This is a genomic window from Chryseobacterium sp. NG-CE01 (assembly GCF_055695505.1).
In genome coordinates, this window is sequence record NZ_CM146369.1 from 633058 (window position 1) to 748400 (window position 115343).

The following is a 115343-nucleotide window of genomic DNA, read 5'->3' on the forward strand; positions in this document are numbered from 1 at the left end:
GATCGTTGGCAAATTTTTCTGTATTGGCTTCAAGTGCGGAATATCTTTGTCTCAGCTCTGCACTTTTCTGAAGGGCCGCCTTCCTGATTTCTTCAGACGGACAGCCTCTTTTTAAGGCAGATCCTCCTGAATTTTCTGTGTTGCCTGATGGTTCCTCGGTTTGGTTGATAATGTTGTCGCTGTTACAGGACAGGAAGCTCAGCATAAGAACTCCGAATAGTAGTTTTTTCATATAAATATATTTTGTTACAAAAATGAAATTATGAAATTCAGAATTCACATGCAAATATTTCACCTACTTGTTACTTAATTTTATTATTCAATCAATAACATTATTTAATATTTATACAAAATATATCATTATAAACACGATTTTACTACTTATAAATTATAATATCTTAGTTTTTATTAAACCGTAATTCATCCCGCAAATCCATTTTTTATCGCAAAAACAGCTAATCCTACACGGGTTTTAAGATCGAGTTTTTCACAAAGCTGATCTCTATAGCTTTCTACCGTTCTCGGGCTGCAGCACATTTTGTCTGCAATTTCTTTATAACTAAGCTCAGTGACAGTATATTTTAAAAATTCTTTTTCGCGCTCGGAAATTTTAATACTGTTTGCCGAATCTTGGCTATTCATATTGGAGAAAATAATTTTCGAAGCCCAGTCCGGGTAGAAGAATCCTTCGGTACTCAGTTTCAGCAGTGCATTTTCAAGTTCTTTCGGATGTGTATTTTTCAGAAGGTAGCCTTTTGCCCCGTTTTTAATCATTTTAATGACACTTTTATCATCGCCCTGCATGCTTAATGCCATTACTTTGATACCCGGGTGATTTTCCTTGAGCCAAAGTACGGTTTCGAACCCGTCCATGATCGGCATGCTGATATCCATTAAGATAATATCCGGAATCCTGCTGTTGCTTTCAAATTTCTGAATAAGATCTTTCCCGTTTTCTGCAACGTAGATCACTTCAAATTCTTCAAAATTATCAATGATTCCTTCTAATGCTTTTGCAATGAGTATGTGATCGTCAACGATCACTATTGTCTTTTTCATGGCTGTTTCTTTAAAATAATGTTGAGTGTGGTCCCAAAATTTTCCCTGCTTTCCAGACAAAAATCGGCTCCTATAATTTCTGCTCTATTTTTCATATTGGTAAGGCCGATGCCGTTTGATTTGGTTTTAAACTGGTCAAAACCAATACCGTCGTCCTTAATATCCAGTTCCCAAAGTATTTCATCAGAGGTGTTCAGGGTAATAAAAATATTTTTACAGTTAGAATGTTTTATACTGTTCTGGATGAATTCCTGGGTAATCCTCAGCAATACATTTTTATGGGCAAAGCCTAAATCAAGCTGTTTAAAATTACATTTGAAGGATACTTTGCATTTTTTGAAAGCATTGGTATTGTCTACTTCTTCCTGAATTAAGGTTACAATTTCCTTCTGATTGATTTTATCATCAGTCAATGTTTTTGAAAGGCTCCTTAGATCCTGCAGAGACTGGTTGATGATTTGTGAAACCTGATCAATTCTTTCACTGACTTCCGGAACTTTGTTCTCGTACAGCAGCTGTTGAGTATAAAGGCTCACGAGGGTAAGTTTCTGTCCGATATTATCATGCAGTTCTCTTCCAATCTGTTGCATAGTAGCCTGCTGAATTTCCAGCTGCGTTGCAAGAAGTTCACGTTTGTGGATTTCATTTTTAACTTCAATTTCGTGCAGGTATTCTTTTTTGCGCTGTCTGTATTTCCGGATGTACATGATCACCGCAGCAACAAACAACACAAAAAACATGTTGAACAAAATGATGGTGATCAGGAGCTCTGTTTTCCCCATATCAATGAAATTGAAAATAATATATACATCACAACAGCTGAAACAAGAAAATAGGCAAAATAAATATTGTAAATTTCCCTGTACGACTTCAACAATTCAAAGAACGTCCAGAACGGCAATGTTCCTATGTAAAATAAAGTGACACCCAAGTTGATGTAAAACATTCTGTTTTTATCAAAATCCAGAATATCGGATGAATTAATTTGCTTATAATATTCCATAACAACAAGTATCATCAGAATTAAACATCCCAGCGTATAATTTAAAGAGAACATCACTTTATCCGTAGAAAACAGCAGTTCACTTGGAATAAATGAGAAGAGATATACTCCCGAAAGTATGAAGAAAAGTTTCGGCCGGTCGAACGATTTTACTGCATACAACCAATAAAAGAAAAGAAACTCAATAGGAATGACAAAGTAATTGTAATAAGCCTGTTTGTTATATTCTATAAAGAGATCTCCCCATTTCCCGATAGCTTCTGATACAAACACAAAAACCAGATAAAACACAAAAAATTTCCAGTATTGATTTTTTAAACGGTTATAATATAAAATTGAAATCAAGGCCGCAATACCTTCACTCCAAAACATTAATTCTTGTACTATTCTTTGGAAATCACTCATTGTGTTTCGATAAATTATGTTTTCAATCTATTAAAATAATTCAGTTTTCGTGCTGTCGGGCGGAATCAGATTACCATGATTCTGGCAGATTACATCACATGCAGCACCTGCATTTTTTGCAGAAGCCATTGCCAGCAAGTTCCCGCTTCCGCTCATTGCCAAAGGATTGAAATCATAATTCAGCATTTCTCCGTTTTCATCCTGTCTTTTTATAGTAGGAACCATTACCAATGTATGTTTTTCAGCATATTGTCTTCCGATAGGTGTACCATTCATGATATCCCAGTTTTCAAGATTCGGATAAGCAGCATAGTAAAAACGGATTCCCAAATCTTCTGCATTCGCTTCAGGATTGTTGGCGGAGGTCAGCGTTTCGATATCAGCAATAAATTTTTTCAGTGTTGCAAGGTCAAAATGAATGGAGTGCGCATCATCTATTCCTGTTTTGTCTTTTACAGCGATCAATTGGTTATTTCTGTAATTGTTTACCAGGGTCTGGATCAGATCCTGAGCCATTGTATTTGGCGGCAGATTGAGCTCCAGAGTTTCAGAGGTAGGTTGTGTTTTCATAAGCTAGTTTTATAATGTTAGTTGATTCCGCAAAGTTCGCAAAAAAACACATTGTTGCGACATGGTTTTTTTCCTGTTTATTTACAGGGATTTTACGGATTGCAGGTTTTATTTAAAATTATAAAAGATTTGAACACGATCGATAAAAATAAGTGCTGCAGAAAAATCTGCAGCACTTACTTACAAAAATAATATATATGAAAAAAAACTACTTATAAGTCTGTTGGTCTGAAGACAAGCCCTGTTTCCTCGAAATAATCCAAGGTAATTCTGTCGCCGTCATTCACATTTCCCGCAAGGATCTCACGAGACAATTTATTGAGAACTTCCTGCTGAATTACTCTTTTTAAAGGTCTTGCACCAAATGCCGGATCATATCCTTTGTTCATCAGGTAATCTACAGCATCCTGAGTGGCCGTCATAATGATGTTTCGTTTTGAAAGCATGTCATTGAATCCTCTCAGCTGGTAAGTAACAATTTTTCCGATTTCTTTTTTTCTTAACGGCTGGAATAGTACTACTTCATCAATTCTGTTCAGGAATTCCGGACGGAGCGTCTGTTTCAAGAGATCAAAAACTTCATCTTTGGCTTCCTCTAAAGTTTCAGGACTGATATTATCATCTTTGTCACGCTGAGCGGAGTCGAAGCGTTCCTGAATTAAATGTGACCCTAAATTCGAGGTCATGATGATGATTGAGTTTTTGAAATTCACCACTCTTCCTTTATTATCTGTAAGACGGCCGTCATCCAAAACCTGCAGCAATGTATTGAAAACATCAGGATGCGCTTTTTCTATTTCGTCAAGAAGCACTACTGAATAAGGTCTTCTCCTCACTGCTTCAGTAAGCTGACCGCCTTCATCATAGCCTACATATCCCGGAGGCGCACCGACAAGTCTGGACACGCTGTGTCTTTCCTGATATTCACTCATATCAATTCTTGTCATGTTGTTTTCATCATCGAATAAAAACTCTGCCAAGGCTTTTGCAAGCTCAGTTTTTCCGACACCGGTTGTTCCCAGGAATAAGAATGAACCGATAGGTTTTTTATCATCGCTCAATCCTGCTCTGTTTCTTCTGATCGCATCTGCAATCGCTGTGATGGCTTCATCCTGGCCTACAACCCTGTGATGGAGTTCAGTTTCAAGATTTAATAATTTTTCTCTTTCAGACTGAAGAAGTTTGGTCACCGGAATTCCGGTCCATTTTGCAATCACCTCAGAAATATTTTCGGAAGTAACTTCTTCCTTGATCAGCTCATTCTGATGATTCTGCATTTCGATTTCAAGCTTTTTGAGATCTTCTTCTTTTTCGCGGAGTTTTCCGTACTGTATTTCCGCTACTTTTGCGTAATCTCCTGCTCTTGAAGCTCTTTCCGCTTCCAGTTTCAGCGACTCAATATCTTTTTTAATCTGTGTTAAATCTTCAGACTTCTGTTTTTCTTTCAGCCATTTGGCGTTGATTTCATTTCTCTGCTCAGAAATTTTTGAAATATCTTCTTTTAAATGGTCGATTTTTGTCTGGTTTCCTTCTCTTGAAATGGCGGCAAGCTCAATTTCCAGCTGCATTAATTTTCTGTCTAAAACATCCAGCTCTTCGGGCTTTGAGTTGATTTCCATTCTCAGTTTAGCAGAAGCCTCATCAATAAGGTCAATCGCCTTATCCGGCAAGAAACGGTCGGAAATATATCGTTGAGACATCTCCACAGCAGCAATAATCGCTTCGTCTTTGATTCTTACTTTATGGTGCGCTTCGTATTTATCTTTAATTCCACGAAGAATAGAGATAGCCGATTCCGTATCCGGCTCTTCTACCATTACTTTCTGGAAACGTCTTTCCAGCGCTTTATCTTTTTCAAAATATTTTTGGTATTCATTGAGCGTGGTAGCACCAATGGCTCTTAATTCACCTCTTGCCAATGCCGGTTTCAGAATGTTGGCAGCATCCATTGCGCCTTCACCGCCTCCGGCTCCAACTAATGTATGGATTTCGTCGATGAACAAAATAATCTGGCCGTCTGATTTGATAACTTCATTTACAACGGATTTTAAACGTTCTTCAAATTCACCTTTATATTTGGCTCCGGCGATCAAAGCCCCCATATCCAATGAATATAAGGTTTTATCCACCAGGTTTTCAGGCACGTCGCCACTGATAATTCTGTGGGCAATACCTTCTGCGATGGCTGTTTTACCAACACCCGGCTCACCGATCAGGATTGGATTGTTTTTTGTTCGTCTCGAAAGAATCTGCAAAACTCTCCTGATTTCTTCATCACGCCCGATTACGGGATCCAGCTTACCTTCTGCAGCTAATTCGTTGAAGTTTTTAGCATATTTATTTAAGGACTGGTAGGTTTCTTCCGAACTTGCAGAAGTAGCCTTGCTTCCTTTTCTCAATTCTTTGATTCCTCCTTCCAGAAGACTTTTGGTAACGCCCATATCTTTCAGCATTTTTGAAACTTCTGAATTTGTTTCTAAAAGGGAAAGCCAAAGATGTTCTATGGTTACGTATTCATCTCCCATTTTTTTAGCGATGTTGGGTGCATCCAGCAAAACTTTGTTGGCCGATTGAGAAAGGTAAATATTTCCACCCTGCACTTTCGGAAGCTTTTCTAAATTTTCACGGTTTCTCTCTCTTACCAAAGCAGCATCTGCTTCAGATTTTTTTAATAAGAAAGGCGAAATATTTTCATCTACCTGAAAAATACCTTCAAGAAGATGTTGAGGTTCAATACTCTGGTTGCCGAATTCCATGGCTACCTGTTGAGCAGCCTGGATGGCTTCCTGCGATTTTACGGTATATTGATTTAAGTTCATATTCTGTATATGTTTTGGTTTAATTTAGTTTTCATCGTATTGATTTCAGACATCAGATTTCAGACCATAAGAGTTTAATACATATTAATTTTTAAATCCGAGTTTCTAATTTCTGATGCCCTCCATCCTATTTAATCAATTAATTCGAAAGCTATATCGCAAAAATTATTCAATTATTAATTTTTCAAAAAATATAGACAAAATTTCCGAAAAATGTATTTTAAACCTGATTCTAACAGACAAAAATTCCGATTAGGCTGTTTTAGAGTAAAAAATCATGGAAGAAAAGTCAGATTTGAAAAAATTCAAAAAAATGAAGTTAAAATTCTTTTATCAAGTTTAAAATGGGCATAATAAATTTAAGCTAAAGCAACTGGAAAATTTTTATATTTTAAAACGGACTAAAGTCCGTTCCTATTGAAGACAAAATCATCCGTTCAAAATCAAAATATTAAAATCAAAATAATTACTTTTGTCTTTTACCAGATGGAGCTTAAAGAAAAACAAAAGAAAATATTGGATGTTGCGGTAGAACTTTTCAAAGAGAAAGGTTATATGGGCAGCTCTGTACGGGATTTGGCGACCAAACTCAACATCAAAGCTGCTTCCTTGTATGCCCACATCCGTTCCAAAGAAGAAATTTTAGAATGGATTTGTTTCGGAATTGCCCAGGAATTCTTTGATGAGCTGCAGGAAGTAAAGAACACGAATATTCCGCCAAGGGAAAAACTCAACCTTTTTATTGAAAAACATTTGTCGGTGGTTCTTAAAAACCGCGATGTTACGCATATTTACTCCAATGAATGGAAGCACCTGGAAGAGCGTCTTCCTGAATTTATTGCGTTACGGAAAAATTACCAGCAGGAAGTAGAAGAATTGATTTCCAAAATCTATCAGGCTGAAAACTGGGAGTTGAGATCATCTGCTTTCACAACAAGATTCATCCTTCATACGTTGAATAATTCTTATTTCTGGTTCAAAAGAAATACAGAATCCACCACCGAAATCACGGATGAGATCAGGGATAAGATCCTGTATGGTTTGTTGGGAAAAAATGCTTCGACAGAGTAACAATAATTACATATACCGAAATATTCAGTCTTTTACATCACTTAAAACTGCAAATCTGCCAGTACCGGAAAGTGGTCTGACGGATAGAGCAGATTTTCCCGTCTGTCATTGATATGTCTGTGGGACTTAATTTTAAATCCTTTTACAAATATATAATCGATTCTGTCTTTCGGAATTTCATTAACGTTAAATGCTGTAAATGTTCCTTTCGGGCCGTAATGTTTTGTTTCTGAATGATCAAAACTATCTTTCATGTTCTGTGACATAATTTTTATCGGTTCCGAATCTTCAGTTAAATTAAAATCACCGCTTACGGTTACCGGTAAGTTTTTAGGATTCAGTTCTTTGATTTTCTTTAAAATCAGTTCAGAAGATTTCACTCTTGCCACGTTGCCAATATGATCAAAATGAAGATTCAGGGCCAGAAATTCTTTTTCCGATTTTTTATCTTTAAAAAGTGCATAGGTACAGATTCTGTTCAGCGCTGCATCCCAACCTTTAGAAGGTTTCTCAGGAGTTTCGGAAAGCCAGAACGTCCCGGATTTGATAACCTGCAATCTGTCCGCATCATAAAATATCGCGGAAAACTCACCTTTTTCCTTTCCATCATCTCTGCCCACGCCTACATAATCATAATTTTTCAATCCGTTTTTAATATCTTTCATCTGCTCCGGCAATGCTTCCTGAACCCCGAAATAATCCGGATGATAATAGGAAAGAAGGTCTGCTACATCTTGTTTCCTGTTCGTCCAGGCGTTTTCTTTATCGGAATCTACATTTAATCTGATATTAAAACTCATTACTTTAAGATCCTGTGAAAAACCTAAAGCAAACATCATCATACATACGATTGAAAATCTGAAACTCATAATCATTTATTTTAGTTAAAACAAAAATAAGGTTTATCCTATAGAAAGCCTATTTAACAGGAACTTTTAATAAATAATTAAAATCATTTGATTCTTGAAAATAGCTTTTATTGTTTATTCAATCTTAATATTTTTATCTTCTTCTACAGAAATGAAATATTCTTCAAAATCTTTCTGGTAAACCGGCTTTTCACTCTCTAATTTTACTACTCCGATAGATGTATAGTGAGCCGCCGGTTTTATATTCTTTTTTTTAAGTTCTTTTTCAAGATTTTCAATATCAATATCTTTTTTCAGAACTGCGATATAGGTTTTCATAATTATGCCTGTATTAATCCGCTTCCGATATCCCGGTATTTCAAACCCTCAATTGGTTTTGCTTTGGCTTCAGCAAGTTCCCAGATTTCTTTTGCCGTTTTTTCGGGGAACTGTTCCATGTACAATGCCATCATTCCGGAAACATGAGGCGTTGCCATACTTGTTCCGCTCATCGCATAGTAATTACTGCTTTTATTTTTACTGTTTTTAGGATAAGTGCTGATAATGTCGACTCCAGGAGCACAAATATTGACGCTGCCTCCTGTTGCGGGGTTCAGTCCGGCATTAGAGAACTTCGCAATTTTCATATGCCCGTCTATCGCACCTACTGCCATGATGGAAGAGGTATTCGCAGGAGAAGAAACCGGCTTTGGAACTGATGGCCGGCTGCTGTCGTTTCCGGCAGCGGCAATAATGATGCAGTTGTTTTCCAGCGCTCTTGCTCCAACCGTTTCAAAAAGTGGAGAAGGCGTATCATTCAGTTTTACGGCAGAAGCCAGTGACAAAGACAAAATCCTGAATTTCTTTGTAATAGCCCAATCTATGGCATCGATTACGCTGCTGGTGGTTCCTTTTCCGGAATCGGAAAGCACTTTGGCAATTTTTAAATTAGCATCTTTGGCTATTCCGTACCGCTTTCCGTTGTCCAGTCTGATGTTCCCGGCTGCTATTCCTGCACAGTGTGTCCCGTGACCATTCGGGTCGCGGTCCCAGCTCTCTCCGCTGATGAAAGATTTTCCTTCAATTTCCCTTCCTGAAAAATCGGGGTGCGACAATTCTATTCCTGTATCCAGAATACAGATATCAATACCTTTTCCGGTGTAGAGCGAATTTTCGATATTAAGCGCTTTTAATCCCCATTCCATTTCTATGAGGGATTTTTGCGGCAAAGGTTTATTTGTAATATATTTTTCCAGCTCCGAGATTTTATCGTTAATTTCCGCGGATTGCTTTTTCAGTTCATTGATGATAGATAATTCATCTGCAGAAAAGAATTCTCTTTCTTTTTCAAAATAAACGATGGGATTAGAATCATTTTTAACAGCACTTTTCAGTTGTTCTTCATCCATATTTTCAACTACCAGAACGCCCAAATTTTTATAAAGAACACCGTTATCATTATCAATTACCTCGTAAGAGCGGTTTTCTGATGAAAGAAATTCTGACGAAGTAATGGTAACTTCCAGTTCGTTTTCTACTTTTCTGAGGGAATTTTTTTGCTGATCTTCGAGCACAACAATATATCTTTCTTTTTCCATAGCGTTGTTTATATTAGTTTTAAAAGGACTTTTTCAATAACCAGGAATATATCTTCCGAAATCATACTAAGTCTCAGTTTTTTGTTAATTCCTAAAATCTGTGTGTTATGGTTAACAAGCGAGTTCCAGAATATTTCAATTTTGGGGATTGTATTGAGATCTTTTACTTTATCTTCATCTAAAAATCCGTTCTGGTATAAAGAAACAATAAGCCCTGAAAGGATTTCTTCCGCTTCATCAAGCTTTTTCTGTTCTTTGCCATACATCTCCGTTAGCAATCCGTGGATGCTTTCCATCGCGCTGAATGAAAAACCCCACTGAAGTTCACGCTTTGCGGTAGTGATCTTTTCCATCTGCACAGGATTAAACCCTCTTTTCACCGTAGAAATCATATTCATGACTTTGAGTACTTCAGATTCACAGGTTGTATTGCCTTTGGTTTTTAAATATTCCAAAAATTCGTGAAGAAAAGCTTCAAACTGCCCATCAAAATCGAAGGATTTCGACAGATAAAGCTCCTGGACCTTATTAAAATGCTGAAAAAGCTCCTGAATTTTCTGTATCGTATGATGAACGAGTTCCTGCATTATTCAAAAATTATCTGTTCTATTTCTTTACCGTCCTTGTCTTTGTAGGACATGATCCTGATGCCTTCTTCTTCCATTTCCACATGAAGGTTGATGAATAATTTGTCTTTATCTTCAGCAGAATTGGTATTCGGGTCAATATAAATGTTGTTCAATTTTGAATTGATCAAACTGTACCTGTTTAGCACGTCCGCATAAATTTGTTGTAGCGCTAAAGATTCTTCTTCCGTCGAAGTGCCTTCAATAGGTCTCTCCACAGGCTTCTGCGGAGTTGCAGCAATAGCTCTTACCGAAGTTTTTTTAATATCAGTTATTTGTGCTCCTGTTTCCGGTTTTTGTAATCTGACGGAAGCCAGCCCTCCTGTTCTGATGGAATTGACTAATGTCCTGAAATCTTCAGTCTGAATATTTTTTGTAGATATCGGCTGAATATTCAGCTGTTTTTCTTTGTTGACCGTATAAATTCGTTCGTTGACATCGCGAATTAATTTGAGTTCGTTTATCGGAAAGTTCCTGTCGGCATCGGCATCAATGTCGGTAATCTTAATAGGAATATCCATTTTCACACTGGGAAGCGAATATCTCGGAACTTTAAAATATTTTAAGTACTCGTGCTGCGCATACTCTTTTGCGATGGCCACTGCATTTTCGTCTGCTTTTTTACGAGCCTGAATTATCTCATTATTGAGATAATCCAGGTAATCTGATAATTTAATCATGACTCGTAAAAGTTTTATTGTGCAAGCAGTCCAAGAACTTTTTCCAATCCTGCAGGCATTTCGTCATTGGTTGCTCTTACTTTCACCCCAAGAGAATATTCTTTTTCCACTTTGATTCCTGTGCTGGAAGTTCTCTTGTAAGATACATCAACGTTGAATTTTACCGGACCGAAGCCTCCTGAAGCTCCCGCTTTAATTCCGAATTCGTCACTTACATCTTTAGTGTAGGTTGAATTTAATTTCACGTTAAAATCTACATCACAGGTTTCGATTCTGAAGCTCGGTACATTTAGTAGAGCAATGAAAGGAACGGATATTTCCACATCCTGCTCGATGGTAGGATCTACATTCGGGGTTTCTTCTTCGTTTTTATATTCAGGATTCGGCACATGCTTTTTGTATTTGAATTCTGCCATACGAAGCTTATTTTCTTCTCCGTCTTTTTCAAATCCTACCTGCTGGATAAAGTTCACGGTGCTGATTGCTGCGTTGGACTGTGCTTTAACACATGCGTCAAGCGGACCGCCAATAATTTTTGCAAAATCAATGCTTCCTAATTCTGCTGCGAAGTCTGCGCTTTCCGCACCTGATGTTTTGAACACCTGATCATCGGCCATCATTCTTCCTGCAATCATTTTCATCACTTCCGATGAAACTGCTGCAAAAGATTTTTCCCATTTTTCATCGTAGTTTTTCTTAAAATCATCGATGATGTTTAATAATTCTTTGTTTGAAAGCGCGGCCAGTTCAGAAGTTTCGATTCCTGAAACTTTTTCGTACACTGCAGGCGTTAATGATTTTTCAAGCCCTGTTAAAAGGTCAATTAATTCGTTTTTTGATTTTTTGGCGTGGTTTGCTTCCAACACCGACTTTAATGTTTCCATGTTTTTGAATTTGTTTTGTTAAAAATTTCTACTGCAAATGTATGTCGCCTTACAGTGAACTATATCAGTAGATTACCTAAAAATCCAACCGTGAAATCCCCCAAATAAAAAAAGTAGATTCCCGATAGAGAATCTACTTTACTTTGTAACTAAATCTTTTTAAACCTTTATTTATCTACAAAAAGAGGCAAAAAGCTATTTTAATAATTTCTGTTAAAAAGCTTCCAAAAGAATAAAATCAAAGATTTTTTAAGACATAAAGTCTTTTAATCTTACTGATGATATGGTTTAAATTATATTCAAATCTTTTGTCCGTTCTGAGGTTAAAATTTAAATCAGTTTAAACAGACTTCTGGTAAGACCAAAAAATTAATTTGATTTTTTTGCTTTAATCATTGCTTCCAGAGCGTCCCACATTTCCTGCGGAATGTCTTCCAGCATATTAAATTCACCGGCGCCCTGCAACCATTCTCCTCCATCAATCGTTACAACCTCCCCGTTCATGTAAGCAGAATAATCCGAAACAAGATAGGCGGCAAGGTTAGCCAATTCCTGGTGTTCTCCTACTCTTCGCAGCGGAACTTTTTTTCTCATATCGAATTTTTCCTGAAGATCTCCCGGAAGTAATCTGTCCCAGGCTCCTTTTGTAGGGAAAGGCCCCGGAGCAATGGCATTGAAACGGATTCCGTATTTTGCCCATTCTACGGCCAGAGATCTTGTCATTGCCAATACTCCTGCTTTAGCACAGGCTGACGGAACAACATATGCAGAACCCGTCCATGAATAAGTGGTTACGATATTGAGAACGGTTCCCGGTGTTTTGGAGTCAATCCAGTGTTTTCCGATGGAAAGGGTACAGTTTTTTGTTCCTTTTAAAACGATATCCAGAATAGAATCGAAGGCAGAATGTGTCAGTCTTTCTGTTGGGGAAATAAAGTTTCCGGCCGCATTATTCAATAGAATATCGATTTTTCCGAACTCTTTTAGAGCAGCTTCTTTCATAGCTTCTACTTCGTCCCAGTTTCTGACATCGCATGACACACAGAGAACTTTTCCGCCGGTTTCGTCTTCCAATTCTTTAGCGGTTGCCTGTAGTTTTTCCAGATTTCTTGAAGTGATCACCACTTTTGCGCCCAACTGAAGAAAATATTTTGTCATCGCTTTTCCAAGACCGCTTCCGCCTCCTGTAACAATGGCTACTTTATCTTTTAAGGCATCTTCCTTTAGCATGGGCTGTGTATATAGGTTCATATTGTTTATTTTTCTTAAAAATACTAAATATTGAATTGCCGTCCTGTAAAATAGCCTAAGAAATAATGCGCCAAATAATTTATTTTGTTTTTGCCACAAAAGATGCAGCAGGATTGATCGTGGAAAAGAGTATTCAAAAGGTTACAAAAATTCAAGGGGAAAGATGTTTATCATTTCCTGAATAGAGTAATAATTGTTTGAATTCCAGATATTGAAGTTGCGACTTCGATCCTAGCCCGGATTGCAGCTTTGTCTGAGCTCATTTTAATGTTTTGTCGCGGCGGCTTCGCCGCCGCGACAAAACATTAAAATAGCGAGTGCGGAAAGCCGGAAAAGCTTCAAATAAAAATACACAACAGGTTTTTATGGAATCAACTGCTCCTAAAAACAAAAACAGCCCGAACGATAATGATCAGGCTGTTTTTATATTGAACAAGATTAAATTAATCCAGATTAAGAAGCAACAACTGTTCCTTTAAAGGAAAGTGTTTTCGGAGTTTTGCTGTCGCTGGTAGTAACATTTACCGTTTTCATGAACGGACCTGCATTAGCTGCGTTGTAGCTTGCTTCTACAAATCCTTTTTTGCCGGGAAGGATAGGCGTTTTTGTGTAATCGGCTGTTGTACAGCCGCAAGATGGTGCTACATTTTCAATCACGATCGGTTTTTTTGAGGTATTGGTAAATTCAAATCGAATAACTTTAGGTTTTCCCTGAGGAATATTTCCTACATCAATAGATTCTGATTTCCATTTTACGGCATCTGCCAATACTTTTACAACAGGGTGATTCTCAGCAGGGAATACTCCTGCATAAAAAGGAGAAAATGCCAATACAGCCAAAAGAGCGGTTACTTTTAATTTTTTCATGATATACAATTTTTAATAATTAAAGAAATTCTGTTATTTTGATACAACAAATGTAAAGGGCACGATCAGTTCTGCATGTTAACCGGTTTTAAACATTTGTTAATGAGTTGTTAATAATAAAAGATAAATAGATATTTTTGAATATTATTGTCTGTAAATGGAAATAAAGAAGCTCAATATTATCATCTCTCTCGGATTTGTTGCCATCATCGGGATTCTGATAGCCCAGCTGATGTGGACACGCCAGGCTTATAATCTTGAGGATAAAAAATTCAATCAGACTGTAAATGTGGCGCTGCTTGAAGTTGCAGAAAAACTGTCCGGGAAAACTTCTTATACGGAAAGTCCCGTCCAGAATATTTCCAATGATTATTACGTCGTCAATATCAATAATGAGTTTCATCCTGAACTGCTGGAGCATTATCTGAAAACCGAGTTTACGCGTTTCCAGATCAATACCAACTATGTATATGCCTTATACAACTGCCATAGTGACCAGATGGTTTATGGTAAGTTTATCTCCAAACATCAGGAAAGTCCGAATGAAAAAATAATCAAATTTCCCAAACATAAAAATCTTGTTTACTATTTCTCCATCCGCTTTCCCGACAAGACCACGTATCTTATCAGTTCTTTGCGGTTTTGGTACGTCCTTACCTTTGCGCTGATTATTATTCTTCTTGTGTATGTTTATTCTATTTATACTATTATTCAGCAGAAAAAATTTGCAGAACTCCAACGGGACTTTATCAACAATATGACGCATGAATTCAAAACACCGCTTTCTTCCATACTGCTGGCTTCGGAATCGCTTACCAAACAGGATGCCGTAAAAGAAAACCCGAAACTGCAGACCTATACTTCTATTATCACTGAGCAAAGCCATAAGCTTAACCGACATATCGAAAAGATCCTGAATATTGCCAAAAACGATGCTTCAGGATTATCTTTGAAGCCACAGAGAATTGTTTTGCTGCCATTCATTCAGGAAATTGTTGACAATATAAAGCAGAAGAATGAAAACCTTTCTGTGGAGATAGCTATAGACAGCACTATTTCAATCATTGCCGATGAGTTTCACTTTACCAACATTGTTTATAATATTTTAGACAATTCCATCAAATATTGTGATGCGACACCAGTGATCATCATTTCTTCATCAAAAGATTCAAAAGCATTATATTTAAAGTTTAAAGATAACGGAATAGGGATTCCTGCTAAAAATATGCCTCACATTTTTGATAAATTTTACCGAGTGAATACCAAAAAAAGCGATGAAGTGAATGGTTTCGGGTTAGGCCTGTTTTACGTGAAAAAAGTTGTCCAGCAGCATAACTGGAAAATTTCGGTTGAAAACAATTCAGATAAAGGAATCACCATTACCCTTACTTTGCCACTTTAATAATGTGAAAGCCATGGAGAAATCTAAAATTCTATATGCCGAAGATGACGAGACAATAGCCTTCCTGATTCAGGACAGCCTGGAAAATTATTACGAAATCTCATGTTACCGCGACGGAAAATCAGCACTTGAAGCCTTTAATAAAGAAACTTTTGACATTTGCTTGCTGGACATTATGATGCCCGAGCTCAACGGCTTTGAACTGGCAGAGAAAATTCGTGAAAAAAACACCGAGATCCCGATTATTTTCCTTTCTGCAAAAGCATTGAAAGAAGACCGTATCAAAGGGTTAAAAATCGGCGCCGATGATTACCTGGTAAAACCTTTCAGCATTGAAGAGCTTATTCTGAAAATTGAAGTTTTCCTGAAACGGTCTAAGAAAACCAATACTTCTCCATCAAAATTTAAAGTGGGAAAATATACTTTTGATCCTAAAAACTATACTTTACAGGATTCTGAAAATATCATAACCCTTACCCAAAGAGAATCTGACCTGCTGTTTTATTTTATCCGGAATAAAAATACGGTGCTGAAAAGACAGGAAATTCTGAAAGCCATCTGGGGCGATGATGATTATTTCATGGGAAGAAGCCTGGATGTATTTATCTCCAGATTACGGAAGGTATTGGCAGATGAAGAAAATATTGTCATTGAAAATCTTCACGGAATAGGGTTTCGTTTTTCTGAAAAATAATTGATCAATCGAAAACCATAAACCATTATCATTTGATTTTGTCTAAATTTATGCATCAAAAAAAATTCTTGCATGAAAAATCCCGGAACTTTTGTTTTTCTTCTTTTGTTTTTTGGCGCATTCATCAAAGCCCAGAAATCCGAAAAATTAATACAGCATGTTAATCCGCTGATTGGCACAGAGAAAATGGGGCACACCTATCCTGGAGCAACTGCGCCCTTCGGAGCCGTTCAGCTAAGTCCGGAAACTGATACCATTGCTTATGAGCTCAACGGAAAATATAATGGAGAAGTCTATAAATACTGCGCCGGTTATCGTTACGAAGACAAAACCATTGTAGGCTTCAGCTCGACCCATTTCAGTGGAACAGGACATTCTGATCTGGGAGATTTCCTGATAATGCCGACCGTAGGGAAGTTACAGCTGAGTCCCGGAACTGCAGATCATCCTGAAAATGGCTACAGAAGCAGATTTTCACATCAGAACGAAAAATCAGAACCCGGCTATTACAAAGTAAAACTGGAGGATCATAATATTTTAGCCGAATTAACCTCAACAACAAGAGTTGGTGTCCATCGATACACTTTTCCGAAGTCGGATCAGGCGCATATTATTTTTGATCTGATGTCCGGAATCTATAATTATGAAGGGAAAAATATCTGGACTTATGTTCGGGTGGAAAACGGAAATACGGTTACAGGCTATCGTCAGACCAACGGCTGGGCAAGAACGAGAACCGTTTATTTTGCGATGAAATTCTCAAAGCCTTTCAAATCTTACGGACAGAAAAATTATGATGGGAAGCAGGTTTATAATGGCTTTTGGAGAAAATTCGATCAGACGAAAAATTTTCCCGAAATCGCAGGGAAAAATCTGAAAATGTATTTCGATTTTGATACGAATGAAAATGAAGCGATTGAAATTAAATTAGCCATTTCACCGGTAAGCCAGGCCAATGCCCTTGAAAATTTAGAAAAAGAGGCGGGAAACTTATCTTTCGGGCAGATAAAAGCGCAAACGCAGGAAACATGGAACAAAGAATTAAATAAAATCGTTATTAAAGGCTCTGATGCAGAGAAAACAAATTTTTATACGGCAATGTACCATACTTTTATCAATCCGACCACGTATATGGATGTAAACGGAGAATATAAAGGTTTGGATCAAAATATTCACCATGCAGAAAGCTTCACCAACTATACTACTTTTTCACTTTGGGATACCTATCGTGCACTACATCCCTTTTTTAATATTATTCAGCCAAAAAGAAACGGCGATTTGGTGAAATCAATGATGGCACATTACGATCAGTTTTCAATGAAAATGCTGCCGATCTGGTCACATTACGCCAATGACAACTGGTGCATGAGCGGCTATCACAGTGTAAGCGTTGTCGCAGATGCTATTATTAAAGGAAATTACGACGGTGATGCAAAAGCAGCTTTACAAGCCTGTATTGCTACGGCAAATAAAAGAGACTATGGGGGAATCGGACAATATATTGATCTGGGATATATTCCTGCCGAAAAAAACGGAACTTCTGTCTCCAATACGCTGGAGTATGCTTATGACGACTGGGCAATCGCACAGCTGGCGAAACATCTGGGTGAAACAGAACTTTATAACCAATTCATCAAACGCTCCGAAAACTGGAAGAATAATTTTGATGAAAGCATTGGATTCATGCGTCCCCGCCTTGCAGACGGAAGTTTTAAAAAAGATTTTAGTCCGCTGAGTACACACGGACAGGGCTTCATCGAAGGAAATTCGTGGAATTATACTTTTTTTGTACCGCAAAATCCGGGTGAATTAATTCAGCTTATGGGCGGAAAGAAAAAATTTGCTTCCAAGCTGGATGAATTGTTCACCATGCATTTGCCTGACGAATTTTTCGCAGATACGGAAGATATTACCCGGGAAGGCATTATTGGAGGCTACGTCCACGGAAATGAGCCGGCACATCATGTTGCATATCTTTATAATTGGGCAGGACAGCCATGGAAAACGCAGGCGCAGATCAGAAGAATTCTTGAAATGCAATATAAAGCGACTCCAGATGGATTAGGTGGAAACGACGATGCGGGACAAATGAGTGCATGGTATATTTTGAGTTCGCTCGGATTTTATCCTGTTGCTCCGGGTTCGGAAGAGTATGCCATTGGAAGTCCGGCAATTGATCATGCGATTTTGAATTTAGAAAACGGAAAAACTTTTGAGATTGAAGCAATTAATCAAAGCCCGAAAAATGTTTATGTTCAAAAAATTCTGTTGAATGGTAAGGAAATTAAAAACTTTACATTAAAACATTCGGATATCATGAATGGCGGGAAACTGAGTTTTTATATGAGTTCGAAGCCGAAGAAATAGTTAAACATCATAATCATAATAACAACAGAAAGAATAATTAATTCTTTACCCTGTTTCTGAACGTACATTGTTTATATTCAGCGTAATGAATTAGATTAAAATTCTGCTCACCTGTAATTTGCATACGACAATCTTCATTTTGCATACATCCGGTTCTTAATTTCTCTTCAATTTTGTATCAATAAAAATCAACAATATGAAATTGAATCAGGTAAAATTAGGAAGCCAGGGACTCATCGTCCCAAATATCGGTTTAGGATGTATGGGAATGACAGGATTTGGCGACGCCAACATGTATGGTCCTGCAGACGAAGCAGAAGCTATTGCAACCATTCACCGTTCTTTGGAACTGGGCGGAAATTTTCTGGACACGGCAGATCTGTACGGTCCTTTTAAAAACGAGCAGCTTATTGCAAAAGCAATTGAAGGCAATCGAGATCAGTATATCATCGCCACCAAATTCGGTTGGGAAATTGATGATAATGAGCAGATCACCTGGAAAATCAACGGAAGTAAAGACTATGTTAAAAAATCTGTTGAACGCTCACTGAAAAATCTGAAAACCGATTACATCGACCTGTATTATATGCACCGACTGGATAAGAATGTTCCGGTAGAAGAAACGGTTGGCGCCATGAGCGACCTGGTAAAAGAAGGTAAAATCGGTTATATTGGGTTGTCTGAAGTATCTTCAGAAACCGTAAAGAAAGCACACGCCGTTCATCCGATCTCCGCGGTTCAGAGCGAATATTCTTTGTTTGAAAGAACCGTTGAAGAAAAGGGCGTCATCAAAACGCTGAATGAATTGGGAATCGGTTTTGTAGCCTATTCTCCACTGGGAAGAGGATTTTTATCCGGAAACATAAAGACGATTGATGATTTGCCGGAGAATGATTTCCGAAGAGGAATCCCAAGATTTCAGGAACAGCATTTTCATAAAAATATAGAGCTGGTGGAAGCAATTGAAGCCATGGCAGCAGAAAAAGGAATTACGTCTTCCCAATTGGCTCTTGCCTGGATCATCAGCAAAGGAATTGTTCCGATCCCGGGTACGAAACGCAGAAAATATCTTGAACAGAATATTGAAGCGGCAAGCATTCAGTTAAGCGAATCTGATATTGAAAAGCTTGAAAGTATTGTGCCGTTGGGAACGGATACGGGAGCGACATACGATGAATTCGGAATGGGACTCTTGGATTATTAGTATTTCCTTTTCAAAAATTAAATCTTTAAATTAATTCAAACCTGGCAGGTTTTTGAAACCTGTTAGGTTTATAAAGTAGTACTTTTATGCGCCCCGGCTTGAACGGAGCTCTTTTTGCGCAACGAAGTGAAGCAAAAAAGCGGGAGTGGAAGATGGAAAAGGCGCCCAAATTCAAGACGGTCTGAAGAATCCAAATAATTGTTACCTTTACTATTATAAACCTTAAGTATGAACACCATACAATCTATTTCCCATTTTCACAGACTTTTGTCGCTTCCGGAACCGAAACATCCGATGGTAAGCGTGGTCAATCTTTCGGAAAGTATTTTTATTGAAGATGAAGTATGGAAAGGCTTTGTGAGCCATTATTACTGTGTAGCCCTGAAACGGAACGCTACAGGAAAAATAAAATACGGACAGCAGCATTACGATTATGATAAAGGGGTTTTAAGCTTCACAGCACCTAATCAGGTTCAGTATCTGGATCTTAAAACAATGGACTGTGAAAATACCGGTTATCTGCTAATTTTCCACGAAGATTTTCTTCTGAAACATTCCCTGGCAAAAACCATTTCTTCCTACGGATTTTTCTCTTACGCCGTAAATGAAGCGCTGCATCTCTCTGAAGACGAAGAAAATGATTTGCTTGAAATCTTATTTAAAATTGATAAAGAATGCCAACACATCGATCATCATACCCAGGAAATTATTCTGTCACAAATTGAGTTATTGCTGAATTATTCCAAACGATTTTATGAAAGGCAGTTTATTACCCGAAAAAGCGGAAATCATCATCTTCTGGCAAAATTTGAAGCGTATCTTAATGATTATTTTAATAACAATTCTGTTGAAAAAGAACTGCTTACCGTTCAGCAAATTGCGGAGGCTATGAATCTTTCCCCGAATTATTTGGGCGATCTTTTGAGGGTTCACACCGGACAAAATACGCAGCAGCACATTCATGAAAAACTGATCAGTAAGGCTAAGGAGAAACTTTCAACAACGGAGCTTTCGGTAAGTGAAATTGCTTATGAGCTGGGATTTGAACATGCGCAGTCATTCAGCACGCTGTTTAAAAAGAAAACGAAGATGTCGCCGCTGGAATTCCGGCAGTCTTTTAATTAAAACACATCTTCTCTAATATTATTTTTATGTTTTCTTCCCCAATCGGAAAGGGCCATGATCACAGGCTTGAGCGTTTTGCTGTAATCTGTTGAAATGTATTCCACAATCACAGGCGTTTGCTCTGCGTGTACCACTCTTTTTACAAAACCGTTCAGTTCCAGATCTTTCAGCTCGTTAGAAAGTACTCTTGCCGAAATACCCGGAATATTCCTTTGCAGCTCATTGAACCTGATATTACCGTTTTCCTGCAGAACGATAATGATTTTCAGCTTCCATTTCCCGCCAATTACGTAAATGGCATCTTCTACCGAGGAAAGATGTCCGCTGCATCCTTCAGCCGTCAAAGGTTCGTCAAAAACAACCGTATTTTCCATAATTTCAAATTTTAACTAACCGAAAGGTTACTGCTAACCTTTTGTTTACTACTAACTTTTGATAAGCAAATGTAGGTAATTTTGCTGAAGAATTTTAAAATTTAAAAAAATGAAAAACATACTTCACATTATTTCAAGCCCTAGAATAGAAGTTTCAGCCAGCAGAAAACTGGGAAAAGCGGTTGTTGAAAAAATTAAGGAAAAATATCCGGACGCCGTGGTAAAAGAGCGTGATCTTACAAAGAATTCTGTTCCCATTTTGGAAGAGATGCACATCAACACTTTTTTTACCCCGGCAGAAAGCCATTCACCGGAACAGGAAGAAATCAATGAATATTCAACAGGCCTGATTTCAGAACTGCAGGAAGCAGATATAATTGTAATTGATTCTCCTATGTACAACTTCTCGGTTCCGGCATCACTCAGAGCTTATTTTGACTTTACTTCCAGAGCAGGATATACTTTTAAATATGGTGAAAGCGGACCGAAGGGATTATTGAATAACAAAAAATTATACATTGCTTTTACATCAGGAAATATTTATTCGGAAGGTCCTCATCAGATCTATGATTCCAATGTTCCCTACGTAAAAAATGTTTTTGGATTTTATGGTGTTACCAATGTGAGCGTTTTCCGTGCAGAAGGGTTGTCGATTCCGGGAATTCAGGAAACGTCACTCGAGAAAGCCATTGAAGCCATTACTATTGATTAATTTTTCAGATATAAGTTAGAAAAGGAATGATTTTACATTTGAAATCATTCCTTTTTAATATGTTTTGGCTAAAGCCGTTTTGATTATTTATAAATGAAAAGCGGGCTAAAGCCCGCTCCTACTGATATCGTGCTATCTTATATCTATTCTTCAACTTCAAAAAGCAACCGCTCCCCGAATTTCTGTTCATTGATCTTTCCGTTTTCGTAAACTAAATTTCCATTTACAAAAGTGTGGGTAACTTTAGAATGGAAATTCATCCCTTCCAACGGGCTCCAACCGCATTTGTAAAGGATATTTTCTTTTTCTACCGTCCAATTTTCATTCAGATCAACTAAAACCAGATCTGCTTTATAGCCTTCTCTGATGAAACCTCTCTTTTCGATCCTGAATAAAATCGCCGGATTGTGAGCCATTTTTTCAACGATTCTTTCTAAAGAAATTTTTCCGTTTTTATAATTTTCCAGCATTACTACCAGAGAATGCTGAACCAAAGGCCCTCCCGAAGGACATTTTGTGTAAACATTCTGTTTTTCTTCCCAGGTGTGCGGTGCATGGTCTGTAGCAACTACATCAATTCTGTCATCAAGCAACGCTTTCCAGAGTCCGTCTTTGTCGTGTTGGGTTTTTACAGCGGGATTCCATTTGATGAGCGATCCTCGTGTCTCATAATCCTCATTGGTAAAAGTTAGGTGATGAACACAAACTTCCGCCGTGATTTTTTTATCTTTTAATGGAATATCGTTACGGAAAAGCTCCAGTTCTTTCGCCGTTGACAAATGGAAAACGTGCAGCCTGGCTCCTGTTTTTTTGGCCAGCTCGACAGCTTTTGAAGAAGATTTATAACAGGCTTCCTCACTTCTGATCAAATGATGAAATTTCACCGGAATATCTTCTCCGTACTGATTAATATATTGCTGTGTATTGGCTCTGATGGTCGCTTCATCCTCACAATGAACGGCAATCAGCATTTTGGTATTATTGAAAATATTTTCCAGCGTTTCGGGATTATCCACCAGCATGTTTCCGGTGGAAGAACCTAAGAATAATTTGATTCCCGGAACGTTTCTTGGATTGGTCTTTAAGATTTCTTCCAGATTATCATTTGTCCCTCCCATCATAAAACCGTAGTTAGCATACGACTTTTGCGATGCAATTTCATATTTATCAGTCAGTAACTCCTGTGTTACTGCATTGGGAACTGTATTCGGCTGTTCGATAAAACTGGTAGTTCCTCCGGCAATAGCAGCGCGCGATTCACTTTCAATATCACCTTTATGGGTAAGGCCAGGTTCGCGGAAATGAACCTGATCATCGATCACTCCCGGTAAAAGATACTTTCCTGCGCCGTCGATAATGCGATCTGCCTCGACTGAAATAGCTGAATCGATTCTGGAAATGACATCATTTTCAATCAATATATCGCCTTCAATGATATTTCCTTCGTTGACGATTTTTACGTTTTTAATTAGGGTCTTCATTTATACTTTTTTAGAAATTATCCGGAAGTTTAAGGGTCAGCTTTTATCAAAGTTGAATTTTGACAAAGTTTTTCAAAAATAAGGTTTATGGATGAATTTTTATACCGTCGATAAAAATCAATTTCTAAATATTTACATTTGCATAAAATTTCAGATTTTGAAGAAACTTCTCAACGAAACGATTATATACGGAATCGGGGCGATTATGCCGAGGATCATTGTTGTACTGCTGAATTATCTTTTTATTAAAAATATTGACAACAGTGCGTTTGCCATTTTCACCAATCTCTATGCGCTGATATCGTTTGTTAATATTGTTTTGTCTTTTGGTTTTGAAACGGCTTATTTCAGGTTTTCATCCGACAAAGACAACGAACAAAAGGTTTTCAATACTTCTTTCTGGTTTTTAACAGGTTTATCTACTGTTTTTTTGGTACTGGTATTGCTGTTTAATCAGCCTATTGCCAATGTTTTCGGATATTCGGAGACGCCGGAGTTTATCCGCTGGTTTGCCTGGATTGCATTTTTTGATAATATTCTTGTAATCCCGCTGGCCTGGTTCAGGTTTCACAACAGACCGCTAAAATATACTGCTGTAAGAGTGATTCAGGCTGTTTTCCAGAGTGCTTTTGCTATTGCATTATTTCTTTATATTCCGCAGGAATTCAGTTTAAAATTAGGCTTAAAGGAAAAAGTTTCCTATCCATTTTACAGTAATCTGGCGGCCAGCTTTTTAGGTGTTATATTGGTTTTACCGGTTATTCTGAAGGTGAAGCTGCAGTTTTCAAAGGAGCTTTTTTTCCAGATGCTAAAATATTCTTGGCCGATTATGATTGCCGGACTGGCATTTATGGTCAATGAAAATTTTGATAAATTCATCCAGAAATTCATTATCGACGATGGTGATGCAGGAGCATACGGCGGATGCTATAAAATGGCGGTTTTAATGACCCTCTTCGTTACCGCATACCGAATGGGAATTGAGCCGTTTTTCTTCAAACAAATGAACAATGAAAACGCAAAAAAAACCTATGCAAAAGTAACAGAATATTTCTCATTTTTCGCATCGGTAGTAGCTTTAGGAATTATTGCCAATGTTTCATGGCTCAAGCTTTTACTGGTACCCAACAGTTCGTACTGGATTGCCTTAAATATTATTCCTATTATCGTTATTGCCAATCTTTTTTTCGGGATATACTACAATCTTTCTACCTGGTACAAAGTGACCGACAGAACAAGAGTGGGAACCTACATCTCCTGGATTGGCGCTATTATTACAATTATTTTAAATCTCGTATTGCTAAGACAATATGGTTTTATGGTTTCCGCATGGATTACACTGGCGGCCTATTTTACCATGATGGTCTTATCCTATTTTTTAGGCCAGAAATACTATCCTATTCCTTACAGAATGAAGAAAATTTCTTTTTTCGTTGTTCTTCTGGCGGTCTTCAGCTATGTTATTGTAGAGTTCTTTGACTATAATCTCTGGATCGGAAACTTATTTTTTCTAGTTTATGCAGGTATTCTCATTTATTCTGAAAAAGATATGCTTCTCTCCAGGATCAAAAAGTAATTTGGTCTTTAATTTGCTGCGTATGGTTTCTGTTTTAAATAATATTAAAACTGCCGAAATACTACCCTTTTATTGCTATCTTTATAAAAAATTAAACAACCATTAAAAAAACATACTTATATAATTTATGAAAATTATCGTTCCTATGGCTGGACGTGGTTCCAGATTACGTCCACATACTCTTACCGTTCCGAAACCTTTAATTCCGATTGCAGGAAAACCAATCGTACAGAGACTGGTGGAAGATATTGCCAAAGTAGCAGGAGAAGAAATTGAAGAAGTAGCATTCATCATCGGAGATTTTGGTCCCGAGATTGAAAAATCCCTTATTCAGATTGCTGAAAGACTGGGAGCCAAAGGAAGCATCTATTACCAGAACGATCCGCTTGGTACCGCACATGCTATCAAATGTGCAGAGCAGTCAATGAGCGGTAATGTAGTGATCGCTTTTGCCGATACCCTTTTCCGTGCAGATTTTATTTTGGATAAAAATTCGGACGGGGTAATCTGGGTAAAGAGCGTAGAAGATCCTTCCGCTTTCGGGGTCGTAAAATTAGACAACTACGGATTTATTACCGATTTTGTCGAAAAGCCGCAAACCTTTGTTTCAGACCTTGCCATTATCGGGATTTACTATTTCAACAGTGCAGAAAAGCTGATGGATGAGATCAACTACCTCATGGATAATAATATCAAGAACGGTGGAGAATACCAGCTTACTACCGCTTTGGAAAATCTCCGTGCAAAAGGTGCAAAATTCACTTTAGGAAAAGTAAATGACTGGATGGATTGCGGAAATAAAAATGCCACCGTAGAGACAAACAGCAAAATTCTTGCTTATGAACAAGAAGCCATGTCTCAATATCCTGCTTCCGCACAAATCGAAAATTCACTGATTATTCCGCCATGCTTCATTGGTGAAAATGTAAAAATCTCCAACTCAAAAGTGGGTCCGGGAGTTTCATTGGGAAATAATACAGTGATTGTCAATTCTAATATTGAAAATTCCCTGATTCAGGAAAATACAAAAATCAATCATGGAAATCTTTCTAACTCTATGATCGGAAATTCTGCCCAATATTTCGGTGTATCAAGAGAAATTTCCTTAGGAGATTATTCGGTTCTTGATTTTTTATCGAAATAATTTGACCGGAATCAATAATTCAACGCAAATAGCTATCTTCAGACCACACAAAATGTTTTGTGTGGTTTGGCGTTAATATTGCAACGTAATTTTTATAAATTGAAAGGTAAATACATGAAAAACTGGATCATAGTACTATTATTGCTCTTTGCTGTAACATCCTGTAAAACAAGAAATGCTGCTAAAAAATCTCGTAATGCTCTAAAAACCGACAGTACATTTGTACTGGAAAATGATCAGAATCCCAAAGATGCCAATGAGCCTATAAGAAATAAACTGCCTTTCTTTGAGCATGTCATTCCGCCGGTTCAGTTTGAGCAGATCAAAATTAACAGTAAAGTAAATGTGGAAACCGGAAGTTTTATTCCTACGTTAGATGCCACTATTTATATTGAGAAAGATAAAAAAGTGTGGATGAATCTCCAGGCATTCATCATCACGGTGGCCCGCGGGATTGCAACACCGGAAGGAATAAAAGGCCAGGATAAAACCAGTAAAACCTATATTGATTCTGATTTCGACTACCTTAACAATCTCCTGAATGTCAACTTCATTGATTATAAAGCTCTGGAAAAAATTCTTTTAGGACGAACCTTCGTAAAAATCAACGACTCACAGTTTACATTAACCCAGAATTCTCAGGGCTTCAGAATGGCATCCAATACCAATCAGAAAATTGAGACCGAAGAACGAACAAGAGAGTATAAAATTGTATTAAACTACGATACCAATTATGATTTGCTGAATGTAAATCTTAAGGATGTCCTGTCTCCTGATGAGCTTGACGTATCGTATAGCAATTGGGAAGAAATCAACGGAATCCGTTTGCCCAGAAATGTTAAAATAATTATAAAAGGCTCAAAAAGCAGCCAGATTTTACTGGAAAATACGAAATTTGATTTTTCGAGGATGGATACACCATATTCTGTGCCATCCAGTTATAAGAAAATCGAAATTAAATGATTAAAAAATTTAGCTTTTTAATAGGTATTTTATTGTTCGGACTGCATCATGGACAAAGCGGTAAAAAAGAACAACTGCAAAAGCAAAATGCTGAACTTAAAAAACAAATTGCACAGATAAACACAGATTTAGCAAAAACGAGAAATGAATCTAAACTCTCCGTAGCCTATCTTGAAAATGTCAACAAAAAGCTGGTATTGAGAGAAAAGGTTTACAACAATACTCAGAAGGAAAAAAGATTTATTGAAGACGAAATTTACCTTCGTCAGCTTGAAATCAACCGTCAGAACAGAGAGCTTAAAATCCTCAGGGAAAATTACGCCAAAGTTCTGGTGAATGCTTATAAAAATAAAGGAGTACAAAATAAAGTAACGTTTATTCTTTCTGCCAAAAATTTGGGAGAAGCTATTCGCAGGGTTCAGTACCTCAAACAATACTCTGACTATCAGGATAAAAAAGCTGCAGAAATCACCAATGCTGCCGCAAAAATCAAGCAATCTATAGCACAGAAACAAAATTCCGTAAAAGAGAAGGCAAATCTTCTTGCCAATCAACAGAAAGATTTAACAACCATTAATGCTGAAAAAGCTCAGAAGGAGCAGCTTGTATCGGAATTTAAGAAAAACGAATCCAAGCTAACTTCAGAACTAAGACAAAAGCAGACACAATCTAAAGCGCTCGAAGGACAGATCAGATCTATTATTGCAGAGGAAATAAGAATTGCAAAAGCAGAAGAAGAAGCAAGGAAAAAAGCGGAAGCAGAAAAAATCCGTCTTGCCAAAATTGCTGCTGAAAGAGAAAAAGCCAGAATTGAAGCTGAAAATAAAGCACGCGCAGAAGCACTGGAAAGAGAAAGACTGGCCGCAGAAGCAGAATCCAGAAAAGCATCTGAACTCGCAGCAAAAAGAGCTGAGGAAGAAAGAAAGCGTACGGAAGATGCTGCAAGATCAGAAGCAACCGCCAGAGATGAAGCCAGAAAAGTAGCCGCTAAAAAAGCATCTGATGAAGCAGCGGCAAGAGCAAAAGAAGCCTCTGAAAAAGTTGCAGCAGCAAGAGCCGCAGAAGTAGCGCTAGCTAAAAAGAAGGAAGATGATAAGAAAGCAGCAGAAACAAAGGCAATGACCAATTACGGAGTAACTACCGTTGCAGGAAGCAATTTTGCCGATAATAAAGGAAGATTAGGCTACCCTGCAGATAAAATTGGGCAGATTACGCACCGCTTCGGAAGACATCCGCATCCGGTATTTAAAAATATTGACGAAGAAAACAACGGAATAAAAATCTCCGTACCTTCCGGCACAAGAGCAAGGTCAGTATTCCCGGGAACTGTTTCCTCTGTATTGGCCAACAGTGACGGAACCAAAACCGTTATCCTTAAGCATGGTAATTATTTCACCATTTATTCTAATCTGGGAAGTGTAAATGTTTCCAAAGGACAGCAGGTTTCGGCAGGAACTCCGGTTGGGGTGATCGGCCAGGATTTTGACGGAACGTACACGCTTGATTTCCAGGTATGGAACGGAAGCACACCTGTGGATCCATTAGGTTGGGTTTCTTATTAAAAAAAGATTAACTTTGTAAAAAATTTAGCAATGAATACATTAACAATATTGTCATTATCTTGGCAGCATATCCTTATCGTAGCCATTATTCTTTTGTTACTTTTCGGAGGTAAAAAAATCCCTGAATTAATGAGAGGAGTTGGTTCCGGTATCAAAGAATTCAAAGATGCAGTAAAGGAAGAGGATAAACCAGGTTCTGAAAATAAGACCACCAACAACAATCCTTCAAGCAACTAAAATTCTTATAACCCGATGAATTTCACAGAGACTGCATGGGCAGTCTTCAATAAGTCTATTGAAGATTATCACATGTCTGATGACGTTAACACTCTAATTAATAACCCGTTCGAAAAGGACACTTTGGAACGGATTTTGTATGCAAAGAACTGGATTGATACCGTTCAATGGCATTTGGAAGATATAATTAGAGATGAAAATATTGATCCGGCTGAAGCGCTCCAGTTAAAAAGAGCGATAGATGCATCAAATCAGAAAAGAACTGATCTGGTGGAATTTATAGACAGCTGGTTTCTTAAAAAATATGAAAGTGTAACTCCTAAACCTGACGCAAAAATCAATACTGAAACTATCGCTTGGGCGGTAGACAGATTATCAATTCTCGCGCTTAAGGTTTATCATATGTCGTTAGAGGCAAACAGAGATTCAGCTTCCGAAGAACACAGAGCCAATTGTCAGGCAAAATTAGATGTTCTTCTTGCACAGCATGAAGATCTTTCAACTTCTATTAATCAGTTGCTTACTGATATTGAGAACGGTGATGTTAAGATGAAAGTGTACAAACAAATGAAAATGTACAATGATGAAAGTCTTAACCCAGTCCTATATCAAAAGGGGCAACAAAAATGAAACGATTACTTTTTTTTGGGGTATTACTGGTTATAACATCTTGCGCAACGGAAAAACAAAACTTTTCTCCGTTGTCTACCGGCTTTTATAGCGAAACCAAGGGATCAGATTCCGATAAGGGAGCAAACAGTATTGATATTAATGTAAAAAGTAATGTAAACGCTTCCGAAATTTCCAATCTGATTGCCACTTTTCCCAAATTCAAGAATACAGCTTTAAACAGTGAAATCATCACTCTGAAATATAGCCTGCAAAACTATCTTTATGCAATAGATGCTGATAATCTGAATGGGAAAAATAAAGCGCTGAAAGACTTTGAAAAATCTTATAAAAAAGTTCAGAAGCTGAGACAAAATCTTAACAAAGATGAAGATGAGATCCTTAACCGTTATTTGGTCAGACTCAAAACCAATGTTTCTGCAATTGAAGATTATATAAAGGGAAATTAAAAACTAATTAAGGGTTCATGATTAAAATTCAGGCGGAGTCCAACGTTCCTACGGAATACGGTACTTTCCGAATGATTGCTTTATCCGAAAACGAGAATGACTGGATGCCACACATGGCTATTGTCGCAGACAAAACAGATTTTTCTAAACCTGTGAACGTACGCTTCCACTCAGAGTGCATTACCGGAGAAGTTTTCCATTCAAAAAAATGCGAATGCGGGCAGCAGCTGGATGCTGCCATGAAATATATCCATGAAAATGGAGGAGTTATTATCTACCTTCGTCAGGAAGGAAGAAATATCGGGATCATTAACAAATTAAAAGCTTATTCTTTACAGGAAAAAGGTTTTGATACAGTAGAAGCCAATCTGAAGCTGGGCTTACCAGCAGATGACAGAAACTTCGGCGTAGCCATAGAAATCCTTAATTTACTGGGAATATTGGATATCAATCTTCTTACCAATAATCCTGAAAAGATAAAGTATGTAGAAGAAAGCAATATCCATCTTAATTCTCGGGTTCCTTTACAGATTCCGGCAAACGAAATAAGCCAAGGATATTTACAGACAAAAAAAGATTATTTTGGTCATTTACTGGATGACAACGATAAGTAAAAGTAAAAGCTCCGAAAGAAATTCCGGAGCTTTTTTGTAATTATAAAAAACTGAAAAGATATAACTTATTATTTCGTAACCACAGTATTGATTACTTTAGATTCATCAAGATTATAATATTTTACAACAGCATTGTAATCGCTGTAATCAATATTTGTTTTTCCTGAACTTGCTGGAACCAATACAATTCTGAAAGTCTGATTGTTTAGATAATTTCCCACTTCAGTCGAAGACATTGTAGAAAGATTGAAATTTGGATTATCAATTCTGATCTGAACATTCTTAGAATCGAAAACGAAATTATAATCAAATTTCCTTGCAGACGTTGAAGTTGATGAATCTAAATACCAAGTATAGGGAAGCTGTTGCCACGCAGTACCTGCTTTTCTATATACCAAGACAACATCAGTACTTTCTATATTAATACCTTGTGTAAAAGCATAGCTGTTTGCAGAAGTAAAACTGCCGGTAACATCTCTCATCTGGGAATAAGTATCGCCATCTCCTACGACATCATCATTATTATCACAGCTGAATATGAATAAGCTTACAAAAGCTAATAGCAAAATTGGAAAAAATTTTTTCATTTTATAAAAGTTTAGTTGTTTTTGTTATTTATAATGCATATTCAAATCATATACCAAAAAACTTAAAAACATTGTTTTCATCATCTTTTTAATTGTATTTTTGTTATTATTCAAAATTATGAAGAAACTGATCTCTATATTAATCTTTGGCATATCATTATTTAACCTAAAAATTACGGCCCAATATATACCTCAAAATCTTTCTAAGGAAGATCTTAAAAAGGCCAATCACTGGGTTGACAAGACGTATAAAAATCTTTCGCAGGATGAAAAGCTCGGACAGCTTTTCATTGTTGCACTATATACCAATAAAGGTGAAAATGAGATTAATACCGTACGAAACATTGTTACAAATGAAAAGATCGGCGGTCTGATCCTGATGCAGGATGACGCAGCAAGAGAGATCAGCTTAGTTAATGAATTCCAGCAAAAATCAAAAACCCCTTTGATGATCGGAATGGATGCTGAATGGGGATTGTATCAGAGAATTGCTGCTGCACATAAATTTCCGTGGGCAATGACTTTGGGAGCGATTCAGGATAAAAACCTGATCCGCCAGATGTCTGCCAAAATTGCAGAAGACTGCCACCGAATGGGAATTAACTGGGATTTCGCCCCCGTTGTTGATGTAAACACCAATCCGGATAATCCGATTATCGGTAACAGAAGTTTCGGATCTGAAGTTAGCAATGTTATCAGTTCCGCATCTGCATATGCAAGCGGACTCCAGGATAATAATATTCTGGCGGCTATTAAACATTTTCCGGGACATGGCGATACCAGTACAGATTCTCACCTGGATCTTCCGGTGGTTTCGCATAACCTTGACCGGCTCAATAATATTGAACTGGCTCCTTTTAAAGCATTGATGAAAGAAAGGATAGGCGGAGTGATGGCTGCCCATTTATATGTTCCCAGCCTTGAGTCGGGAAAAGGAATTCCGGCTTCGGTTTCAAAAAATATTATTACCGGTCTGCTGAAAGAAAAATTAGGCTATAAAGGACTTATTATCACCGATGCATTAAATATGGGTGCGGTGGCCAATAAATATAAACCGGGCGAACTGGATGCGCTGGCTTTTAAAGCAGGAAATGACATCATGCTATTCTCCCAGGGTGTTGCAGAAGGGAAGAAACTCATTCAGCAGGCTATTGACAATGGTGAAATTTCTCAGGCAAGAGTTGAGGAAAGTGTAAAGAAAATTCTTCTGACAAAATATTTCTTAGGCTTAGATAAATACAGCCCGAAAAATCCTGAAAATATCAATTCAGATTTAAACAATGATTCTCATAAAACATTGGTTCAGAATTTATATGCGAATGCTTTAACACTATTGAAAGATGAGAAAAAGCTGCTCCCTCTAAACGGAAAACGAATCTATTATATTCCTCTCGAAGAAGCTCCCTACCAGACATTTGCCAATGAAATGGGTTCAGAAATCATCATTAAAAAACCCAATGAGACCAATACAATACCTGCCAATTCTACAGTAATTGTTGGTTTTCATAAAGACAATTCCACCGCCTACAAATCTTACAAAATTTCCGAAGCATCAAAAAAGGTATTATCTGAATTATCAAAAACCCAGAATGTTATCCTGAATGTTTTCGGAAGCGCTTATGCATTGAAAGATATTGACATTTCAAATATTTCTACAGTCTTAGTTTCTTATGAAAACAACGATGACTCAATGACGGCTACAGCCAATGCACTGAAAGGAAAAACAAAAATCCGAGGCAGGCTTCCGATCTTGGTAAATGATAAACTGAAAGCAGGAATGGGAATTGATCTTGAGTCCACAACAGATAAATAACGTAAGTGTAATATTTACATAACAAACAACAATACATCAATGAAAATAGGCATACTTTGCTATCCCACCTACGGAGGAAGCGGAATTGTAGCAACAGAACTGGGAATGTCGCTTGCCAACAAAGGTTACGAAGTTCACTTTATCAGTAATGCACTTCCGGCAAGATTAGATATTACCAACCCGAATATTTTTTTCCACAGGGTAAATGTTCAGACCTATCCCCTTTTCCAGTACCAGCCTTACGATATTGCACTGAGCTCGATGATCTATCGCGTAGTGAATCTTTATAAGCTGGATCTGCTTCATGCCCATTATGCCATTCCGTATGCATATGCTGCATTTACCGCAAAACAGATGCTGAAAGAAGATGATAATGACATTCCTTTGGTAACAACCCTTCACGGCACGGATATTACGCTGGTTGGCCAGCACCCAAGCTATAAACATGCTGTAGAATTTTCGATCAATCAATCTGATGCCATTACTTCGGTTTCCGAAAGTCTGAAAAGAGATACCCTGCAGTTCTTCAAAATCAAAAAAGAAATTCAGGTAATTACCAATTTTATTGATAATTCTGAATTTGTCGAACGCAATGAATGCCAAAGAACACAGTTTGCCAATCCTGACGAAAAGATCTTGATCCATGTTTCCAATTTGCGCCCTGTAAAAAGAGTAGATGAAGTTCTTCAGATCTTCAAAAATGTACAGAAAAAGGTAAAATCGAAACTGATTATTATTGGAGAAGGTCCCGACATGGAGAAAGTCAGCCAATTCCTTGAGGAAAATCCGGACCTCATTTCTAAAATCCGTCTGCTTGGAAAAGTAAACGACCTGTACCGAATCCTTCAGCTGTCCGATGTATTTTTATTGCCTTCGGAACAGGAAAGTTTCGGTCTGGCTGCACTGGAGGCGATGGCTGCATACACTCCGGTTATCAGTTCCAATGCGGGAGGAATTCCGGAAGTGAACATTCAGGGAGAAACCGGATTTTTAGCAGAAATCGGAAATGTGGAAGCCATGAGCAACTACACGATTAAACTGTTAAGCAATGAAGAGCTTTTATCCGAAATGAAGAAAAATGCGAAAGAGCAGGCCATAAAATTCGATCTGAAAAACATTCTCCCAATCTATGAGGAAATGTACAGAACGACTATTGAAAATTTTAAAAGTGAGCTGACGAAAGCTTAGGCATTTAACAATAAAATATAGGCTGCATTTCTGGTAATGCAGCCTTTGTTGTTTAAGCTATTATTAAACATTAAGATTTTATAAGGTTGTAAGAAAATTAAGGAAATATCTTTAATATTTTAATAAGACCTGACGCTTCATTTTTATCCAATCAATCCTTTTTACATTTAACTACTTACATCTTACTATTTAAAAATACTACTCCTGTGATGGTGGCTGCCGGTCATTCCCCGGAATATCCTTCCGGTTTGCCAGCAATACATTGTACTGATCGGTAAGCGCATTCAGCTGGTTGATGACGGTGGCGTATGGTGACGGCGGTGTCTCTACCAATAGATGAAGCGCATCAATCCTGTCACGCAATGCGTAGTAGGCGGCATTCACCTCTTCCCTTTTCGATTTAATGGTTTCCGGGCTGGCATCCCCGTATTCCTGCGTACGGGAAAGATAAGTGGTATTGAACAGGTCATTGGCTGTTTTCATCTCATTGATCCATGCAGAAAGATTAAAAGCGGCAACCGCATCGGTGAGTTCGGGCTTATTTTCCCAATCTTTGATGAGATTGTTAAGCGTGGCGGTTTCTGCCTGATAGTTTAAACGTGCAATACCGCTTCCATACAGAGCCATATTGTCGAGAAGCAATTGCGCCTTCTGTTTTTTATCTGCTTCAAAATGATAAGAATACCCCAAAAGAAAATAATAAATTCCGTTGATGGCATTATCCCTTCTTTCATCCAACAGCAAAAGGTCCTGTGTTTTCTCGTTGGCCAACGCTTTCTTATACAGATTTTCCAGTTCGGAAATTTTGGTATTGAAGGTTGAAAGTTTGGCGTCGATCTGTAAGGTTGCGGGGTTATTCAGGTCGATAATTCCTGAGAAGTCTTTTACGTATTGCAGGTATTCTGCGTTGCGAAGTTTTGGTAAGTCGATAAAATTCATTTGTGTATATTTTATTATTAAACCGTATGATCCGATTAATTATCTTATTCCGGCAGGCTCTGGCATAAAAATCCCTTCCGGATGTTCCCGAAAATCTCCTGCAGGCTGCAGGAAGCTTTTGGAGTTTCCCGAAAAGCCGTTGCGAGGGTGCGACAAACTTTCGGGTGCTCCCGAAAAGCCATTACAGGGGTGCAACAGCTTTTCGGGAAAACAGGAAATTATTTGCGGCTTTCAGCCTGGCTTTTCCAGAAAACAAGCTGATCTTTCAGCTCCTGGTTTCTTTCCTGTAGCTCTTTGATGCGTTCTTCGTATTGTTCTAATAATTTATCTGATATGTAATTATTAATCGTGGTAACTTTACTAATTGCACTTGCATCTCCCAATGTATTATTATAAATACTGTCACCATTTTCTTCTCTTACAAGATCATAAATATCCGCTTCATAAAATTCAGAAATTTTCAGGAGGTTATCAAGTCCCGGTTTCGACTGGTCGCTTTCCCACTTCCCATATGCGGTCTGCGAAACATCAAGCTCCATGGCTACCTGTGTCTGCGATAAATTCCTTCCCGTTCTCAGTTCCCTGAGTTTAGTTCCTAAAGACATATCAAATAATTTTCAGCTAATTTACTATTTTTTATATTCAAAAAATACAACTTTTGTTGGCGATTTTACAACTTTAGTTCAGATGCATGTGAAATATTTTGTTTAGATTTGTCGCACAACTATAGATTGGTTTACGTCTCTTTCCAACCTTATTGATAAAACATGCATCTATAGCTAAAAAGAATTATTAACTAAAACAACAAATGCAAATGATGAGAAAGAAAATTTCATGGCTGTTTTTATTAACGGTGTTCCTCTCCTTATTTTCCTGCCGGAATGATTATTTTCCGGAACCTACCACACAGAAGTATAATAATGCTTCCAAATTCCGGATACTGAATTTGAGAAATCTGCCTGAAGTAGAAAACTTGATAAAAAAGGAATCCGGAAGACAGGATCTTTTGGTTTCGATATATGGAAGCAGCAATATTTCAGGAAAAATGGCTACTGCTTTCGGTGAAATAGACCCTTCATTGGTCGTAGAAAAAACGATGGGTAATGAAAAATATTATACCCTCGAAATAGAGAATCCTGCTTCTACAGATGCTTTCTACAATCTTGAAATAAAAAAAGAATCAGGAATAACTACGAAAATAGAAATCATAAAATACGATCCTCAGGACGGTATCCCTGTTGACCTGAAACATTTTACAGGAAAAATAAGTTCATATAAACTAAGCGGAGAGCCCATTTCTTCAGTAGATTATACAGGAGGCAGCAGCGGTTGCCCACCCTTTATTGACGAAAATCCTGGTACAGGCGGGGGAGGCGGAGGGCTGGATCCGGGAGACAACCCGAATCCTCCTGGTCCTAACCCTGGAATTCCTGAATGGCCAGATTTTCCAGACCCGGGTGTGGGAAGTGGAGGTCCGGGTGGAAATAATAACAACACCGAACTGCCAATAGATGTAGGCTGTGGACCATGGCAGGCACTTTATGATGACAACGGAAACATTACCGGTATGACCAACGGCTGTCAAACAGTGCTCTATTCCGGCAAGATGGAATACATGCTTACCCCGGAATGCGAAAATGGTTCAGGGGTAACAATTGCACCAAATACACCCCCGAAAACGCCTTGTGAGAAGATAAAAAAAATAGGAAAACATGCTACTACAAAGCAGCTCTTAGAGAATCTAAAAAGCAAAACTACTGCTACAAAAGAGCACGGGGAAATACTGATAGAAGATAATAGCCAAATTGTAAATTTTCCGGTGGAAGGAAACGACGGAGAAGGCGGTATAGATCTCAGCATACCCCCGGGCGTACAGATCGACGGTTTTCTGCATTCGCATTATACAGGACTTTTCTCCATATTTACTCCCGGTGATTTGGCATCTATGTCTTTATTGTACCAGAATAATGTAATAAAAGACCCCGAAAGTTTTGTAATGGGATTGGTAACAGCATCCAATACGGAGTATATAATGGTAATAGACGATCCTGTGAAGTTCAATACATTTTCTGACCAGTTTGTGATTAACGGGGGAATCAATGTACTCTTTGCAAATACATATGGAAAAAAAAATTATGATGATTATAATATAAAACAAAATGGAACTCCAAATAATAATGAGTTAGGGTTTGTAAAGTTTTTATTAGAAAAAAATACCGGATTAAAAATCCTAAAAGGCTCCAACAATTCTAATAATTGGGAAGAGCTTACTTTAAAAAACGGCCATATACAACCAAAACCTTGTAATTAAATTTTATTGATTATGAATAATATAACGAACTTTTTTATTATAATAATTGTTCTTATGACCAATATTAATTCTTTTGCGCAGCAACATTCTACAGATCCAGCAGCTGATAAGTTTACAGGAACTTGGAAATGGGAAGATACAAATAATAGCGTAACATTAATTATGAAGAAAGAAAATAATGTAAAAATGCTAAAAAATGATAATGATACAAATGATATTATTATTGGCTTTCATCAAATATATAAAAACGGACAATTAACAGAAGACTCTACCATTTATAGCAATACAAACTTTATAGATCAGAAAGCAACTTTTGTTGCGGGAACTAGTATTCATGAACAAAATCCAAATGAACTAAGAGTATGGATGGCTCATAAAAATAAAAATATTGAAATGAAGATCTTATACATAGATTCTACCCATATTAAAATAACAGAAGTCAAAAACTCAGAAGGAGTAAGGGTAATAATGCCTGGCCAAGCTCCTACCGACTGGTCTATTGATATTCCTAATAATATAGTATTAAGCAAGCAATAAAATTAGGCACTCTGAAAAGAGTGCCTTTACTAATAAATTAATAGTAAAAATTTGTGCAAGTTAACCAAAATAATAAATGATAAAATGAATCGCTTTTTTACCTTTTTATTTTTCTTCTTCACAATATTATTATTTTCCCAAGATAATATTTGTTTATTCGATACAAATAAACAAGATACTATTATGTATTTTTTAGATGGTAATAAAATATATGGATGCTCATTTAAAGATAATCTGGGTAAAAATAATAGATGCGAAGTAAAGGAAGAACTATTCTCTGGAACAAAAAAATACCAAGTAATATTGAACATATTTAAGAATAAGATAAAAAAAGATGTTTTAATACACACAGAAGTCCCTTTACCTGTTTCTTCTACTAATCTAAATTATGGTTATAGCTTACCATATGAAAAAGGGAAAAGCTACAAAGTAGTACAAGGATATAAAAGTAGTTTTAGCCATGAAAACATTAATGCTATTGATTTTGATATGCCGGAAGGAACAAAAATATTATCAGCAAGAGATGGTATCGTGATTGAAGTAGTTCAGAACAATAGCAAAGGTTGCCCTGCATCTGATTGTGCAAAATTTGCAAATTATATCTGGATTATGCATTCAGATTTAACAGTAGCTAAATATTATCATTTGCAGTACAAAGGAGCAAGGGTGAAGATTGGAGATAAAATTAATAAAGGAGATGTAATAGGATTGAGTGGTAATACAGGTTTCAGTAATGGCCCCCACTTACATTTCTCCTGTTCATTGAATGCATCAAGCAATTTAACTCTAAAAACTCTTTTTAGAACAGACGATGGAAATAAAGTAGAGTATTTAATAGAAGGAGAAAGTTATTTTAAAAATTACTAAAGGTTTAATTTAAATTAACAACAATCGCATTAAATTAAAAGTGCTCAGATTTAACAAATCATTAAAGATTCAAAGATGAAAAAAGTCATAACAAAAACAGCTTTAGCCTTTATATTTTTTTTCATAAACCAGTTACATTCACAAAATAAAGTTTTATACTATGATCAAAACAAAAAGCTTATAAGTAAAGAAGAATTTGATAAAGTAAAAACCGGAGGTGAATTTATAAAAAATTATTATGATGATAAAGATTCTAATCAGGTAGCCATGATATTTCGTGTGGATGAATATGGGAAAATTTCAGACGAACAGCATCATGAATTACTAGAGTATGTAAAAAAATTGAGTAATACAGATATTGATGAACAATGTACAATAGTAATATGTTTTTTTTTCAAACCCTATCTTCATGGAGAATCTGCAATTAAACATCAGACTTCTGTTAAAGAGTATTCAAAATATTTTAGAAAAAATAAAAAAATAATTAACCTTTTCGTTACAGAAAATGGATATTCCTATAAAAATAAGAATGTTTTTGAAGATAAAGATGATAAGATAAAAAAATGGTTTTTTAACTATCCTTTTGACAGTGGGAATTATTTAATCATAAAACCTGATGGACATTTTAAAAGACATCTATCTGAATATAACTATGAGCATATAATTAAATACCTAGAATATGAAAATTAATAACAGTATTAATAATTTATATTTGATTTGGAATAAAATTTCTTGATAAAAGACAAAAAAAACTCATGACCGAAAAACTACTCCAATATCTTTGGAACTATAAGACCTTTAAACATTTCGACTTCAGGGATATTGAAGGGAATCCCGTTGAAATCATAGACTTCGGAAAATGGAACACTGATTCCGGACCGGATTTTTTAGAGGCTAAAATTAAAGTCGGCGGCGTTATTTTAGCCGGACATATAGAGCTTCATGTAAAGTCTTCCGACTGGATCTTCCACAATCATTCCCGGGATCCGAATTATGAGAATATTATTCTCCATGCCGTTTATGAGAACGATATGGACATTGATGAGCTCAGGAATAAAAATGTACCGACCCTCGAACTGAAGAATTACATTGACCGGGATATGCTTTGGAAATATGAAAAGCTGTTAACCGGAAATCAGTTTATTGCCTGCGAAAACGTATTTGATCCGAAACATATTCCTGTAGGATTTCATGAAGAGAATATTTTCAGCAGGCTTAATGAAAAATCTGAAGAACTTGAAAAAAGTCTTAAGAAGTTTAAAAATAATTTTGAAGCTGTATTGTTTCACAGCTTTGCTTATTCTTTCGGACTAAAAGTGAATACCGAGATCTTCAGACAGATTGCCGAGAGTATTGATTTTGGCATCATCCTTAAAATACGCCAAAACAAAACGCAGCTGGAAGCATTGCTTTTCGGAATTGCGGGATGGCTGGAAGATCCGAAAGATGAAATGATGAAAATATGGAAACGTGAATTTGATTTTTTAAAGGCTAAATTTAAAATAACGGATGTGAGGTTCCGTCCCAAATTCTTACGGCTCCGGCCGCCTAACTTTCCCACCATCCGACTGGCGCAGCTCGCCGACCTGTACTATCAGAATCAAAATTTATTCTCAAAGGTTATCAATGTAACATCTGCTGAAGAATTATTTGAGCTGTTAAAAAACATAAGCGCTTCGGAATATTGGGACAATCGTTTCAATTTCGGGAAAATATCCAGTGTAAACCAGCCAAAAGTCCTGAGCAGAGATTTTATTGAACTCATCATACTGAATACAATTTTACCGCTAAAATACACTTATCATAAATATCATCATGAGGAAATTGCAGACGATCTAATCGCTTTCTATAAAGACCTGGCTGCAGAAAAAAATTCGGTCATTGGAAACTGGAAAAGCCTTAATGTTCCTGTAAGCACCTCTCTTGAAAGCCAGAGCTTGATTTATCATTTCAATCATTTTTGCTTACAAAAAAATTGCTTACATTGCAGCATTGGATTTAAACTCTTAAAAAAATCTTGAAATGCTAGATAACATCCGCCATAAGATGGAAAGAGAATGGTTCGGCGTTCTTACGAGAACCGGCGCAAAACTGGGTATTCCGGTGTCCAAACTCCGGGTATTCTTTATCTATTCTACTTTTGCGACAGCAGGATTTTTCTTTCTTATTTACCTCGGGCTTGCATTTACACTTTGGGTGAAGGATATCTTCATTACCAGAAGGCCTAATGTTTTTGATCTTTAAACTATGGAATTTTTACAGATTACATCCTCTGATGATTACAGAGTGGAAAAAATATACAGCTCCTACTGCACTTCTTTTCCGGAAGACGAAAGAAGAGACTGGGAAAAGCTGACGCCCTTATTTTCTCATCCAAAAGTCAAAATTGTATCGGTATTGCATGAGTCTGAAAACATCGGTTACCTCATTCTCTGGGAATTGAGCAATTATACTTTCGTGGAACATTTTGAAGTTTTTGAAGAATTCCGTAGCAGGAAATTAGGATCACACATTACGAAATATCTTTTTGAAAACTATCCGAGAATAATCATGGAAATAGAACCGGAACATCTGAATGAAAATGCAGCCAGACGTTATGCTTTTTACCAGAGAAACGGCTTCAGCCTGATTGATGAAATGTATGTGCAGCCCAGCTATGGTAAAGGTAAAAAGCCACTCAATTTGTGGCTGCTGTCCAATTATAAGCCTGAAAATTTAAAAGATGTCAAAGACGAAATTTACGACATCGTTTATCATTAATGTGCACTTGCATTTTCAGACCTGCTATCATTTAATCTTTTAACAAATACCGGAAGAGATTCTTCCATTCTTGATAAGGCACCTGTCAGGTTTTTAGCCCTTACAAAGGCTCTGGTCTGTGGTCTGTCGGAAAAGGAAAATTCAATAAACTCGGAGATTCTTTCTTTAGGAATGCCTTCTTTCATGAAATAATCGTCTTCTACCCTCTCGCGAATCCATTCAATATCTTCCTGCAGGTCATCATATTTATATTGTCTTTTCATTCTTCTCGCATCTCCGCTGACAAGGTCGTAAAGCCCCTGAATATTTAGATTTCCCAACAAAATAGGAACCAACACCTGCTTTATTTCAGCCGGTGTTTCCCGCATTTTGCCCTTCGGTTGCGGAAGCCCTACTGCCTCTTCAACGATCTTTCCTTTATCTACTTTTGCAACCGCACGGGAATCTTTTCTGATATCGCCTGTAAGATTGGCAATTTCAACTTCCTCGATAGGTTCAGCAATTCTTATCAGCTTAATATTTGTCTGTTTATCAGCCAGGTATTTTGCCTGAATAGAAGATCTTTCGTAGCCCGAACGGATAAAGCGCAATTCGTCTTCCGGTGCTGCTTCAATGGAAAAAGTTCCGTCAGATGAAGTGTATGCTTTTTTCTGCGAAGAGATGTTGATGATCGTCACCGCCGGAAGAGCAACCCCGTCTTCATCAGTAATGGAGCCTTCCACAATACTCTGCGAAAATACATGCAGAAAAGGAAATAAAATGAATATTAAAACCTTTATTCTCATTTTTTAAATATGATGATCAATTTAAGGAGTTTTGTAAGCAGAAATTCTGTTTAACACAGTGTTTTTAAACCGGTTCAGATCAGCCTCGGTAACATAGCCGTATTTAAGAATATTTTTCCTTTCAAAACCTGTTCTCAAAATATACAGGATAAAGTGCTGTATCTGGGCTTTATCAATCTTGAGATCCAGAAAAAATTCTTGTCCGAGAGAAGCCTGCAGATAATTCAGCAGATCCATGTCATCCCATTTATTTTTAACTTTCCCGATCGAAAATACTCCTTTCGTTACCGGCTGCACAAATTCTCCCGGCCGTGATGCTAAAACGGAAGGTGCCGATTTTCGTCTCATGTAAATGGCGAGATCACTTTTAAGTTTCTCTACTTTCCGCGGAGGATTCAGATTTTTAGAATCGATCTTAATATCTCCTGTGATTTCTTTTTTCAGTTCAACTTCTGCAATAAGAGCAGCAGCTCTTACAAGAGTAATGTTGACAGGTGTACTGATGTTTTCACTATTTATCCTTCGGTTTGCACGCTCATAGCCGTTTTTTACAAAGCGAAGTTCATCCCCGCTACGTCCGGAGATCATAAAATGGCCGTCACGATTTGTTAAGATTCTTTCATCGGTTCTGATATTGATAACCGTAACAGCGGAAATTTCAGTATTTTCTTCAGAAGTCACCTTCCCGAAAATATAATCCTGAGCCTGTGCATCAACAAATAGAAAAGTCAATAAGATAAAAAGTAATTTAATTTTCACGGAAAGTTTTTTATTAGAGCAAAACTATAATTATTTTTAAATATTTCGGGAAGTTTAACCACACTTAACGGGTTTTAGCATTTCTTTTATATTTTTAGCTTTAAAACTGTTAAATCCGAAACTTAAATTGTTAAAATTTCACTCAAAAATTAAGTAACTTGCACATTGAATTCCAATTAAAATGCAAAATTCTTATACAGTTATCAACGCTTCAGCCGGTTCAGGGAAAACCTATGCCCTTGTGCAGCGTCTTTTGATGATCTGTCTCCGATATCCTAATCAGCAGCAGTCGATCAGGAATATTCTGGCCCTGACTTTCACCAATAAAGCGGCCAATGAAATGAAGGAAAGAATTTTGACGTGGCTTGGAAATTTCTCGTCAGAAAATTTTGCAGAAAACGGCGATCTGAAAAATATCCAGAAGGCATTTGAGCAGGAAGGCATAAAAATCACGATCGATGAGCTTCATATCCGTGCAAAAAAATTGCTGGATTATGTTCTTCATAATTATTCTACACTTAATATCGGAACTATAGACCGGTTCAATTCCAGGCTTGTGAGAAGTTTTTCTTACGAGCTGGGACTTGCGAAAAATTTTAATCTTGAAATTGAAGCTGAGCCTTTTCTCATTGAAGCCGTTGATAAAATGCTTGATCAGATCGGGGAAAATGAAGTCATTTCCGAATCGTTTATGGACTATGTTGATTACAGCCTGGAAAATAACGAACGGATTAATTTAAATAAAAACCTGTATGATTCGGCTAAAGAGTTTGTAAAAGACATTCATTACGAACATCTTAAAAACAATAAGGATTTTGACAGTTCAAATTACGAAAATATTAAAAATACACTTCGTAAAGAGATTGTACTCCATAAAAAGCAGGCCGCTGAACTTGCTGCAAAATCTATTGAGTTATTCAGATCCAGAAATATTGAGATTGAAGATTTTGCGCAGGGAAAAAACGGGATCGGCGGATTTTTCATAAAGGTTTTAGATTTTTACCAGCAGAAAAGACCCGGCTTTCCTTTTCCCACGACTGCAGAAGAATCAGTGGTAAATAATTACCGGAAAGGCGCTTCTGCCAAATCGAAAAGCAAAGAGGCAGACATTCTGGAAATTCTTGATCAGCTTCTGGAAAACAGGATGCAGCTGATTCTTACCTATATTGAAACCCAAAAAAAGGAAAAGATCCTTTCGGCGCTTTTACCGCTGAAAGTGAATAAAGATATTCAGGATGAGCTGAGGAAAATCGAGCAGGAAAACGATCTTGTACTGTTGAGTAAGTTTAATATTCTGATTAACGAAAATCTCAAAAACGAGCCATCAGCTTTCATTTATGAAAAAGTAGGCTCTCAGTTTCAGCATTATTTTTTTGATGAATTTCAGGATACTTCAGAACTGCAGTGGCAGAATTTTCTTCCGTTGAGGGATCATTCCATTTCTATTGAAAACACTTCTTTTACGCTTGTAGGTGACCCTAAACAGAGTATCTACCGCTTTCGGGGCGGAGAAAGCAAGCTGATGCTTGATATTATCAATAAAAAAGAGATGACACCTAAAGAAGCTGAACTTCTGGTTTTAAAAGACAATTGGAGAAGTGCCCGAAATATAGTCCGCTTCAATAACGATCTTTATCGGTTTCATTCTGATATTTTAGAAGAAGAGCATAAAAATATTTTCGGGACCGATGCTGAACAAACGCCGAGATCATCAATGGAAGGCCGTGTGAAAGTCAATTTAATTGAAAACCTGACCAATGAAGATTTCTACAACGATACTTCCGAAAGAATGCGGAAAGATATTCAGGAAAGTCTTGATAACGGTTTCAGGTTTTCCGATATTACCATTCTCTGCCGCGGAAATTTTGATATTTTCAGCTATTCCCAGAAATTGGGAAATTTGAAAGTACATTATAAAGGTGAAGAAACCAATATCAAAACCATTTCTGACAAAGGTCTTACGCTGGAACTATCCAATACATTAAAAGCGGTTATTGAATTCCTTAAATGGGAGGTTAATCCGAAGAATAAACCCAATCTCATCATGATGATGTATTACCTGAATCAGCTTGGAAGAATCCACATGGCCGATTTTACGCTGGAAATGAAGGAAGTACTCGACCTTACTTCTCATGAAGAAATATTGGAATTTATCCAGAACAGATATGCCCTGAAGCTTAAGCAGGATCATTTTCCAAGATTTAATCTTTACAATTTTGTAGAGTATTACATCAATGAATTTTCTGTTGAAAATAAAGAAACGGATTTTCTCCTGAACTTTCTGGAAATGCTTTTTAATTTTACGCAAAACGCCGGTGCAAGTACGAAAGAATTCCTAAAATACTGGGACGAAGAAGCGTCAACCTATACTATTCAGGCTTCGGAAAATATTGACGCGGTACAGATCATGACTATTCATAAGGCTAAAGGCCTCGAATTTCCTATCGTTTTTATTCCGATGATGAATAAGAACCGTGATGCCGAATTCACCAACTGGTTTGAAACTTCAAAAGACACCCCTTTAAAGTCGGTTAATATTAACCAATTCAGCAAAAATCTTGAAGTTTACGATGAAGAAATTGAAAAATTCAACAAACAAAATTCATATAAAAATTTTGTCGACAGGCTTTGTCTTCAGTATGTAGCTACCACACGTCCTGTGGAGCAGCTGTTTTTCTATATTCAAAAGGCTAATAAAACTTCCAATAATCTTGAGCTGCTGGAATTTCTCCAGTCCAAAAATCCTGAAAATCTCGACGAGTTTGATTTGTATGAAGTTGATCCTGAAATGCTGAAAAAGTACTCAAAAGAAAAAATTTCATCTTTTAAAACCAAAGATATCCGGGTTCTGAAAAATATCAGCGAAAGCAATACTTCGATAAAGATTGCTACTCCTTCAAAGAATTATCAGGTACGAAATGAAAAAGTGAGAATCGGTCTTTTCGTACACGAACTTTTGTCGCAGATCAACACTGGAAAAGATATCCCTAAAGTACTGGAATGCTATATCCTTGAAGGACAGATAACGCTTGAGGAGAGCCACACGATACAAGCCGAACTCGAAAAAATTATAGAGACCCACGCCGAATTTTTTGATGAAAAATGGGAGGTTATCAACGAAAAAGACATCATGATTTCCGAAAACGGTGAAAGTAAAGTTTACCGTCCGGACCGTATTTTGAGAAATGACGAAGGTTATATTATTGTTGATTTTAAAACCGGAGAAGAATCGCCCAAAAATGAGCGCCAGATTGAGAATTATAAGAATATCCTGGAAAAGCTCGGGAAAAGGGTATTAAAGACACGGTTGATTTATTTGTAGTCAAACAATTGATAATAATAAAATACGGTAATAATTTCGGCGGCACCAAAGGTGCCGCCGAAATTATGTATCATTAAAAACTCATTCAGATTATTCTCCTTTAGGATTGAAAACCCTCTGCGCCAGCTCCTGATCAAAAAGATATAGCGCTGAAGGATTATCAGATACCATTTTAATTTTTGTTACCAGCTGCGAAGCGCTTGCTTCCTCTTCTACCTGCTCGTTGATAAACCACTGCAGGAATGAAGTGGTAGCAAAATCGCCTTCGTCATTTGCATTCTTTACAATGTTGAAAATACTCTTTGTCACTTTTCTTTCATGCTCCAGTGCTCTTTCAAAAATATCGATAGCCCCCAGGAATTCATGTGGTGGTTTTGGAATCTCACCAATAATAATCTCTCCTCCTACATCATTAAGATAATCAAACATTTTATCGGCATGCATTAATTCTTCTTTGCTCTGCACTCTGAAATAGTTGGCAATTCCGTCAAGATCTTTTCCTGAAAACCATGCGGACATTGACAGATAATATTGTGCAGCATACTGTTCGTGAGCTATTTGTTCGTTAATTAATTTTGCAATTTTCTCGCTAACCATAGGGTATAAATTTACTTTCAAAATTAGGGAATAAACTCTTAAAACAAAAGTTTTAATAAAATTAATAGAAAAGGACGGTATTTAACCGTCCTCTAACACATTAAAAAATCAAAATTATAAACTACTTTGTTGCATCGGGAGCTACCGTATTCATGGGCTTATGCATTTTGGCACCTCTTTCTTTCATTGCCATTCTTCTCTGCTCCATTTTAGCTTTTCTGTCGGCCTGCCATTTATCGTACTGTTGAGGTGTTAAGATCTGCTTCATATCCGCATCCATTTGTGCTCTTTTGGCTTTCATCTGCTCTGCTCTTGCCATTCTTTCACCTTTATTCTTCTCAAATTCAGATTTCATTTCAGCTTTTCTTTGCTCATGAAGAGTTTTAATTTTCTCAACCTGAGCCTGATTTAAGTTTAAATCTTTCTGCATCTGAGCCATATGCTCCTGCTCTTTTTGCTGAAACTTTTGCTGCATCTCAGCTCTTTTTGCCTGTCTGTCCTGTGGAGTCACCTGTTGAGCCATTGCAAAACCTCCGAATCCGATAAACGCTACCGCTAATACTAATTTTTTCATATTATAAATCTTTAATTATTTCTTTTATATCTTTTTGATTATTAGTTAAAACAAAAGTTAAATAATAAATATCATAAATATTGTTAAAATTAAATACGAATATATCAATTTAAAAAAAATAAAAAAGAGCAGATTAAAAAAACCTGCCCTTCACACCACTTAAATATAATATATGAAAATTAATTCTTTGCAAATCCGTTTCTGAAACCGCCGTTACCTCTCTTTTCGCCACCATTATTCTGCTGTCTTGGTGCAGCACTTTCACTTCTTCCAGAACCTCCTCCATTTCTGAAGCCTCCGTTATTTTCTCTTCTCGGGGCTTCTTCTCTTTTTATTTCTCCTCCTCTGAAGCCTCCTCCTCTGTTGCCGTTATTTTCGGCTCTTTCAGATCGGAATCCGTTATCATTTCTCACACCACCATTATTATTTCCTCTGAAACCTCCATCATTTCTCGGCACATTACCATTATTTCGGAACCCGGAATTATCGTCATTTCTATTTTCTGCACGATTGCGGAATCCGCCGTTATTTCCATTGTTACCATCTCTTACAGGACCTCTGAAGCCATTGTTTGGTCTGGCGCTGGATCTTACAATATTAAAAGTTGGATTATCCATTCTTCTGAAATGCGACCTGTCTACCCTGTATATTTTGATATTTACATTTCTGTATCTTGGCACTGGTCTGCAGATCGCCGCATAATGGGTTCTTCTGTAATTCTGGAAATACACTACCGGACTGTACCCTCTGTAATAATTATTCTGGAATACTACAAAAACCCTTGGTCCCATAATTCTTTGCAAAGCGTAGAATCTGTCATAATACCATCGGTCCGGATTGTATCTGTAGAATCTGTTCCAGGATGAGAAACTTACATACAAATTGTTCAATCTGATAATCTGATCAACCTGCCATGGACTTAACCTGTTTTGTGTAAAAAATACATTCCAGTTGATGTTAACGATACTGTTCCTGTAATCATTATAATTACTTTGGTAATAATTCTGAGGATAGTAATCCTGTGGATAATTGTAGTAATAATCATCAGGGAAATAATTCTGGTCATCTTCATCGCTGTAATAGCCTCCATCATTCTGATAATATCCGTCATTGTCGTATCCGTAATCCGGATACTGCTGAGCAAAGGAAAAAATTCCGAGACTCAAAGCAAAACCGATCAATATTTTTTTCATTTTTATAGTCGTTAATTGGTTAATAATATAGTAGAATTGTTCATTCTATCTTTTTGATATAAATAGAAAAAAGAAGTTAAATCTTACGATAAAACTTCTTTTAATTATATATTAACCAATTGATAATCAAATGTTAAATTTATGATCTTCCACTATCTTTCATCCAATCGGCTATTTTTTTATTAAATCCGGCTTCGTGGGTAAGATCCTCAAGTTTAAGATGCATTCGGTATCTCCAGTAATGCGGGAATACAGCAGGATTATTAATTCTTTCATTATCCATTTCAATATTGGCCAGCTGTTTATCGGTTGCCAAAAATTCCTGTATAGGGAAGATCGCAAGCATCGCATCATTGTAAAGATGCTGCTTCATGATGACTTCTGCCAGATGCGGATCCAGATTTTCCGGCGCCTGCCCGTATTGAATCAGCTGAAGATTAAAATACTGTTGGGTGAGCGAAGGATTTTCTTTCCACCATTGTCTCAGCGTTGAGCTGTCGTGGGAAGATGCCGTAACAACATTAAGGTATCCTGCATTTTTAGGATTATAGAAAGGGATGTTATCTGACGGCATTCTCTGAACTTTCAAAGCAACGATGGCCAGCTCGTCCATTACTACGGGAACACAGTCCGGAACCAATCCCAGATCTTCACCGCAGATGAGCATTTTTGTAGCATTTAAAATGACAGGTAATTTTTCCATTGCTTTTTCGTACCAGAGATGATCCTGTCTTTTGAAGAAATAATCGTGGTACAGATCGTAGATTGCTTTCTTTTCCCAATCCGAAAGATACTTGTATGAATCGGTGCGGTATACATTGAATCTCGGGTGGTAAACTACCTGTCCGTTTCTTTCTTCAATTAAAAACAAAACATTGGCGCATAATGATATGAGCTGATTTTCGATCGGTCCGCGGGGATTTTTTTTGAAGAAGTCCGATAGTTTTCTTTGAGTATTGAATTCTTCCTTAAATGAATAAGTACCGTCGTGATTATTATTGATAAACTCAAGAGCATTTCCGCTTTCTTCACCGAAATAGTTCCAAAGAATCTGATCGTTGATATACGGTTTACAGTATCTGTCAAAGTTAAAAGGAATGTGCCATTTGCCAAATTCTTCAAGGGTAACCGGAACTGCAGGGTAAAAATATCCCAGAATTCCCTGTGTAGCGGAAACCGGCATTCTCCAGATTCTGAAAAATCCTAAAATATGGTCAATTCTCATGGCATCAAAATACTGTTCAAGTGCTTTGAATCTGTTTTTCCACCATTTGTAGTCGTCGGCTTTCATGGCTTCCCAGTTATAAGTGGGGAATTCCCAATTCTGGCCTAATTCCGTAAACTGATCCGGTGGTGCACCAGCCTGAAAATCCATTCCGAACAACTCGGGTTCCGTCCATGCTTCTACCGAATACCTGTAAATCCCGATCGGCAGATCACCTTTTACGGAAACACCTAAGCTATGCGTATAATCAATAGCATCCTTTAATTGCCTGTGCAGCTGATACTGTACCCATGCATGAAGCATAGAAGCATCATAATCTTTGCTTTTCGGACTTAAGAACGGAGCAATTTTACCGGGAATATATTTTTTATGCGTTTTCCATTCGTTGAAATTCGGAGTCTTGTATTTATCTCTCAACACACAGAATGCCGCGTAAGGAACCAGCCAGGATTCATTATCTTTAATAAATTTTTTGAAATTCCTGTCTTTATATATTTTCTCTTTATCAGCATCAAAAACCGCTCTCAGATACTTCCATTTCCCTGAGATCATTTTCTCATAATCGATTAAATCGAGAGCATTGAGTTCGGCTTTTTCAGTTTTATATTCAGCAATAAGATTTTCAGGAAGCGGGAAATCAAGCTTTTCCAGAGAAATATATTGGGGATGAAGTGCATATACTGAGACTGCCGCATACGGATAAGAGTCTGTCCATGTATAATTTGCGGTAGTATCGTTGATCGGAAGAATCTGAATAATCCCCAGATTGGTTTGCTGGGCCCAGTCTGCGAGTTTCTTCAGATCTGAAAATTCACCGACACCAAAGCCGTCATCCGTTCTCAATGAAAATATCGGAACGGCAACTCCGGCATCATGATACATCTGGTAAAGTTTGAATTTAAAGTAATGATCTGACACGATCTGCAGAACATCTTTGGATATATTGGGCAGAGCAAAACGGTTTTCACCTGTTTCTACATCGAATACTTTCCCGGCCGCCTTGTCATAGAGGCAATATTTATATTGTATAAATTCGTTTTCAGGAATTTCAACTGAAGTTTCCCAGACTCCATATTCCGTCTGAGACATATGAATGGCCTTATCGTAATCCCAATTTCCGAGGGAAGCGGTACTTCCGAACAGCACAACCGTCCAGTCTGGGTTATAAATAGGTGCCTCAATTCTGAATAAATGGGTATGCTTTTTTAAAACCGATATTTTCTCGGGTCTGAAGGTATTCAGCTTGTTGTAAAGAATTTTATTGTTGAGATAATTCTCAGGAAAGTTTTTATTATTCCAGTGATCGAATATGATAAACTCTTTATAGTTGTGAGGGAAACCAAGTCGGTGCGGAACAAATTCTTCCCGCAGGAGATTTCCTCTTTCATCTACAAGCTGATATTGATAAGAAATAGATTTTGAAAAATAATCTACCTCACATTTCCACTGCCCGTTTTCCTCATAAAACATAGGATGAGTCTGTGATACAGCATCTTCTCCGCTGATAACCAGCTGCAATCTTTCTCCAACTTTTGTACTGTAACCTACATTAAAGTATATCTTCATTTATATTTTTTTATAAAAATACATTATAATATTGTAAAATAAAACTTATTGAATATCAAATATTCATTAAAAAAACCTTCTCAAATTAGTTTGAAAAGGTTTGATTTTTTGTAAAGATAAAGATTATTCTGTTACCAGAATTTTCTTACTGAGCAGCACTTTTCCGGATTCGTCAGTGATATTTACAAGATATGCTCCTCCGATAAGATTTTTAAGATAAACCTGCTGACGAAGTGCGCTGTCTTTTACAAACACATTCTGTTTCAGCACATTTTTGCCGGATAGGTCAAATACATTTAGCGTGATATTTCCTTTTACTGCTTTATCATTAACACTGATGTTAATGAGTTTTTCATCTACCCTTGTCGGATAAATATCAATGTTTGCAAAAACGCTTCCTGATGTAGCTTTATCATTTGCAAAATATTTGCTGGCAAGATCATAAATATGCAGGTTCTGTTCTCCGGGAAGCTGTTTTGCCTGTAAGGTATTCAGGTCAACTTCGTACAATGCAGCACCTTTTGCGCTTGCAATAACAATATTTCCTTTGGAATTGACAGCAGATCCGTTTACTGAATAATTATCAGGAATTCCTGAAATTTTGCCGATAAATTTTGCCCTTAATTCTTTTGCAGTTACTTTGAAAACATTTCCAGAAGCAGAAAAAACATAAAAATTACCTTCGGCATCAGCAATCATATCTCCTCCAAACCCGGTTTCCATAATGGTAAAAGAATTTTTTCCGTTGGAGGCATCATCTGTAACGATTCCCAAATCGTTTACCGTGTACTGATTTCCTTTTCTGCTGATCATCAGAAACTGTGTTCCGGCGTTGTTAATTGCATAAATACTGCCGTCATATCCTGTCGTCATTCTTGTAAAATGAGAATTAATGTCGCAGGCAGTTACTCTGGCTACGTCATTTTCAATGAGGGTAATTTCCCGGGATTTAGCATTTAAAACATAAATATTTGAAGAGAACATTGGCATATACACCAGATTATTGTAAGAATCATAAGCCAGTGTGGCCATGTTTACGGCCTGTGCATTGTTGTAGGTATTCTTGTCTTCGGTGACAGAACCGTTTCGGCTTTGCGAAAAAACTTTCACAGAAGAATCTGCTGTAAAAATCTGCTCACCGGAAATACCTTTTGCAGGATCAATAGCACGGAAATCATTAAAAACAATACTTGGCGTTTCTTTACCAACAAGTGCAAAAAAATCCTGCTGTGCAGAAGCATTAACACCGATTAATAACAAGAACAAAGGGAATAGATGTTTTCTCATAGTCTATAATTTTTATTTTTTAATCATTTTATTATGACTAAGTTACGTATTTTTTGAATTGATTTAAAAAAAATTAAGGTTAAAGAAGAAGTTGAAATGGAGCTCTCTGTCATTTTTAGCGAAAGAATCTCATGCAGATTATATCAGAAATTCTTCATTTCGCTGGTGAACTTCGTTCGTAAACCTTCGGTTTATATTCAGAATGACATTTGCGCACAAAAAAACTCCCACAAAAACAACTGTGGGAGCTTATAACATGAATATTTAAAAATTCTAATTTAAAACATATGTCGTTCCGTCTCGTCCGTCTTTCAGCTCAATGCCTTCTGCAAGAAGCCTGTCACGGATCTGGTCTGAAAGTTCAAAATTTTTCGATTTCCTTGCCTGATTGCGTAATTCGATTAGCACTTTTAAGGTCTGATCCAACTTCTCATTGTTGTTTTCTTCAATGGTCTGAAGCCCTAAAACATCAAATATGAAAGCCTGTAAAGTAGATTTTAAATCTTCCAGATCTTTTGTTGAAATGGTTTCTTTCCCATCATTCAGTGCAAAAATATATTTTACGGCTTCAAATAAATGTGCAATAAGAACGGGAGAATTAAAATCGTCCGTCAGCGCATCATATGCTTTATTTTTCCATTCCTCAAGATTGAAACCGGATTGTTTTTCATCGTTCGGATTGATTGAATGTAAAACTTTAAAGGCTTCCATTAATCTGATAAATCCTTTTTCACTGGCCAGCATCGCATCATTTGAAATATCCAGAACACTTCTGTAGTGCGCCTGCAGAAAGCAGAAACGTACAATTGACGGATGGAAAGGCTTTTCAAAGAAATCGTTTTCACCGGTTACGAGCTGCATCGGCAGAATATAATTCCCTGTAGATTTGCTCATACGCTGGGAGTTCATGGTCAGCATATTGGCATGCATCCAGTAATTTACGGGAGCAGCATCATTGCAGGCTTTCCCTTGTGCTATTTCACATTCGTGGTGCGGAAATTTCAGATCCATTCCTCCGCCGTGGATATCAAATGTTTCCCCCAAGTATTTTGTACTCATTGCCGTACATTCCAGATGCCATCCCGGGAAGCCTTCTCCCCAAGGCGAATTCCATCTCATGATGTGTGCCGGAGAAGCTTTTTTCCAGAGCGCAAAATCCTGCGGATTCTTTTTTTCACCCTGTCCGTCAAGATCACGGGTATTTGCAAAGAGTTCTTCTATATTTCTTTTAGATAGCTCACCGTAATTCAGGCCTCTCCTGTTGTATTCCAACACATCGAAATAGACGGAGCCATTGCTTTCATAGGCAAAACCTCTTTCAATTAATTTTTGGGTAAGTTCGATCTGTTCAACGATATGCCCTGTTGCAGTAGGCTCGATATTTGGCGGAAGTAAATTGAACATTTCCAAAACTTTATGAAAATCTACCGTATATTTCTGTACGATCTCCATTGGTTCCAGTTTTTCCAGACGGGTCTGCTTTACAAATCTATCGTTGTTTACATCGCCGTCATCGGTAAGATGTCCTGCATCGGTAATATTTCTGACGTATCTTACTTTATACCCGAGATGGGTAAGGCTGCGGTAAATAAAATCGAAGGAAAGGAAGGTTCTTACATTTCCCAAATGGACATTGCTGTAAACGGTCGGTCCGCAGACGTACATTCCGACATTTCCATCTAAAATGGGTTTGAATATTTCTTTTTCGCCGGTAAGCGAGTTGTATATTTTTAGTTGCATGATTTTAATTTGATTTAATGATTTTAATTTAGCCCAAAGCTTAAGAATTAAAAGACTTTCATCCTTTAACAGCAGCAGTTGTAACAACAAATTATGGTTGTTACAAATATTTTGTCTGAAACTTTTTTAAATTTTATCATTATTTAAATTTATCACATTTGATTTTGCGAAGCAAATATCATCTTTTAAAATGAGAATATTTTTATAAAATTCGATTAAAATTCGATTTCCTCCGAAATCATAAAACGATTTTTTATCTGAAATTAACTGAGACAATTTTTTATTAATTTCGCTTAAATCACCAAATTCTTCCCTTAGATTATCAATATTTATTAATTCATCTTCGCTGAGATTAACTTTTTCAAGAAATGTTCTGTGAAAAATATTAATCAAAATATCATATATTTCAACAGTAAGAATTTCCAGATGATCTAAACCTTCTTCAAGATTATATGTAACCGAAATGATTTCATCTGTTTTAGAATATATCTCTATTAAATTCTATTCATTTTTTATTAATATAATATTTTCATGAAAAAACAATTGATGATTGTATCTTTCAGAAAGTAATTTTATATTTTTCTTTATGACCTGCGAAAACAAATTAATCAAGTTTCGCATGACTTCCTACGTAATGCAGGAATTCCTGTCTTGTAATAGGATTGGTTCTGAAAATGCCGCTCAATTCTGCAGTAATGGTAGAACTCGCAGTATCTTTAATCCCTCTACAATTGACGCAAAGATGTTTTGCATCAATGATACAGGCTACATCTTTTGTGCCTAAAGATTCTTTTAAAGCATCTACGATCTGCATGGTAAGCCTTTCCTGAACCTGCGGACGTTTTGCATAATAATCTACGATTCTATTTATTTTCGAAAGACCAATTACTTCACCATTGGAAATGTAAGCAACGTGTGCTCTCCCGATAATGGGTAAAAAGTGATGTTCGCAGAATGAATATACGGTAATATCTTTCTCCACAAGCATCTGGCGGTATTTGTATTTATTTGAAAATGTAGAAATCCCGGGCTTATTTTCAGGAAGAAGACCACCGAAAATTTCGTTAACATACATTTTGGCAACCCTTCTTGGAGAGTCTTTCAGGGAGTCATCGGTCATATCCAGCCCGAGTGTTTCCATGATTTCTCCGAAAAGTGCGGTGATTTTTTCTATCTTCTCTTCTGGCGATTTATCAAAAGCATCTTTCCTAATAGGCGTATGTTCTTTTCCAGTGAAAATATCATCGTCGTTGTCAGTAAAATCAACCATTTTTATTTAATTTGCACAAAAATACGGATAAAATCTGTTCGTCATATTTAATTTAGCCGAAAAACATTATCTTTCGCCGCCAACATCATTTTACGCTATGATTATTGCTGAAGAAGTACAAAGCAAAGCCCAGGAAAAGGAATTTTTAGAATTTCCGGGAAGACTTTATCAATACGACCCGAACTATATCAGACCACTGGATAAAGACATAAAAGAAATCTTTAATCCTGAAAAAAACAGATTCTTTAAAAATGGAGAATGCTCCCGGTTTTTGTTTAAAAACAAGGAAAATGAAACTGTAGGAAGAGTTGCCGTTTTTATCAACAATTTTTATGAACAGCAACAACCCACCGGAGGAATAGGTTTCTTTGACTGTATCAACGATCAGGAAACGGCAAATTTCATTTTTAACCATTGTAAAGAGTGGCTGCAAAACAGAGGAATGGAAGCCATGGACGGATCAATTAATTTCGGGGAGCGCGATAAATTCTGGGGCATACTAACAGAAGGCTTTGAACAGCCTTTGTATGGAATGAATTACAACTTTCCTTATTACAAAGAACTTTTTGAAAATTACGGATTCAGGGTATATTTTGAACAACTCTGTTTCTCAAGGCCTATTTTTGCAGAAGTCTCCCGTGTTTTTACCCTTATGCATGCAAAACACCAACGCAATCCTGATATCTCTGCGAAACCTATGAAAAAAAATAACCTGAGCAAATTTGCTAAGGACTTTACGGAGATCTACAATAAAGCCTGGGCTACACACGGTGAAGGAAAATGCATGCAGGAAACTAAGGTTCTGAAGATGTTTAAAATCATGAAACCTATTATAAATGAGCATATTTCATGGTTTGTGTATGAAAAGGAAAAACCTATTGCCATGTGGATGAATATTCCTGATCTGAACCAATGGTTTAAATACCTGAACGGAAGATTCGGTTTACTTCAAAAACTTAAGTTTTTATGGGTTAAAAAATTCAAGAAGAACGAGAAAATGGTTGGCCTTGTATTTGGGGTAGTCCCGGAATGGCAGAAAAAAGGCATTGAGGGATATATGATCTGGGAAGGCACTCAACATCTGAGAAAGCATACCGATTTTAAAGTCACGGAAATGCAGTGGATAGGGGATTTTAATCCTAAAATGATAAAGATTGCCGAAAATCTCGATACCACGGTAACGAGAAAGCTGGCGACATATCGGTATTTGTTTGACCGTGAGAAAAATTTCGAAAAACATCCGACACTTTAAAATCAAAATATAAAACTATGGATTCAATAATTATTTTAATAATCCTTTTTCTTCTCATTATATTTTCAATTCCTGCGATTATTTTTCTGATCGCCTATCTTGCTGCGAGAAGCAGAAAGAAAAAACAGAAGGCATTGCTGGAGAAAATAGGCACTCCTGAATATTACGCCTTTGTTCGGTATAATATGGGAAATACACAGAATGAGTTTTTTAAACTAAAAGCCTTTCAGGGCAGCGGAATTTTATATGTAGAAGGACGCAGTATCTATTTTGAAGATACCCTGCATCAAAATCCACATGTTTTTGCAATGGATGCAAGCAGTATACAATGGCAGGACATCAATATTGTGAATGGATTACTGAAGTGGTTTTCCATAGCAGATCAGGAAAAAAAGTATTATTTCAACATTGAAAGCGGGATGTTTATTTTTACCCTAGATTCTTCCAAACCAACAACTAAAAGCGTATTCGACAGGTTACTGAAGTATCAGAATGAGATCTGATAAATTTAGGCGGCGGCTTCGCCGCCGCCTAAATTTATTGTTAATAACACTTGTCTATTAAAACAGTTCTCCCGCTACTTTCTTGATATTATCACTTTTCCCCATAGAATAAAAATGCAGCACCGGAACTCCGAAGTCCAGCAGTTCTCTGCATTGATTAGCTCCCATTCTATACCAATTTATTTTACGACCTAATTATTTCTGGCGTTTTCGACCTCGCTGGCCTATCAAAAACGATACTATTAGCACACCTGTATGTGCTAAAAAGAATTAAGGCTCAAATAATTATTTTGATTGAGATAATTTATGATAAACAGTCACTTTCTTGGTATAAATATAATATTATCCTATATTTGATATATCTTAATTACAAAATTATAAAAAAATGAAAAAAACGGTTTTAATTCTACTCTTAACAATAAGCTTTTTTTTACAAGCACAATCAGGGTCGCCATTTTCAACATCTACTTTGCCTGATTCACCATCTAACCTTTTTTTAAACACTATTTCTAATAAAGATAAAGGTACATTATCATATGACGATGTTAAAGGATCCCCATATTATAAAAAGGATTTTTCATTGGCAAAAGTAGGAGAGAATTTTGAATCTGCACCGGTAAGATATAATAGTTTTACGGACCAGATAGAATTTCAAAAAGGAGATAAAAATTATGTTTTACCAAAAGAATCTATATTTTCCAATATCGTATTTTTAAATACAAAAGATAGGATGACCTTATTAGAAACAAATGATGAGAACTCAGGCTATTTTTTTGAATTAGTAAACGGAAAATATGGACTTTATAAAAAAGTTAAGACAAAATTTGTTGACGTTAAAAAAGCTGAGAATTCATTTGCCGAAGATAAGCCTGCTTATTTTCTTAACGTAGAACCTTTTTATTATATTAAAACAGAAAAAGGATTTATTAAAGAACCAAAAGCACCTAAAGATGTTATTTCACAAATTCCGGAAAAAGCAGATCAATTAACCGCATTTTTTAAATCCAATAAAATTAGATTTAATAAGGAAGAAGATCTTATAAAACTTACCAATTTCCTGAATCAGAATTAAATATTTACCAAGCGAAAGACCTTGTTGAAATCATAATTTAAGGCGCAGAATCAGATTAAAATCTTAATTCTGCGCCCTTAAAATTATATGAGATTTCTAAAACAGTTCTCCCGCTACTTTCTTGATATTATCACTTTTCCCCATAGAATAAAAATGCAGCACCGGAACTCCGAAGTCCAGCAGTTCTCTGCATTGATTAACCGCCCATTCAATCCCAATTTGTTTTACGGCCTCATTATTTCTGGCGTTTTCGACTTCGTTGATAAGGTCTTCCGGCAGATCTATTTTAAAAACCTGGGGAAGAAGTTTTAGATGTTTCTTGGTGGCAATCGGCTTTATTCCAGGAATAATCGGAACATGAATATTCATTTCACGGGCTTTTTTCACAAATTCAATGAACTTCTTATTGTCAAAAAACATTTGCGTTACGATATAATCTGCTCCGGCATCTACTTTCTGCTTCAGCCATTTTAAATCGTAATTCATGGAAGGTGCTTCAATATGTTTTTCGGGATAACCTGCAACACCAACACAAAATTTATTTTGCTCGTCGCACTCCTGATCTTCATTGTGGAGATATTTGCCTCTTCCCAGATTATTGATCTGATGAACAAGCTCCATCGCACTTCCATGACCTCCGTGAGTCGGCTCAAAATACTGGTGCCCTTTCATCGCATCACCTCTTAAAGCCATAACGTTATCGATTCCGAGGTACATACAGTCTACCAGAAGATATTCTGTCTCTTCTTTGGTAAAACCGCCGCAAAGCAGATGCGGAACCGTGTCTACATTGTATTTATGCTGTATGGCGGCACAAATTCCCAGGGTTCCGGGACGCATTCTTGTAATGCGACGCTCCATTAAGCCGTTTCCTTTGTCGATATAAATATATTCTTCCCTGGAAGTTGTCACGTCAATGAAAGGCGGTTTGAATTCCATCAAAGGATCGATATTCTTGTAAAGATCTTCGATTCCGATGCCTTTTTGTGGCGGGACGACTTCGAGTGAAAATAGTGTTTTCCCGTTTGCGTTTTTTATATGGTCGGTGATTTTCATTAATCTTGTTTGGTTTTGTTTTTTATAAAATCTATAATGTAGTTTACAACTCCTTTTGTAACTTCACTATAAATTTGGTTTTTATCCGTTTCAAATGAAAAAATAGACAAATATTTAGAAGTATTAAAAATGGAATCGTTATCTAAAAGTTCATACTTTATAGTTTTCCTTTTTATTGTTGTTACAAAAAACAATTTTATATTAAATTCTTGTTTAATATGATCATTAAATGATATAAGTATGTCAATATCGTCACTTAGTAACAACTCTTTATCTTTTCTTACTGCATCAATTAAGAGTTTATAGTCTTCTACATTAAATTTTGAGTCAGAATATGAATAATAAGATTCTTGAAAAAGATCTTCAAACTTGTTTAACTTAGGTAACATAAAATTTAGTAAGTTGAGCACATACTCTTGAATAACAAATTCTTGATTGTTTTCAAAACCTAAATTTTTAAACGCACTCACTTGTGATTCTTTTACAAACAAATCAATCTCCTTATCCAAATCATCTGCTTCATTAATATTTTCTCCATTAATTGCTTTCTGCATGATATTAAGACTAAATCCAATATTTTCAGCAAATAGTTTCACTAAGTCTTCATAGATTCCATTATCAGCAATATTCAACGCAGCATAATATTGAACTTTATCTCTATTTTTAATAACAATAACAGGATATTTGTGTTTCATCAAGATAAAATTGCTTAAAATTCTCGCCAATCTTCCGTTTCCATCATCAAAAGGATGTATTGCGGTAAACTTGTGATGAAAAATTGCTGACATCACCAACGGGTGGAGCTTTTCCTCTTCAGCGCTTCTATACCATTCCAGCAGATTATTCATTTCAAAAGCAACATCTTCCGGATTAGTATAATAATGAATATCTCCTGAAACTGTCTTTACATGATTTGGCGAAGTTTTATATTGTCCAACTTTAATTTCTTTTTGAAACTCAATCCCCTCAGGAGAAAATGTTTTTGAATAGTAAGGCTCAACTAAAATTATTTTATGCAGATCTTTGATATCGCTTTCTGAAAGCGGACGATTCTCTTTAATCAACTGAAGCATAAACTCTATAGCTTCATTATGTCCTTTAATATCAAGATGATCTTTAAAAGGCTTTCCTTTTGCTGTCAACCCAAAATTTAGAAATGCAACAGTTTCTCCATAGCTTAATTGATTTCCTTCAATGGCATTAGAATTATAATTCCAGTCTAATTTTAATTTCTGAAAGATCTTATTTTCCAGTTCTGTAGAAAACGGTCGATGAGTATCAATTAATCTTTTTTGCTCATCAATTGATTGTATTACATCTAAATTTTCTAATATTTTGATATTTTTCATAATGCTATTTTAGTTACAAAAATAGATTTTAATCTGCTAAATTCGGTGACAACCATTTTCTTGCTTCCTGTAAAGAAATTCCTTTCCTTACCGAATAATCTTTCAATTGGTCTTCTGCAATTTTTCCCAATCCGAAATATTTGGCATGCGGGCTTCCGAAATAATATCCTGAAACCGAAGCGGTAGGGAACATGGCCAGACTTTCCGTTAAATAAACTCCAATGTTTTCTTCCACTTTCAGGACATCCCAAATAGCATGCTTTTCCAAATGATCCGGACAAGCGGGATAACCGGGAGCCGGGCGGATTCCTTTGTATTTTTCGGCAATTAATTCTTCGTTGGTTAAACTTTCCTGATTGGCGTAGCCCCAATATTCCGTTCTCACTTTTTTATGTAAAAACTCGGCGTAGGCTTCTGCAAAACGGTCTGCCAGCGCTTTTACCATAATGGCATTATAATCATCATTCGCTTTTTCATATTCCTGCGCCAATTCATCGGTTCCGAAACCTGTTGTCACACAGAAAGCTCCTATGTAATCTGTTTTACCTGAATTTTGTGGGGCAATAAAATCACTCAGCGCCAGATAATCTTTTCCTTTTGATCGTTGCGCCTGTTGCCTTAACGTAATGAATTTGGCTATTTGATCATTGTTTTTGTTAAACACTAAAATATCATCCTTTTCATTGGAATTAGCTTTAAAAATCCCGAAAACTGCTTTTGCCGTTAATAACTTTTCATCTAAAATTCTTTTTAAAATTACCTGTGCATCTTTAAACAGTTCTTTAGCCTGATCTCCGACCACCTCATCTTCTAAAATATTCGGATATTTCCCATGAAGATCCCAGCTTCTGAAAAAGGGCGACCAGTCAATAAAAGGCAATAGTTCTTTTAAATCCTGATTTTCAACAACTGTAATTCCTATTTGATTTGGAGCAAAAATTTCTTCGTTATCCCAGTCGATTTTAAATTTATTTTTTCTGGCTTCTTCAATAGAAACGTAATCTTTTTCCACCTGTCTGTTGAGAAACTTCTCCCTGAACTCAGCATAATCACTTTTAAGGTCATCAACGTATTCTTTATTTCGGTCGCCCAATAATGAACTTACCACGTTTACCGCTCTGGAAGCATCGTTCACATGAACCACGGCATTTTTATATTTTAAATCAATTTTTACAGCGGTATGTGCTTTTGAAGTTGTCGCACCACCGATTAGTAAAGGAAAATTTAAATTCTGTCTTTCCAGCTCCTGCGCGATATAGACCATTTCATCCAAGCTCGGTGTGATTAATCCGCTGAGACCAATGACATCTACTTTTTCTTCAATAGCGGTCTGGATAATTTTTTCGGCAGGAACCATCACTCCGAGATCCACAATTTCGTAATTGTTACAACCCAAAACCACACTCACAATATTTTTACCGATATCGTGAACATCTCCTTTCACGGTCGCCATAAGAATTTTCCCGTTGGCAGGTTTTGAACCGTCTTTTTCCGCTTCTATGAAGGGCTGTAAATATGCCACTGCTTTTTTCATCACCCTTGCCGATTTTACAACTTGTGGAAGGAACATTTTCCCGCTTCCGAACAGATCTCCTACAACGCCCATTCCGGTCATTAAATTAATTTCAATAACGTGAAGTGGTTTCTCTGCCTGTTGTCTCGCTTCTTCCACATCTTCTTCAATAAAACGATCAATTCCTTTTACCAAAGCATGCGTAATTCTTTCCTGCAAAGGATGATTTCTCCATTCTAAATCCTCAACTTTTTCTTTTTTTACGGATTTATGCTTTTCCGAATAATCCAGAAGCCTTTCTGTAGCATCTTCTCTTTTGTCCAGAATCACATCTTCAACTAATTCCAGAAGCTCTTTATTAATTTCATCATACACTTCCAGCATCGCAGGATTCACGATTCCCATATTCATTCCGGCCTGAATGGCGTGATACAGGAAAACCGAGTGCATCGCTTCTCTCACCGTGTCATTTCCCCTAAATGAAAACGATACATTGGAAACACCTCCGCTCACGGAAGCATATGGAAGATTCTCACGCACCCACCGTGTTGCTTCAATAAAGTCGATGGCATTTCTGCAGTGTTCATCCATTCCGGTGGCGACCGGGAAAATATTTAAATCGAAAATGATATCTTCTGCCGGAAAATTTAAACGATTCACCAAAATATCGTACGAACGCTTTGAGATCTCAACTCTCCGTTCATAGGTATCGGCCTGTCCCAGCTCATCGAAAGCCATCACAATAACAGCTGCGCCATATCTTTTGATCGCTTTAGCCTGTTTAATAAACTCTTCTTCCCCGCCTTTCAGGCTGATTGAGTTTACTACACATTTTCCCTGCGCTACCTGCAACCCGGCTTCCAGAATTTCCCATTTTGACGAGTCAATCATCAGAGGAATTCGGGCGATATCCGGCTCGGAAGCTATTAAATTTAAAAATCTGATCATGGAAGCTTTACCATCGATCAATCCGTCATCAAAATTAACATCCAGGATTTGGGCGCCACCTTCAACCTGGTGACGTGCAATATCGAGCGCTTCCCCGAATTTTTCTTCTTTTATTAACCGTAAAAACTTCTTTGAGCCGGCAACATTGGTTCTTTCACCAACGTTGATAAAATTACTTTCCGGTGTTATAATCAAAGGCTCAAGCCCCGATAATCTTAAATATTTCATTAAATTATTCTTCTAAAATAAAATAGGCATTGTTTGCATTCTGCCTGAGCAAATCCACATGTTTGCCTAAAGCGGTGGTAATCGGAAATCTTTTGTATGCTAAACCGTGCTCTTTGGCAAACTGCTCAATTTCTTCTGTAATTTCATTATAATAAGCATAACTGTAATTTGGAAAAAGATGGTGGGCAACATGAAAATTGAAATTTCCCAGCACGTTTCTTACAAACCAGTTATTTTCCTTTAAATCATTGGTCACTTCAAACTGATGATGGAGCCAACTAAAAGGCAGTCCGTTTTTTTCATCCAGTTTCGGGAAAGCATTGTCGGGCAGCGGATGCAATGGAAGCAACACGAAAAGTGCAAATATGCTCGCAGCAATCACCTGTAAAAACCATGCTCCCAGAGCCAGCCCAACTGATACATTAAAAAACAGGACCGGAATTCCTATCTGATAAAAAAAATAGAACAGCTTATAGGCGATCATTTTTACTTTTTCTTTTACCGGAATTGCTCCCTGCGTTTTCAGGATCACACGATCGTTATCAAAAAAATCCCTGAAGTCTCTGATAAACATCCAGTTGAATAAATACAGCGGATAAACGAGGAAGAAAAACCTGTGCTGATACTTCTGAACGCCTTTTGCCTTAATCCACGGAACTATTAAAAGTACGCCGCTCTGTTCGATATCGGTATCCCAGCCGTCAACATTGGGATAAGCGTGGTGGCTTGCAATATGTCTTTTTTTCCAGATATATGAATTGGCACCTACAAAATCAAAGATCTGCAATACCCAACTGTTGAGTTTTTTGCTTTTAAAAATATTGTTATGCGCTGCTTCGTGAATCAAATTAAGATAGATCAGCACCAAGGATAATCCCATCAAAATAAAACTTAAAATATACAACCAGGAATTTTCTGCATTGAGCAATGCAAAAACATACAATCCTAAATACAGCATAGGCAATACAATGGCTTTCATCTGAATATAAAAATCCCGGTTTTCAGGAATTGCTTCTACCCGCTGGTTCACTTTTTTTCTTAATTCATTAAACAATTTCGCATCCTCTGAATCTTTTAAGTAAATAGGTTTTTCCATTATATTTAAATTTTGTGTGATACTTAAAGATAATATTAAAAACTATTCCTTTACGCTGGATTTAATTAAAAAATTCTATTAAATCAGACAAATTCTTTCAATTTTCTTGGCGTGTACTGAGCAACGAGGTCAGCAATTGCTTTAATATGCTCGGGTGTTGTTCCGCAGCATCCTCCGATAATGTTGATCAATCCTTTTTCCGCATATTCTTTGATCTGGGCAGCCATATCTTCAGGCGTTTCATCGTACTTTCCGAAAGCATTGGGAAGCCCCGCATTCGGATAGGCAGAAACATAGAATTCTGAATTGTGCGCGAGCGTTTCCAGATACGGTGTTAACTGATTGGCTCCCAAAGCACAGTTGAAACCTACACTTAATAAATTCAGATGTGAAACGGAGATTAAAAAAGCTTCCGCGGTTTGTCCGCTCAGTGTTCTTCCTGACGCATCGGTAATGGTTCCTGAAACCATGATGGGTATTCTGATTTCTCGTTCATCCTGAATCTCATCTATGGCAAAGAGAGCTGCTTTTGCATTCAGGGTATCAAAAATGGTTTCCACTAATAAAATATCTGAACCCCCGTCCAGCAAGGCTTCACACTGCTGTTTGTAGGCCACTCTCAATTCCTCGAAAGTGATAGCTCTGTAGCCGGGATCGTTCACATCCGGACTGAGACTTGCCGTTCGGTTGGTAGGTCCTATTGAACCGGCAACAAATCGCGGTTTATCAGGATTTTCAGCGGTGAATTCGTCACACACTTTCCTGGCAATTTTTGCGGATTCGAAATTTAATTCATAAACCAGATCTTCCATATGATAATCTGCCATCGCAATGGTTGTTCCGGAAAATGTATTGGTTTCAATGATATCTGCGCCTGCTTCAAGGTATTTCCTGTGCACTTGTTGTATTGCCTGGGGCTGCGTTAAAGACAACAGATCATTGTTACCTTTTACAGGATGTTCCCAGTTTTTGAAGCGTTCACCACGATAATCTTCTTCTTCAAATTTATACCGCTGAAGCATGGTACCCATGGCTCCGTCGAGAATTAAAATTCTTTCGGATAATGCTTTGTATAATTGTTCTGAATTTTTCATTTTTTATATTTTTCCCATAGGTTACACCTACGGCTATTATTGTTGAACCCTTCAGGTTCGTTGTTAATTCAATGCTTGTTTCAAGTCAGCAATAATATCATCTACATTTTCTAAACCTACTGAACACCGTACTAAACCTGTCGTGATGCCCACTTCATTCCTTTCGTGATCGGACAATTTGGAGTGCGTTGTTGATGCCGGATGCGTAACAATTGTTCTTGTATCGCCTAAATTTGCAGAAAGTGAACACATTTTTATTTTATCTAAGAAGTTCCTTCCCCCTTCGATTCCGCCTTTGATTTCGAAGGCTACGATATTTCCACCCAACTTCATCTGCTTTTTTGCAATTTCATATCCCGGATGAGATTTGAGGAAAGGATATTTCACCAATTCTACATTGGGATGAGTTTCCAGAAATTCGGCGACTTTCAAAGCGTTTTCACAATGTTTTTCAACACGTATTGCTAATGTTTCCAAGCTTTTAGATAACACCCATGCGTTGAAAGGCGACATTGCCGGACCTGTATTCCTTGCAAAGAGGTAAATTTCGCGAATCAGATCTTCTCTTCCGACTGCTACTCCACCCAGAACACGACCCTGTCCGTCAATTAATTTGGTCGCGGAATGTACCACGAGGTCTGCTCCGTATTTGATTGGCTGCTGTAAATAAGGCGTTGCAAAACAGTTGTCTACAATAAAAATTAAGTTGTGCTTCTTTGCAATCTGTCCGAAAAATTCTAAATCCAAAACCTCAATTGCCGGATTGGTAGGTGTTTCCAGATATAAGATTTTTGTATTGGGTTGAATATATTGTTCCACATTTTCTGCATCTTCCGCTTTGAAATACGTTGTTTCGATATTCCATTTCGGAAAATATTTGGTAAATAATGTGTGCGTAGACCCAAAAACGGACTGACAGCTTACGATATGATCTCCCGCATTAAGTAAAGCTGCAAATGTTGAATAAATCGCCGCCATTCCCGTTGCGAAAGCATATCCCTCTTCTGCGCCTTCCATTTTGGCAATTTTCTCTGTAAATTCTGTTACATTCGGGTTTGAAAAACGGCTGTACAGATTTTTCTGTTTTTCTTCGGCAAAACTCGCCCTCATATCTTCCGCATCCTGAAAAATAAAACTGGACGTTAAATATAAAGGTGTTGAATGCTCATCAAACTGAGTTCTTTCCGTTTGTGTTCTTATAGCGTAGGTTTCAAAATTATAATTTTCCATATTTTTTTGAAACCTTCAAGGTTTTAAAAACCTTGAAGGTTTGTTTAGGTTGTTTAATTTATTTGTTCCATAGGTTTCACCTACGGCTATTGATATTGAACCCTTTCGGGTTCAAATTATTTGTCCTATTTCGTTTCACTCACTCTTAAAATATCTCCAAAAACCCCTCTTGCGGTAACTTTGGCTCCGGCTCCGGCGCCCATGATGACGATGGGATTTTCGCCATAACTTTCCGTGTAAATTTCAAAGATGGAGTCTGATCCTTTTAACTGTCCTAAAGCGGAGGTTACCGGAACGGAAATCAGTTTCACGTCAAGCTCCCCTTTTTCTTTTTGTAAATCGCCGTGAAGATCTCCGACATATCTTAATACATGGCCGGATTTCTGATTGTTTTTGATTTTTTGATATTCTTCATCCAACTCATTTAGCCTTGAAAGAAATTCCGTTTTTGAAACGGAAAGCAAGCTTTCAGGAACTAAATTCTGAATATTGATGTCCTCAAATTCATTGATTAAATCTAATTCTCTCGCTAAGATCAATAATTTTCTTGCGACATCATTTCCGGATAGGTCTTCTCTTGGGTCCGGTTCCGTATATCCTTTTTCCAGTGCTTCATTGATAATCGTTGAAAATGCATCATCCCTCAAGGAAAAATTATTGAAAACATAACTCAGTGTTCCGGAAAAAACACCTTTGATTCTTGTAATATTTTCTCCTGACAGGTGTAAAAGCTTTATGGTGTCAATTAAAGGCAATCCAGCGCCTACATTGGTTTCGTAGAGATAACGTCTGTTGTTTTTGTTCAACGTATATCTTAGCTGACGGTATTCTGAAATTGGGAGGGTATTAAAAATTTTATTGGAAGAAACCAGGTCAAAACCATTTTCTGCCAGCGTATGGTAATTTTTAACAAAATCTTTACTCGCCGTATTATCAACAACGATTAAATTTTCAAGTTGATTTTCTTTTGAAAAACTGATCAGCTGCTGAACATCAGAGGGACTTTCTGCTGTCATAACCTCATCATTCCAGTTGCTGTCAAAACCTTTTTTGTTGAAAGCTATTTTTCTGGAATTGGCAACAGCTACTACTTTAAGATCGATTTTTTTACGTCTTTTAATTTCTTCTGAAGACTCCAGAACCTGCTCTATTAAAGTCTTTCCAACGTTTCCATGGCCTATAATTGCCAGATGAACTGTCTTAGGCTTTTTAGAAATTTCAGATTCTATGATATTTTTAGCCTTCTCGTCCTGCGAAGATGTAACCACAATATTGACTCTTTTTTCTGCTGCAATTTGATTTAAAAGCAAAGGAAAAACATTGTTTCTTGCCAATTCTGCCAATACTTTATTGAAATCTTCCGCAACAAAGCCTAAAACCGATACGTTATTGATACTGTAAATCTGGGAAACCTTGCCCGATTTTCTTTCTGCTTCAAATTCATCAATCAGACAATTCACTGCTTTTTCGGAGTCGCTTTCCTGTACAAGAATAGAAATTCCGTTTTCTATGGCCTGCTGGGAAATAACGCCAACACTGATTCTTGCCAACGTAAGCGCTTTAAATATCCGTCCGTCAATCCCGATTTCCCCTAAGAAATCTTCTCCTTCAAACTTAATGATGGATCTGTTTCTCAAAAATTTTATTTCGTTTGCATTGCTTTTCATCTCCTACAAAATATTTTTAATGATCGTATTTAATTGTTCGTATTCCATTAAGAAGGCATCATGCCCGTGAATTGATTTGATTTCATGATAGAATACATTGTCTTTATTTTCCTTTAATTTTTCGAAGCACATTCGGATTTCTGTTGCAGGAAAGAAAAGATCCGTATCTACTGCGATAAGATGGATTTGAGCTTCTATCTTTTCCAATTGAACTTCGTCAGCATTAATATTCATCAGCAAATGATTCATTAACTTATAAGATTTTAAACTAAATCTCTCGTTTAAAGCATTTCCGTGGTAAATCAGCCAATCTTCCGATTCCAGCCGCTGTTTTTCCTGATTGAATTTATTTTGAAATCTGTTGTTTAAGGATTCCGGTGTCCGGTAGCACAACATGGCATGGATTCTTGCTTTTTGTAACGGTTCATCATTCTGATTTAACAAAAATTTCTGAACCAGACATTGTGCATGCAGCCAGTCGTGGGTTTTATAATCGCAGGCAACAGGAATAAAAATTTCTGTGAGTTGAGGATTTTTTGCCAGCATTTCCCAGCCAATTCCTCCTCCAAGAGAACCTCCGATAATGGCGTGTAATCTTTTAATATTTAAAATTTCAAGACCCCGCAAAAAAATATTGGCGATATCTGATGATGTAAAATCTTCGCAGTCATCGATAAAAAAATTATCGTAGCCATTTCCCGGAATATTGAAGCATAAGACGGTGTATTTTTCCGTATCAATCACCTGATTTTTACCGATCAGCTTTTTCCACCAGCCCTTCTCTCCAGCAACATCCGAATTTCCGGTTAAGGCATGATTTACCAGAACAACAGGTGCAGAAAACAAGTCTTTCCCGAAAGGCTGATAGCTCAACGGGATATTGTACTCCTTACCGGAATGGGTGTGATACGAAAAATTAATATGTCTTAGTTCTGCTTTCAATTTTATTTATTTTAAATACAATTGAAAATGCCACAGGAAATGGCTGAAAAGAACTTCAGGTAAGTTATCTGTCCAAATTATTTGGTAGAACGTAGCACCTTCTCTGCTTGCGCAAAGGGTTGCTAAGGTTTCATCGGGTCTAATCCCTCAACCTTTCTTGATAACATTTTCAATATTTGAATGAACGAATGGTGCAAAGATAAAACTTTTATTTTAATTTTTTATAAAAATTTAACTTAACATCTCCAGAGCCCATTAGGAAAGGCTTTTTCGGAAAATATTAAGTTTAATTCAAATTTGGGAAGTTGGAATTTTTTGACAAAAAAACTACCTTCGTAATGAAAATGATGAGATATGATTGCTGAAAAACAAAGACTACAAGATACAGACTGGAAAAACTGGGGGCCGTACGTAAGTAACCGGCAATGGGGAAATGTACGGGAAGACTACAGTTCCAACGGCGATGCGTGGAATTTCGCCAACCACAATAATGCGGAGAGTTATGCTTACCGCTGGGGAGAAGAAGGTATTGCCGGAATCTCAGATGCTAAGCAGATTTTTTGTTTTGCTCTTTCTTTCTGGAATAAGAAAGACAAAATGGTAAAAGAGCGCTTTTTCGGGTTGAGCAATCCTCAGGGGAATCATGGTGAAGACATTAAGGAGATTTTTTATTATCTGGACAACACGCCCACGCACAGCTATATGAAAATGCTGTATAAATATCCCATTAATGCCTTTCCGTATGATGAGATCCGGGCTGAAAATGCGAAAAGGAGCAAAAAAGAACCTGAATACGAAATCTTCGATACCGGAATTTTTGATAAGGATGAATATTTTGACATCTTCATTGAATATGCTAAGGCAGACCATAATGATTTTCTGGTACGGGTAACCGTTTTTAACCGAAGCGGTGTCGATGCACCTCTTGTTGTAGCACCTACGATATGGTTCAGAAACAACTGGAAATGGGGATATAATACCTATAAAGGAGAGACGAATGCTTCTCATGAAGGCTGCATCAATATTTTGCACGACAGTATTGCCATAAAAAAGTTCTACTCAAGAGATACCGATGCAGAAAGTGTTTTCTGCGAAAATGAAACCAACACTCCAAAACTATACGGAGCTCCTTATCCCGGGAATACTTATTTTAAGGACGGAATCAATGATTATATTATTTACGGAAGCAACACTATAAATCCTGAAAAACGGGGAACCAAAGCTTCATTTCTTGTGGATGGAATCATTGAAGCCGGCAGCTCAAAATCTTTTGATTTCAGGCTTTCCCCACAGGATCTTGATGAGCCTTTCGAGAATTTTGATGAAATATTCAGTTCCAGAATTGAAGAAGCGAATGAATTTTACGAGGAAATCCAGAATGATGTAGTTGACGAAGATGAGAGAAATGTACAAAGACAGGCTTTTGCAGGACTTCTATGGAACAAGCAGTTTTATCATTACAACGTAGGCAAGTGGCTTAAAGGTGACCCCAACTATGCCGCTCCAAGAGATTTTAATAATTACGTACGAAATACCGAATGGAATCATCTCCACAATAAAGATATCATCTCAATGCCCGATAAGTGGGAATATCCGTGGTACGCTACCTGGGACCTTGCTTTTCATTGTGTTCCATTTTCCATTATTGATGCAGAGTTTGCAAAGGGACAGCTTCTATTGCTTACAAAGGAATGGTATATGCATCCGAACGGACAGCTTCCTGCCTATGAATGGAATCTGAGTGATGTAAACCCACCGGTACATGCATGGTCCTGTTTCAGGGTTTTTAAAATTGATGAGAAGCAAAACGGCAAACCTGATCTTTTATTTTTAGAAAAAGTCTTTCAGAAGCTGCTTCTTAATTTTACCTGGTGGGTAAACCGGAAAGATAAAAACGGAAAAAACATCTTTGGAGGAGGATTTCTGGGGCTTGATAACATCGGTGCTTTTGACCGGAATATGATCCTGAAAGACGGGCAGCATCTGGAGCAGGCTGACGGAACGAGCTGGATGGCCATGTATGCCCTGAATATGATGCGTATTGCCATGGAGCTGGCTCAATATTATCAGGTGTATGAAGATATGGCGATTAAATTTTTTGAACATTATCTTTACATTGCTGAAGCGATGGAAAATCTGGGTGAAGGAACAAAAGGCCTATGGAATGAAGAAGACGGATTTTTCTACGACGTTTTACAGCTTGGAAACGGCGACAGTGTCTCTCTGAAACTGAGAAGCATTGTAGGCCTTATCCCGATGTTCGCGGTAGAAATTATAGATCATCACCTACTGGACAAAATGCCGAATTTTGTTGAAAGAATGGAATGGGTGCTGAAAAATAAGCCTGAACTTACGAAACTGGTTTCTCACTGGGAAGAGGAAGGCCAGGGAAGAAAACATTTAATGAGTATTCTGAGAAAGACAAGGCTGACAAAAGTTCTGAGCAGAATGCTTGATGAGAAGGAGTTTTTAAGTGATTACGGAATACGGGCTATGTCCAAGGTATATGAAGATAATCCGTTTGTGTTTTCGGTACACGGAACGGAAAACATTGTTTATTACACACCAGGAGAAAGTGACAGCCGGATGTTTGGAGGAAACAGCAACTGGAGAGGACCGATTTGGTTTCCGATCAATTTTCTTATCGTGGAAAGCTTACAGAGATTCCATTTTTATTACGGAAACAGCCTGAAAGTAGAACTTCCTACAGGAAGCGGTAACAAGAGAAATCTTGATGAAGTGGCACACAATATAAGCAACAGGCTCTGCTCTATTTTCCTCAAGGATGAAGTAGGCCAGCGTCCTTTTAACGGAGGAAATGCCAAATTCAACTATGATGAAAATTTCAAAGATTATATTACTTTTTTTGAATATTTCCATGGCGACAACGGCAGAGGAATAGGAGCCTCTCATCAGACCGGATGGACAGCTACCGTTGCAAAGCTGATGAAACCGAGAATGCCATTTTAAAATTCTACAAATCATAACAAGAGGCTGTCTCAAAAGGCAGTCTCTTTTGTTTTTTTTATTTAGTTTTGAAGTTTATAAAAAGCGGGACATTTTCTATGTTTTATAAAAAACTACAAAAAGCAGTTGTTTTATGCTGCTTTTTGTAGTTTTTTAAGGTTATGGGCGATGGCGAGAAGACCGGTTTCAATTTCTACTTTCACCTTTCCTCGTAAGAAAAAGCGTTTAAAACTTTTATTGTGCTTGATTTGGGCGAAAACAGGTTCTACGTCGTAACATCGTTGCTTTCTTAAGGCAATTCCCCGTTTGGTATTGAGAAGCCTGAAAATCCTGTTCCTATGTTTTGCAAGTTTGGGATTTGATGCAGACTGGGTAACTTGTTTTGATTTTTGGTCTTTATTAAAGTAATTGTATTTTACATATGCTTTTACTTTTTTCTGTCTTAGAAATTCATAGTTCTCATAGCTTCCGTATCCTGCATCTGCAACAACTTCACCAGGTGGGTGTCCATAATTTTCTTCAAAGCTTTCTATATGCAAGGCCAGGGTCTGGGTATCAGTAGGATTAGGATGGAGGGTATAATGAACAATAAACTGATTCTCGGTAGAAAGCTGCAGATTATAAGCGGGTTTGAGCTGTCCGTTTCGCATATGGTCTTCCTTCATCCTCATAAAAGTAGCATCATGATCCGTTTTACTAAAGCTGTTTCTTCCGGCCAGAATCTTTTCATATGCTTCATATTTCTCCAGATTGTTACGCCAGTTTTTACGGGCATAACCAATCTTCTGGCGAACTTTTGAGGAAATCTTCTTTTTCTTTAAAACAGAATCTATGGTTTGAATGACCTTACTTACTTTTTCTTTATCAATAGATTTAAAAATAACAGGTTCGGTATCTCTAAGTTCTTCCTGAGCAATCTGCTGCGTATAATTCCATAATTCTTCCAGCTGGTGTTCTATTCTTTCCCTGCTTTTCTTCAAAGCTCTTCCCCAGACAAAAGTATAGCGGTTTGCATTGGCTTCTATCTTGGTTCCGTCTACAAAGGTTGTTTTTAAACTAACGTGTCCTTCTTTATGAAGCAGCATCACAATCTGAGTAAAAATATCCCTGATCTGACCTTTGAGTTTATCGCTCCTAAAGCGGTTAAGCGTGTTATGGTCAGGTCTCTGCATTGCTGAAAGCCACATGAAGTAGACATTTTCCTTTAATGCCTGTTCCAGTTTTCTGCTCGAATAAATATTATTGAGATATCCAAAAATCAGAACCTTCAGAAGCATTTTAGGATGATAGCTGGAACTTCCCCCTGATTTATATTCGTTAATCAGGTTGCGGATATCCAATCGGTCTATAACCTCAGAAACCAACCGTACCGGATGATTCTCTTCTATAAAATCTAATAAATTGGGCGGAAACAAAAAGTTTTGTTTGGGATTATAATCTTTAAAGATTACCTTTGATCTACTATGCATACAGCAATTTATGAAAATTGCTGCAATTAGGAAAGTCTCAGACTTTCCTTTTTTTATGATCAATAAAAAAGACTGTCTCACTTTTGAGACAGCCTCTTTTTTATTATGCAGAACATTATACATACTTTCAATAAGAGATTAAAGATATATAGTTAAAGTCTATTAATTATTAAAATAAACATACTTCAAATACAAAATCAATATAATATTTATAATATTTTTATGTTTAAAATAATTTTTTAACATTATAATATCTATATTAGCAAATAAATTTAATAAACTATTTCTTATGAAAGGAAAATTACTGCCTCTTACAGCTTTGGTACTATCAGCTGTATGCAATTATCAACTTAAAGCCCAGGAATATCAGCCAATGCCGGTTCAGAGCGGTTACAATGCAGATGTCATCGCAAATGGCGTCGGTCCCTCAGCGACTTCAACCAATAATGATGTGGACGGCGTAAGCTTCGCGTTCATCTCCCGCGATTTCCAGCTGACGGCCACAAGCAATCCGCTTACGTATGGACTCCCTATCAACGGAATCATCAATTCTGTTGTAGCTTCCACGTCCGGGTTGTCTTATCAAATGGGCTCTTACAGCTCAAACAACAGCCTTAGGCTTCAAAACACCAATGATAACGGGACATTAGTTTTCACAACACCGATTCAGGCGCTTACCATATATATGCTGGCAACAGGAGGAAGCGGAGCCTGTACGGTAGATGTAGATGTAAATTTTACGGATAACACTTCACAGACATTTTCCGGAGTCAGCATTTCCGACTGGTACGGAGGAAGCAGCTATGCCATCCAGGGAATCGGAAGAATCAATATAGCCAATGATAACCTTGAATCAGGCTCCGGAACCAACCCAAGATTATACCAGATTCCTTTGGCTATCAGCGCGGCCAATCAATCAAAAAGTGTAAAAAGTGTAACGGTAACAAAAGTAGGAACAGGAGGTATCCCAAATATTTTTGCCTTTGCAGCAGATGCGTATAATGCGTGCAGCACACCAACCAATATCACGGCTACAACTACCATGTCAGGAGCAACATTAAGCTGGACAGCACCTGCAAGCGCTCCTGCTTCAGGATATCAATATTACTACAGTACTTCTCCTACGGCGCCTACAGCAACTACAACCCCTACCGGAAACGTTACTTCAGGCACCTCTGTAACCCTCAACCAGCTTACTACGGGGCAAACCTATTATTTCTGGGTGAGATCCAACTGTGGAGGTTCTTCACAAAGTTTCTGGAAAATGAAAGAATTTACTCCGGGGCAGATCAGCACTGTTTATACCGCGGGAGATATCAATACCCAATACAATAATTCAGGTGTTACCACTTCATCGACTACCAACTGTGCAGGAGGATTAAGTGTTAATGTCCCGACAGGATATAAGATAAAATCTACTGCTGTTTCTTATAAAATGTCTACCGCTTCAAACGGATGGATGAGCGAACAAAGAAGTCTTTTGGTCTGTACGACGAACAATGTTACAGAATCTACAGTAGCATCCGGATCCGGCTCTTCGTCAGGCACGTATTCTTACAACAGAACGGGGCTTAATCTGGCTAATGATCTTACCGGAACCGTAAACTTCGAGTTGAGAGCATGGAGAACATACGGAGGATCAGATTGTACTGCAGAGTATAATAAAGTTGATAATAATACATTTACGGTAACAGTTACTTTAGAGCCTTTAGTTTTGGCAACGAGCGAGGTAACGGTAAAAGAAAAAGAAAGAATTGCACATCCAAATCCTTTCGTGGATACTTTATACATTGAGAAAGCAGAAAATGTAAAAACAGCTGTCATCACAGATCTTTCGGGAGTAGTGGTAAAAACTGTTGAAAATCCTTCTTCCCTATTCTTAGGCGGACTAAAATCCGGAATGTATATTCTGACGTTACAAATGAAAGACGGATCTGTAAAGAGCATGAAAACGATTAAAAGATAATTTACAAATCATATTAAAAAGCCGTGGATAAAGAATTTTATCCACGGCTTTTTATTAGTATCATCTAAATTAGGGCTGAACAATTTCTCCGTTAACGAAAACTTCATAGCCTATTTCTACAGTCGGTTCCAGGGTCTTTGAAACAGAACAGTATTTCTCAAACGACAGCTGGGCGGCTTTCTGGGCTTTTTTAGGATCAATATTTCCTTGCAGTAAAAATTTCACTTTGATGGATTTAAAAGGTTTTGCATCATCAACCGGAATTCGCTCGCCTTCTACTTCAGCTTTAAAGTCTGTAATTTCCTGTCTTTGTTTTTTCAGAATGGAAACCACATCAATTCCGCTGCAGCCTGCAACAGCCATCAGAACACTTTCCATTGGCGAAACCCCTTTTGCGCCCGGTTGTGTCGTATTATCCAGAAGAATTGAATTTCCCTGAGCATTGGTACATTCAAATAAATAATCGTCGTTGATTCTGTTAAGTGTTATTTTCATAATATCTATTCCTGTTACGTACTGTTTATTCTAAATGATTAACTTTATACTTAATGCATTATGTCTAATGACTAATAATTCATACTTTATATTTAAAACTTTATGCATAATAGTTAAAAAACTTCTCTTAAGGCTTAAAACTTTATACCTTATGCTTAAAGCTATATGCTTAAGGTTTAAAAATGTATACTTAAGGCTTAAACATTCTGCTTATTGCCTGCTGCGTATAGCCACGTTATAGAATACCTCTGGCTTTGATCTCCAGGTATTTATTGATAACGTCGATATTTAAATTTTCAGGTAGCGTGTACACTGTGTAGATACCATACTTCCTAAGTTCCTGAATGATCAGTTTCTTTTCAAACTCAAACTTTTCGGCGATGATTTCGTCATAAATTTCCTGCATGCTTTCGGGATTTTTATGGATCAGTGTCTGAAGCTCTGAATTTTTAAAGAAAACTACCACCAGCAAATGATTTTTAGCGATTCCGCGGAGATATTTCAGCTGGCGGTTGAGACTGTCAAGGGTTTCAAAGTTGGTGAACAGCAGTATAAGGCTTCTTTGGTTTAAAGAATATTTCACATCCTGATACAGCCTGTTAAAATCACTTTCAAAAAAATCGGTTTTGATATTATAAAGCGCTTCTGAGATTTTTCTAAGCTGTCCTGATTTATTTTCCGCAGCAATTTTATTTTCCGTTTTTTTAGAAAACGTCATCATTCCGGCGCGGTCACCTTTCTTCAGGATAATATGGGACAGCGCCATGGTTGCGTTGATAGAATAATCCAGCAGGCTCAATCCTTTAAAAGGCATTTTCATTGTTCTTCCGGTATCGATCAGCATAAAGATCCGCTGAGATTTTTCGTCCTGAAACTGGTTTACCATCAGTCGGTTCGTTTTGGAAGTCGCTTTCCAGTTGATCGTTCGGATATCATCTCCGGGAACATATTCTTTGATCTGCTCAAATTCCATGGTATGTCCCAGCTTTCTTATCTTTTTGATTCCGCCCAGCATAAATTCGCTCTGGATCGCCATCAGTTCATATTTCCTCAAATGGATGAAGGAAGGATAAGAAGGCAGATTGGCATCTTTCTGAAAATTAAATCTTTTCGAAACAAAACCTAAAGGTGATGCAACATATACATTCAGACTTCCGAAATTATATTCGCCCCGCTCCTTGGGTTCAAGAATGTATTGAAAAAAGGTATTTCTTCCGGGTGCAATTTGTTTCTCAATCAGGAAATCGCGCTTCTGAAACTGAAAAGGAATTTCATCGATTACCTTAACGTTAATTTTAAAATTGTAATTATTTTTAATATCGATCTTCACAGGATTTTCATCACCATTTGACAGCTTTTCAGGCAAAATCCTTTGTGCCGAAATCCCTTTATTTTTGTTAAAAACAAAGAGCGTATCTACCATTACCGCTAAAAAGCAAAGCAGTAAAGCAATATGCGCCGCCCACATAAGAAACGGGAAGAAGAATGCAAAGACATACAGGATTCCCACTCCGATGAGCACGTAGAAAAAGCGCGTATTGATGTATAAGTTTTTCATTTTTTAAGATGGCGGATAGCAGACTGCGGATAGCAATTAATCACCTTGTTTTAATATATGTTTACCTTGGAATCTCTATTCCTTCTAAAATTTGTCTGATAATTTCGTCTGCCGTAAGACCTTCCATTTCTCTTTCCGGCGATACGATCACTCTGTGTCTCAAAACGGCGTAGCTTGCTTCTTTGATGTCTTCAGGAGTTACAAAATCCCTGCCTCTTAATGCGGCAAAAGCCTTTGAAGCGGTTAACAATGCAAGACTTGCCCTTGGAGAAGCTCCCAGATACAGGAACTGGTTTTCTCTTGTATTCACGATGATCTTGGCAATATATTCCATCAGCTGTGCTTCTACAATGATTTCTTTTACAAGCTGCTGGTAATTTTTCAACTGTTGCGCGGTGATAACGCGGTTCACCACATCCGTTTTATCTTCTCTTTTGTTTTCGTGCTGATTCTTTATGATTGCAATTTCCTGCGCCAGATCAGGATATCCAACATTGATTTTAAAAAGAAAACGGTCAAGCTGCGCTTCCGGCAGTCGATAGGTACCTTCATGTTCAATAGGGTTCTGCGTAGCCACTACAAGAAACGGTTCTTCCATGGTGTACCGCGTTCCATCCATAGTAATCTGCCGTTCTTCCATCACCTCAAATAAGGCTGCCTGTGTTTTTGCAGGGGATCTGTTGATCTCATCAATCAAAATAAAACTTGAAAAGATGGGTCCTTTTTTAAATTCAAATTCAGAATTTTTCACATTGAAAACCGAAGTTCCCAAAATATCCGAAGGCATAAGATCCGGTGTAAACTGGATTCTGCTGAAACCCACATCAATGGTTTTCGCCAGCAATTTTGCAGTGATTGTTTTTGCCACTCCGGGAACACCTTCAATAAGAACATGCCCGTTGGATAAAAGTGCCGCTAAAAGATGTTCTACCATACTTTCCTGCCCTACGATTACTTTGGCAATTTCAGATTTTACTTTTTCCAGACTGGTACGAAGCTCAATCATATCTATTCTCGACTGAAACTGATCTTCTTTTTTATCAAGAGCTATTGAATTCTGGTCTTCAATATTTGGGTTTTCAATGTTTTCCATATAATATAATTTAACAATTTACCGATGTACCAATTTACTGATCAAGAGAATTGTTACATTGTTATATTTTAAGATTGTTATACTTTTTAAATTATTTCATCAAGCAATGTATTCATTTTTGCAAGATCCTCTTTCATCACCTGAGCGTAAGGATCCTGTGCTTTTTTAATCAGGTGAATCGCTTCTTCAATCATCTCCATAGATTTACCGGTTTTAAGATGGAGTTTCTTCGCAAATTCTGCGTCCAGATGCTGTGTATCAATCAGCAGATCCATTCTTACCTTATTCAGGAAATACTGTGCTTTTTTGGCCATCATATCATGAAAGTCACCTTCCTGCAGATAAAGGTTTCCGATGCTTTTCACAAAATCAACAGAGGTATTTTTTAGAGGCTCTATGATCGGTACAATACGCTGCTTTCTTTTAGCATTAAAGAAAATAAAAAGAACCATCCCTCCCAAAAACACCCACCATGCGTATTTCAGTGCCGGATTGGAAAGGATAAACCTGAGGAAAAACTGCGAAACTTTAGCATCATTTTCTACAAACCATACGGTTTCACGGTCATCGAGGTACGAAAAAACATCCTGAGCATATCTTACATTTCCACGTTTTAACAGATAATAATTGGTGATAAAAAGCGGCTCACAATGAACATATATGTTTCCTTTTCCAAATTCTATTTTAATAAAGTTGGCCTGGTCTGAATTATTTTTCTCGACTGTTTTTCCCAACACCTCAACTCCCGGTTTAATAAAAGTAAAACCTCTTCCCGAAGGAAATTTATCCAGATGGATAAAATCGTTGCTGAATTTTTTGTCCGTAAGCTTCAGCACATTTTCGTCTTCAAAAGAAATCTGAGAATCATAATAGCCGATACTGTCTGAGATCTGTTTAGGCATTTCACTGAGAATAAACATCGCATCCGATCCATCTGATACCTGATCCAGAATTTTATTCCAGGACTGGCGGTCAAGCTCTTCTTCTATGACGAGGATATTATGAGGCTTTCTATCGGTCTGATAATAATCGTACGGTGTCTCACCTGTTTTTTTTATTTTATTTTTAAAAAGTGCATTCGCTTCATTATTAAATACACACAAACCGAAAGGTGTTTTCTGGTTGATATTGAAATTCTTTCTCCAGTCCGTACTTTCCGTTTTGTTCGCTTCAAACAATACCAGAATAATCATCACAACGATGAAAATCACAGCATATATTTTGAAAGTCTTGTTCATGATAAAAGTTACGGTTTAAAAGATTGGTACTGGGTTTTAAATTTCTGATAATCTTCTTCAGAGATGATGAATTCTCCGTACCATACATAATCAAAAATGTATGAAAGCTGGAAAAATTCGGACGTTAGGTGTGGTGCCTTCAATTCTGCCAGATAATCTTTATTGGTTTTTTCCGGGTTCCAGGTAATCAGCTTTTTATCGCTGAGCTTTTTTAACACAAATAAAAACTGGTACCGTACTGCAGAACGGAAATCACCTGATTTTTCAAACTTCAGGATACTTTCCGGGAAATTGATCTCGTGGATGTTCTCGTGCAGTTCTTCGTCTTTTAGATCAACTTTTTTATTCTTCTTTCCGAATAGGAAATTTCCATCTTTACCGATAAGGTATTTAATGATAAAGTACAGCAGGAAGCCTACAAGTAGAATTACAAACAGGCGTATAAGTATTCCCGCAACATTACCGGAATTTGTAAAAACGGTTTCTCCAAAAATACTGTTTAGAATCCCGACAATTTTTCTCATGAGCTTTTCCCATACTGACATTCTCGGTTTCGTCGTTGTATAATCGAAATCTTTCCCTTTGTATCTTGACGGAACGTTTTCTTTAAATTTCTTAGGATATATCGTATTGTCCGTAATTGGTCTTTTCAGCAATACAGAATCTGCCCGGTACATATTTTTATAATGTCCCGTACTGAGAGAGTCTATATAGACTTCCGCAGCCGGTGGCGGATCATCCCCGGTCTGTGCATGAATATATTCTGCAGATATAAAAACCAGTAAAAAAATAAAAATCTTATTCATTGATGCCGATGGTATCTATTTCTGCAAGCTCCATTTTCTGATGAAGATCTGTGCGGCTGTCGTAATACATTAATCCCGAGTTGATGTACAGCACATTCATCAGCAGGGTTGAGATAATGGAAGAAATTCCGTAAACTATAAAAAATACAATCCCGAAGCTCCCTTTAAAAGGATCACTTTCAAACTGAGCATCCGGCGCCGTTGTTGACAGCTTCATAAAAAACAGGATCATCGGAACAGATGAAAAGAATATGCTCACAATATAGAATAATATGACCATGATAGTAGTTGCTCCCCAGTATTTCCAGTAAGGAGATTTTTCCCTTCCGTTTGGATAAGAAAACTGCGACCGTACAGCATAACTTAGCGATTCAAAAAAGCCTCTTTTCCTATTAAAATAATCGAAGCATAGAAAAATGATTACATTCAGTAATGTTGGGCCTACAAAAAGCATCAGCACCAAACCGATGATAACAAAAATAAGAATGTAAGAGATCCCAAAAATCACAAATGCAACCGGCAATACTAAGAATGTTAACCCAAAATAGGCGGCGGCTACTTTTTTTCCGTTCGATTTGAAGTCGCTGAGGAGATCGTCTGCTTTAATATCTGTTTTCCCTTCCGCAATTCTTTTTATGTAAAAAACAGGAAAGAGAAAGTTAATGGTCATCAATGCTGTTGAAAGAATGAACAGTAAAACACCGCACAGAATAAGCATTCCCAGATTATCGTTAAGGAACTGCTCAAAGTAATAGCTCTGCCCTCCCATAGTGGAGCCGAAAAATGCTCCCAGGAATTCCTTATATCCGAAAATGATGACTACCACCATCAGGATCAGCAGCAATCCGTTCAGAAGGATGAAATTCTTAAAATAGTTTTTACCGTATAATTTGAAAAAAGTAAAACTATCTGTTATAAACGTTCCAAAATCTCTCTTTTTATAAAACTGCATCATTTATCTGGTTATTAATTTTCCTGTTAACAATGGAAGGATATATGAAATAGTAAAAGCCGATAACGACCAATGATCCGAAGATGATGATCAGGTTTAAGGATAAAGGCATTTCCAGCGCATGTCTTGTGACATATCCTTCGATAATTCCGGCACAAACCGTAAAGGGAACCGTACTCAGAAATATTTTAAACGAATCTTTAAATCCGTTTTTAAATGAGTTAAATCTTGAAAATGTGCGGGGAAATAATATGGACGCTCCGAGAATAAGTCCGCACATGGCTTCTACTACCATAGAAAAGATCTCAAAAACACCGTGCAGCCATATTCCTCTGGCGCTATCCTGCAATGCTCCGTAATCATAGAAAAAATACTGGAAAGATCCCAGCATTACGCTGTTTGACAAAAGTGCCCACAATGTGCCTACACCTCCAAAAATTCCGTAAATATAAAGCTTGGCACCCACGCCGATGTTATTGAAGATAATCCCGATGGTACTTCCCCAGGTAGATCCGCTCTGGTAAACGCCGACTGCGTTTCCGTTTTTAATGTTTTCGATGGTCTGGTTCACATAGTCTTCTCCTAAAATAATTTTGGCAAAATCTTTATCGTAAACTGCAGAAAGCAAACCGATCAGGGTAAATAAAGTGAAAAATAAGAAAGCATAGCCTAAGTATCTTCTGTACTGGTACACAAGCAAAGGAACTTCTGTTTTAAAGAAATACAACAAGCGGTTCTCTTCTACTCTTTTTGTTTTATAAATTTTCTGAAAGATCTGTGAAGACAGATGATTGAGATAAACTGTTGTATTGCTTTTCGGGTAGTAAGTCTGCGCAAAAGAAAGATCGTTGACGAGATTAATGTACAGCGAAGAAAGGTCATCAGGATTTTTTTTAATTTTCCCCTGGATAACCTGTTCGATTCCCAACCATTTTTCTTTATTTTGTTTAATGAAATAAACCTCTCTCATAACTATAAGGCTAAAATAATAAAAATTATGTCTCAAATTGCGATTAATACTTCACAAAATGTAAATATTAATTTCAACATTGCCAGTGTTGGAGACCGGATCATTGCTTTCTTTATTGACCTCGCGATAAAGGTAGCATACGGAATCGCCGTTCTGTATGCGTTCTTTACGATTCTGAACCTCGGATATTTATTGAATGGCATGGATCAGTGGTCTGTCGGAGCCGTTTATATCATTCTGCTTTTTCCTACATTTGTTTACCCTGTGGTTCTTGAAAGTCTTATGGAGGGGCAGACTCCGGGAAAAAAAGTTATGAAAATACGTGTCGTAAAAATAGACGGCTATCAGGCGGGGTTCGGAGATTATCTTATCCGCTGGGTTTTCAGAATCATTGATACTTCTTTTGCAGGCGTTGTCGGACTTGTGTCTATGGTTGTCTCTAAAAACAATCAGCGTTTGGGAGATATTGCTTCAGGAACGGCTGTTATTTCTTTAAAGAACAATATTAATATTTCCCACACTATTTTAGAAAATATTAAAGAAGATTATATTCCTACATTTCCTCAGGTTATCGCATTAAGCGACAATGACATGAGGATCATTAAAGATAATTATATAAAAGCATTGCGCATTGACGACAGACAGGTTATCAAGAAACTTTCTGATAAGATCAAAAGCATCCTGAAGCTGGAAATAGATCCTACAAAAATGACGGAAAGACAGTTTATAGGAGTAATTATCAAAGATTACAACTATTACACAGGGAAAGATAGTTAAGTGAATGGTGGGTTTAATAAAATTTAAATAACGAAAATAAAATTGATAATTCACAATCACCAACTTTCTTTCTTGATATACTTCAAAAGCTCCGCGGTGCAGTTTTTGTATTTTTACTGTATACAAAAACGTAGATTATGAGATTTGAAAATAATAAATCAGGAAACGGCGGTGTTATTACTTTAAATAATGAAATCAAGGAAGTCGGACGGTTAACCTATACTGTTTTTCCCGAAGACCATAAACTGATTATCTCTTTTGTTCTGGTACATCCGGAATTTGAAGGCCGCGGAATGGGAAAATATCTGGTGGAAGAGGCCATAAAGTTTGCCAGAGAAAACCAATGGAAGGTATACCCTCACTGTTCGTATGCGAGATCTGTGATGATGAGAATGCGCGATGTTGAGGATGTTTTCTTACAGCGTTAAAACTTCTTTTACAAGAATTTCTTCAATATCATCCGGATAATTAACTTTCAGATGATGATCTGAAGCTACCCAGTTCAGGATTTCTTCTGGCTTTAAAACTTTAGAGTTGGGTATTCCCATTTTGTCTAAAGCACAGGCATTACATTCCTGTTCATATTGGTTATGGATCGGGATCACGAACAGTTTTTTATCCATAAAAAGTGCTTCTGCGGGAGTTTCAAAGCCGGCGTTGCAAAGAATTCCGTCGCAGTTTTCAAAGCTTTTGAGATATTTAATTTCATCAATAGGAAAGATCTCCACATTTTTTTCTTTAAACTGAAGCTTCGAGTATTTGGAAAAAATTTTCCATTCCACCGGAATTTGCTGTAACACTTTGATAATATTTTCATCTGAAAAACTAGGAAGATATACAAGGTAAAAACCTTTTTTATCGGGATTAAGATTTCTGATCTTTCTCCTAATAACAGGCTTTTTAATTTGCGGATGATAGTTTTCAAAATGGAAGCCTATTTTCCTGTCACTCGGAACATAATATTTCAAAATCAGGTCTCCAAAGAAATCTTTCTTTTCAGGTCTTGGCGTTTCTTTAAATAACATGGAAGCCTGATGGCTCAGTTCAATCATGGGAAGGCCTCTCAGTTTACATGCCCATCCGGTGAGCGGTTCATAATCATTAATGATAAGATCATAACCCGAAAGGCTGATTTCTTTAATGGTCTTAAAAGCTTCCAGAAAATGGTTATCTGTAAAAGTTTTCCGATATGAAAGACCGCCTGTTTTATTATAAAGCAGTGAAATCCCTTTATGTTGGTAGTTAACGTCAAAATCAGCCTTTAATTGTGATTGGTGGCCACTGATGAGTGTTTCTACCGAGGCATATTTTTTAAGAATGGGAACAATCTCCTGCGCCCTGGCGATATGCCCGTTTCCTGTTCCCTGAAATGCATATAAGATTTTCATTTCGTAAAATTGGTTACTATTTTCAAAAGGTCATTGCTGTTAAGATCTGAGATTTCATCAGTATTGTCATCTTTCAGCAGATGTTTATGGTCTTCGTAATAAAAGATCTTCCATTTATTATCATGATATTCGAGAGCGGAAAGATTCTCGATCCAGTCTCCGGAATTTAGATAAATGCAGGAGCCTTTTTTATTAACCACCTCGCGGATCTGCGGCTGATGAATATGTCCGCATACTACATAATCGTAATGGTTGTCGATAGCCAGCTCGGAAGCGGTCAGTTCAAAATCTCCGATATATTTTACGGCTTTCTTTACGTTATTTTTAATTTTTTTGGAGAATGAATATTTTTCTTTCCCCATCTTTTCTAAAAACCAATTGACGATATTATTGATTACAATTAAGAGGTCATAACCTTTCCCACCGAGTTTGGCAATCCATTTTGAATGCTGAACCGAGGCGTCAAAAACATCACCATGGAAAATCCATGCTTTTTTATCGTTAATGTTTAAACAGATTTTATTGCAGACTTTAAGCTTACCCAATTCGAAGTCGGTAAACTTCCGGAACATCTCATCGTGATTTCCCGTAATATAGTACACATCAGTATTCTTTGTAGCGAATGAAAGGATCTTTTTGATTACCTTTAAATGAGGTTTGGGAAAATAAGATTTTTTGAATTGCCAGATATCGATGATATCTCCGTTCAAAACGAGTATTTTGGGCTGAATAGAATTGAGGTACCTCAGCAATTCTTTAGCCTTACATCCATAAGTTCCCAAATGCACATCCGATATTACAACCAATTCAATGTTTCTTTTCATAGTTTTATGCAAAGAAACTACTTGAAAATTAACTATATATGAATGTTATATTATTTTTGAGTATTAAAAAAACCTCACAGGTTTTAAAAGCCTGTGAGGTTTGTATGATATAATTTCAAATATTAAAGAGTATTCATCATCTCTTCAGAAACCTCCATATTATGGTAAACATTCTGTACATCGTCATCATCCTCGAAACGTTCAAGCATCTTCATATTTGCTTTAAACTGCTCCTCGTTTACTTCTTTTGTAGTATTGGGAATTCTCTGAAGTTCGGCGCTTTTTGCCTCAATTCCGAGTTCATCCAGTTTATGTGACAAAGAACCGAAATCTTCGAAAGCTGTCGTGACCATTACTTCTTCTTCATCTTTTTCAACATCTTCCGCTCCTCCGTCAATCATTTCCATTTCGAAATCATCCCAATCCATTTTAATCTGGGATAAATCAATAGTGAAAATTCCTTTTCTATCAAAAATGAAAGCCAATTCCCCGTTTTTCCCGAGGTTTCCGTCGAATTTATTAAAGACCGCTCTTACGTTGGCAACAGTTCTTGTTGTGTTGTTGGTGGTACATTCAATGAAGAATGCCACTCCTCCCTGACCATACCCTTCATAAGTGATCTCTTCGTAGTTTTCAGCATCTGCACCACTTGCTTTTTTGATGGCTCTTTCAACATTGTCTTTCGGCATATTGGCACCTTTCGCATTCTGGATGCACCTTCTCAATGCAGGATTTGATTCCGGGTCAGGACCACCGGCTTTAACCGCCAATGCAATATCCTTACCTATTTTAGAAAAAGTTTTAGCCATCTTATCCCATCTGGCCATTTTAGAAGCTTTTCTATATTCAAATGCTCTTCCCATTTTATTTTTAAATTTTCAACAAAATTAGCTAAAAGTGAACGAAAAAAAAATACCTCCAGAAGACTGGAGGTATTTATATTTAGAAAAATTTAATTATTTTCTTTTTTTAGCCGGAGCTTTTTTCTTAGCCGGAGCTTTTTTCACTGGAGCATCTTCGTAATCTCTTTTCTTGATTGCGTTCCACTCGTCAGCATTTTCAATAGCTCTTACAACTACTTTTCTGTCTACTTGTCTTTCAGCATCAGAAGCTGTTTCAGCAACAGTAGCTTTAGACTCACCAACACCAATAGATTTAAGTGCATTAGCATCCACACCTCTTGCATCTAAAGCAGCAACTACAGCAGCAGCTCTTTCTCTAGATAATTTTAAGTTGTAAGCCTCAGAACCTTTAGCATCAGTTCTACCTTCTAATAAGTAGTTACCTCCATCTTTCTTAATGATTTCGGCAGCAGCATCTAAAGCAGGAGTAGATTCAGCTTTAATAGTAGCTTTGTTGAAATCGAAGAATACACTTCCTAATTTAGTTTCAACATCAATAGCAGTTTGTGTCTTAGGCTTAGGACATCCGTTGTATTCTGGAAGACCTGGAACTGTAGGACAAGCATCATCTTTATCTAAGATACCGTCACCATCTGTATCTGGCCAAGGACATCCGTTGTTTTCTGCAGGACCTGCAACTGTAGGACAAGCATCATCTTTGTCGATTACACCGTCACCATCTGTATCTGGCCAAGGACATCCGTTGTTTTCAACCGGACCAGCTACGTCTGGACATTGATCGTCTTTATCTGGAACTCCATCACCATCTGTATCAGGACATCCCTGGAATTCTGGTAATCCCGGAGTATCAGGACATAAATCGTCTTTATCTAAGATACCATCTTTATCTCTGTCTCTGTTACCGAATCTGAAGTTCAATGAAGCAGAAGCTTGCCAGAAGTTAGCAACGTTTGATTTATCACCCGGAGTTGATACATAATCACCCTGAACACCTAAACCGAAGTTTTTAGTTAACCAGAAGTTAATACCAGCGCCTGTAGCAACAGTAAAGAAATTAGCTTTACCATTTTCGTTACCATTCTCACCATTTCCAATTACAGCTCCGTTAGCATCTGTTCTTGGGAATGTAAGAGAAGTATAATCATGTCTCAGGTAGTTAGCACCAACTCTTAAGTACGGGTCGAACCAAGATTCTTCATCCCATAGAAGACCTGCAGCTTTTGCCTGGAAACCAAGACCTGTCATCAACATGAATTCTTTACCCATGTTAAATCTCTTGTTTTCAACATTACCTACAGTAGTTTGCCAGTCGATAACCAAACCTTTACCTACGTTTCTTGCAACAGTAAGTTTTGATAATGGCGGAGTAATAGAGAAGTTGTTCATATTGAACATTGTCTTCGTCAAATTATTAGCAGAGAACGTGTTACTGAAGTTCTCTCTCTGTGCCATATGGTTTTCCGCGTGAGCACCAACCCCGATCATCCACGGATTGTTGGTAGTCTGAGCGAACACAGTAGAAGCGACAGTAAGCGCCAATGCTGAAATTCCTAATTTTAGATTTTTCATAGAATTAAATGATTAAATAATTGATAATGCAAAATAAATATAATTTTTCTTTATATACAAAGTTTTTACGATGATTTTTAACTTTTCTTTAATATTCTGTCGAGGTTTCTTTTATTTTCTCTATCTTTAATGCTCTCCCTTTTATCAAAGAGTTTTTTACCTCTTCCAAGTGCAATTAAAACCTTTGCTTTTCCCCTATCATTGATATATAATTTTAAAGGTATAATGGTATTGCCTGCATCCTTTAATTTCTTTTCCAGTTTTTGAAGTTCTTTTTTGTGCAACAACAATTTCCGTTCCCTTTTTGTCTTATGATTATAAAATGTACCCAATTTATATTCATCGATCATCATATTAATGATATATAATTCCCCGTCAATAAACTGACAGAAGGATTCTGCAATAGAGGCTTTTGAGGAGCGTAAAGATTTTATTTCTGTACCTGTAAGTACCATTCCGGCTTCATATTCTTCAAGAATTTCGTACTCGAACCTTGCTCTTCTGTTTAATATATTGACTGTCTTTTCTATTTTCATCTCGAATTCGTCTGATATCTGTTATTGGTCAGGGCTATACCTGTTATTTTTAAGATGTCCTTTCGGACTGCTTGTATAAATTAAGTAATGAAATATATAAAAAATACCTTACATTTAAAAACCTGAATATTACATTATTGCGAAATACCCAAATTCTTTTCGTATTTTTGCGCCAAATTTACAAAACTATATGTTAACAGTATCTAACTTATCTTTACAATTCGGGAAAAGAGTTCTTTTTGACGAAGTAAACATTATGTTTACGAAAGGGAACTGCTACGGGATTATCGGAGCAAATGGTGCAGGAAAGTCTACATTCCTTAAAATATTGACCGGAAAACAAGACCCAACAACAGGACACGTATCTCTGGAACCTGGGAAAAGAATGTCTGTTCTTGAGCAGGATCACTTTGCCTACGATCAATATACTGTTCTTGAAGCGGTTTTGAGAGGTAACAAAAAATTATTCGAAATAAAGGAAGAGATGGACGCGCTTTATGCGAAAGAAGATTTCTCTGATGAAGACGGTATCAAAGCAGGTGAGCTGGGTGTGATCTATGATGAAATGGGTGGATGGACAGCAGAATCGGATGCACAGACTATGCTTTCTAATGTCGGGATTACAGATGATATGCACTGGCAGATGATGAGCGAGCTTGAAAATAAAGACAAGGTAAAAGTTCTTTTGGCTCAGGCGCTTTTCGGGAATCCGGATGTACTTATTCTGGATGAGCCTACCAATGACCTTGATATCGATACCATTTCATGGCTGGAAGATTTCCTTGCAGATTATGAAAATACGGTAATTGTTGTATCTCACGACCGTCACTTCTTAGACACGGTTTGTACTCATATCGGTGACCTTGATTATGCTAAACTTAATCTTTACACAGGTAACTATTCTTTCTGGTACCAGGCTTCACAATTAGCAACAAGACAAAGAGCTCAGGCTAACAAGAAGGCAGAAGAGAAGAAGAAAGAACTTCAGGACTTCATCGCAAGATTCAGCTCAAACGTTGCAAAAGCGAAACAGGCAACTGCAAGAAAGAAAATGATCGACAAACTGAACATTGATGATATTAAGCCATCTTCAAGAAGATATCCTGCCATTATTTTTGAAATGGAAAGAGAAGCGGGAGATCAGATTCTTGATGTAAAAGGCCTTGAAAAAACGAAGGACGGAGAATTATTATTCTCTAACATCGATTTAAACCTTAAAAAAGGTGATAAAGTTGCCGTTCTTTCTAAAAATTCATTGGCAATCACAGAATTTTTTGAAATTTTAGCGGGAAATGTTCAGGCTGACAAAGGAACGGTTGCATGGGGAGTAACAACTACTCAATCTCACATGCCCTTAGATAATACAAACTTCTTTCAGGAAGACCTAAGCCTTGTTGACTGGTTAAGACAATTCACTAAAAATGATGAAGAACGTCACGAAGAATTTGTAAGAGGATTTTTGGGAAGAATGCTTTTCTCCGGCGATGAAGCGTTGAAATCCTGTAAAGTACTTTCCGGAGGTGAAAAAATGAGATGTATGTTCAGCAGAATGATGCTTCAGAAAGCCAACGTTCTTTTATTAGATGAGCCTACCAACCACTTAGACCTTGAAAGTATCACGACGTTGAACAACTCGTTGTCTAACTTCAAAGGAAACATCTTATTGGCTTCTCATGACCACGAAATGCTTTCTACAGTCTGTAACAGAATCATCGAACTGACTCCAAACGGAATTATCGACAGAGAGATGACTTACGATGAATACCTTGCCGATAAAAGAGTAAAAGAATTAAGAGAGAAAATGTATTCTTAAATATTTAAAACCGTTCATGACCTGAACGGTTTTTTTTAACACTCCACGACAACATTAAACTTCCCTTTTAAAACTTTTTTCCCTATTTTTGTGAAATGAGTCAAAAATGGATTTACAAGCCCGAACCCGATGAGGAAATTGTGGATGGACTAAGTTCGTCTCTTGGTTTTGGAACTTTCGAATCTAAACTCCTCGTTCTCAGAGGAATTGACAATTACCAGAAGGCCAGAGAATTTTTTAAACCGAACCTTACCGACATTCACAGTCCGTTTCTGATGGCAGATATGCAAAAAGCCGTAGAGCGCATTGCCACCGCAATTGAAAACGGAGAAAAAATACTGGTGTACGGAGATTATGATGTGGACGGCACTACTGCCGTTGCACTGATGTATCTGTACCTTAGCAAAATTGTTCAGAAAAAGTATTTAGACTATTATATTCCCGACAGGAATTCCGAAGGATACGGAATTTCCACCGAAGGAATTGATTTTGCCAAAGAAAACGGTTTCTCGCTGATCATTGCTTTAGACTGCGGCATCAAAGCATTAGACATGATCAATTATGCTAAAAGTCTTGATATTGATTTTATCATTTGTGATCACCATTTACCCGGCGAAGAAATCCCCGACGCTGTTGCCGTTCTGGATCCTAAAAGAAGCGACTGCCGCTATCCTTTTAAGGAGCTATCCGGTTGCGGAGTTGGCTTTAAGCTTTGCCAGGGCCTGAATACCATTTATAAACTTCCTGAAGCCGACCTGTTTGAGCTTACCGATCTTCTGGCTATTTCCATTGCTGCAGATATTGTTTCTATGACCGGCGAAAACAGGGTTTTTGCTAAGATGGGTCTGAAAACCCTCCGTAAAACGAGAAATTTAGGCCTGCGATTATTGATTCCTGATGAAAAGCTTTCTCATTTTGAGATCTCCAATATTGTGTTTGAAATTGCTCCGAAGATCAATGCTGCCGGAAGAATTTCACACGGAAAAGCAGCGGTTGAACTCATGGTTTCTGATAACCTGAAACACGCCCATCAGATTGTAAGCGACATCATGAACCTTAATGATGAAAGACGTGAACTGGATATGAATTCTACGCTTTCTGCCTTGAATCAGATTATCGAATCTCAGCAGGAAACAAAATATACGACCATCGTCTATCATCCGGAATGGAATAAAGGTGTGATCGGTATCGTAGCATCAAGATTAATAGAAACCTATTATAAACCAACATTGGTGTTTACTGACGGAAACAACGGTGAAATGGTGGCTTCCGCAAGATCCGTTTCAGATTTTGATGTACATGAAGCATTGGATATGTGTTCCGAATATTTCCTGAAATTCGGAGGTCACCATGCAGCGGCAGGACTTTCCATGGAAAAGGAAAAATTTGATGCATTTAAGGAAAAATTCGAAAGGGTGGTTTCCGAAAAAATAAAAGAGCATCAGAAAGAGCCTTCCATTACAATTGATTCTGAAATTCAGGTTGATGATATCAACAGGGAGTTCATTAATTTCCATCGAAAGCTGGCTCCTTTCGGACCTCATAATATGAAACCGATTCTGGCGTTAACCAACCAAAAAGTTTCCGGATATATTAAAACAATGGGAAAGGATAACAATCATCTCAAGTTTTATATCAGACAGGAATCTACCGGAAGAAATATTGAATGCGTTGGCTTTAAATTGGGCCAGTTTGCAGATGATTTCAGAACAAAAAGTTTTGATCTCGCTTTCACGCTTGAAGAAAATCACTGGAAAGGAAATGTGACGCATTATCTGAATATTAAAGATGTAAAATTCAGGGATTAGAATATGAAGAAAATCGGTCTTTTTTTCGGCTCTTTTAATCCTATTCATATTGGCCATCTGATTCTGGCGAATTATATTCTGGAGCATTCGGATATGGATGAGCTTTGGTTTGTGGTAAGTCCGCAAAATCCTTTTAAAGAGAAAAAATCATTGCTGAAAGATCACAACCGCCTGGATATGGTGCAGCTTGCCGTAAAAAATTATCCTAAAATGCGAGCCTCCAATGTAGAGTTTTCTTTACCTCAACCGAGCTATACTATCGACACGCTGACTTATCTTCATGAAAAATATCCTGATTATTCTTTCAGTTTAATTATGGGTGAAGACAACCTCCAGAATCTCCATAAATGGAAAAACGCTGATATTCTGGTCAAAAATCATCACATCATTGTATATCCAAGGGTATATGAAGGCTATAAGAAAGACTCTGATCATTTTCAGCATGAAAATATTTCCTTAATCAAAGCGCCTGTTATTGAGCTTTCTGCAACGGAAATCCGCAACATGATCAAAACCGGGAAAAATGTAAGACCAATGCTTCCTCCTGAAGTCTTTGAATATTTGGACGGTAGCAGTTTTTATCAGTAATTTTGTATTGTTTATGACTTATGAAAGAAGATGGATGCTTGAAGTTTTCTGATTTGGTCCTGCATTTCTAATCATTAATAAACAATTATGAATTTCATCGAAAAATTTTTTTCAAAATATCCTCAGGAAAAAGTCATCAAATGGTTTAAGCAGGTTTGTGTTGCAGAAGCCATCACCTGTTTTCTGTTGTATGGTGTTGCCATGATCTGGAAACGCTATGATGATGATGGACTTCTGGCTACCATTTTCATTATCATTATCGGAAATGTCCACGGACTTTTTTTTACCCTGTATCTATTACTTTGTCTTCCGGCAAGGAAGATTTACCGTTGGGACGATGAGGATTTTGTCTTTGCACTACTTTCTGCATTCTTTCCTTTTGCCACTATTTGGGTCGATAAGAAGCTCGCCCGATTTGACAGAGAATAAAATGTACAGGATCTTTTTTAAGGTCCTTTTTTTTGCTTTGTACTTCAATAAAGAGATTATATCAGATCTCAACCGCCTTTTCAATTCATTTTTTAATTTTTTCTAATCTACAATGTAATATTTTTTTTGCCTGAATTGTCTTTAAAGTAACAAAGCCGATATGAATTAAAAATTTTAACTAAAATTTTACAACCTGTAAATCAATTAGTTAATATTGTTTTAAAAACATTTTAAGTACTTTGTATTGCAAGATACTTAATTTATTATATATCTTTGCAATGTTCAATAATAACAAATACAAGCTATTAAACTCTCTAAACATTAAAACATGAAAACGACCATTCTTATTGCAGCCATATTTTTCAGCGGACTGACCTTCGCACAGGAAAAAAAACAAGACAGTGTAAAAACGAAAAGCATCGAAGGGGTAACTTTAACCAAACAGGTTTTCAAAAAGCAAAGCGACCGTTTTGTTTACGATGTAGCCGCATCTCCGGTGACGAAAGGAAATACTACTTTTGATCTTCTTAAGCAGACTCCTCTTTTATCAACTACCGATGACAAGACATTGAAAATTGCCGGAAAGAATAATGCACTGATCTTCATTAATGGCAGAAAAACCAATATGGATGCGGAATCTTTAACGCAGTTCTTAAAAAATACTCCAGCAGAAAATATTCAGAAAATTGAGGTGATTACGGTTCCCGGAAGTGAATATCAGGTCGAATCTTCCGACGGGATCATCAATATTGTTCTGAAGAAAAAAATGAGCGACGGCACAAGCGGAAACATGAGAATGTCTAACTCTCAGAATAAATACAATTCCAGCAATGCGAGTTTCTCTGTGAATTACCGAAAAGATAAGCTGGGAATCAATGCGAACCTTAGCGGCGGAGAAAATATTAATCCTCAGTCTTATATTTTAAGAAACAGATCAGAAAATGTACAGAACGAATCTGTAGGTAATATCGATGATCCAAACAAAAACATCGGAGGATATTTAAATGTTGATTATCAACTGAATGAGAAAAGCAATTTAGCTCTATCATGGAATTCCTGGGCTAATAAAAGCTACAATTCTACTATTGATCTTTTAAATACCATTACAAGATACGATAACAACAATAAATTGATTTCTACTGCATATACGAGGACTAAAAATAAGGAAGATGCCCGAAACTACAATAATTCTGTTAATTTAAACTATGAACTAAAGCTTGATTCGCTTGGAAGTAAACTGAATTTAAACGCAGCCTATCTTAATTACAAAAGATTCCAGTATTCTGATAACAATACCATGATTTCTGATGTGAAAGGCAGTACTTCAGGCTTCTCACGAATCGGAACAAAAATCATTCAGGATATTCCTCAGATTATCAATAACTTTTCCGGAACGGTAGATTACATTCAGAAGTTTAAAAATGATTTTACGTTTTCAGCAGGAGGAAATTTCAATAAAACCAAAACCGACAACGATACCAAAAACTATACCTACGATTATATTTACAACGATGCTGGTCAATTACAGGTGATTGCCTTCACCCAGGATCCCAACCACTTTATTTACGATGAAAATATTTATGGCGCTTATATGACTTTTGAAAAGAAGTTTTCTGATAAGTTTTCAGGAAAAATAGGGGCCAGATATGAGATTACCAACAGTCTGGGAACATCTGATAATGCAAAGCAACCTGAGTATCAGAGAATAAAAAGAAATTACAACAATTTCTTACCATATCTCAGCTTCAACTATGCGATTAATGACAAGAATAATATCTCTTATTCGTTTTCAAGCCGGATGAGAAGACCAAGCTTCTGGGAACTTAATCCGGTGAAGAACCTCATTACACAGGATAATTATACCCAGAATAATCCTTTCGTAAAAGCATCTTCAACGTACAATCAGGAATTAACGTACATGTACAAAAACTCTTATTTTCTGATTTTAAACCATACTTATTTAAAAGATCAGATTACACAGGTACCTTTACAAAGAAGCTATATGGATCCGGAAACCAATGAGAAAAGAGTTCAATTGGCTTACATCAGAACCAATTTCGGTGACAGGCAGGAAATGTCTGCCATGGTAGGAGTTCAGAAATCGCTTTTCAAACAATATCTGACATTGAATTTTAATGCAGGAATTCAGCATAATATTAATAACGGAACATTAGATACAGATCCTACAACGGGGCAGGTTTTTGATAAATATGTTAACGACAGAAAATCTACCAGTCTGGTCATCACCAGTAACAATACCCTGCGTCTTGACAAAAAGAAAACCTGGTTTTTGGGAGCAAATTTCTTCTACGTAGATAAACAGCAAATCGAGCTTGGTGTTTTGAAAAACCTAATGAGCCTGGACCTCAGCATCAAGAAAAACTGGAATGACTGGACTTTTACCGTAAATGTAAATGATGTATTAAGAACCAATGTAGTTGAAATAGAAGACTTCCAGTCAAGCGGAAATTACAATTATATCAGAAATGACCAATACAGACGAAATCTTACCGTAAGCATTACCTACAACTTCGGTAATCAGAAGGTGAAAAAGGTAAGAGATCTCGAAAGTGCCTCTGATGCCATCAAAAACAGAACAAGATAACAACAATCATTTCTTCATATATATTATTTTTTGTGGTAACCCATCGTTTTCGGTGGGTTTTTTCTTTTAAATTTACATATGAAAAAGCACGATAATTGCAGAATGATCCAAAACGAATAATCAAATGAAGAAATACTTAATCATATCGGGAATTCTGCTTCTGTTTCTTACAAGCTGCCAAAAGACTATTGATCTTGGAACAAATGCTTCTTTTAAAATCGAAAAAAATGTATCGTACGGAAAAGATCCTGAACAAAAAATGGATATCTATCTCCCGGAAAGCGGAACAGAGAATAAAGAGGTATTTATCATTATTCATGGCGGCGGCTGGCGGGGTGGAAGAAGATCCGAACTTACGAGTTTCACTTTTGATCTCATGAAAAAATTTCCCGGAAATATTTTTATCAATCTCGATTACCGATTGGCTTCGTCAAACCGTTTTGCGATTCCTGATCAGACAGACGACATTAAAAATGCCATAAATTATTTAGAGAAAACTTTAAAAATTAAACCGCGATATATTCTTCTCGGGAACAGCGCCGGCGGACATCTTTCTATGCTTTATGCTTATAAATTTGACTCTGATAAAAGGGTAAAAGCGGTGATTAATATTGTCGGTCCCGCAGATCTCAATGACCCCGGATTTAAAAATTACGACGATTACCGCTTCCTCGAAAAACATCTTATTGATCCTAAAATTGTTGGCCATAAAACGACCTTAATGGATTTTGGCAGCCCTACATATTGGATTACCGCTGCTTCTGCACCTACTATTTCTTTCTACGGCAATAATGATTATGTAGTACCGATTTCGCAAATGAAAATTTTAGATTCGGTTTTAACAGATCATAACGTATATCATGAGTCCTACGAATTTAACGGTGATCATACCGGTTGGAAAAAAGATAACAACGCCACATTTCTGATTCAGAAAATAGATGGTTTTTTGAAAAATGTGGGTAAAAAATAAACGCTCTGAAATCTCAGAGCGTTTTATCATTTATTCAGATTTAAAAACTTCTGACCTTTCCGAAACGCCGTTCGCATTGAAGGCTTCGATCTGGAAATAATACGCATCGGCTCTGTCGGCTCCGGTGAAAAAATATTCATTTTTTCCATACACCATGATGCTTCCGTATAATTTTTCAGGAGATTTCCCCCAGTAGATTACATAACCGTCTGCATCGGAATTCTGCTGCCATTTCATCCAGATACTTCTTCTTTCACCATACTTTTTAGGATCAGAACGTAAAGGAACAAAATTTTGGACTTTTCCGGGAACTGCTCCCGCCCCTTTTCCAAATACCCTGAATCCGCTTAGTGCAAATTTCCCTGTCGGCATTTTTAAATTTTCCATCTTCAGGAATCTCGCTTTGGTAGGTTTTTCCAGTTCTACATAATCGTGCGGAACGTCTTTCGTATTTTTACTTTTATCAACAATAACATTCCATTTCTTACCATCATTGGAACCGTAAATTTTATACTGATGCATTTTACCTAAAGTTTTACCCATAAATTCAACATCCTGATCTGCGTAATTGATTTGGATAGCATTAATGGTGGAAACCTCTCCTAAGTCTGTTTGGAACCACTCTCCGGAATTCCCTGTTTTGGCACTCCAGTAGGTTTTGATATCTTCATCCACCGCATAATTGGAATGATATCCTCCCAGCGTTGAGGAAACCTGAACCGGCTTATCATAATTCAACAGCATCCATCCTGCGAAAAGCCCTTTTGAAAAGTCTTTTCCCTGTGCATACTGCGGAAGATACGTCGGATAATCGCCGTAAGCGGTGTTGCAATACATCACATCATCTTTATCAAATCCGGCAGGCCAGATTCCCAGACGTCTTTCAAAATTGTTTTTAGTGGAAATAAAAATGGTAGAGATATGCCACCAGTTTTTGTAATTATCTTCAAAAGTAGCACCGTGTCCTGCTCCTCTTGCAAAACCTCCCGGCTTGTAAGAAAATGGATTATGCTGTTGGTATTCGAAACCTTCCAGCGGTTTGCTGCTCACATACACTCCATCGGAATATCCGCTGAATTCCGTTGCCGGAGCTCCGTACTGCATATAATATTTCCCGTTGTGCTTCGTCATCCACGCTCCTTCTACAAAAGGCTGCAGGAAAACATTATCGTTGTATTCCCCGAACCTTTCCCAACCGTGATCTTCCGGTTTTAGCCTTACAATCGGTTTTACGAAACCTTCCGACTGAAGTGTGTTTACTTTAACTTCCGTTCCCAATAAAGGCCATTCATTACTGGAACCCCAATACAGATACAGCTTGTTTTTATCTTCGTCGTAGTGAAAGGCAGGATCCCAGGCTCCTACTTTTAAAGTATCAACGGCAATTTTCCAGTCGTCTTTTGTAGGATTGGTACTTTTCCAGATCGGGAAATCCTGTTCCCAAGTAGAGCCGAAAACATATAGAGTGTCTTTCATAGCCCAGACTGCCGGAGCGTTCAGATCATGAATATATTTATTGTCTCTCAGGAATTTCCTTTTTACGAATTTCCAGTCGAGCATATCATCACTGTACCAGTATCCTTCCTGATTGGTTGAAAACAGAAAGAGTTTATTTTTAAAATTAACAATTACCGGATCTGCCGTAGCGCGGTGTTTCCCCTGTTTTGAAAAAACTTCAAACGGAGTATAGCCGTAGTCGATATTGATTGGGTTACAAAATGTCTTCTGCTGGGCTTTCAAACTAAACAATCCCAACAACAGCATTAATGACAAGAGGTACTTCTGCATTTTCATACTTTTTTAACGTTGTGAACAAAATTAATCAACTTTTTTTGGTTTTCTCCAAATAAAACCGTCTAATAAGTAATGGGTAAGCTGGGGAACAACCAATAAGGGAACTAAAAACTGAAACCAATTGAGTTCAATGTTAAGGTTTAAGGAAAAATGTTCCTTCCAGATCAAGACTTCCCATAAAAATTCTTCAAAAAGCGCAAAGGAAAGAATCACCAAAACAAACAAAAAGATTCCGAAAGTTGATTTGAATATAGAAAGACTGTTTAAATCTTGATTGTTCTTTTGTTTAATTTCTCTGATGTAAATTAAAGCAACATAAGGAATTCCGTGTGAAATGACATTCAGAAAAGTGAAAACCAGATCATTATTAAAATACACAATTCCGAAATACCAGGAAAGATAAGTTCCGGATATTAAGGTAATTTTAGGAATATTATATTGTTTCTTTCTAAATATTTCATAGATCGTTTTCAATACCCAGATGATTAAAATTCCGAAATACAGGAAAGTGACCAAAGGAATATAATCCAGTACGTTCTGAAACCAATTGAATTCATTTTCTACAAACCATGTAAAAGCTCTTGGCGTTTTAAACCAATACAGAATTGGAAAAATCGTGGCAGAATATACGGCAATTTCATCTATCTTTTTACTCCAGTTATCCGGTTCAAACCGCGCATAAATTCTCATGAATCCGTATTGCTGCCGGATAAAATGAAAAACGGCAGTCAGGGCGAGAACCGACCAGAAAATTAAGCTTCCTAACTGGTATAAGACTAATCCTAAAATCCAGCTTACAGCAGGAATTCCGTAATACAGAAGTTTTCTTTTCCTTACTTCCTCCTTTATAAAATAGGTTTTAAATAAGGTTGAATAAACGTGCGCCACGTCTACAAAAACAATCAGGAAAAGCCATGTGTAAAAGGAATACTGATTTTCCAGTCCCTGAATCTGTTTCTGAAACAGGAAAACAATCAGCAAAATAATGAAAGGCGGCGATAAAATAAACCATCCGTCGGCTCTCGCATTATGGATCCAGGGTTGTTTCATTTTTATATTTTGGGAAACCTTATAGGTTTTAAAACCTATAAGGTTTGAATTCTTATTTTAATATTTAATCAAATTGCTGCATCTCTTTTGCAGTTCTCCATCCCTGATAAAAAGCTTCCTCGAAAATTGAAATTCCCGAAAGATCCGAATGGGCGAAGAAAACCTTTCCGTCAATCGGCTGTTTTGCATTTTCAGAATATTCAAAAATCTGTCCCGGAACAGGTGCAATCATTGCGTGTCCGATTTTGTGAAACTGCATTTCAATAATAAAATCTTCGATCAGGGGATGAGCTTTTTTTAAATCTTCCAGGACGAGGTTTTTTAGCTTATTTTCTTTTAAAGCATATAATTTTTTCCGCGCTCTCTTACAATTATCCGTCGAAAGACTCCTGTAATAGGTGATCACTTTTTCGCCCATAATTTGCTCTACATTCTGATGTTGGTCATAAATATAGCCCAAACCATCGGAACCATAAATTACGTTATCCCAAGCCAATTCTTCATCGCCTCCGAAATCGTTTTTCAAAGTAATCGTTGTTAAAAGCCACGGAACGTAATTGAAATTTTCAGTTTTTTTATTGTTGAAAATTCTTTCGTTGACGAATTGCGGAGTCGCAAACAGAACTTTTTCAGCAATGATTTTTTTTGTCTTTTTCTGAATATTGTCGAAACTTAAAACCTCAACATTTTTATCATTAATTATTATCTCAAAAACTAAATTGTTCGATGAAGATTTTCCTTCTGTATATTTTGAAAAATGTTTTGCCAGTCTTGCATTTCCTTCCGGCCATGTAAAAACCTGATCTTGGTATTTTTTGCTCCAGTTGTTTTTTCTTCCGGCGAAATAATGAATTCCCGCCCAAGCCGAAACGTAATCGATTCCCAAACCATAATCGTCGCGGCACGAATAATCCAGCAGCCATAACAATTCTTCCGAAATAAAATTTTCCTTTTTAAGCCAGTCTTTGAAAATAATTTTCTCTAATTCTAAGACCTCATCTTCCCGACTGGAATCGTGAACCGGAATCGCAAACCAATATTTTCCTTCCGCATCTTTTTTATGCTGAAAATGATCCATCATTTTAAAAAAACGGTCGAATTCCGCTTTTGTTTCTGAGGAAATTCCGTTTTGCGGAACGATATCGTTTTGCCATGAATTTTTAAAAAATAACCGTTCCTGTTGCGGGAAAGTCATTTGATATTCATCTAAAATCGGATCGCCATTTTGATCGTCTCCCTGGTAAATTTTGCATTCTTTCAGAAATTCGATGATTTCAATATTTTCTTTGTTGGGTAATGGTAAATAATGCGCTCCCAAAGGAAATTTTGAAAATTTGTTCTGTCCGTTGGACGAGTTTCCGCCTAAATGGTTTTCCATTTCGAGCAACAGATAATTGTTTTCCTGATGCTGACTGAAAAATCTACACGCCGAAAGTCCTGAAATTCCTCCGCCGACAACGAGGTATTTTGTGCGAATTTCTTCTGCAGGTTGAGGAAAATCTTTTGCCCAGAGTTTGTGCCCTAAAATATGATTGGTCCCGGTGATCTTTAGCAATAATGATTTGCCTTTTTTACTGCAATAGTGTAAAAAAGGAATCATGAGACTGCCCAGAAATAGGGTTTTAAGGAAATCTTTTCTGGAAAATTGAGTGGGTTGAGTTGGCAAGATTTAATGGTTATTTTGAGATGCTTTCGTAGTTGTCTTCGGGATTCTGAAAATTGTTGATAACTCTGTGGATTCTCAACATATCATCCTGATAATCATAAATAATATAGTTATGTTTCGTTACCAAATATTTCATAAAACCTGTATCTCTATATTTTTCAAAGTATACATTTTTTGAAAGTAGCATTTGAATAGCCTGATCATATTTATCCAAAAAATTATCTAAAACCAGAACGCCCCAATGATCAAAAAGATAATCCTGAAGATTTTCAAAATCTTTCCTTGAAAGATCACTATATTCTACCCTCATTCTTACGCTGTTCTAATCTTGCACGAGCCTGCTTCATTAATTCCTGGTGAGATATTGTTCTTCCCATTCTGAAATCTTCCTCAGATCTTTTCAGGGATTCTAAAATCTCTTCATGGGTTTCATTTCTGTAAACCGGTTCCATTACTTTAGCAATAGAAAGCAGTTCTTCGGAAGTAAATCTTTTTTCTTTCATTTTTTTGAAAAAGGTCGGTTTTTTAATTCCTGTTTTTTCAATGATGTAAGAAATTTTGAGAGGTGAATCTTTCAGAATCTGATCGATATTGTTCTGGATTTCTATATATTTTTCGATTTCAGCTATCATATTTTTACAATTTAAGTATCAATTTATGATACAAATATAATAAAAAATTGACACTGTTTTACTGAACTTTTCCCCATTCTTCATCAAAATACCGTACTAAAATCTGGTTATTCAATCGATTGACTTCGATATCTTTGGTCTTCATATCTTTCGTAAAGTAAGAAAGCTGGGAAAAATTGTAATCATAAAATTTCAAGTTTGAAATTTTGCGATATATTTTATTATTGATCGGCTCAAATGAAGCCATTGAGAATCCCCATTCTCCAAATGAAGGAACATACGTATGATATGCCGAAGTAAAAGGAAAAACCTGATTAATTGTTTTCTCAATACACCAGAAGGATTTCGGAGCAAAATAAGGAGAAGTTGTCTGCACAACAATTTTGGTGTCTAAAGTTGTCAGCCTTTCGAGTTCTCTGTAAAACTGTAAAGAGTATAATTTTCCCAAGCTATAATTAGAAGGATCCGGAAAATCGATGATGATAACATCATATTTTTTCGAGTTTTCTTTCACCCAGATGTAAGCATCTTTATTAATGACTTTAAGTTTAGTACTGGATAAAGAGTTTTGATTTAACCTACGCATGGTTTCATTATTTTTGAAAAAACTGGTCATTTCTCCATCCAAATCTACCAGAGTGATGTCTTTTACTTCTTTGTATTTTAAGACTTCACGAACCGCAAAACCATCTCCACCGCCGAGAATTAAAATCTGATCAATCTTTTTAGCCATAGACATGGCAGGATGAACCAATGCTTCGTGATAACGGTATTCGTCTACAGAAGAAAACTGTAGATTGTTATTTAAATATAACCTGAATTCCCGGTTATTTCTTGTTAAAACTATTCTCTGATAGGGTGAGCTTTTGGTGTACACTACATTTTCACCATATAGCTTTTCTTCCGAAAATGATAAAATTTTATCAGAGAAAATAAAAAGAACAACCAGTAAAATGAATGCGCCAATCGATTTTATCTTTAATGAAACCGGTCTTGACAATTCATTTTTAAGGTAAAAACATAAAAATATCGCTATCGAAATATTAATCAATCCAAAAAATAATGGTGTTTTTACGATACCAAGATTCGGAATTAAAACCAATGGAAATAAAATTGAAGCCAGCAATGCACCGATATAATCGAACGCAAAAACGTTTGACACCAGATCTTTAAACTGAACCCTGTCTTTTAAAATATTCATCAGAAGCGGAATTTCAACGCCAACAAGACACCCGGTAAAAAAAACAAAAAGATAAAGCACGGCTTCGAAATGCGCCAGCGTATTAAATAAGATAAACAAAACCACTGAACTTATTCCGCCGATAATGCCTACCAGAATTTCAATTTCTATGAATTTATCAATTAAATTTCCTTTAATAAATTTGGCAAAATACGATCCTACTCCCATTGAGAAAAGATACACGCCGATGATGAAGGAAAACTGCTTCACGGAGTCTCCCAAGAGATAACTTGCCAGCGCCCCCGCCACCAATTCGTAGATGAGTCCGCAGGTTGCAATGACAAACACCGAAAACATCAAAAGCAGTTCAAGAGGAATCCTCTTTTTATCCATGAATCGCTGCACTTATGATGATTGAAATCCCGATGATGAAAGCTCCGAAAATAATTGCCAAAGCTGTATTTTTATTGTGAGCGATTTCGTGCCATGTTTTTTCCGGCGTTAATTTTTCGATTATTAAATAGCAAACCAGCAGAATTGCTATTCCTAAGAAGGAATAAATCACTGAATTGATGACCGGTAAAAAGTTGATCTGATCCATAATTTATATTTTTTTATTTGTGATAGTATCTGTAATAGCCGACTCCCGAAGAATGATGTCTTCGCGTTGTTCCGTCTCTGTAGGTTTCTGTTTTCTCACAGTCGCAAAACTGATTTCCGGCAAAAGTAAGATAGGTAAACCAGCCGATAAAAAACATTCCGCAAAGACACAGAATCCAGTTTTCTTTTAAGTAATGAATTATATTTCCCATCTTATGAATAAGTGTAAGGTGAATTTGAACTGTTGAACCATTTTGATCGTTCAAAAGCTCTTCTGCCGAAATAAAATGCTAAAGATAATGCCACGAGAAATAAAAGGACAACTACAAAATTCCTGAAAGAGACCGGGAGCCATTCGGCTTTGATTTTCACGGATTTATTTTCAGGCGTTGCAGATATGGTTCCTGCCTGAGCATTTGCATTTAATAAAGAATCAACATCCGTTTTTCCCAATGTCTTGTGAACCAATTGCCCGAGCGCACTTACCGAATCTGTTTTAATCATTTTAGCATCTCCGAAAGAGTTGGTTTCGAAGGTCGACTGATTAGTTACGCTGACGATTCCGTTCTCTTCCCTCGATATCGAAAGATTACCATCCGGAGAAATGTATCTTGCAGGCTGCGAAGTTTTAAGAGGCTCCTGCCTTTCCGCAGAGATTACAAAATGATATTTTCCCGGAGCAACGCCACAGAAATTAAATGATTCACGCTGACTTCCTTCGCTCCAGCTTTCACCATCTTCATAACCGTGGTATTCTTCGATATCTTTCGAAGCGAAGACAATTTCGTTGTTTTTTTCATTAACAAGGCCTAAGCCTACATTTACCCAGGAATTATCTACATTAGAAGAAACCTCAACCTTCAATGGCGCGGAACCGCCGGATAGCTCGAAACTCTTGCTTACCATCTCCTTATCCGCAACGTCGGTAAAATTTACATCTTGTTCAAAAACCAGGGCATTTGTTCTGGTACTAACTACATAAAGCTGAATAAGACAAATCATTAGCGCTGATACCGCAAGAATATTAATCGCCTGTTTCACGTTGACATAAAAAGGCTGAACGATTCCTATTCCTGTATAGTTGGGAAGATTGATGATGTTGAATGCTTTTTTTACTTTGTATCTTGAGATGTGTTTCCCAAAAAAATATTGAACTCCGTCTTTTGATTTTTCTTCGGAGATCATTTGTGTACCATTCACATATTCTTTATAGGTTGAAAGTCCGAAATCCAGTCTGTCTTCAAAAAAGCCTGCCGCCGCATGAATATGGCATTCAGTTGTTTCATACCGTCTTAATTTTAATGATCCGTATTCTAAAATTATACTGTTCCATGATTTTCTCTTCACTTCCATTTTATCTATAGAATGCAGTAAAACCCAGTGCCCATCGCTTTCACTCAGGAAAGCGTCTTTCCCTTTTTTATCTTTTAAATAATATTCCCTCCAGAAAACAGTGCTTCCGTATTTTCGGATGATAATTCCGGTTACGGTATAATCTGTGCCGTTGATAGTTCCTTTTTGCCCGACTTCAAGAACAACACTTTCGACAGGCTTTTTAACAACTTTTGCGGAAATATTTTTGGAAATATCAATAAGATTTGAACAGGATTTGCAGACATATTCACTGATTTCAAAGTCTGCATCAATTGTATTCTCGGTTTTACATACGGGACAAATGTAATGCATGTTTATCTGTAAATTTTGTGTTTCTGAATGGTTTTAGCTTTAAAATATTCTATGATTTCTTCGGCAATTTTTTCAACTTTTGCCGTATTGTCCTGTAAATAATTGCAGAGGAAAACATCAAAGGTAAGCTGCCTAAACTCCGGCCAGGTATGAATACAGAGGTGAGACTCTTTAAGACAGACAGCCGAAGTAAAACTTTGGTTTTCAAAAACATGACTGGTAACACCTACAATTTCTACGTCTTTTGTTGAGAGTACATTTCGGGTAAATCCCAAAAAACCTTCACTGTCTAATAATAAAGCTTCTGACTCCGTTTCCAAAGTCAGAAGAATATGTAACCCTTTGCTGGTAATTGATTCCAATTCAATATATTTTCAGCAAATATATTATTTTTTCGGTAAGAAAACCTCAGCAAGCATGCAACGTGCGCTTCCGCCGCCGTTTACCTCAACGGTATTTAGGTCTGAGTAAATAATTTCACAGTATTTCTCAATCGCAGAAATCTGATCTTCATGTAAAGATTTATAAGCGGTTTCGCTCATCACCAAAAACTTTTGCCCTTCTTTATTATGTACCTGAAGCATATTTCCGGCAAACTGCTGCATTTGTTCTTCAGAAATCTCAATAATTTCTTTTCCTGAATTTTTAATGGTTTCCATAACCTTGCTTCTTTCCAGCTCGTCATCAATGCAATCCAGACAAATGACCACAAAACGATCAGCGACACACATCATCACGTTGGTATGGTAAATCGGCAGCCTTTCTTCGCCTACCGTCTGGAATGAATGGAAAACAACCGGCGTAAAACCATATTTCTCACAAAATTCTCTGAATAGATTTTCATCAAGTCTTAAAGAAACCGATCCGTAAGCAATTTTGTTGTCGTGATCAAAAATCATGCTTCCTGTTCCCTCAAGATAATGTCCCTGCATTTCCGGGAAAGACCAGTCGTCGATCTCTGAAACTTCATATCCCTGGTCTTTTATGGTTTCAATGATATCTTCTCTTCTTTCGACTCTTCTGTTGGAAGCGAACATCGGGTATAAAACCACTTTACCGTCTTTATGAAAGCTTACCCAGTTATTCGGGAAAATGGAATCCGGAGTATGGGGATCCAATGTATCTTTTATGTTGATAACGTTGATTCCTTTGCTTCTCAGTTTCTCAACAAAAACTTTAAATTCTGACAACGCTTTGAACTGCGTATCAAATCCTTTCTGCTCTATCTGAAAATAATTATTTTTTGCCGTTTCTGCATTAAATCCGAATGCGATCGGCTCTATCATTAATACGGTATCTGTTGTCTGCATAGTTTGTGTTTGAGGGGGTTTTGGGTTTGAGGGTCTTAGTGTTTTAGTGTTTTAGTGTTTTAGTGTTTTAGTGTAAATTACTTTTCTTCTTTATTTATTGATGAAAATGTACACCAAGTTTGTGACTGACTCATCATATTCACTAACATCCCGATTATTTGGTTGTATTGATTGTTTAAAATTTTAAATTGTTCTTCATTAATATACTCACAACTTCTTGCAAATTGCAGCCAGGTCTGAGTTTCTCTTGCCTCGCCTTCAGAATCTGTAAGTTTTGAAATAAAAGATTTCTCATATTTCCTTTTGCCCCATGCTTCACTGATATTGGCTGAAACTGAGCGTGAGGATCTTCGTATTTGATCTGTAAGAGAATAACGTTCTTCTGCAGGGAAAATTTTTGAAAGCTGATAGATTTCCATCGCTGTATCAAAAGACTTCTGATAAACCCGCAGATCCTGATGAAATTTTATAGTAGGCATAATCATCTGTATTTAAGTTTAAAAATATAAACTTTTTAAATAAAAACAATATACACATACTCTAAAACCCTCAAATTCCCTCACTCTCAAACGCTCCTACTCTCTCACAAGCGGCATCGTAGAACATCTCAGCAATCCTCCCATTTTTGAAATCTCGCGGTACGGAATTTCTTCAACGGTCATCCCCCATTCGTTTCTGAGGTGGTTGTTCATCCTGGTAAAAGTTTTGTCTGAAACCACTACTTCCGGAGAGATCGAGAATATATTCGGGAACATTTCAAACATTTCTTCCGCTGTAACGTGGAAACAGTTTTCTTCCCCGAAAATATCGATAATCAGACGGTAATCACTTTCATCTACAAAACCGTCTTTGTAAATGATACATTTGTCTTTACCGATCGGGTTGAAAGTACAGTCCAGATGTAAAATACCCTCATACGGAATTTTGTCGTTTTTTTTCAGTTCCAGGTCGATAATTCTTTTTTTAGGAAAATATTCCTTCAGAATTTCTATGGCATATTCATTAGTTCTGGCTGTCTTATAGCTTCTGTAGTCTTCGCTGAAACAGGTTCCGATAAACAGGAAATCATCCCATACAATAACATCACCTCCTTCAATATGTGCCGTTTCGGGAAGATTGATGATTTTTCTCCACTCTACCTTTTCAAAAATATTCCTGTAGGCCCCCTGTTCGTCTGCTCTGTCGGCAATTACGTTGGAAATAATCATTTTGTCATCGATCACAAAAGCGACATCTCTTGCAAATACCTGATTGTAATCTTCGATAATATTTGGACGCAGGACTTCCACATCATATTTCTTCAATACAGCTTCGAAAGCATTCATTTCAGTGATGATAAACTCTTCTTTCGGATAGATGTTGTTTTGTATCGAGTAATAGGATTTGGCGTCATAACTTTCATCAAGTGCAGGGATGCCACCCATGGAGTTCGGCTGTCCCAGAACCACTGATTTCAGCCTTCCTGTTTCGTTTTTTATATTTAGTTTCATAAAAATTATGCAATGCTACAAATATAAGTAAAGGTCTGAATCTGGGAAACTTTTGTGGCCTTTTTAGAGCAGCATGACAATATAAATCTGTTAAATAATAGTATGGCAGTTTTTTACTTGGGTAATCTGATAGACTAAGACAATTGTTTGCTTTATGAGAGTATTTTTACAGATAATTTTTTAAGTAAATTTTTTTAATAATTTTTTCACAATATTGCATTAAAATTCATACATTAGTGATATAATAATTAAGCTAAGTTATTAAAAACCAATCAACAAAATCATTACATTATGAAAACTAAAAATTCTGTGCTAAAGAATGCACAAAAACTCGACAGAGAAAGACAAAAAACATTTATTGGAGGAGTCTCCGCAGCAAGACGCTGCTGCGAATGGGACTTTGAAACAGGAGTGTGTACACTCTGGACTTGCGACAGATGCCAGTGTCCATAAACAAAAGCGAACTTGAGAACCTGCCTTTAAAGCAGGTTTGTTTTTTATATTGTACTTTCGTAAGATACAAAAACAAAATGGAGAAATCTGACCAGTCAGTTCACAGCATCTGCATCGCAAAAATTAAAAGAAGCACCATGAAACCTCATGATTTCAAGTGGACTCAATTTTACGAAAATGATTCTAAAAATTTATTTAAGCACTACCCTTTCGAATTGGACAATGAAGAATTAATTATATCCTCTACTATTATTGATTCAGAAAATTTCAGCATCTTAACTACGAGAAAACTGATTACTCTTGAAAACGGAATATTATTTTACGGAGATTTGAAGAACGCAAAAGATCAATTTTATGGAGATTTTAAAAGTGAAAAAAAAAAGTTTACTTTTGGTTCCGTAAAACTTGAAAATGGTATGATTTTGAGATACTTTATTGAAACAGGAAAAGCTTCCATGGTAATGATCCACAGTGTAAGGACAGTAATAAGTATTCAAAAAGTAGCGAAGAGAGTATAATAAAAGCCACCTGAATATCTAATAAAAAATTGCAGTAACTCTATTTCTTCTCTGTTCTTAAAGCTTTAACTGAATACCAAACTGTGATGAAACTTACAATCAACTGCCCCGGAACCAAAGTCCTTCTGAAAAGCATGCTGAAATCATTGGCTCTTTTATAAATAAAGGGAACCCACCTTTTTTCGGTTTCGTAAAAGTACAGATAATAAACAGTTCCGATTCTGAAAATTAAAAGTGCAAGGCTAATGAAAAAGAGTAATTTTAAAGATTGCCTGGTAGAGACCAGAATAATCAAAGTAAACGCACAGAGAAAGCAGATAAACATTTCCATCTGATAGAAGATCACATTTACCAAGCTGTATGTCGGTGAATAATCTGCCGGTTTGGTATGCAGCATTTCAAGAAAATCGAACGTTTCTAGCATGAGGAAAAGTCCGTACACAATGTACAGAACAACATTAACCCTCATTGTCTTTTTTAATGAATTTAATTTCTCATTTTCCATACTTTAAGTTAAAAAAATTCTACGAAATAAAAAATCCCAAAGCAAGCTTTGGGACTATTTATCATCATAAGAAAATATTATCTGTTTACCATATCAATGTAATCTCTTTTCTGAGCACCTTGATATACCTGTCTTGGTCTTCCGATAGGATCTCCTTTTATTCTCATTTCTTTCCATTGAGAAATCCATCCCGGTAGTCTTCCCAATGCAAACATTACAGTGAACATTTCCGTAGGGATTCCCAACGCTCTGTAAATAATACCTGAATAGAAATCTACATTCGGATATAGTTTTCTTTCTACGAAGTATTCGTCTTCCAAAGCCACTTTTTCCAACTGCATTGCAATATCCAGTGCTTTATCGTGAATACCCAGTGCGTTAAGAATATCATCTGCAGCCTTTTTAATGATCTTCGCTCTTGGATCAAAGTTTTTGTACACTCTGTGTCCGAAGCCCATTAAACGGAAGCTGTCATTTTTATCTTTAGCTTTTGCTACCCATTTGTTTACATCGCCGCCGTCTTTTTCGATAAGCTCAAGCATTTCGATTACCGCTTGGTTTGCTCCACCGTGAAGTGGTCCCCAAAGCGCAGAAACTCCTGCAGAAACAGATGCAAAAAGACCTGTGTGAGCAGAACCTACCATTCTTACGGTAGAAGTAGAACAGTTTTGTTCGTGATCTGCGTGAAGGATTAATAATTTATCTAAAGCACCCACAACAACAGGGTCAATTTCAAACTCCTGGTTTGGCATTCTGAAAGCCATTTTGTAGAAGTTTTCTACATAATTCAGGCTGTTGTCCCCGTGGTTAAGCGGTAATCCCTGGGTTTTTCTGTACGTCCATGCACAAAGGTGAGAGAATTTTGCAATAAGCAATTCTGCAGCATGATCCATTTCTTCTTTAGAATTCACATTAACTGCTTTTGGATTAAACGCCGTTAAAGCAGAAGTTAATGAAGAAAGAACTCCCATAGGGTGAGCAGAACGAGGGAAAGCATCGATGATTTTTTTCATCTCCTCTGCTACGAAGTTATATTTTTTAATGTTTGATTCGAAAGAGCTGTACTGATCCTGAGTAGGCAAATCACCGTGTAATAAAAGGTACATTACTTCTGTGAAGTTTGATTTATCGGCAATCTGCTCGATCGGATATCCTCTGTAGAATAATTCCCCTTTATCTCCATCTAAGTAAGTGATGTCACTAAGTGTAGCCCCGGTATTCTTATACCCTAAATCAAGTGTGATCAGACCTGTCTGGTCTCTTAATTTTGAAATATCGATTCCTCTGTCTCCGATAGTACTATCCACAATTGGATATTCATACGAATTACCGTCGTAATTCAATATTACTTTGTTGTCTGACATTATTTATTTTTTTTCTAAATATACTACTTATTACAAAACACGGCAAACTAAAAATTTCGCTTGCCGTTATTTATAATTTCGATTAATTATCTTTTGATTTTAAAAGCATCCAGTCCCGGGAATACTGCAGTATCGCCAAGAGCTTCCTCAATTCTCAACAGCTGGTTGTATTTTGCCATTCTGTCTGATCTTGATGCAGATCCCGTTTTGATTTGTCCGCAGTTCATTGCTACTGCTAAATCAGCAATTGTAGAATCTTCTGTTTCCCCTGATCTGTGAGACATTACGGAAGTAAATCTGTTGTTCTGCGCCATTTGTACAGCAGCCATCGTTTCAGAAAGAGAACCGATCTGGTTTACTTTTACTAAAATTGAATTAGCAATTCCTTCTTTAACTCCTCTTGACAGTCTTTCAACGTTTGTTACGAATAAATCGTCACCTACTAACTGTACTCTGTCGCCGATTTTATCCGTTAGCATTTTCCATCCTTCCCAGTCGTTTTCCTGCATCCCGTCTTCTATGGAGATAATCGGATATTTCGCTGCCAATTCAGCAAGGTAAGAAACCTGCTCACTGCTTGAGAACTGAGCAGCATCCGGAGTCTGGAATTTTCTGTAATCGTAGATCCCGTCTTTGTAGAATTCGGAAGCGGCGCAGTCAAGTGCCAGCATAATATCATCACCAGGCTTGTAACCTGCCTTTTCAATAGCCTGAAGTAAAGTGTCCAAAGCATCTTCAGTTCCGGAGAACGTTGGTGCAAAACCACCTTCATCACCTACTGCAGTTGAAAGTCCTCTTGAATGAAGTATTGATTTTAAATTATGGAAAATTTCAGTTCCTTTTCTTAATGCATGGGAGAAAGAATCTGCTTTCACCGGCATGATCATAAATTCCTGAAATGCGATGGGCGCATCTGAGTGAGAACCACCGTTGATAACGTTCATCATCGGAACAGGAAGTGTATTGGCATTTACACCGCCAACATATTTATATAAAGGCATTTTCAGTTCGGCAGCAGCCGCTTTTGCAGCAGCCAGAGATACCCCTAAAATTGCATTGGCTCCAAGATTACCTTTATTGTTTGTTCCGTCAAGATCAATCATAATCTGATCGATAAGGTTCTGATCGTATACCGGAAGTCCTACCAATTCTGGTGCAATTACCTCTCTTACATTCTCAACAGCTTTAAGAACACCTTTCCCCATATATTCTGAACCGCCGTCACGCAATTCTACTGCTTCATGTTCTCCTGTAGATGCTCCGGAAGGTACCGCAGCACGGCCCATCGCTCCGCTTTCTGTAAATACATCTACTTCAACTGTAGGATTTCCTCTTGAATCTAAAATTTGTCTCGCTTCTATGTAAGAAATGTAACTCATTGTTCGTTTTTTTATAGTTCAGACAAATTTAATCAATTTTTAACTTTTTAAAGCAGATGTATGGCAATTTATACGTTTATTCAGAGTTAAATTTTAGTTAATATTCCAATTAAAATTAATTAAAATCCTAAACCTGAGCATGATTAATCTTCAACAGTAATTAATACTGTTAATTTTTGCGCATATCTTTAGTGGTCTAAATTATACTTATTTCTCTCTTCAGGTGTAAGAGCTCTTAAGGTCTTTGCCTCTTCTGCCTTAGCATCGCTTGCAGCTGTTTCAGAAATCTTTTCCTGCAGTCTGACTATTAAATCTACAACGTTATCAAAGCTCTTAAAGTAACTATCACTGTTACATTGTTCAGGAAAATTTATGCAGTGCTCCTCAAGTCTGTATAATGCATCTCTGAGCATATTTACCGGAGCTGTTCTTTCCCCCAGTTTGGATAATGTTTCGGCTATTTTTGTTATTTGTTCAGCAGATACACTATCTCCCGCTTTCAGTTTACCCGTGAGTTTACTGGTAATATCCGTTGTGGTTGCTATTGCAGCATCGGGCTGAACTTCTGATAAAATCTTACTGATCTTACCATTGGCATCAAGACTTATAACAGCTCCTCTGCGTGTGGCATCGTATGACATCTGATAATTTGATCCTTTGTTTTGAAGCTCTTTCAAAGTGGCTTTATGTCTTATATTACAGGACACAAATGACAATATTACGAGCAGATAAAAAACTTTTTTCATGGCATTACATTATAAATTGAGTTTTCTGTTTCATCAAATCTTGCATTTCCTTTTTGAAGCACTATTGCTAATGCTGAAAATTCCTGAAAGTCCAAATCATCTATAATTTCGGGATTTGAATCTTTTAACTTTAATATAACCTTCCCCTTTTTTGAAGTTATATTCCATTCTAATAAATAGTCAACAATTATTTTCATGGTATTTTTTTTATGTTAATTAGTATTTATTTTTAAATGTATTTCCGTCAACAATCATTTAAAGGTGTTATCAAGAAACACTGTTTTTCTGTTTTTCATTTGTTTTAATAAGTAAATAGCCTGCGCTACTTGTTCCCATTAAAGCTAAGGCATAATTATCAAAAACAGGAAACTCTGTAGTATTAGTAATGAATTGGCAGACAAATACTAAGCCGAAAATTATATTAAACAATAAAGCCTGGTAGCGATGTACACTTATTCCGCCGGCGTCTGATAATATATCTTTTATAAACCCATTGCTATCCGTATTTTTTTTAGGATTTGGGACTTCGTTATCAATATATGTTGCTACACTTGCTGTGCCCACACTAATTCCCAATAAAAGTAAAATTGACGGTTCTTTCAGTTTCAAAAGCAAATCAAAGTTACCATTGTTTCCCATACCAGCGCACAAACATATTATTACAATCATTGTCCAGTAAAACAACTGACTTCTTGAAAAGCTAAATGTTTTTTCTGGTCTAGTATTGCCAGTCTGCGTATCTTTTAATAAATCTGTTTTTACAGCGAGCCACATTCCGAATATAAAAATGGCTACAGGAAGAATGAATTCGAATAAAATTTTCATGGTTATTAATTTTTAATTTACACTTCAAAGTTATTTAAAATATGTACTGCTATCGATTATCCAAAAAGATAATTCTATATAAAGTGACATTCCGGTTAAAAAATTGTCTTACAAACTAATACTGAAAAACAGATGGGTTCCGTTTTCAGCAGTAATTTCACAATGACCGTTCTGTTCCTGCATTCTTCTTTTCATATTGCGAAGTCCGTTTCCTTCAGGATTTTTATTTTTAATGCCAATTCCGTTGTCGGAAATCTTCATAATAAATTCATCCTCTTTTTGGAGGAATGATAATTTAATCTCATTGGCCTGACTGTGTTTGTATGCGTTATTCAAAGCTTCTTTTAAGCACAAGAACAAATTTCTCCTTTGCTCAGTTGAAATGGTTGTTTCTTCAATTATCTTTTCGCTTTCTGTAATGACTACCATTGTTGTTTTCTTAAGAAAATTCTGTGTATATATTTTAGCATAATCAATAAAACTTTCCAATGTATCATTCTCTGAATTCAGGCTCCATAACATTTCTCTCATGGAAATGTTCATTTCTTCCGAGGTCTTCAGAAGTTCTTCGATATCATTTTTAAGTTCTTCATCTTCGGCCCGTTGTTTTAAAAATTCTGCCTGCAGCTTTAACGCAGAAATTCCCGCTCCGAGATCATCATGCATATCGTGGGAAATTCTTTCTCTTTCTTTTTCGATGAGCTTTTGTTTTTCAAGTTCTTTCTGGAGCAGCTGGTTTTGGTATTCGGATTCTTTGAGCTGCTGTTCACGCAAGTGAAGCAGTTGTCTTTTATTATACATCAAAACAACAACAATGATGAAGATTACGAAAATCATCATTATCGAAATGGCTATGATATAAGCAAGCTTTATATCGTCTTCAATGTGATTCATGACAGATTTTTTTATATTGTTTCAGAGAAATATAAAACATCACATACATTCCTATATTGATAAAGTACTGCCCGACTTTCAG

110 protein-coding genes, 1 pseudogene and 1 riboswitch (2 of these 112 only partly in view) are annotated in these 115343 nt (G+C 37.0%); of the genes and pseudogenes, 39 read left to right on the top strand and 72 right to left on the bottom strand.

Annotation, left to right across the window (positions count from 1 at the left end):
* From ACYT6F_RS03070 to clpB, 6 genes are all read right to left on the bottom strand, one after another.
* Positions 1-232: the beginning of a zinc metalloprotease gene (locus ACYT6F_RS03070; protein ID WP_472599839.1), read on the bottom strand. 761 nt of this gene lie to the left of the window's left edge; 232 of the gene's 993 nt are visible here — the first part of the coding sequence; it begins with the start codon at positions 230-232; its stop codon lies off the left edge, out of view.
* A 188-nt stretch (positions 233-420) separates the two neighbouring features.
* Positions 421-1059, bottom strand: coding sequence for a response regulator transcription factor (locus ACYT6F_RS03075; protein ID WP_472599840.1), 639 nt, complete (start codon positions 1057-1059; stop codon positions 421-423).
* Positions 1056-1841 (bottom strand): sensor histidine kinase, encoded by a 786-nt coding sequence (locus tag ACYT6F_RS03080; RefSeq protein ID WP_472599841.1) that lies wholly within the window; start codon positions 1839-1841, stop codon positions 1056-1058. The genes ACYT6F_RS03075 and ACYT6F_RS03080 overlap by 4 nt, the downstream gene beginning before the upstream one ends.
* Positions 1820-2467: a hypothetical protein gene (locus ACYT6F_RS03085; RefSeq protein WP_472599842.1), complete on the bottom strand. Its 648-nt coding sequence runs from the start codon at positions 2465-2467 to the stop codon at positions 1820-1822. The genes ACYT6F_RS03080 and ACYT6F_RS03085 overlap by 22 nt, the downstream gene beginning before the upstream one ends.
* Positions 2468-2497: 30 nt before the next feature.
* On the bottom strand, positions 2498-3037 hold the full coding sequence (locus tag ACYT6F_RS03090) for a hypothetical protein (protein ID WP_472599843.1): 540 nt from the start codon (positions 3035-3037) through the stop codon (positions 2498-2500).
* Between the two features lie 212 nt (positions 3038-3249).
* Positions 3250-5856: an ATP-dependent chaperone ClpB gene (gene clpB, locus ACYT6F_RS03095; RefSeq protein WP_472599844.1), complete on the bottom strand. Its 2607-nt coding sequence runs from the start codon at positions 5854-5856 to the stop codon at positions 3250-3252.
* A 417-nt stretch (positions 5857-6273) separates the two neighbouring features.
* Here clpB and ACYT6F_RS03100 point away from each other — a divergent pair, with 417 nt between their 5' ends.
* On the top strand, positions 6274-6927 hold the full coding sequence (locus ACYT6F_RS03100) for a TetR/AcrR family transcriptional regulator (RefSeq protein ID WP_472599845.1): 654 nt from the start codon (positions 6274-6276) through the stop codon (positions 6925-6927).
* 41 nt (positions 6928-6968) lie between these two features.
* Here ACYT6F_RS03100 and ACYT6F_RS03105 read toward each other — a convergent pair whose 3' ends face one another.
* From ACYT6F_RS03105 to ACYT6F_RS03140, 8 genes are all read right to left on the bottom strand, one after another.
* Positions 6969-7796, bottom strand: coding sequence for an endonuclease/exonuclease/phosphatase family protein (locus ACYT6F_RS03105; protein ID WP_472599846.1), 828 nt, complete (start codon positions 7794-7796; stop codon positions 6969-6971).
* Positions 7797-7910: 114 nt separating this feature from the next.
* The gene (locus ACYT6F_RS03110; protein ID WP_169231233.1) at positions 7911-8114 is read right to left on the bottom strand and encodes a hypothetical protein; all 204 of its coding nucleotides are present in this window, start codon (positions 8112-8114) and stop codon (positions 7911-7913) included.
* A gap of 2 nt (positions 8115-8116) precedes the next feature.
* The gene (locus ACYT6F_RS03115) at positions 8117-9373 is read right to left on the bottom strand and encodes a S8 family peptidase (RefSeq protein ID WP_472599847.1); all 1257 of its coding nucleotides are present in this window, start codon (positions 9371-9373) and stop codon (positions 8117-8119) included.
* 8 nt (positions 9374-9381) lie between these two features.
* Positions 9382-9960, bottom strand: coding sequence for a hypothetical protein (locus ACYT6F_RS03120; RefSeq protein WP_472599848.1), 579 nt, complete (start codon positions 9958-9960; stop codon positions 9382-9384).
* Positions 9960-10679, bottom strand: coding sequence for a hypothetical protein (locus ACYT6F_RS03125; protein ID WP_472599849.1), 720 nt, complete (start codon positions 10677-10679; stop codon positions 9960-9962). Before ACYT6F_RS03125 ends, ACYT6F_RS03120 begins: the two co-directional genes overlap by 1 nt.
* Before the next feature lie 14 nt (positions 10680-10693).
* Positions 10694-11563 carry a DUF2589 domain-containing protein gene (locus ACYT6F_RS03130; protein ID WP_472599850.1) on the bottom strand — a complete coding sequence of 290 codons (870 nt, stop codon included), beginning with the start codon at positions 11561-11563 and terminating at the stop codon, positions 10694-10696.
* Positions 11564-11932: 369 nt separating this feature from the next.
* Positions 11933-12814: an SDR family oxidoreductase gene (locus ACYT6F_RS03135; protein WP_472599851.1), complete on the bottom strand. Its 882-nt coding sequence runs from the start codon at positions 12812-12814 to the stop codon at positions 11933-11935.
* Between the two features lie 453 nt (positions 12815-13267).
* Entirely contained in the window at positions 13268-13681 is a 414-nt protein-coding gene (locus ACYT6F_RS03140; RefSeq protein WP_472599852.1) for a DUF1573 domain-containing protein, read from the bottom strand.
* Positions 13682-13838: 157 nt separating this feature from the next.
* Here ACYT6F_RS03140 and ACYT6F_RS03145 point away from each other — a divergent pair, with 157 nt between their 5' ends.
* From ACYT6F_RS03145 to ACYT6F_RS03165, 5 genes are all read left to right on the top strand, one after another.
* Positions 13839-15083 carry a sensor histidine kinase gene (locus tag ACYT6F_RS03145; RefSeq protein ID WP_472599853.1) on the top strand — a complete coding sequence of 415 codons (1245 nt, stop codon included), beginning with the start codon at positions 13839-13841 and terminating at the stop codon, positions 15081-15083.
* Between the two features lie 13 nt (positions 15084-15096).
* Positions 15097-15777, top strand: a complete 681-nt coding sequence (locus tag ACYT6F_RS03150) for a response regulator transcription factor (RefSeq protein ID WP_472599854.1) — start codon at positions 15097-15099, stop codon at positions 15775-15777.
* A gap of 72 nt (positions 15778-15849) precedes the next feature.
* Positions 15850-18144, top strand: a complete 2295-nt coding sequence (locus ACYT6F_RS03155; RefSeq protein ID WP_472599855.1) for a GH92 family glycosyl hydrolase — start codon at positions 15850-15852, stop codon at positions 18142-18144.
* 196 nt (positions 18145-18340) lie between these two features.
* Positions 18341-19348, top strand: a complete 1008-nt coding sequence (locus tag ACYT6F_RS03160) for an aldo/keto reductase (protein WP_472599856.1) — start codon at positions 18341-18343, stop codon at positions 19346-19348.
* Between the two features lie 228 nt (positions 19349-19576).
* Positions 19577-20473 carry a helix-turn-helix domain-containing protein gene (locus ACYT6F_RS03165; RefSeq protein ID WP_472599857.1) on the top strand — a complete coding sequence of 299 codons (897 nt, stop codon included), beginning with the start codon at positions 19577-19579 and terminating at the stop codon, positions 20471-20473.
* Here the strand turns inward: ACYT6F_RS03165 and ACYT6F_RS03170 are convergent.
* The gene (locus ACYT6F_RS03170) at positions 20470-20847 is read right to left on the bottom strand and encodes a winged helix-turn-helix transcriptional regulator (RefSeq protein WP_472599858.1); all 378 of its coding nucleotides are present in this window, start codon (positions 20845-20847) and stop codon (positions 20470-20472) included. The genes ACYT6F_RS03165 and ACYT6F_RS03170 overlap by 4 nt on opposite strands.
* Before the next feature lie 109 nt (positions 20848-20956).
* On the opposite strand from ACYT6F_RS03170, the gene ACYT6F_RS03175 reads away from it, so the two are divergent.
* Positions 20957-21559 (top strand): FMN-dependent NADH-azoreductase, encoded by a 603-nt coding sequence (locus ACYT6F_RS03175; RefSeq protein ID WP_472599859.1) that lies wholly within the window; start codon positions 20957-20959, stop codon positions 21557-21559.
* A 143-nt stretch (positions 21560-21702) separates the two neighbouring features.
* On the opposite strand, the gene ACYT6F_RS03180 is transcribed toward ACYT6F_RS03175, so the two are convergent.
* Positions 21703-23040 (bottom strand): dihydroorotase, encoded by a 1338-nt coding sequence (locus tag ACYT6F_RS03180; RefSeq protein ID WP_472599860.1) that lies wholly within the window; start codon positions 23038-23040, stop codon positions 21703-21705.
* A 157-nt stretch (positions 23041-23197) separates the two neighbouring features.
* Here ACYT6F_RS03180 and ACYT6F_RS03185 point away from each other — a divergent pair, with 157 nt between their 5' ends.
* The 8 genes from ACYT6F_RS03185 to ribA all read left to right on the top strand — a co-directional run bounded on the left by ACYT6F_RS03185 (position 23198) and on the right by ribA (position 30215).
* Positions 23198-24616: a lipopolysaccharide biosynthesis protein gene (locus tag ACYT6F_RS03185; protein ID WP_472599861.1), complete on the top strand. Its 1419-nt coding sequence runs from the start codon at positions 23198-23200 to the stop codon at positions 24614-24616.
* Between the two features lie 127 nt (positions 24617-24743).
* Positions 24744-25760, top strand: a complete 1017-nt coding sequence (locus ACYT6F_RS03190) for a sugar phosphate nucleotidyltransferase (RefSeq protein ID WP_169231249.1) — start codon at positions 24744-24746, stop codon at positions 25758-25760.
* Between the two features lie 114 nt (positions 25761-25874).
* Complete coding sequence (gene lolB1, locus ACYT6F_RS03195) at positions 25875-26723, top strand: lipoprotein insertase outer membrane protein LolB1 (RefSeq protein ID WP_472599862.1); 849 nt, start codon at positions 25875-25877, stop codon at positions 26721-26723.
* Positions 26720-28285 (top strand): murein hydrolase activator EnvC family protein, encoded by a 1566-nt coding sequence (locus tag ACYT6F_RS03200; RefSeq protein ID WP_472599863.1) that lies wholly within the window; start codon positions 26720-26722, stop codon positions 28283-28285. Before lolB1 ends, ACYT6F_RS03200 begins: the two co-directional genes overlap by 4 nt.
* Before the next feature lie 30 nt (positions 28286-28315).
* On the top strand, positions 28316-28522 hold the full coding sequence (locus ACYT6F_RS03205) for a twin-arginine translocase TatA/TatE family subunit (RefSeq protein ID WP_029297620.1): 207 nt from the start codon (positions 28316-28318) through the stop codon (positions 28520-28522).
* Between the two features lie 15 nt (positions 28523-28537).
* The gene (locus tag ACYT6F_RS03210) at positions 28538-29152 is read left to right on the top strand and encodes a DUF4254 domain-containing protein (RefSeq protein ID WP_169231252.1); all 615 of its coding nucleotides are present in this window, start codon (positions 28538-28540) and stop codon (positions 29150-29152) included.
* Complete coding sequence (locus ACYT6F_RS03215; protein ID WP_472599864.1) at positions 29149-29601, top strand: hypothetical protein; 453 nt, start codon at positions 29149-29151, stop codon at positions 29599-29601. The genes ACYT6F_RS03210 and ACYT6F_RS03215 overlap by 4 nt, the downstream gene beginning before the upstream one ends.
* A 17-nt stretch (positions 29602-29618) precedes the next feature.
* The gene (ribA, locus tag ACYT6F_RS03220) at positions 29619-30215 is read left to right on the top strand and encodes a GTP cyclohydrolase II (protein ID WP_169231254.1); all 597 of its coding nucleotides are present in this window, start codon (positions 29619-29621) and stop codon (positions 30213-30215) included.
* Between the two features lie 68 nt (positions 30216-30283).
* On the opposite strand, the gene ACYT6F_RS03225 is transcribed toward ribA, so the two are convergent.
* Positions 30284-30802 (bottom strand): hypothetical protein, encoded by a 519-nt coding sequence (locus ACYT6F_RS03225; protein ID WP_472599865.1) that lies wholly within the window; start codon positions 30800-30802, stop codon positions 30284-30286.
* Between the two features lie 118 nt (positions 30803-30920).
* Between ACYT6F_RS03225 and ACYT6F_RS03230 the strand changes: the two genes are divergently transcribed.
* Together ACYT6F_RS03230 and bshA are read left to right on the top strand one after the other, a co-directional pair.
* Complete coding sequence (locus ACYT6F_RS03230; protein WP_472599866.1) at positions 30921-32615, top strand: glycoside hydrolase family 3 protein; 1695 nt, start codon at positions 30921-30923, stop codon at positions 32613-32615.
* A gap of 39 nt (positions 32616-32654) precedes the next feature.
* Positions 32655-33803: an N-acetyl-alpha-D-glucosaminyl L-malate synthase BshA gene (bshA, locus tag ACYT6F_RS03235; protein WP_472599867.1), complete on the top strand. Its 1149-nt coding sequence runs from the start codon at positions 32655-32657 to the stop codon at positions 33801-33803.
* A gap of 198 nt (positions 33804-34001) precedes the next feature.
* Here the strand turns inward: bshA and ACYT6F_RS03240 are convergent, their stop codons facing one another.
* Entirely contained in the window at positions 34002-34742 is a 741-nt protein-coding gene (locus ACYT6F_RS03240) for a DUF6261 family protein (RefSeq protein ID WP_472599868.1), read from the bottom strand.
* 218 nt (positions 34743-34960) lie between these two features.
* Positions 34961-35347 carry a helix-turn-helix domain-containing protein gene (locus ACYT6F_RS03245; RefSeq protein ID WP_472599869.1) on the bottom strand — a complete coding sequence of 129 codons (387 nt, stop codon included), beginning with the start codon at positions 35345-35347 and terminating at the stop codon, positions 34961-34963.
* Between the two features lie 209 nt (positions 35348-35556).
* Here ACYT6F_RS03245 and ACYT6F_RS03250 point away from each other — a divergent pair, with 209 nt between their 5' ends.
* The 7 genes from ACYT6F_RS03250 (at position 35557) to ACYT6F_RS03280 (ending at position 41217) form a co-directional block, all read left to right on the top strand.
* Positions 35557-37053, top strand: a complete 1497-nt coding sequence (locus ACYT6F_RS03250) for a hypothetical protein (RefSeq protein WP_472599870.1) — start codon at positions 35557-35559, stop codon at positions 37051-37053.
* Positions 37054-37107: 54 nt separating this feature from the next.
* On the top strand, positions 37108-37590 hold the full coding sequence (locus ACYT6F_RS03255; protein ID WP_472599871.1) for a DUF6705 family protein: 483 nt from the start codon (positions 37108-37110) through the stop codon (positions 37588-37590).
* Positions 37591-37674: 84 nt separating this feature from the next.
* The gene (locus tag ACYT6F_RS03260) at positions 37675-38457 is read left to right on the top strand and encodes a M23 family metallopeptidase (protein ID WP_472599872.1); all 783 of its coding nucleotides are present in this window, start codon (positions 37675-37677) and stop codon (positions 38455-38457) included.
* A gap of 75 nt (positions 38458-38532) precedes the next feature.
* Complete coding sequence (locus ACYT6F_RS03265) at positions 38533-39147, top strand: hypothetical protein (protein ID WP_472599873.1); 615 nt, start codon at positions 38533-38535, stop codon at positions 39145-39147.
* 65 nt (positions 39148-39212) lie between these two features.
* Positions 39213-40478, top strand: coding sequence for a DUF2851 family protein (locus tag ACYT6F_RS03270; protein ID WP_472599874.1), 1266 nt, complete (start codon positions 39213-39215; stop codon positions 40476-40478).
* Position 40479: 1 nt separating this feature from the next.
* Positions 40480-40701: a PspC family transcriptional regulator gene (locus ACYT6F_RS03275; RefSeq protein WP_029297636.1), complete on the top strand. Its 222-nt coding sequence runs from the start codon at positions 40480-40482 to the stop codon at positions 40699-40701.
* A 3-nt stretch (positions 40702-40704) separates the two neighbouring features.
* Positions 40705-41217, top strand: a complete 513-nt coding sequence (locus ACYT6F_RS03280) for a GNAT family N-acetyltransferase (protein ID WP_472599875.1) — start codon at positions 40705-40707, stop codon at positions 41215-41217.
* On the opposite strand, the gene ACYT6F_RS03285 is transcribed toward ACYT6F_RS03280, so the two are convergent.
* Together ACYT6F_RS03285 and ACYT6F_RS03290 are read right to left on the bottom strand one after the other, a co-directional pair.
* On the bottom strand, positions 41214-42002 hold the full coding sequence (locus tag ACYT6F_RS03285) for a carboxypeptidase-like regulatory domain-containing protein (protein WP_472599876.1): 789 nt from the start codon (positions 42000-42002) through the stop codon (positions 41214-41216). The genes ACYT6F_RS03280 and ACYT6F_RS03285 overlap by 4 nt on opposite strands.
* Positions 42003-42023: 21 nt before the next feature.
* Positions 42024-42761 carry a carboxypeptidase-like regulatory domain-containing protein gene (locus tag ACYT6F_RS03290; RefSeq protein ID WP_472599877.1) on the bottom strand — a complete coding sequence of 246 codons (738 nt, stop codon included), beginning with the start codon at positions 42759-42761 and terminating at the stop codon, positions 42024-42026.
* Positions 42762-42942: 181 nt separating this feature from the next.
* On the opposite strand from ACYT6F_RS03290, the gene ACYT6F_RS03295 reads away from it, so the two are divergent.
* On the top strand, positions 42943-46083 hold the full coding sequence (locus ACYT6F_RS03295) for a UvrD-helicase domain-containing protein (RefSeq protein WP_472599878.1): 3141 nt from the start codon (positions 42943-42945) through the stop codon (positions 46081-46083).
* A gap of 90 nt (positions 46084-46173) precedes the next feature.
* On the opposite strand, the gene ACYT6F_RS03300 is transcribed toward ACYT6F_RS03295, so the two are convergent.
* The 8 genes from ACYT6F_RS03300 to folE form a co-directional block, all read right to left on the bottom strand.
* Positions 46174-46680: a ferritin gene (locus ACYT6F_RS03300; protein WP_472599879.1), complete on the bottom strand. Its 507-nt coding sequence runs from the start codon at positions 46678-46680 to the stop codon at positions 46174-46176.
* Between the two features lie 121 nt (positions 46681-46801).
* The gene (locus tag ACYT6F_RS03305) at positions 46802-47254 is read right to left on the bottom strand and encodes a hypothetical protein (RefSeq protein ID WP_472599880.1); all 453 of its coding nucleotides are present in this window, start codon (positions 47252-47254) and stop codon (positions 46802-46804) included.
* Between the two features lie 179 nt (positions 47255-47433).
* Positions 47434-48447 (bottom strand): hypothetical protein, encoded by a 1014-nt coding sequence (locus ACYT6F_RS03310; protein ID WP_472599881.1) that lies wholly within the window; start codon positions 48445-48447, stop codon positions 47434-47436.
* Between the two features lie 139 nt (positions 48448-48586).
* Positions 48587-51238 carry a 4-alpha-glucanotransferase gene (locus ACYT6F_RS03315; RefSeq protein WP_472599882.1) on the bottom strand — a complete coding sequence of 884 codons (2652 nt, stop codon included), beginning with the start codon at positions 51236-51238 and terminating at the stop codon, positions 48587-48589.
* Positions 51239-51361: 123 nt separating this feature from the next.
* Complete coding sequence (locus tag ACYT6F_RS03320) at positions 51362-52525, bottom strand: T9SS type A sorting domain-containing protein (protein WP_472599883.1); 1164 nt, start codon at positions 52523-52525, stop codon at positions 51362-51364.
* A gap of 273 nt (positions 52526-52798) precedes the next feature.
* A complete protein-coding gene (cysS, locus tag ACYT6F_RS03325; RefSeq protein ID WP_472599884.1) occupies positions 52799-54265 on the bottom strand; it encodes a cysteine--tRNA ligase in 1467 nt (488 codons plus the stop codon).
* 126 nt (positions 54266-54391) lie between these two features.
* On the bottom strand, positions 54392-54658 hold the full coding sequence (locus tag ACYT6F_RS03330) for a hypothetical protein (RefSeq protein WP_472599885.1): 267 nt from the start codon (positions 54656-54658) through the stop codon (positions 54392-54394).
* 211 nt (positions 54659-54869) lie between these two features.
* Positions 54870-55535 carry a GTP cyclohydrolase I FolE gene (gene folE, locus ACYT6F_RS03335; protein WP_283422001.1) on the bottom strand — a complete coding sequence of 222 codons (666 nt, stop codon included), beginning with the start codon at positions 55533-55535 and terminating at the stop codon, positions 54870-54872.
* A 97-nt stretch (positions 55536-55632) separates the two neighbouring features.
* On the opposite strand from folE, the gene ACYT6F_RS03340 reads away from it, so the two are divergent.
* Together ACYT6F_RS03340 and ACYT6F_RS03345 are read left to right on the top strand one after the other, a co-directional pair.
* Entirely contained in the window at positions 55633-56787 is a 1155-nt protein-coding gene (locus ACYT6F_RS03340; protein ID WP_472599886.1) for a hypothetical protein, read from the top strand.
* 17 nt (positions 56788-56804) lie between these two features.
* Positions 56805-57290, top strand: coding sequence for a hypothetical protein (locus tag ACYT6F_RS03345; protein WP_472599887.1), 486 nt, complete (start codon positions 56805-56807; stop codon positions 57288-57290).
* Between the two features lie 57 nt (positions 57291-57347).
* On the opposite strand, the pseudogene ACYT6F_RS03350 reads toward ACYT6F_RS03345, so the two are convergent.
* A pseudogene (locus tag ACYT6F_RS03350) lies at positions 57348-57469 on the bottom strand (methylenetetrahydrofolate reductase [NAD(P)H]); the annotation flags it as partial.
* Positions 57470-57675: 206 nt separating this feature from the next.
* Between ACYT6F_RS03350 and ACYT6F_RS03355 the strand changes: the two are divergent.
* Complete coding sequence (locus ACYT6F_RS03355; protein ID WP_472599888.1) at positions 57676-58362, top strand: hypothetical protein; 687 nt, start codon at positions 57676-57678, stop codon at positions 58360-58362.
* Positions 58363-58458: 96 nt separating this feature from the next.
* Here the strand turns inward: ACYT6F_RS03355 and metF are convergent, their stop codons facing one another.
* From metF to ACYT6F_RS03395, 8 genes are all read right to left on the bottom strand, one after another.
* On the bottom strand, positions 58459-59418 hold the full coding sequence (metF, locus tag ACYT6F_RS03360; RefSeq protein ID WP_472599889.1) for a methylenetetrahydrofolate reductase [NAD(P)H]: 960 nt from the start codon (positions 59416-59418) through the stop codon (positions 58459-58461).
* Entirely contained in the window at positions 59418-60767 is a 1350-nt protein-coding gene (locus ACYT6F_RS03365) for a Fic family protein (RefSeq protein ID WP_472599890.1), read from the bottom strand. Before ACYT6F_RS03365 ends, metF begins: the two co-directional genes overlap by 1 nt.
* A gap of 28 nt (positions 60768-60795) precedes the next feature.
* On the bottom strand, positions 60796-63456 hold the full coding sequence (metH, locus tag ACYT6F_RS03370; protein ID WP_472599891.1) for a methionine synthase: 2661 nt from the start codon (positions 63454-63456) through the stop codon (positions 60796-60798).
* A 4-nt stretch (positions 63457-63460) separates the two neighbouring features.
* On the bottom strand, positions 63461-64552 hold the full coding sequence (locus ACYT6F_RS03375; RefSeq protein WP_472599892.1) for a fatty acid desaturase family protein: 1092 nt from the start codon (positions 64550-64552) through the stop codon (positions 63461-63463).
* A gap of 83 nt (positions 64553-64635) precedes the next feature.
* Positions 64636-65646, bottom strand: a complete 1011-nt coding sequence (locus tag ACYT6F_RS03380; RefSeq protein ID WP_472599893.1) for a homocysteine S-methyltransferase family protein — start codon at positions 65644-65646, stop codon at positions 64636-64638.
* A 63-nt stretch (positions 65647-65709) separates the two neighbouring features.
* Positions 65710-66876, bottom strand: a complete 1167-nt coding sequence (locus tag ACYT6F_RS03385; RefSeq protein WP_472599894.1) for an O-succinylhomoserine sulfhydrylase — start codon at positions 66874-66876, stop codon at positions 65710-65712.
* 125 nt (positions 66877-67001) lie between these two features.
* Positions 67002-68543, bottom strand: a complete 1542-nt coding sequence (locus ACYT6F_RS03390; protein WP_472599895.1) for an ACT domain-containing protein — start codon at positions 68541-68543, stop codon at positions 67002-67004.
* Between the two features lie 3 nt (positions 68544-68546).
* Positions 68547-69485: an alpha/beta fold hydrolase gene (locus tag ACYT6F_RS03395; protein WP_472599896.1), complete on the bottom strand. Its 939-nt coding sequence runs from the start codon at positions 69483-69485 to the stop codon at positions 68547-68549.
* A gap of 61 nt (positions 69486-69546) precedes the next feature.
* A riboswitch (SAM riboswitch) is annotated at positions 69547-69652 on the bottom strand.
* A 187-nt stretch (positions 69653-69839) separates the two neighbouring features.
* On the opposite strand from ACYT6F_RS03395, the gene ACYT6F_RS03400 reads away from it, so the two are divergent.
* Entirely contained in the window at positions 69840-72455 is a 2616-nt protein-coding gene (locus tag ACYT6F_RS03400; protein WP_472599897.1) for an MGH1-like glycoside hydrolase domain-containing protein, read from the top strand.
* A gap of 128 nt (positions 72456-72583) precedes the next feature.
* On the opposite strand, the gene ACYT6F_RS03405 is transcribed toward ACYT6F_RS03400, so the two are convergent.
* Positions 72584-73921 carry an IS1182 family transposase gene (locus ACYT6F_RS03405; protein WP_472597713.1) on the bottom strand — a complete coding sequence of 446 codons (1338 nt, stop codon included), beginning with the start codon at positions 73919-73921 and terminating at the stop codon, positions 72584-72586.
* Between the two features lie 289 nt (positions 73922-74210).
* On the opposite strand from ACYT6F_RS03405, the gene ACYT6F_RS03410 reads away from it, so the two are divergent.
* The gene (locus ACYT6F_RS03410; RefSeq protein WP_472599898.1) at positions 74211-75887 is read left to right on the top strand and encodes a T9SS type A sorting domain-containing protein; all 1677 of its coding nucleotides are present in this window, start codon (positions 74211-74213) and stop codon (positions 75885-75887) included.
* 69 nt (positions 75888-75956) lie between these two features.
* Here the strand turns inward: ACYT6F_RS03410 and ACYT6F_RS03415 are convergent, their stop codons facing one another.
* The 7 genes from ACYT6F_RS03415 to ACYT6F_RS03445 all read right to left on the bottom strand — a co-directional run bounded on the left by ACYT6F_RS03415 (position 75957) and on the right by ACYT6F_RS03445 (position 82999).
* Positions 75957-76382 (bottom strand): OsmC family protein, encoded by a 426-nt coding sequence (locus ACYT6F_RS03415; protein WP_472599899.1) that lies wholly within the window; start codon positions 76380-76382, stop codon positions 75957-75959.
* A gap of 235 nt (positions 76383-76617) precedes the next feature.
* A complete protein-coding gene (locus ACYT6F_RS03420; protein WP_472599900.1) occupies positions 76618-77940 on the bottom strand; it encodes a DUF58 domain-containing protein in 1323 nt (440 codons plus the stop codon).
* A 61-nt stretch (positions 77941-78001) separates the two neighbouring features.
* Positions 78002-79033 carry an AAA family ATPase gene (locus tag ACYT6F_RS03425; RefSeq protein ID WP_472599901.1) on the bottom strand — a complete coding sequence of 344 codons (1032 nt, stop codon included), beginning with the start codon at positions 79031-79033 and terminating at the stop codon, positions 78002-78004.
* An 86-nt stretch (positions 79034-79119) separates the two neighbouring features.
* Positions 79120-80271, bottom strand: a complete 1152-nt coding sequence (locus ACYT6F_RS03430; protein WP_472599902.1) for a hypothetical protein — start codon at positions 80269-80271, stop codon at positions 79120-79122.
* Positions 80272-80279: 8 nt separating this feature from the next.
* Entirely contained in the window at positions 80280-81077 is a 798-nt protein-coding gene (locus ACYT6F_RS03435; RefSeq protein WP_472599903.1) for a DUF4129 domain-containing protein, read from the bottom strand.
* Positions 81070-82032 carry a DUF4013 domain-containing protein gene (locus ACYT6F_RS03440; protein ID WP_472599904.1) on the bottom strand — a complete coding sequence of 321 codons (963 nt, stop codon included), beginning with the start codon at positions 82030-82032 and terminating at the stop codon, positions 81070-81072. Before ACYT6F_RS03440 ends, ACYT6F_RS03435 begins: the two co-directional genes overlap by 8 nt.
* Positions 82016-82999 carry a stage II sporulation protein M gene (locus tag ACYT6F_RS03445; RefSeq protein ID WP_472599905.1) on the bottom strand — a complete coding sequence of 328 codons (984 nt, stop codon included), beginning with the start codon at positions 82997-82999 and terminating at the stop codon, positions 82016-82018. Before ACYT6F_RS03445 ends, ACYT6F_RS03440 begins: the two co-directional genes overlap by 17 nt.
* 27 nt (positions 83000-83026) lie before the next feature.
* Between ACYT6F_RS03445 and ACYT6F_RS03450 the strand changes: the two genes are divergently transcribed.
* Together ACYT6F_RS03450 and ACYT6F_RS03455 are read left to right on the top strand one after the other, a co-directional pair.
* Positions 83027-83776 (top strand): RDD family protein, encoded by a 750-nt coding sequence (locus ACYT6F_RS03450; protein ID WP_472599906.1) that lies wholly within the window; start codon positions 83027-83029, stop codon positions 83774-83776.
* Positions 83777-83913: 137 nt separating this feature from the next.
* Positions 83914-84204, top strand: a complete 291-nt coding sequence (locus ACYT6F_RS03455; protein ID WP_472599907.1) for a GNAT family N-acetyltransferase — start codon at positions 83914-83916, stop codon at positions 84202-84204.
* Here the strand turns inward: ACYT6F_RS03455 and ACYT6F_RS03460 are convergent.
* From ACYT6F_RS03460 to smpB, 5 genes are all read right to left on the bottom strand, one after another.
* Entirely contained in the window at positions 84193-85164 is a 972-nt protein-coding gene (locus ACYT6F_RS03460) for a glycosyltransferase family protein (protein ID WP_472599908.1), read from the bottom strand. The two genes, ACYT6F_RS03455 and ACYT6F_RS03460, sit on opposite strands and share 12 nt — an antisense overlap.
* Positions 85161-85988, bottom strand: coding sequence for a UDP-2,3-diacylglucosamine diphosphatase (locus tag ACYT6F_RS03465; protein ID WP_472599909.1), 828 nt, complete (start codon positions 85986-85988; stop codon positions 85161-85163). The genes ACYT6F_RS03460 and ACYT6F_RS03465 overlap by 4 nt, the downstream gene beginning before the upstream one ends.
* A gap of 122 nt (positions 85989-86110) precedes the next feature.
* Positions 86111-86851 (bottom strand): YebC/PmpR family DNA-binding transcriptional regulator, encoded by a 741-nt coding sequence (locus tag ACYT6F_RS03470; RefSeq protein ID WP_472599910.1) that lies wholly within the window; start codon positions 86849-86851, stop codon positions 86111-86113.
* 93 nt (positions 86852-86944) lie between these two features.
* Entirely contained in the window at positions 86945-88420 is a 1476-nt protein-coding gene (locus tag ACYT6F_RS03475; protein ID WP_472599911.1) for an OmpA family protein, read from the bottom strand.
* A gap of 77 nt (positions 88421-88497) precedes the next feature.
* Positions 88498-88956, bottom strand: a complete 459-nt coding sequence (gene smpB / locus ACYT6F_RS03480) for an SsrA-binding protein SmpB (protein ID WP_029297688.1) — start codon at positions 88954-88956, stop codon at positions 88498-88500.
* A gap of 190 nt (positions 88957-89146) precedes the next feature.
* Here smpB and ACYT6F_RS03485 point away from each other — a divergent pair, with 190 nt between their 5' ends.
* The 6 genes from ACYT6F_RS03485 to ACYT6F_RS03510 all read left to right on the top strand — a co-directional run bounded on the left by ACYT6F_RS03485 (position 89147) and on the right by ACYT6F_RS03510 (position 97169).
* Complete coding sequence (locus tag ACYT6F_RS03485; protein ID WP_169231294.1) at positions 89147-90769, top strand: ABC-F family ATP-binding cassette domain-containing protein; 1623 nt, start codon at positions 89147-89149, stop codon at positions 90767-90769.
* Positions 90770-90864: 95 nt separating this feature from the next.
* Positions 90865-92577, top strand: a complete 1713-nt coding sequence (gene recJ / locus ACYT6F_RS03490; protein ID WP_472599912.1) for a single-stranded-DNA-specific exonuclease RecJ — start codon at positions 90865-90867, stop codon at positions 92575-92577.
* A gap of 3 nt (positions 92578-92580) precedes the next feature.
* Entirely contained in the window at positions 92581-93165 is a 585-nt protein-coding gene (nadD, locus tag ACYT6F_RS03495; RefSeq protein ID WP_472599913.1) for a nicotinate (nicotinamide) nucleotide adenylyltransferase, read from the top strand.
* A gap of 87 nt (positions 93166-93252) precedes the next feature.
* Complete coding sequence (locus tag ACYT6F_RS03500; RefSeq protein ID WP_472599914.1) at positions 93253-93594, top strand: DUF3817 domain-containing protein; 342 nt, start codon at positions 93253-93255, stop codon at positions 93592-93594.
* Positions 93595-93922: 328 nt separating this feature from the next.
* Positions 93923-96199: a TonB-dependent receptor domain-containing protein gene (locus ACYT6F_RS03505; protein WP_472599915.1), complete on the top strand. Its 2277-nt coding sequence runs from the start codon at positions 93923-93925 to the stop codon at positions 96197-96199.
* A 124-nt stretch (positions 96200-96323) separates the two neighbouring features.
* Positions 96324-97169, top strand: coding sequence for an alpha/beta fold hydrolase (locus ACYT6F_RS03510; RefSeq protein ID WP_472599916.1), 846 nt, complete (start codon positions 96324-96326; stop codon positions 97167-97169).
* A 30-nt stretch (positions 97170-97199) separates the two neighbouring features.
* On the opposite strand, the gene ACYT6F_RS03515 is transcribed toward ACYT6F_RS03510, so the two are convergent.
* The 13 genes from ACYT6F_RS03515 to ACYT6F_RS03575 all read right to left on the bottom strand — a co-directional run bounded on the left by ACYT6F_RS03515 (position 97200) and on the right by ACYT6F_RS03575 (position 108577).
* On the bottom strand, positions 97200-98957 hold the full coding sequence (locus tag ACYT6F_RS03515) for a discoidin domain-containing protein (protein ID WP_472599917.1): 1758 nt from the start codon (positions 98955-98957) through the stop codon (positions 97200-97202).
* Between the two features lie 30 nt (positions 98958-98987).
* Positions 98988-100013 carry a hypothetical protein gene (locus ACYT6F_RS03520; RefSeq protein ID WP_472599918.1) on the bottom strand — a complete coding sequence of 342 codons (1026 nt, stop codon included), beginning with the start codon at positions 100011-100013 and terminating at the stop codon, positions 98988-98990.
* 64 nt (positions 100014-100077) lie between these two features.
* On the bottom strand, positions 100078-101568 hold the full coding sequence (locus ACYT6F_RS03525; RefSeq protein WP_472599919.1) for an NAD(P)-binding protein: 1491 nt from the start codon (positions 101566-101568) through the stop codon (positions 100078-100080).
* Between the two features lie 121 nt (positions 101569-101689).
* Complete coding sequence (locus tag ACYT6F_RS03530; protein WP_472599920.1) at positions 101690-101989, bottom strand: type II toxin-antitoxin system RelE/ParE family toxin; 300 nt, start codon at positions 101987-101989, stop codon at positions 101690-101692.
* Positions 101973-102311, bottom strand: coding sequence for a hypothetical protein (locus ACYT6F_RS03535; RefSeq protein WP_472599921.1), 339 nt, complete (start codon positions 102309-102311; stop codon positions 101973-101975). The genes ACYT6F_RS03530 and ACYT6F_RS03535 overlap by 17 nt, the downstream gene beginning before the upstream one ends.
* A gap of 58 nt (positions 102312-102369) precedes the next feature.
* Positions 102370-103884: a polyamine aminopropyltransferase gene (locus ACYT6F_RS03540; protein ID WP_472599922.1), complete on the bottom strand. Its 1515-nt coding sequence runs from the start codon at positions 103882-103884 to the stop codon at positions 102370-102372.
* Positions 103877-104092 carry a DUF350 domain-containing protein gene (locus tag ACYT6F_RS03545; protein WP_076391900.1) on the bottom strand — a complete coding sequence of 72 codons (216 nt, stop codon included), beginning with the start codon at positions 104090-104092 and terminating at the stop codon, positions 103877-103879. Before ACYT6F_RS03545 ends, ACYT6F_RS03540 begins: the two co-directional genes overlap by 8 nt.
* A 13-nt stretch (positions 104093-104105) precedes the next feature.
* Entirely contained in the window at positions 104106-104303 is a 198-nt protein-coding gene (locus ACYT6F_RS03550; RefSeq protein ID WP_472599923.1) for a hypothetical protein, read from the bottom strand.
* Position 104304: 1 nt separating this feature from the next.
* A complete protein-coding gene (locus ACYT6F_RS03555; RefSeq protein ID WP_472599924.1) occupies positions 104305-105777 on the bottom strand; it encodes a DUF4178 domain-containing protein in 1473 nt (490 codons plus the stop codon).
* 2 nt (positions 105778-105779) lie between these two features.
* Positions 105780-106139 (bottom strand): S-adenosylmethionine decarboxylase family protein, encoded by a 360-nt coding sequence (locus ACYT6F_RS03560; RefSeq protein ID WP_472599925.1) that lies wholly within the window; start codon positions 106137-106139, stop codon positions 105780-105782.
* A 24-nt stretch (positions 106140-106163) separates the two neighbouring features.
* Positions 106164-107087 (bottom strand): citrulline utilization hydrolase CtlX, encoded by a 924-nt coding sequence (gene ctlX / locus ACYT6F_RS03565; protein ID WP_472599926.1) that lies wholly within the window; start codon positions 107085-107087, stop codon positions 106164-106166.
* Positions 107088-107164: 77 nt separating this feature from the next.
* Positions 107165-107566, bottom strand: coding sequence for a four helix bundle protein (locus ACYT6F_RS03570; RefSeq protein WP_472599927.1), 402 nt, complete (start codon positions 107564-107566; stop codon positions 107165-107167).
* 96 nt (positions 107567-107662) lie between these two features.
* The gene (locus tag ACYT6F_RS03575; RefSeq protein WP_472599928.1) at positions 107663-108577 is read right to left on the bottom strand and encodes a dimethylarginine dimethylaminohydrolase family protein; all 915 of its coding nucleotides are present in this window, start codon (positions 108575-108577) and stop codon (positions 107663-107665) included.
* Between the two features lie 530 nt (positions 108578-109107).
* Here ACYT6F_RS03575 and ACYT6F_RS03580 point away from each other — a divergent pair.
* Entirely contained in the window at positions 109108-109548 is a 441-nt protein-coding gene (locus ACYT6F_RS03580) for a hypothetical protein (protein WP_472599929.1), read from the top strand.
* A gap of 40 nt (positions 109549-109588) precedes the next feature.
* On the opposite strand, the gene ACYT6F_RS03585 is transcribed toward ACYT6F_RS03580, so the two are convergent.
* The 8 genes from ACYT6F_RS03585 to ACYT6F_RS03620 all read right to left on the bottom strand — a co-directional run.
* Complete coding sequence (locus tag ACYT6F_RS03585) at positions 109589-110053, bottom strand: hypothetical protein (protein WP_472599930.1); 465 nt, start codon at positions 110051-110053, stop codon at positions 109589-109591.
* A 77-nt stretch (positions 110054-110130) separates the two neighbouring features.
* A complete protein-coding gene (locus tag ACYT6F_RS03590; protein ID WP_169231306.1) occupies positions 110131-111417 on the bottom strand; it encodes a citrate synthase in 1287 nt (428 codons plus the stop codon).
* Positions 111418-111503: 86 nt separating this feature from the next.
* Positions 111504-112796: a phosphopyruvate hydratase gene (gene eno, locus ACYT6F_RS03595; protein ID WP_169231307.1), complete on the bottom strand. Its 1293-nt coding sequence runs from the start codon at positions 112794-112796 to the stop codon at positions 111504-111506.
* Between the two features lie 188 nt (positions 112797-112984).
* Positions 112985-113542, bottom strand: coding sequence for a hypothetical protein (locus ACYT6F_RS03600; RefSeq protein WP_472599931.1), 558 nt, complete (start codon positions 113540-113542; stop codon positions 112985-112987).
* Entirely contained in the window at positions 113539-113739 is a 201-nt protein-coding gene (locus tag ACYT6F_RS03605) for a hypothetical protein (protein ID WP_472599932.1), read from the bottom strand. Before ACYT6F_RS03605 ends, ACYT6F_RS03600 begins: the two co-directional genes overlap by 4 nt.
* Before the next feature lie 70 nt (positions 113740-113809).
* Positions 113810-114367, bottom strand: coding sequence for a hypothetical protein (locus ACYT6F_RS03610; RefSeq protein ID WP_472599933.1), 558 nt, complete (start codon positions 114365-114367; stop codon positions 113810-113812).
* A 108-nt stretch (positions 114368-114475) separates the two neighbouring features.
* The gene (locus ACYT6F_RS03615; protein WP_472599934.1) at positions 114476-115261 is read right to left on the bottom strand and encodes a sensor histidine kinase; all 786 of its coding nucleotides are present in this window, start codon (positions 115259-115261) and stop codon (positions 114476-114478) included.
* A protein-coding gene (locus tag ACYT6F_RS03620; RefSeq protein WP_472599935.1) for a hypothetical protein crosses the window boundary here: on the bottom strand, positions 115248-115343 show its final stretch. The gene runs 549 nt beyond the window's last position; the window shows 96 of its 645 coding nt (coding positions 550-645); its start codon lies beyond the right edge, outside the window; its stop codon occupies positions 115248-115250. Before ACYT6F_RS03620 ends, ACYT6F_RS03615 begins: the two co-directional genes overlap by 14 nt.

Excerpts from the sequence above, each read along its gene's own strand:
- ACYT6F_RS03160 (WP_472599856.1), top strand. The coding sequence starts at position 18,341 with ATGAAATTGAATCAGGTAAAATTAGGAAGCCAGGGACTCATCGTCCCA.
- ACYT6F_RS03090 (WP_472599843.1), bottom strand. The coding sequence starts at position 3,037 with ATGAAAACACAACCTACCTCTGAAACTCTGGAGCTCAATCTGCCGCCA.
- clpB (WP_472599844.1), bottom strand. The coding sequence starts at position 5,856 with ATGAACTTAAATCAATATACCGTAAAATCGCAGGAAGCCATCCAGGCT.
- ACYT6F_RS03155 (WP_472599855.1), top strand. The coding sequence starts at position 15,850 with ATGAAAAATCCCGGAACTTTTGTTTTTCTTCTTTTGTTTTTTGGCGCA.
- ACYT6F_RS03140 (WP_472599852.1), bottom strand. The coding sequence starts at position 13,681 with ATGAAAAAATTAAAAGTAACCGCTCTTTTGGCTGTATTGGCATTTTCT.
- nadD (WP_472599913.1), top strand. The coding sequence starts at position 92,581 with ATGAAGAAAATCGGTCTTTTTTTCGGCTCTTTTAATCCTATTCATATT.
- ACYT6F_RS03340 (WP_472599886.1), top strand. The coding sequence starts at position 55,633 with ATGATTATTGCTGAAGAAGTACAAAGCAAAGCCCAGGAAAAGGAATTT.
- ACYT6F_RS03575 (WP_472599928.1), bottom strand. The coding sequence starts at position 108,577 with ATGAAACTAAATATAAAAAACGAAACAGGAAGGCTGAAATCAGTGGTT.
- ACYT6F_RS03500 (WP_472599914.1), top strand. The coding sequence starts at position 93,253 with ATGAATTTCATCGAAAAATTTTTTTCAAAATATCCTCAGGAAAAAGTC.
- ACYT6F_RS03475 (WP_472599911.1), bottom strand. The coding sequence starts at position 88,420 with ATGAAAAATCTAAAATTAGGAATTTCAGCATTGGCGCTTACTGTCGCT.
- ACYT6F_RS03125 (WP_472599849.1), bottom strand. The coding sequence starts at position 10,679 with ATGATTAAATTATCAGATTACCTGGATTATCTCAATAATGAGATAATT.
- ACYT6F_RS03540 (WP_472599922.1), bottom strand. The coding sequence starts at position 103,884 with ATGGATAAAAAGAGGATTCCTCTTGAACTGCTTTTGATGTTTTCGGTG.
- ACYT6F_RS03120 (WP_472599848.1), bottom strand. The coding sequence starts at position 9,960 with ATGCAGGAACTCGTTCATCATACGATACAGAAAATTCAGGAGCTTTTT.
- ACYT6F_RS03085 (WP_472599842.1), bottom strand. The coding sequence starts at position 2,467 with ATGAGTGATTTCCAAAGAATAGTACAAGAATTAATGTTTTGGAGTGAA.
- ACYT6F_RS03455 (WP_472599907.1), top strand. The coding sequence starts at position 83,914 with ATGAGATTTGAAAATAATAAATCAGGAAACGGCGGTGTTATTACTTTA.
- ACYT6F_RS03365 (WP_472599890.1), bottom strand. The coding sequence starts at position 60,767 with ATGAAAAATATCAAAATATTAGAAAATTTAGATGTAATACAATCAATT.
- ACYT6F_RS03270 (WP_472599874.1), top strand. The coding sequence starts at position 39,213 with ATGACCGAAAAACTACTCCAATATCTTTGGAACTATAAGACCTTTAAA.
- folE (WP_283422001.1), bottom strand. The coding sequence starts at position 55,535 with ATGGTTGATTTTACTGACAACGACGATGATATTTTCACTGGAAAAGAA.
- ACYT6F_RS03245 (WP_472599869.1), bottom strand. The coding sequence starts at position 35,347 with ATGTCTTTAGGAACTAAACTCAGGGAACTGAGAACGGGAAGGAATTTA.
- ACYT6F_RS03610 (WP_472599933.1), bottom strand. The coding sequence starts at position 114,367 with ATGAAAATTTTATTCGAATTCATTCTTCCTGTAGCCATTTTTATATTC.
- ACYT6F_RS03545 (WP_076391900.1), bottom strand. The coding sequence starts at position 104,092 with ATGGATCAGATCAACTTTTTACCGGTCATCAATTCAGTGATTTATTCC.
- ACYT6F_RS03225 (WP_472599865.1), bottom strand. The coding sequence starts at position 30,802 with ATGAAAAAATTTTTTCCAATTTTGCTATTAGCTTTTGTAAGCTTATTC.
- smpB (WP_029297688.1), bottom strand. The coding sequence starts at position 88,956 with ATGAAAATAGAAAAGACAGTCAATATATTAAACAGAAGAGCAAGGTTC.
- ACYT6F_RS03515 (WP_472599917.1), bottom strand. The coding sequence starts at position 98,957 with ATGCAGAAGTACCTCTTGTCATTAATGCTGTTGTTGGGATTGTTTAGT.
- ACYT6F_RS03260 (WP_472599872.1), top strand. The coding sequence starts at position 37,675 with ATGAATCGCTTTTTTACCTTTTTATTTTTCTTCTTCACAATATTATTA.
- ACYT6F_RS03130 (WP_472599850.1), bottom strand. The coding sequence starts at position 11,563 with ATGGAAACATTAAAGTCGGTGTTGGAAGCAAACCACGCCAAAAAATCA.
- ACYT6F_RS03255 (WP_472599871.1), top strand. The coding sequence starts at position 37,108 with ATGACCAATATTAATTCTTTTGCGCAGCAACATTCTACAGATCCAGCA.
- ACYT6F_RS03505 (WP_472599915.1), top strand. The coding sequence starts at position 93,923 with ATGAAAACGACCATTCTTATTGCAGCCATATTTTTCAGCGGACTGACC.
- metF (WP_472599889.1), bottom strand. The coding sequence starts at position 59,418 with ATGAAAATCACCGACCATATAAAAAACGCAAACGGGAAAACACTATTT.
- ctlX (WP_472599926.1), bottom strand. The coding sequence starts at position 107,087 with ATGCAGACAACAGATACCGTATTAATGATAGAGCCGATCGCATTCGGA.
- ACYT6F_RS03320 (WP_472599883.1), bottom strand. The coding sequence starts at position 52,525 with ATGAGAAAACATCTATTCCCTTTGTTCTTGTTATTAATCGGTGTTAAT.
- ACYT6F_RS03485 (WP_169231294.1), top strand. The coding sequence starts at position 89,147 with ATGTTAACAGTATCTAACTTATCTTTACAATTCGGGAAAAGAGTTCTT.
- ACYT6F_RS03150 (WP_472599854.1), top strand. The coding sequence starts at position 15,097 with ATGGAGAAATCTAAAATTCTATATGCCGAAGATGACGAGACAATAGCC.
- ACYT6F_RS03230 (WP_472599866.1), top strand. The coding sequence starts at position 30,921 with ATGAAGAAACTGATCTCTATATTAATCTTTGGCATATCATTATTTAAC.
- cysS (WP_472599884.1), bottom strand. The coding sequence starts at position 54,265 with ATGCAACTAAAAATATACAACTCGCTTACCGGCGAAAAAGAAATATTC.
- ACYT6F_RS03105 (WP_472599846.1), bottom strand. The coding sequence starts at position 7,796 with ATGAGTTTCAGATTTTCAATCGTATGTATGATGATGTTTGCTTTAGGT.
- ACYT6F_RS03465 (WP_472599909.1), bottom strand. The coding sequence starts at position 85,988 with ATGAAAAGAAACATTGAATTGGTTGTAATATCGGATGTGCATTTGGGA.
- recJ (WP_472599912.1), top strand. The coding sequence starts at position 90,865 with ATGAGTCAAAAATGGATTTACAAGCCCGAACCCGATGAGGAAATTGTG.
- ACYT6F_RS03440 (WP_472599904.1), bottom strand. The coding sequence starts at position 82,032 with ATGATGCAGTTTTATAAAAAGAGAGATTTTGGAACGTTTATAACAGAT.
- ACYT6F_RS03520 (WP_472599918.1), bottom strand. The coding sequence starts at position 100,013 with ATGAAACAACCCTGGATCCATAATGCGAGAGCCGACGGATGGTTTATT.
- lolB1 (WP_472599862.1), top strand. The coding sequence starts at position 25,875 with ATGAAAAACTGGATCATAGTACTATTATTGCTCTTTGCTGTAACATCC.
- ACYT6F_RS03550 (WP_472599923.1), bottom strand. The coding sequence starts at position 104,303 with ATGGGAAATATAATTCATTACTTAAAAGAAAACTGGATTCTGTGTCTT.
- ACYT6F_RS03240 (WP_472599868.1), bottom strand. The coding sequence starts at position 34,742 with ATGAATTTTATCGACTTACCAAAACTTCGCAACGCAGAATACCTGCAA.
- ACYT6F_RS03400 (WP_472599897.1), top strand. The coding sequence starts at position 69,840 with ATGATTGCTGAAAAACAAAGACTACAAGATACAGACTGGAAAAACTGG.
- ACYT6F_RS03585 (WP_472599930.1), bottom strand. The coding sequence starts at position 110,053 with ATGGAAAATGAGAAATTAAATTCATTAAAAAAGACAATGAGGGTTAAT.
- ACYT6F_RS03075 (WP_472599840.1), bottom strand. The coding sequence starts at position 1,059 with ATGAAAAAGACAATAGTGATCGTTGACGATCACATACTCATTGCAAAA.
- ACYT6F_RS03420 (WP_472599900.1), bottom strand. The coding sequence starts at position 77,940 with ATGAAAAACTTATACATCAATACGCGCTTTTTCTACGTGCTCATCGGA.
- ACYT6F_RS03405 (WP_472597713.1), bottom strand. The coding sequence starts at position 73,921 with ATGCATAGTAGATCAAAGGTAATCTTTAAAGATTATAATCCCAAACAA.
- ACYT6F_RS03305 (WP_472599880.1), bottom strand. The coding sequence starts at position 47,254 with ATGAAAAAATTAGTATTAGCGGTAGCGTTTATCGGATTCGGAGGTTTT.
- ACYT6F_RS03415 (WP_472599899.1), bottom strand. The coding sequence starts at position 76,382 with ATGAAAATAACACTTAACAGAATCAACGACGATTATTTATTTGAATGT.
- ACYT6F_RS03355 (WP_472599888.1), top strand. The coding sequence starts at position 57,676 with ATGAAAAAAACGGTTTTAATTCTACTCTTAACAATAAGCTTTTTTTTA.
- ACYT6F_RS03200 (WP_472599863.1), top strand. The coding sequence starts at position 26,720 with ATGATTAAAAAATTTAGCTTTTTAATAGGTATTTTATTGTTCGGACTG.
- ACYT6F_RS03275 (WP_029297636.1), top strand. The coding sequence starts at position 40,480 with ATGCTAGATAACATCCGCCATAAGATGGAAAGAGAATGGTTCGGCGTT.
- ACYT6F_RS03385 (WP_472599894.1), bottom strand. The coding sequence starts at position 66,876 with ATGGAAAATTATAATTTTGAAACCTACGCTATAAGAACACAAACGGAA.
- ACYT6F_RS03145 (WP_472599853.1), top strand. The coding sequence starts at position 13,839 with ATGGAAATAAAGAAGCTCAATATTATCATCTCTCTCGGATTTGTTGCC.
- ACYT6F_RS03180 (WP_472599860.1), bottom strand. The coding sequence starts at position 23,040 with ATGAAGACCCTAATTAAAAACGTAAAAATCGTCAACGAAGGAAATATC.
- ACYT6F_RS03280 (WP_472599875.1), top strand. The coding sequence starts at position 40,705 with ATGGAATTTTTACAGATTACATCCTCTGATGATTACAGAGTGGAAAAA.
- ACYT6F_RS03430 (WP_472599902.1), bottom strand. The coding sequence starts at position 80,271 with ATGAACAAGACTTTCAAAATATATGCTGTGATTTTCATCGTTGTGATG.
- ACYT6F_RS03315 (WP_472599882.1), bottom strand. The coding sequence starts at position 51,238 with ATGAAGATATACTTTAATGTAGGTTACAGTACAAAAGTTGGAGAAAGA.
- ACYT6F_RS03295 (WP_472599878.1), top strand. The coding sequence starts at position 42,943 with ATGCAAAATTCTTATACAGTTATCAACGCTTCAGCCGGTTCAGGGAAA.
- metH (WP_472599891.1), bottom strand. The coding sequence starts at position 63,456 with ATGAAATATTTAAGATTATCGGGGCTTGAGCCTTTGATTATAACACCG.
- ACYT6F_RS03615 (WP_472599934.1), bottom strand. The coding sequence starts at position 115,261 with ATGAATCACATTGAAGACGATATAAAGCTTGCTTATATCATAGCCATT.
- ACYT6F_RS03460 (WP_472599908.1), bottom strand. The coding sequence starts at position 85,164 with ATGAAAATCTTATATGCATTTCAGGGAACAGGAAACGGGCATATCGCC.
- eno (WP_169231307.1), bottom strand. The coding sequence starts at position 112,796 with ATGAGTTACATTTCTTACATAGAAGCGAGACAAATTTTAGATTCAAGA.
- ACYT6F_RS03250 (WP_472599870.1), top strand. The coding sequence starts at position 35,557 with ATGATGAGAAAGAAAATTTCATGGCTGTTTTTATTAACGGTGTTCCTC.
- ACYT6F_RS03285 (WP_472599876.1), bottom strand. The coding sequence starts at position 42,002 with ATGAGAATAAAGGTTTTAATATTCATTTTATTTCCTTTTCTGCATGTA.
- ACYT6F_RS03300 (WP_472599879.1), bottom strand. The coding sequence starts at position 46,680 with ATGGTTAGCGAGAAAATTGCAAAATTAATTAACGAACAAATAGCTCAC.
- ACYT6F_RS03510 (WP_472599916.1), top strand. The coding sequence starts at position 96,324 with ATGAAGAAATACTTAATCATATCGGGAATTCTGCTTCTGTTTCTTACA.
- bshA (WP_472599867.1), top strand. The coding sequence starts at position 32,655 with ATGAAAATAGGCATACTTTGCTATCCCACCTACGGAGGAAGCGGAATT.
- ACYT6F_RS03470 (WP_472599910.1), bottom strand. The coding sequence starts at position 86,851 with ATGGGAAGAGCATTTGAATATAGAAAAGCTTCTAAAATGGCCAGATGG.
- ACYT6F_RS03530 (WP_472599920.1), bottom strand. The coding sequence starts at position 101,989 with ATGAGGGTAGAATATAGTGATCTTTCAAGGAAAGATTTTGAAAATCTT.
- ACYT6F_RS03205 (WP_029297620.1), top strand. The coding sequence starts at position 28,316 with ATGAATACATTAACAATATTGTCATTATCTTGGCAGCATATCCTTATC.
- ACYT6F_RS03435 (WP_472599903.1), bottom strand. The coding sequence starts at position 81,077 with ATGAATAAGATTTTTATTTTTTTACTGGTTTTTATATCTGCAGAATAT.
- ACYT6F_RS03580 (WP_472599929.1), top strand. The coding sequence starts at position 109,108 with ATGGAGAAATCTGACCAGTCAGTTCACAGCATCTGCATCGCAAAAATT.
- ACYT6F_RS03380 (WP_472599893.1), bottom strand. The coding sequence starts at position 65,646 with ATGAAAAATTCAGAACAATTATACAAAGCATTATCCGAAAGAATTTTA.
- ACYT6F_RS03345 (WP_472599887.1), top strand. The coding sequence starts at position 56,805 with ATGGATTCAATAATTATTTTAATAATCCTTTTTCTTCTCATTATATTT.
- ACYT6F_RS03215 (WP_472599864.1), top strand. The coding sequence starts at position 29,149 with ATGAAACGATTACTTTTTTTTGGGGTATTACTGGTTATAACATCTTGC.
- ACYT6F_RS03590 (WP_169231306.1), bottom strand. The coding sequence starts at position 111,417 with ATGTCAGACAACAAAGTAATATTGAATTACGACGGTAATTCGTATGAA.
- ACYT6F_RS03570 (WP_472599927.1), bottom strand. The coding sequence starts at position 107,566 with ATGCCTACTATAAAATTTCATCAGGATCTGCGGGTTTATCAGAAGTCT.
- ACYT6F_RS03165 (WP_472599857.1), top strand. The coding sequence starts at position 19,577 with ATGAACACCATACAATCTATTTCCCATTTTCACAGACTTTTGTCGCTT.
- ACYT6F_RS03390 (WP_472599895.1), bottom strand. The coding sequence starts at position 68,543 with ATGAAAAGCAATGCAAACGAAATAAAATTTTTGAGAAACAGATCCATC.
- ACYT6F_RS03175 (WP_472599859.1), top strand. The coding sequence starts at position 20,957 with ATGAAAAACATACTTCACATTATTTCAAGCCCTAGAATAGAAGTTTCA.
- ACYT6F_RS03110 (WP_169231233.1), bottom strand. The coding sequence starts at position 8,114 with ATGAAAACCTATATCGCAGTTCTGAAAAAAGATATTGATATTGAAAAT.
- ACYT6F_RS03535 (WP_472599921.1), bottom strand. The coding sequence starts at position 102,311 with ATGATAGCTGAAATCGAAAAATATATAGAAATCCAGAACAATATCGAT.
- ACYT6F_RS03600 (WP_472599931.1), bottom strand. The coding sequence starts at position 113,542 with ATGAAAAAAGTTTTTTATCTGCTCGTAATATTGTCATTTGTGTCCTGT.
- ACYT6F_RS03210 (WP_169231252.1), top strand. The coding sequence starts at position 28,538 with ATGAATTTCACAGAGACTGCATGGGCAGTCTTCAATAAGTCTATTGAA.
- ACYT6F_RS03190 (WP_169231249.1), top strand. The coding sequence starts at position 24,744 with ATGAAAATTATCGTTCCTATGGCTGGACGTGGTTCCAGATTACGTCCA.
- ACYT6F_RS03445 (WP_472599905.1), bottom strand. The coding sequence starts at position 82,999 with ATGAGAGAGGTTTATTTCATTAAACAAAATAAAGAAAAATGGTTGGGA.
- ACYT6F_RS03310 (WP_472599881.1), bottom strand. The coding sequence starts at position 48,447 with ATGAAAAAAATATTGATCGGTTTTGCTTTGAGTCTCGGAATTTTTTCC.
- ACYT6F_RS03425 (WP_472599901.1), bottom strand. The coding sequence starts at position 79,033 with ATGGAAAACATTGAAAACCCAAATATTGAAGACCAGAATTCAATAGCT.
- ribA (WP_169231254.1), top strand. The coding sequence starts at position 29,619 with ATGATTAAAATTCAGGCGGAGTCCAACGTTCCTACGGAATACGGTACT.
- ACYT6F_RS03450 (WP_472599906.1), top strand. The coding sequence starts at position 83,027 with ATGTCTCAAATTGCGATTAATACTTCACAAAATGTAAATATTAATTTC.
- ACYT6F_RS03375 (WP_472599892.1), bottom strand. The coding sequence starts at position 64,552 with ATGGAAAAACCTATTTACTTAAAAGATTCAGAGGATGCGAAATTGTTT.
- ACYT6F_RS03170 (WP_472599858.1), bottom strand. The coding sequence starts at position 20,847 with ATGGAAAATACGGTTGTTTTTGACGAACCTTTGACGGCTGAAGGATGC.
- ACYT6F_RS03410 (WP_472599898.1), top strand. The coding sequence starts at position 74,211 with ATGAAAGGAAAATTACTGCCTCTTACAGCTTTGGTACTATCAGCTGTA.
- ACYT6F_RS03265 (WP_472599873.1), top strand. The coding sequence starts at position 38,533 with ATGAAAAAAGTCATAACAAAAACAGCTTTAGCCTTTATATTTTTTTTC.
- ACYT6F_RS03115 (WP_472599847.1), bottom strand. The coding sequence starts at position 9,373 with ATGGAAAAAGAAAGATATATTGTTGTGCTCGAAGATCAGCAAAAAAAT.
- ACYT6F_RS03555 (WP_472599924.1), bottom strand. The coding sequence starts at position 105,777 with ATGCATTACATTTGTCCCGTATGTAAAACCGAGAATACAATTGATGCA.
- ACYT6F_RS03135 (WP_472599851.1), bottom strand. The coding sequence starts at position 12,814 with ATGAACCTATATACACAGCCCATGCTAAAGGAAGATGCCTTAAAAGAT.
- ACYT6F_RS03080 (WP_472599841.1), bottom strand. The coding sequence starts at position 1,841 with ATGGGGAAAACAGAGCTCCTGATCACCATCATTTTGTTCAACATGTTT.
- ACYT6F_RS03605 (WP_472599932.1), bottom strand. The coding sequence starts at position 113,739 with ATGAAAATAATTGTTGACTATTTATTAGAATGGAATATAACTTCAAAA.